General features: G+C 66.7%; 95 protein-coding genes, 1 tRNA gene, 4 other RNA genes and 5 pseudogenes. 60 read left to right on the top strand and 45 right to left on the bottom strand.

Annotation, left to right across the window (positions count from 1 at the left end; translation table 11 throughout):
* Positions 1–335 precede the first annotated feature (335 nt).
* Both XcodCFBP4690_RS08285 and XcodCFBP4690_RS08290 read right to left on the bottom strand, forming a co-directional pair.
* On the bottom strand, positions 336–1,115 hold the full coding sequence (locus XcodCFBP4690_RS08285; RefSeq protein ID WP_104540503.1) for a ferredoxin--NADP reductase: 780 nt from the start codon (positions 1,113–1,115) through the stop codon (positions 336–338).
* 205 nt (positions 1,116–1,320) lie between these two features.
* Positions 1,321–3,198 (bottom strand): ABC transporter ATP-binding protein, encoded by a 1,878-nt coding sequence (locus XcodCFBP4690_RS08290; RefSeq protein WP_104540631.1) that lies wholly within the window; start codon positions 3,196–3,198, stop codon positions 1,321–1,323.
* A 221-nt stretch (positions 3,199–3,419) separates the two neighbouring features.
* Here XcodCFBP4690_RS08290 and XcodCFBP4690_RS08295 point away from each other — a divergent pair, with 221 nt between their 5' ends.
* The 4 genes from XcodCFBP4690_RS08295 to XcodCFBP4690_RS08310 all read left to right on the top strand — a co-directional run bounded on the left by XcodCFBP4690_RS08295 (position 3,420) and on the right by XcodCFBP4690_RS08310 (position 7,322).
* On the top strand, positions 3,420–4,937 hold the full coding sequence (locus XcodCFBP4690_RS08295) for a fumarate hydratase (protein ID WP_104540504.1): 1,518 nt from the start codon (positions 3,420–3,422) through the stop codon (positions 4,935–4,937).
* Positions 4,938–5,421: 484 nt separating this feature from the next.
* A complete protein-coding gene (locus tag XcodCFBP4690_RS08300; RefSeq protein WP_167394528.1) occupies positions 5,422–5,847 on the top strand; it encodes a hypothetical protein in 426 nt (141 codons plus the stop codon).
* A 13-nt stretch (positions 5,848–5,860) separates the two neighbouring features.
* On the top strand, positions 5,861–6,496 hold the full coding sequence (locus XcodCFBP4690_RS08305) for a glutathione S-transferase family protein (protein ID WP_104540505.1): 636 nt from the start codon (positions 5,861–5,863) through the stop codon (positions 6,494–6,496).
* A gap of 112 nt (positions 6,497–6,608) precedes the next feature.
* Positions 6,609–7,322, top strand: coding sequence for a carbonic anhydrase (locus XcodCFBP4690_RS08310; RefSeq protein ID WP_228964916.1), 714 nt, complete (start codon positions 6,609–6,611; stop codon positions 7,320–7,322).
* A 138-nt stretch (positions 7,323–7,460) separates the two neighbouring features.
* Here the strand turns inward: XcodCFBP4690_RS08310 and XcodCFBP4690_RS08315 are convergent, their stop codons facing one another.
* Positions 7,461–8,594: a phospholipase A gene (locus XcodCFBP4690_RS08315; protein WP_104540506.1), complete on the bottom strand. Its 1,134-nt coding sequence runs from the start codon at positions 8,592–8,594 to the stop codon at positions 7,461–7,463.
* A gap of 259 nt (positions 8,595–8,853) precedes the next feature.
* Between XcodCFBP4690_RS08315 and XcodCFBP4690_RS08320 the strand changes: the two genes are divergently transcribed.
* A non-coding RNA gene (locus XcodCFBP4690_RS08320) (sX9 sRNA) lies at positions 8,854–8,928 on the top strand.
* A gap of 20 nt (positions 8,929–8,948) precedes the next feature.
* Here the strand turns inward: XcodCFBP4690_RS08320 and XcodCFBP4690_RS08325 are convergent.
* Positions 8,949–9,434: a DUF456 domain-containing protein gene (locus XcodCFBP4690_RS08325; RefSeq protein WP_104540507.1), complete on the bottom strand. Its 486-nt coding sequence runs from the start codon at positions 9,432–9,434 to the stop codon at positions 8,949–8,951.
* A 228-nt stretch (positions 9,435–9,662) separates the two neighbouring features.
* On the opposite strand from XcodCFBP4690_RS08325, the gene XcodCFBP4690_RS08330 reads away from it, so the two are divergent.
* Complete coding sequence (locus tag XcodCFBP4690_RS08330) at positions 9,663–9,878, top strand: cold-shock protein (protein ID WP_003483561.1); 216 nt, start codon at positions 9,663–9,665, stop codon at positions 9,876–9,878.
* Positions 9,879–9,965: 87 nt separating this feature from the next.
* Here XcodCFBP4690_RS08330 and XcodCFBP4690_RS08335 read toward each other — a convergent pair whose 3' ends face one another.
* Both XcodCFBP4690_RS08335 and XcodCFBP4690_RS08340 read right to left on the bottom strand, forming a co-directional pair.
* Positions 9,966–10,448, bottom strand: coding sequence for a glycine zipper 2TM domain-containing protein (locus XcodCFBP4690_RS08335; protein WP_104540508.1), 483 nt, complete (start codon positions 10,446–10,448; stop codon positions 9,966–9,968).
* Positions 10,449–10,567: 119 nt separating this feature from the next.
* Entirely contained in the window at positions 10,568–11,002 is a 435-nt protein-coding gene (locus XcodCFBP4690_RS08340) for a cytochrome c (RefSeq protein WP_104540509.1), read from the bottom strand.
* A 70-nt stretch (positions 11,003–11,072) separates the two neighbouring features.
* On the opposite strand from XcodCFBP4690_RS08340, the gene XcodCFBP4690_RS08345 reads away from it, so the two are divergent.
* Positions 11,073–11,903, top strand: a complete 831-nt coding sequence (locus tag XcodCFBP4690_RS08345; protein WP_104540510.1) for a tRNA threonylcarbamoyladenosine dehydratase — start codon at positions 11,073–11,075, stop codon at positions 11,901–11,903.
* A gap of 39 nt (positions 11,904–11,942) precedes the next feature.
* Here the strand turns inward: XcodCFBP4690_RS08345 and XcodCFBP4690_RS08350 are convergent, their stop codons facing one another.
* Complete coding sequence (locus tag XcodCFBP4690_RS08350; protein ID WP_104540511.1) at positions 11,943–12,713, bottom strand: TatD family hydrolase; 771 nt, start codon at positions 12,711–12,713, stop codon at positions 11,943–11,945.
* Entirely contained in the window at positions 12,713–12,928 is a 216-nt protein-coding gene (locus XcodCFBP4690_RS08355; protein WP_104540512.1) for a DUF6116 family protein, read from the bottom strand. The genes XcodCFBP4690_RS08350 and XcodCFBP4690_RS08355 overlap by 1 nt, the downstream gene beginning before the upstream one ends.
* Positions 12,929–13,072: 144 nt before the next feature.
* On the opposite strand from XcodCFBP4690_RS08355, the gene XcodCFBP4690_RS08360 reads away from it, so the two are divergent.
* The 9 genes from XcodCFBP4690_RS08360 to XcodCFBP4690_RS08405 all read left to right on the top strand — a co-directional run bounded on the left by XcodCFBP4690_RS08360 (position 13,073) and on the right by XcodCFBP4690_RS08405 (position 26,148).
* The gene (locus XcodCFBP4690_RS08360) at positions 13,073–13,864 is read left to right on the top strand and encodes a glycine zipper 2TM domain-containing protein (protein WP_104540513.1); all 792 of its coding nucleotides are present in this window, start codon (positions 13,073–13,075) and stop codon (positions 13,862–13,864) included.
* 123 nt (positions 13,865–13,987) lie between these two features.
* On the top strand, positions 13,988–15,163 hold the full coding sequence (locus XcodCFBP4690_RS08365) for an acyl-CoA dehydrogenase family protein (RefSeq protein WP_208622713.1): 1,176 nt from the start codon (positions 13,988–13,990) through the stop codon (positions 15,161–15,163).
* An 88-nt stretch (positions 15,164–15,251) separates the two neighbouring features.
* Positions 15,252–17,795: a DUF3857 domain-containing transglutaminase family protein gene (locus XcodCFBP4690_RS08370; protein ID WP_104540634.1), complete on the top strand. Its 2,544-nt coding sequence runs from the start codon at positions 15,252–15,254 to the stop codon at positions 17,793–17,795.
* A gap of 142 nt (positions 17,796–17,937) precedes the next feature.
* Positions 17,938–18,576: a glutathione S-transferase family protein gene (locus tag XcodCFBP4690_RS08375; RefSeq protein ID WP_167394529.1), complete on the top strand. Its 639-nt coding sequence runs from the start codon at positions 17,938–17,940 to the stop codon at positions 18,574–18,576.
* 172 nt (positions 18,577–18,748) lie between these two features.
* Positions 18,749–20,689, top strand: a complete 1,941-nt coding sequence (asnB, locus tag XcodCFBP4690_RS08380; protein ID WP_104540515.1) for an asparagine synthase (glutamine-hydrolyzing) — start codon at positions 18,749–18,751, stop codon at positions 20,687–20,689.
* A 210-nt stretch (positions 20,690–20,899) separates the two neighbouring features.
* A complete protein-coding gene (locus tag XcodCFBP4690_RS08385; protein ID WP_104540516.1) occupies positions 20,900–21,454 on the top strand; it encodes an NADPH-dependent FMN reductase in 555 nt (184 codons plus the stop codon).
* 212 nt (positions 21,455–21,666) lie between these two features.
* On the top strand, positions 21,667–23,097 hold the full coding sequence (locus XcodCFBP4690_RS08390; RefSeq protein WP_104540517.1) for a replicative DNA helicase: 1,431 nt from the start codon (positions 21,667–21,669) through the stop codon (positions 23,095–23,097).
* A 502-nt stretch (positions 23,098–23,599) separates the two neighbouring features.
* Entirely contained in the window at positions 23,600–25,018 is a 1,419-nt protein-coding gene (locus XcodCFBP4690_RS08400; protein WP_167394530.1) for a cryptochrome/photolyase family protein, read from the top strand.
* Between the two features lie 404 nt (positions 25,019–25,422).
* Positions 25,423–26,148, top strand: a complete 726-nt coding sequence (locus XcodCFBP4690_RS08405) for a YiaD family glycine zipper/OmpA-like lipoprotein (protein WP_104540519.1) — start codon at positions 25,423–25,425, stop codon at positions 26,146–26,148.
* A gap of 143 nt (positions 26,149–26,291) precedes the next feature.
* On the opposite strand, the gene XcodCFBP4690_RS08410 is transcribed toward XcodCFBP4690_RS08405, so the two are convergent.
* Both XcodCFBP4690_RS08410 and XcodCFBP4690_RS08415 read right to left on the bottom strand, forming a co-directional pair.
* Positions 26,292–26,750, bottom strand: a complete 459-nt coding sequence (locus XcodCFBP4690_RS08410) for a GFA family protein (RefSeq protein ID WP_104540520.1) — start codon at positions 26,748–26,750, stop codon at positions 26,292–26,294.
* A gap of 41 nt (positions 26,751–26,791) precedes the next feature.
* Positions 26,792–28,219, bottom strand: coding sequence for a coniferyl aldehyde dehydrogenase (locus XcodCFBP4690_RS08415; RefSeq protein ID WP_104540521.1), 1,428 nt, complete (start codon positions 28,217–28,219; stop codon positions 26,792–26,794).
* Positions 28,220–28,304: 85 nt separating this feature from the next.
* Between XcodCFBP4690_RS08415 and XcodCFBP4690_RS08420 the strand changes: the two genes are divergently transcribed.
* Positions 28,305–28,916 carry a TetR/AcrR family transcriptional regulator gene (locus tag XcodCFBP4690_RS08420; protein ID WP_104540522.1) on the top strand — a complete coding sequence of 204 codons (612 nt, stop codon included), beginning with the start codon at positions 28,305–28,307 and terminating at the stop codon, positions 28,914–28,916.
* A 341-nt stretch (positions 28,917–29,257) separates the two neighbouring features.
* Here the strand turns inward: XcodCFBP4690_RS08420 and XcodCFBP4690_RS08425 are convergent, their stop codons facing one another.
* A complete protein-coding gene (locus XcodCFBP4690_RS08425) occupies positions 29,258–30,289 on the bottom strand; it encodes an XC_2801 family transcriptional regulator (protein WP_104540523.1) in 1,032 nt (343 codons plus the stop codon).
* 129 nt (positions 30,290–30,418) lie between these two features.
* Between XcodCFBP4690_RS08425 and XcodCFBP4690_RS08430 the strand changes: the two genes are divergently transcribed.
* The 6 genes from XcodCFBP4690_RS08430 (at position 30,419) to XcodCFBP4690_RS08455 (ending at position 38,063) form a co-directional block, all read left to right on the top strand.
* Positions 30,419–30,646: a hypothetical protein gene (locus XcodCFBP4690_RS08430; protein WP_104540524.1), complete on the top strand. Its 228-nt coding sequence runs from the start codon at positions 30,419–30,421 to the stop codon at positions 30,644–30,646.
* Positions 30,643–31,416, top strand: a complete 774-nt coding sequence (locus tag XcodCFBP4690_RS08435) for an SDR family oxidoreductase (protein ID WP_104540525.1) — start codon at positions 30,643–30,645, stop codon at positions 31,414–31,416. Before XcodCFBP4690_RS08430 ends, XcodCFBP4690_RS08435 begins: the two co-directional genes overlap by 4 nt.
* Positions 31,413–32,603, top strand: a complete 1,191-nt coding sequence (locus XcodCFBP4690_RS08440) for an efflux RND transporter periplasmic adaptor subunit (protein WP_104540526.1) — start codon at positions 31,413–31,415, stop codon at positions 32,601–32,603. Before XcodCFBP4690_RS08435 ends, XcodCFBP4690_RS08440 begins: the two co-directional genes overlap by 4 nt.
* A 105-nt stretch (positions 32,604–32,708) precedes the next feature.
* The gene (locus tag XcodCFBP4690_RS08445) at positions 32,709–35,879 is read left to right on the top strand and encodes an efflux RND transporter permease subunit (RefSeq protein WP_104540527.1); all 3,171 of its coding nucleotides are present in this window, start codon (positions 32,709–32,711) and stop codon (positions 35,877–35,879) included.
* 28 nt (positions 35,880–35,907) lie between these two features.
* On the top strand, positions 35,908–36,639 hold the full coding sequence (locus tag XcodCFBP4690_RS08450; protein WP_104540528.1) for an SDR family oxidoreductase: 732 nt from the start codon (positions 35,908–35,910) through the stop codon (positions 36,637–36,639).
* Positions 36,633–38,063, top strand: coding sequence for an efflux transporter outer membrane subunit (locus tag XcodCFBP4690_RS08455; protein WP_104540529.1), 1,431 nt, complete (start codon positions 36,633–36,635; stop codon positions 38,061–38,063). The genes XcodCFBP4690_RS08450 and XcodCFBP4690_RS08455 overlap by 7 nt, the downstream gene beginning before the upstream one ends.
* A gap of 269 nt (positions 38,064–38,332) precedes the next feature.
* Here the strand turns inward: XcodCFBP4690_RS08455 and XcodCFBP4690_RS08460 are convergent, their stop codons facing one another.
* Positions 38,333–39,307 (bottom strand): GGDEF domain-containing protein, encoded by a 975-nt coding sequence (locus XcodCFBP4690_RS08460; protein ID WP_104540530.1) that lies wholly within the window; start codon positions 39,305–39,307, stop codon positions 38,333–38,335.
* A 155-nt stretch (positions 39,308–39,462) separates the two neighbouring features.
* On the opposite strand from XcodCFBP4690_RS08460, the gene XcodCFBP4690_RS08465 reads away from it, so the two are divergent.
* Positions 39,463–39,708, top strand: coding sequence for a hypothetical protein (locus tag XcodCFBP4690_RS08465; protein WP_104540637.1), 246 nt, complete (start codon positions 39,463–39,465; stop codon positions 39,706–39,708).
* Between the two features lie 290 nt (positions 39,709–39,998).
* Here the strand turns inward: XcodCFBP4690_RS08465 and XcodCFBP4690_RS08470 are convergent.
* Positions 39,999–40,369 (bottom strand): annotated as a pseudogene (locus tag XcodCFBP4690_RS08470) (CHASE3 domain-containing protein); the annotation flags it as partial.
* 145 nt (positions 40,370–40,514) lie between these two features.
* Here XcodCFBP4690_RS08470 and XcodCFBP4690_RS08475 point away from each other — a divergent pair.
* On the top strand, positions 40,515–40,763 hold the full coding sequence (locus XcodCFBP4690_RS08475; protein ID WP_104540638.1) for a hypothetical protein: 249 nt from the start codon (positions 40,515–40,517) through the stop codon (positions 40,761–40,763).
* A 276-nt stretch (positions 40,764–41,039) separates the two neighbouring features.
* Positions 41,040–41,210, top strand: coding sequence for a hypothetical protein (locus XcodCFBP4690_RS22705; RefSeq protein WP_167394531.1), 171 nt, complete (start codon positions 41,040–41,042; stop codon positions 41,208–41,210).
* Between the two features lie 132 nt (positions 41,211–41,342).
* Here the strand turns inward: XcodCFBP4690_RS22705 and ssrA are convergent.
* Positions 41,343–41,739: a transfer-messenger RNA gene (gene ssrA / locus XcodCFBP4690_RS08480) on the bottom strand.
* Positions 41,740–41,872: 133 nt separating this feature from the next.
* On the opposite strand from ssrA, the gene XcodCFBP4690_RS08485 reads away from it, so the two are divergent.
* Positions 41,873–44,314, top strand: a complete 2,442-nt coding sequence (locus XcodCFBP4690_RS08485) for a S8 family serine peptidase (RefSeq protein WP_104540532.1) — start codon at positions 41,873–41,875, stop codon at positions 44,312–44,314.
* 145 nt (positions 44,315–44,459) lie between these two features.
* On the opposite strand, the gene smpB is transcribed toward XcodCFBP4690_RS08485, so the two are convergent.
* Positions 44,460–44,963 carry an SsrA-binding protein SmpB gene (gene smpB, locus XcodCFBP4690_RS08490; protein ID WP_029221007.1) on the bottom strand — a complete coding sequence of 168 codons (504 nt, stop codon included), beginning with the start codon at positions 44,961–44,963 and terminating at the stop codon, positions 44,460–44,462.
* A 53-nt stretch (positions 44,964–45,016) separates the two neighbouring features.
* Between smpB and XcodCFBP4690_RS08495 the strand changes: the two genes are divergently transcribed.
* Entirely contained in the window at positions 45,017–45,448 is a 432-nt protein-coding gene (locus XcodCFBP4690_RS08495) for a type II toxin-antitoxin system RatA family toxin (RefSeq protein WP_064508875.1), read from the top strand.
* Between the two features lie 7 nt (positions 45,449–45,455).
* A complete protein-coding gene (locus XcodCFBP4690_RS08500; RefSeq protein WP_104540639.1) occupies positions 45,456–45,725 on the top strand; it encodes an RnfH family protein in 270 nt (89 codons plus the stop codon).
* A 52-nt stretch (positions 45,726–45,777) separates the two neighbouring features.
* On the opposite strand, the gene XcodCFBP4690_RS08505 is transcribed toward XcodCFBP4690_RS08500, so the two are convergent.
* On the bottom strand, positions 45,778–46,173 hold the full coding sequence (locus tag XcodCFBP4690_RS08505) for an outer membrane protein assembly factor BamE (RefSeq protein ID WP_104540533.1): 396 nt from the start codon (positions 46,171–46,173) through the stop codon (positions 45,778–45,780).
* Between the two features lie 104 nt (positions 46,174–46,277).
* Between XcodCFBP4690_RS08505 and fur the strand changes: the two genes are divergently transcribed.
* On the top strand, positions 46,278–46,688 hold the full coding sequence (gene fur / locus XcodCFBP4690_RS08510; protein ID WP_064508877.1) for a ferric iron uptake transcriptional regulator: 411 nt from the start codon (positions 46,278–46,280) through the stop codon (positions 46,686–46,688).
* Positions 46,689–47,347: 659 nt separating this feature from the next.
* Here the strand turns inward: fur and recN are convergent.
* Entirely contained in the window at positions 47,348–49,012 is a 1,665-nt protein-coding gene (recN, locus tag XcodCFBP4690_RS08515; RefSeq protein ID WP_104540535.1) for a DNA repair protein RecN, read from the bottom strand.
* Positions 49,013–49,151: 139 nt separating this feature from the next.
* On the opposite strand from recN, the gene hrcA reads away from it, so the two are divergent.
* From hrcA to dnaJ, 4 genes are all read left to right on the top strand, one after another.
* Positions 49,152–50,183 (top strand): heat-inducible transcriptional repressor HrcA, encoded by a 1,032-nt coding sequence (hrcA, locus tag XcodCFBP4690_RS08520; protein WP_167394538.1) that lies wholly within the window; start codon positions 49,152–49,154, stop codon positions 50,181–50,183.
* Between the two features lie 102 nt (positions 50,184–50,285).
* A complete protein-coding gene (grpE, locus tag XcodCFBP4690_RS08525) occupies positions 50,286–50,804 on the top strand; it encodes a nucleotide exchange factor GrpE (protein ID WP_104540537.1) in 519 nt (172 codons plus the stop codon).
* Positions 50,805–50,945: 141 nt separating this feature from the next.
* Positions 50,946–52,871: a molecular chaperone DnaK gene (dnaK, locus tag XcodCFBP4690_RS08530; RefSeq protein ID WP_104540538.1), complete on the top strand. Its 1,926-nt coding sequence runs from the start codon at positions 50,946–50,948 to the stop codon at positions 52,869–52,871.
* 160 nt (positions 52,872–53,031) lie between these two features.
* Positions 53,032–54,159 (top strand): molecular chaperone DnaJ, encoded by a 1,128-nt coding sequence (gene dnaJ / locus XcodCFBP4690_RS08535; protein ID WP_104540539.1) that lies wholly within the window; start codon positions 53,032–53,034, stop codon positions 54,157–54,159.
* 264 nt (positions 54,160–54,423) lie between these two features.
* On the opposite strand, the gene XcodCFBP4690_RS08540 is transcribed toward dnaJ, so the two are convergent.
* Positions 54,424–54,497: non-coding RNA, sX9 sRNA (locus XcodCFBP4690_RS08540), on the bottom strand.
* A 174-nt stretch (positions 54,498–54,671) separates the two neighbouring features.
* Here XcodCFBP4690_RS08540 and pdxY point away from each other — a divergent pair.
* Complete coding sequence (gene pdxY / locus XcodCFBP4690_RS08545) at positions 54,672–55,580, top strand: pyridoxal kinase (protein ID WP_104540540.1); 909 nt, start codon at positions 54,672–54,674, stop codon at positions 55,578–55,580.
* The gene (locus tag XcodCFBP4690_RS08550; protein WP_104540541.1) at positions 55,577–56,704 is read left to right on the top strand and encodes a prephenate dehydrogenase; all 1,128 of its coding nucleotides are present in this window, start codon (positions 55,577–55,579) and stop codon (positions 56,702–56,704) included. The genes pdxY and XcodCFBP4690_RS08550 overlap by 4 nt, the downstream gene beginning before the upstream one ends.
* Positions 56,705–57,086: 382 nt before the next feature.
* Here the strand turns inward: XcodCFBP4690_RS08550 and XcodCFBP4690_RS08555 are convergent, their stop codons facing one another.
* From XcodCFBP4690_RS08555 to XcodCFBP4690_RS08620, 13 genes are all read right to left on the bottom strand, one after another.
* Positions 57,087–57,281 carry a hypothetical protein gene (locus tag XcodCFBP4690_RS08555; RefSeq protein ID WP_104540542.1) on the bottom strand — a complete coding sequence of 65 codons (195 nt, stop codon included), beginning with the start codon at positions 57,279–57,281 and terminating at the stop codon, positions 57,087–57,089.
* Between the two features lie 636 nt (positions 57,282–57,917).
* Positions 57,918–59,321, bottom strand: coding sequence for a TolC family protein (locus XcodCFBP4690_RS08560; RefSeq protein ID WP_104540543.1), 1,404 nt, complete (start codon positions 59,319–59,321; stop codon positions 57,918–57,920).
* On the bottom strand, positions 59,318–60,406 hold the full coding sequence (locus XcodCFBP4690_RS08565) for an HlyD family secretion protein (RefSeq protein WP_104540544.1): 1,089 nt from the start codon (positions 60,404–60,406) through the stop codon (positions 59,318–59,320). Before XcodCFBP4690_RS08565 ends, XcodCFBP4690_RS08560 begins: the two co-directional genes overlap by 4 nt.
* Positions 60,390–62,078: an ATP-binding cassette domain-containing protein gene (locus tag XcodCFBP4690_RS08570; protein WP_104540545.1), complete on the bottom strand. Its 1,689-nt coding sequence runs from the start codon at positions 62,076–62,078 to the stop codon at positions 60,390–60,392. The genes XcodCFBP4690_RS08565 and XcodCFBP4690_RS08570 overlap by 17 nt, the downstream gene beginning before the upstream one ends.
* Before the next feature lie 88 nt (positions 62,079–62,166).
* Positions 62,167–63,066 carry a hydrogen peroxide-inducible genes activator gene (locus XcodCFBP4690_RS08575; protein WP_104540546.1) on the bottom strand — a complete coding sequence of 300 codons (900 nt, stop codon included), beginning with the start codon at positions 63,064–63,066 and terminating at the stop codon, positions 62,167–62,169.
* 93 nt (positions 63,067–63,159) lie between these two features.
* Complete coding sequence (locus XcodCFBP4690_RS08580) at positions 63,160–64,929, bottom strand: ABC transporter transmembrane domain-containing protein (protein WP_104540547.1); 1,770 nt, start codon at positions 64,927–64,929, stop codon at positions 63,160–63,162.
* Positions 64,926–65,528: an IMPACT family protein gene (locus tag XcodCFBP4690_RS08585; RefSeq protein WP_167394532.1), complete on the bottom strand. Its 603-nt coding sequence runs from the start codon at positions 65,526–65,528 to the stop codon at positions 64,926–64,928. Before XcodCFBP4690_RS08585 ends, XcodCFBP4690_RS08580 begins: the two co-directional genes overlap by 4 nt.
* A gap of 136 nt (positions 65,529–65,664) precedes the next feature.
* Positions 65,665–66,258: an LOG family protein gene (locus XcodCFBP4690_RS08590; protein ID WP_104540548.1), complete on the bottom strand. Its 594-nt coding sequence runs from the start codon at positions 66,256–66,258 to the stop codon at positions 65,665–65,667.
* Between the two features lie 213 nt (positions 66,259–66,471).
* Entirely contained in the window at positions 66,472–67,914 is a 1,443-nt protein-coding gene (lpdA, locus tag XcodCFBP4690_RS08595; protein ID WP_104540549.1) for a dihydrolipoyl dehydrogenase, read from the bottom strand.
* Between the two features lie 111 nt (positions 67,915–68,025).
* A complete protein-coding gene (gene sucB, locus XcodCFBP4690_RS08605) occupies positions 68,026–69,234 on the bottom strand; it encodes a dihydrolipoyllysine-residue succinyltransferase (RefSeq protein ID WP_104540551.1) in 1,209 nt (402 codons plus the stop codon).
* 42 nt (positions 69,235–69,276) lie between these two features.
* Positions 69,277–72,105 (bottom strand): 2-oxoglutarate dehydrogenase E1 component, encoded by a 2,829-nt coding sequence (locus XcodCFBP4690_RS08610; RefSeq protein ID WP_104540552.1) that lies wholly within the window; start codon positions 72,103–72,105, stop codon positions 69,277–69,279.
* 180 nt (positions 72,106–72,285) lie between these two features.
* The gene (locus tag XcodCFBP4690_RS08615; RefSeq protein WP_104540553.1) at positions 72,286–73,218 is read right to left on the bottom strand and encodes a GNAT family N-acetyltransferase; all 933 of its coding nucleotides are present in this window, start codon (positions 73,216–73,218) and stop codon (positions 72,286–72,288) included.
* Positions 73,215–74,711, bottom strand: a complete 1,497-nt coding sequence (locus XcodCFBP4690_RS08620) for a ribosomal protein uL16 3-hydroxylase (protein WP_104540554.1) — start codon at positions 74,709–74,711, stop codon at positions 73,215–73,217. The genes XcodCFBP4690_RS08615 and XcodCFBP4690_RS08620 overlap by 4 nt, the downstream gene beginning before the upstream one ends.
* Before the next feature lie 503 nt (positions 74,712–75,214).
* On the opposite strand from XcodCFBP4690_RS08620, the gene XcodCFBP4690_RS08625 reads away from it, so the two are divergent.
* Complete coding sequence (locus XcodCFBP4690_RS08625; RefSeq protein WP_104540641.1) at positions 75,215–75,478, top strand: PDZ domain-containing protein; 264 nt, start codon at positions 75,215–75,217, stop codon at positions 75,476–75,478.
* 313 nt (positions 75,479–75,791) lie between these two features.
* Here XcodCFBP4690_RS08625 and XcodCFBP4690_RS08630 read toward each other — a convergent pair whose 3' ends face one another.
* The 3 genes from XcodCFBP4690_RS08630 to XcodCFBP4690_RS08640 all read right to left on the bottom strand — a co-directional run bounded on the left by XcodCFBP4690_RS08630 (position 75,792) and on the right by XcodCFBP4690_RS08640 (position 79,357).
* Complete coding sequence (locus tag XcodCFBP4690_RS08630; RefSeq protein ID WP_104540555.1) at positions 75,792–76,292, bottom strand: DUF3060 domain-containing protein; 501 nt, start codon at positions 76,290–76,292, stop codon at positions 75,792–75,794.
* A gap of 339 nt (positions 76,293–76,631) precedes the next feature.
* Complete coding sequence (purB, locus tag XcodCFBP4690_RS08635) at positions 76,632–77,999, bottom strand: adenylosuccinate lyase (RefSeq protein ID WP_104540556.1); 1,368 nt, start codon at positions 77,997–77,999, stop codon at positions 76,632–76,634.
* Between the two features lie 35 nt (positions 78,000–78,034).
* Positions 78,035–79,357 carry a hemolysin family protein gene (locus tag XcodCFBP4690_RS08640; RefSeq protein ID WP_104540557.1) on the bottom strand — a complete coding sequence of 441 codons (1,323 nt, stop codon included), beginning with the start codon at positions 79,355–79,357 and terminating at the stop codon, positions 78,035–78,037.
* A gap of 411 nt (positions 79,358–79,768) precedes the next feature.
* Between XcodCFBP4690_RS08640 and XcodCFBP4690_RS08645 the strand changes: the two genes are divergently transcribed.
* Entirely contained in the window at positions 79,769–81,175 is a 1,407-nt protein-coding gene (locus XcodCFBP4690_RS08645) for a class II fumarate hydratase (protein ID WP_104540558.1), read from the top strand.
* A gap of 107 nt (positions 81,176–81,282) precedes the next feature.
* Here XcodCFBP4690_RS08645 and XcodCFBP4690_RS08650 read toward each other — a convergent pair whose 3' ends face one another.
* From XcodCFBP4690_RS08650 to XcodCFBP4690_RS08680, 7 genes are all read right to left on the bottom strand, one after another.
* The gene (locus XcodCFBP4690_RS08650) at positions 81,283–81,705 is read right to left on the bottom strand and encodes a hypothetical protein (RefSeq protein ID WP_167394539.1); all 423 of its coding nucleotides are present in this window, start codon (positions 81,703–81,705) and stop codon (positions 81,283–81,285) included.
* Between the two features lie 161 nt (positions 81,706–81,866).
* Positions 81,867–82,397, bottom strand: a complete 531-nt coding sequence (locus XcodCFBP4690_RS08655) for a DUF2884 family protein (protein ID WP_104540560.1) — start codon at positions 82,395–82,397, stop codon at positions 81,867–81,869.
* A gap of 24 nt (positions 82,398–82,421) precedes the next feature.
* Positions 82,422–83,246: a DUF4097 family beta strand repeat-containing protein gene (locus XcodCFBP4690_RS08660; RefSeq protein ID WP_104540561.1), complete on the bottom strand. Its 825-nt coding sequence runs from the start codon at positions 83,244–83,246 to the stop codon at positions 82,422–82,424.
* Between the two features lie 10 nt (positions 83,247–83,256).
* Positions 83,257–84,243 carry an ABC transporter permease gene (locus XcodCFBP4690_RS08665; RefSeq protein WP_104540562.1) on the bottom strand — a complete coding sequence of 329 codons (987 nt, stop codon included), beginning with the start codon at positions 84,241–84,243 and terminating at the stop codon, positions 83,257–83,259.
* Positions 84,240–85,115, bottom strand: a complete 876-nt coding sequence (locus XcodCFBP4690_RS08670) for an ABC transporter ATP-binding protein (RefSeq protein ID WP_104540563.1) — start codon at positions 85,113–85,115, stop codon at positions 84,240–84,242. The genes XcodCFBP4690_RS08665 and XcodCFBP4690_RS08670 overlap by 4 nt, the downstream gene beginning before the upstream one ends.
* Entirely contained in the window at positions 85,112–85,474 is a 363-nt protein-coding gene (locus XcodCFBP4690_RS08675) for a GntR family transcriptional regulator (RefSeq protein ID WP_104540564.1), read from the bottom strand. The genes XcodCFBP4690_RS08670 and XcodCFBP4690_RS08675 overlap by 4 nt, the downstream gene beginning before the upstream one ends.
* 2 nt (positions 85,475–85,476) lie before the next feature.
* The gene (locus tag XcodCFBP4690_RS08680; RefSeq protein ID WP_104540565.1) at positions 85,477–85,725 is read right to left on the bottom strand and encodes a hypothetical protein; all 249 of its coding nucleotides are present in this window, start codon (positions 85,723–85,725) and stop codon (positions 85,477–85,479) included.
* Between the two features lie 134 nt (positions 85,726–85,859).
* Here XcodCFBP4690_RS08680 and XcodCFBP4690_RS08685 point away from each other — a divergent pair, with 134 nt between their 5' ends.
* From XcodCFBP4690_RS08685 to XcodCFBP4690_RS08735, 12 genes and pseudogenes are all read left to right on the top strand, one after another.
* Complete coding sequence (locus XcodCFBP4690_RS08685) at positions 85,860–86,417, top strand: glutathione peroxidase (RefSeq protein WP_104540566.1); 558 nt, start codon at positions 85,860–85,862, stop codon at positions 86,415–86,417.
* 35 nt (positions 86,418–86,452) lie between these two features.
* Positions 86,453–86,638, top strand: a complete 186-nt coding sequence (locus tag XcodCFBP4690_RS23035; protein WP_244183598.1) for a hypothetical protein — start codon at positions 86,453–86,455, stop codon at positions 86,636–86,638.
* On the top strand, positions 86,556–87,479 hold the full coding sequence (locus XcodCFBP4690_RS08690; protein WP_244183596.1) for an FKBP-type peptidyl-prolyl cis-trans isomerase N-terminal domain-containing protein: 924 nt from the start codon (positions 86,556–86,558) through the stop codon (positions 87,477–87,479). The genes XcodCFBP4690_RS23035 and XcodCFBP4690_RS08690 overlap by 83 nt, the downstream gene beginning before the upstream one ends.
* A gap of 24 nt (positions 87,480–87,503) precedes the next feature.
* A pseudogene (locus XcodCFBP4690_RS23330) lies at positions 87,504–87,777 on the top strand (UDP-glucose 6-dehydrogenase); the annotation flags it as partial.
* 159 nt (positions 87,778–87,936) lie between these two features.
* Positions 87,937–88,173, top strand: a complete 237-nt coding sequence (locus XcodCFBP4690_RS08700; RefSeq protein ID WP_104540643.1) for a SlyX family protein — start codon at positions 87,937–87,939, stop codon at positions 88,171–88,173.
* Positions 88,174–88,191: 18 nt separating this feature from the next.
* Positions 88,192–88,929: a DUF2058 domain-containing protein gene (locus tag XcodCFBP4690_RS08705; RefSeq protein WP_341871611.1), complete on the top strand. Its 738-nt coding sequence runs from the start codon at positions 88,192–88,194 to the stop codon at positions 88,927–88,929.
* A 212-nt stretch (positions 88,930–89,141) separates the two neighbouring features.
* On the top strand, positions 89,142–91,253 hold the full coding sequence (locus XcodCFBP4690_RS08710; protein ID WP_104540568.1) for an acyltransferase family protein: 2,112 nt from the start codon (positions 89,142–89,144) through the stop codon (positions 91,251–91,253).
* A 95-nt stretch (positions 91,254–91,348) separates the two neighbouring features.
* Positions 91,349–92,203: a transporter gene (locus tag XcodCFBP4690_RS08715; protein ID WP_410049638.1), complete on the top strand. Its 855-nt coding sequence runs from the start codon at positions 91,349–91,351 to the stop codon at positions 92,201–92,203.
* A gap of 230 nt (positions 92,204–92,433) precedes the next feature.
* Positions 92,434–93,567, top strand: a complete 1,134-nt coding sequence (locus XcodCFBP4690_RS08720; RefSeq protein WP_244183595.1) for a LacI family DNA-binding transcriptional regulator — start codon at positions 92,434–92,436, stop codon at positions 93,565–93,567.
* A 13-nt stretch (positions 93,568–93,580) separates the two neighbouring features.
* The gene (fucP, locus tag XcodCFBP4690_RS08725) at positions 93,581–94,891 is read left to right on the top strand and encodes an L-fucose:H+ symporter permease (RefSeq protein WP_104540569.1); all 1,311 of its coding nucleotides are present in this window, start codon (positions 93,581–93,583) and stop codon (positions 94,889–94,891) included.
* A complete protein-coding gene (locus XcodCFBP4690_RS08730) occupies positions 94,888–95,874 on the top strand; it encodes a carbohydrate kinase family protein (protein ID WP_167394533.1) in 987 nt (328 codons plus the stop codon). Before fucP ends, XcodCFBP4690_RS08730 begins: the two co-directional genes overlap by 4 nt.
* Entirely contained in the window at positions 95,871–97,076 is a 1,206-nt protein-coding gene (locus XcodCFBP4690_RS08735; protein ID WP_104540571.1) for an AGE family epimerase/isomerase, read from the top strand. The genes XcodCFBP4690_RS08730 and XcodCFBP4690_RS08735 overlap by 4 nt, the downstream gene beginning before the upstream one ends.
* Positions 97,077–97,228: 152 nt before the next feature.
* On the opposite strand, the gene metH is transcribed toward XcodCFBP4690_RS08735, so the two are convergent.
* The 3 genes from metH to XcodCFBP4690_RS08750 all read right to left on the bottom strand — a co-directional run bounded on the left by metH (position 97,229) and on the right by XcodCFBP4690_RS08750 (position 102,415).
* The gene (gene metH / locus XcodCFBP4690_RS08740) at positions 97,229–99,982 is read right to left on the bottom strand and encodes a methionine synthase (protein WP_104540572.1); all 2,754 of its coding nucleotides are present in this window, start codon (positions 99,980–99,982) and stop codon (positions 97,229–97,231) included.
* Positions 99,983–100,283: 301 nt separating this feature from the next.
* Complete coding sequence (locus XcodCFBP4690_RS08745; RefSeq protein WP_104540573.1) at positions 100,284–101,423, bottom strand: homocysteine S-methyltransferase family protein; 1,140 nt, start codon at positions 101,421–101,423, stop codon at positions 100,284–100,286.
* A gap of 2 nt (positions 101,424–101,425) precedes the next feature.
* Positions 101,426–102,415 (bottom strand): ArsR/SmtB family transcription factor, encoded by a 990-nt coding sequence (locus XcodCFBP4690_RS08750; RefSeq protein WP_167394534.1) that lies wholly within the window; start codon positions 102,413–102,415, stop codon positions 101,426–101,428.
* 123 nt (positions 102,416–102,538) lie between these two features.
* Between XcodCFBP4690_RS08750 and XcodCFBP4690_RS08755 the strand changes: the two genes are divergently transcribed.
* The 6 genes and pseudogenes from XcodCFBP4690_RS08755 (at position 102,539) to XcodCFBP4690_RS08770 (ending at position 106,079) form a co-directional block, all read left to right on the top strand.
* Positions 102,539–103,687, top strand: a complete 1,149-nt coding sequence (locus tag XcodCFBP4690_RS08755; RefSeq protein ID WP_104540575.1) for an acyl-CoA dehydrogenase family protein — start codon at positions 102,539–102,541, stop codon at positions 103,685–103,687.
* A gap of 28 nt (positions 103,688–103,715) precedes the next feature.
* Positions 103,716–103,826, top strand: coding sequence for an acyl-CoA dehydrogenase family protein (locus XcodCFBP4690_RS23270; protein ID WP_033481355.1), 111 nt, complete (start codon positions 103,716–103,718; stop codon positions 103,824–103,826).
* Positions 103,827–103,878: 52 nt separating this feature from the next.
* Positions 103,879–103,965: pseudogene (locus XcodCFBP4690_RS23045) on the top strand (acyl-CoA dehydrogenase family protein); the annotation flags it as partial.
* 52 nt (positions 103,966–104,017) lie between these two features.
* Positions 104,018–104,104: pseudogene (locus tag XcodCFBP4690_RS22390) on the top strand (acyl-CoA dehydrogenase family protein); the annotation flags it as partial.
* 52 nt (positions 104,105–104,156) lie between these two features.
* Positions 104,157–104,243, top strand: a pseudogene (locus XcodCFBP4690_RS23400) (acyl-CoA dehydrogenase family protein); the annotation flags it as partial.
* Positions 104,244–104,555: 312 nt separating this feature from the next.
* Complete coding sequence (locus XcodCFBP4690_RS08770) at positions 104,556–106,079, top strand: platelet-activating factor acetylhydrolase IB subunit (RefSeq protein ID WP_146091867.1); 1,524 nt, start codon at positions 104,556–104,558, stop codon at positions 106,077–106,079.
* A gap of 616 nt (positions 106,080–106,695) precedes the next feature.
* On the opposite strand, the gene XcodCFBP4690_RS08775 is transcribed toward XcodCFBP4690_RS08770, so the two are convergent.
* Positions 106,696–106,782: transfer RNA gene (locus tag XcodCFBP4690_RS08775), tRNA-Leu, on the bottom strand.
* A 120-nt stretch (positions 106,783–106,902) separates the two neighbouring features.
* Between XcodCFBP4690_RS08775 and rnr the strand changes: the two genes are divergently transcribed.
* From rnr to XcodCFBP4690_RS08795, 4 genes are all read left to right on the top strand, one after another.
* Complete coding sequence (gene rnr / locus XcodCFBP4690_RS08780; protein WP_104540576.1) at positions 106,903–109,419, top strand: ribonuclease R; 2,517 nt, start codon at positions 106,903–106,905, stop codon at positions 109,417–109,419.
* A gap of 131 nt (positions 109,420–109,550) precedes the next feature.
* Complete coding sequence (locus tag XcodCFBP4690_RS08785; protein ID WP_104540577.1) at positions 109,551–110,024, top strand: GFA family protein; 474 nt, start codon at positions 109,551–109,553, stop codon at positions 110,022–110,024.
* 319 nt (positions 110,025–110,343) lie between these two features.
* Positions 110,344–111,093 carry a 23S rRNA (guanosine(2251)-2'-O)-methyltransferase RlmB gene (rlmB, locus tag XcodCFBP4690_RS08790; protein WP_104540578.1) on the top strand — a complete coding sequence of 250 codons (750 nt, stop codon included), beginning with the start codon at positions 110,344–110,346 and terminating at the stop codon, positions 111,091–111,093.
* A 95-nt stretch (positions 111,094–111,188) separates the two neighbouring features.
* Positions 111,189–111,264: non-coding RNA, sX9 sRNA (locus tag XcodCFBP4690_RS08795), on the top strand.
* Positions 111,265–111,457 lie beyond the last annotated feature (193 nt).

The raw sequence follows: 111,457 nt of genomic DNA on the forward strand, positions 1-111,457 counted from the left end.
CTTGCATCTGCTCCGATGATCAGTCGGAAGACATAACGCTGTTAGGCGACCATGTCCAGATACAAGGAGCGCACCCGGGCGCGACGAAGCCTTACCGGGAAAGCCTCGTCGCGCCCGGGTGCGCTCCTACGGCACGGGTTGCTCAGCGGTGTGCCGATGTGCTGCAGGTGGCGCGCCCATGCCGAGCCTGTGCGCGTGAGATGTGGCAGTGGTGGCAGACCAGCGCGCAGCTCCGCGCAGGAGCGCACCCGGGCGCGAGGGCGTACCGGGAAAGCTTCATCGCGCCCGGGTGCGTTCCTACGAGGCTGCGATGCCGAGGTGTCGCAAGAGCACTCTCACTTCTCGACGAACGCACGCTCGAAGACGTAGTGCCCCGGCGTGCCGATGCGCGGCGAGGTCTGGAAACCGCGGCTGTCCAGCAGGGTGCGCAGGTCGGCCAGCATCTGCGGGCTGCCGCAGATCATGAAGCGGTCGTTGGCCGGATCCAGTGTGGGCAGGCCCAGCGTCTGCTGCATGCGGCCATCGGCCATCAGCTCGGTCAGGCGGCCCTGGTTGGCGAAGGCTTCGCGGGTCACTGCGGGGTAGTACAGCAATTTGTCGCGCAGGATGTCGCCCAGGAATTCGTGCTGCGGCAACTCGCGCTCGAAGTAGTCGCGATAGGCCAGATCCTGTTCGAAGCGCACGCCGTGGGTGAGGATCACCTTGTCGAAACGCTCGTAGGTTTCCGGGTCCTTGATGATCGACAGCCACGGCGCCAGCCCGGTGCCGGTGCCCAGCAGGTACAGGTTGCGCCCCGGGTGCAGGTCGCTGATCAGCAACGTGCCGGTGGGCTTCTTGCCGACCAGCACCTGGTCGCCGGGCTGGATGTGCTGCAGCCGCGAGGTCAGCGGGCCATCGGGCACCTTGATGCTGAAAAACTCCAGCTGTTCTTCCCAGTTGGCACTGGCGATCGAATACGCACGCAGCAACGGGCGCGTTTCGGTTTCCAGGCCGATCATCACGAACTGGCCGTTCTCGAAGCGAAAACCGGGGTCGCGGGTAGTGGTGAAGCTGAAGTAGGCATCGGTCCAGTGACGGACCTCAAGCACCGTTTCGGCGCCGAAAGCGGAAGACATACCGGTGAGTGTCGTGGGAGGAGTACCCGGCAATTCTACCTCAAGCCGTCCAAATGAGATGAACTCTCATTTGGACGGCCGGGATTCGGGAGTCGGGATTGGGGATTCGTGGCTGCTTGCCAATTCGACCCTTCGCTGCCATCGAGCCCCGAAATCCGCTCCAACGAATCCCCAATCCCCAATCCCGAATGCCGAATCCCCAATCTCACCGATACCCCGCCGCCTGCAGCTCGAACAGCTCCGCATAGCGCCCGCCCTGGGCCATCAACTCTTCATGGGTGCCGGCGGCCTCGATGCGCCCCGCCACCAGCACCAGGATGCGGTCGGCCATGCGCACGCTGGAGAAACGGTGCGAGATCAGCACCGCGGTGCGGTTGTCCGACAGCTCCTTGAAGCGCTGGAACACCTCGAACTCGCTGCGTGCGTCCAGCGCGGCGGTGGGTTCGTCCAGGATCATCAACTGCGCGTCGCGCATGTAGGCGCGCGCGATGGCGATCTTCTGCCACTGCCCACCGGACAGGTCCACGCTGTTCTTGAAGCGGCGGCCGATCAATTGGTCGAAGCCCTGCGGCAGCCCGGCGATCAGTTCGCCGGCCATCGCGCGCTGCGCGGCGGCCTGGATGCGGCCGGTGTCGTCCATCGCATCCACCTGGCCCACGCCGATGTTCTCGCCCACGCTCAGGTGGTAACGCACGAAGTCCTGGAAGATCACCCCCAGATTGGCGCGCACATCGTCCAGATCGTAGTCGCGCAGATCGCGGCCATCGAGCAGGATGCGGCCTTCGGTCGGGTCGTACAGCCGCGCCAGCAGCTTCACCAACGTGGTCTTGCCGGCGCCGTTCTCGCCGACCAGCGCCAGCACTTCGCCGGCGCGCAGTTCGAAGTCCAGGTGCCGCACCGTCCATTGCTCCGCCTCCGGGTAGCGGAAGCCCACGTCCTGGAACACGAAGCCCTGGCGGATCGGGCGCGGCACCGGCAATGCGTCCGGGCGCGAGCGGATCTGCGGCACGATAGTGAAGAACGAGTACAGATCGTCCAGATACAGGGCTTGCCCGGCCACCTGCGAAAAGCCGATCAGCAAGCCTTCCAGCAACTGGCGCAGGCGCAGGAAGCTGCCGGCCAGGAAGGTCAGGTCGCCGATGCTGAAATCGCCGCGCACCGTGCGCCAGGCAATGTAGCCATAGGCGGCGTAATAGCCCAGCGTGCCCAGCGCCGCCAGTAGCGCGCCCCACAACGCCCGCTTGCGTGCGAGCGCGCGGTTGGCGTGGAAGAACTTGTCGGCCAGCCGGCGGTAGCGCGCGATCAGGAAGCGGTGCAGGTTGAGGATCTTGACTTCCTTGGCGGTCTCCACGCTGGCGCCCACCTGGCGCAGGTAGTCGAGCTGGCGTCGCTCCGGCGTCCACTGGAAGTTGAGCGAATAGCCCAGTGCATTGAAGTGCGCCTCGCCGATGAACGCCGGAATCAGGGCAATGGCCAGCAGCACGATCAGCCACGGCGCATACACCACCAGGCCCACCGCCAGGCTGATCACGGTGATGGCGTCCTGCACCTGGCCGAACAGCTGGCTCATCAGGTTCATGCGGTTCATGGTCTGGCGCCGCGCGCGGTCCAGCTTGTCCTGGCGGTCCGGGTCTTCGAAATCCTCCAGATCCAACTGCGCGGCGTGTTCCATCAGGCGCACGCTGGCGGCGTTGTTGAACAACTCCGACAGCAGCGCATCGGCATAGCCGACCATGCGCCCGAGCAGGTCCGAACCGATCGCCAGTGCCAGTTCCAGCGCCAGCAATTCCAGCAGCCGGTTCAGGCGGCCGCTGCCCAGCGCCTGGGCGAACGACTCGAACGCCGGCGGCTGGCCCACCAGGTGGACCGCCTCGTCGATGATCAGCTTGCCGATGTAGAGCGTGGCGATCGGCATCAAGGCGCGCAGCACGCGCAGGCCGATGCTGCTGGCGCTCAACCAACGGCTGGTCTGCCAGATCTGGCGCAGGAACGGGGGCAGATTGCGCAGCGCATCCAGGCGTTCGCGCAGGGTGGGGCCGGTACGGGGAGCAGGCGCAGTGGCGCCGGAGTGGGAAGCTGACATGCGCATAGTGTGCCGGGCGCAGCGTGCGCCGGGAGTGTTGGGCGCTGTCGGGAGGGCAGGCCGCCGCTCAGGCCTGTTGGCCCACGTCCTGGCAAGGCGATGGACGCAGGGCCGTGCCGTGGGGCGCCTTCCGCAACGCAGCCTTCCCGCGGCCGCGTCGGCCCGGCCGGCGGTTTGTTCTAAAATGCCGGGATTGCCCCCCGCCAGCCGTAGAGCCAGCCGTGACCTCGATCAAGCAGGAAGACCTCATCCAGTCCGTCGCCGATGCGCTGCAGTACATCAGCTACTACCATCCGGTCGACTACATCAAGAACCTGTCCGCTGCCTACGAGCGCGAAGAATCGCCGGCCGCCAAGGACGCCATCGCACAGATCCTGATCAACTCGCGCATGTGCGCCGAAGGCCACCGCCCGATCTGCCAGGACACCGGCATCGTCACCGTGTTCCTGGAAATCGGCATGAACGTGCGCTGGGACGACGCGACGATGGGCGTGGAAGACATGGTCAACGAGGGCGTGCGCCGCGCCTACAACCACCCCGACAACAAGCTGCGCGCCAGCGTGCTGGCCGATCCGGCCGGCAAGCGTGCCAATACCAAGGACAATACGCCCGCAGTGGTCAATACCAAGATCGTGCCTGGCGAGCATGTCGAGGTGATCGTCGCGGCCAAGGGCGGCGGCTCGGAAGCCAAGAGCAAGTTCGCCATGCTCAACCCGTCCGATTCCATCGTCGATTGGGTGCTCAAGACCGTGCCGACCATGGGCGCCGGCTGGTGCCCGCCGGGCATGCTCGGCATCGGCATCGGCGGCACCGCCGAAAAGGCGATGCTGCTGGCCAAGGAAGCCCTGATGGAGCCGATCGACATCGTCGACCTGCAGGCGCGCGGCGCCTCCAATCGCGCCGAAGAACTGCGCCTGGAGCTGTACGAAAAAGTCAACGCGCTCGGCATCGGCGCGCAGGGCCTGGGCGGCCTGACCACGGTGCTGGACATCAAGGTCAAGGATTACCCCACCCACGCCGCCAACCTGCCGGTGGCCTTGATCCCCAACTGCGCCGCCACCCGCCACGCCCACTTCACCCTGGACGGCAGCGGCCCGGTGATGCTGGACCCGCCGTCGCTGGAAGACTGGCCCAAGCTCACCTACAACCCGACCAATGCGCGCCGGGTGAACCTGGACACCATCACCCGCGAAGAAGTCGCCAGCTTCAAGCCGGGCGAAGTGATCCTGCTCAACGGCAAGCTGCTGACCGGCCGCGACGCCGCGCACAAGCGCATGATCGACATGCTCAACCGCGGCGAAACCCTGCCGGTGGATTTCACCAACCGCTTCATCTACTACGTCGGCCCGGTCGACCCGGTGCGCGACGAAGTGGTGGGCCCGGCTGGCCCGACGACCGCCACGCGCATGGACAAGTTCACCCGCCAGATGCTGGAGCAGACCGGCTTGCTGGGCATGGTCGGCAAGTCCGAGCGCGGCGATGCGGCGATCGATGCGATCCGCGACAACAAGGCCGTGTACCTGATGGCGGTCGGTGGCTCGGCCTACCTGGTGTCCAAGGCGATCAAGGCCGCGCGCGTGCTGGCGTTCGAGGACCTCGGTATGGAGGCGATCTACGAATTCGAGGTCAAGGACATGCCGGTGACCGTGGCGGTGGATTCCACCGGCGAGTCGGTGCACAAGACCGGCCCGCGGCAGTGGCAGTCGCGTATCGGCAAGATTCCGGTGCTGGTGGAATAAGCGCTGCGATCGGACCGGCTGGGTTGCCGTCAGGCAGGCGTGGCCGGCTTCCATCAGCGGCATGGCCTGCGTCCAATGCGCGTGATCTGCATTGGATACCTCTCACCGATCGACTGCCAGGCTGCGCGCGTTGCCACTGACGAGTCTGATCTGGTGGGCGAGGCCATGCCGGGTCACACCGTTTCCCGCAGCCACCCCGACCCACCTGGTTGCAATAAACGACAGGCCTTCGCGTGCCGGGAATCGGCGGGCAGTCGATGCATCTCTGCAGTGTCGCTTCGTCGAGATGAAGCGCCCTGCGACACACCGACAGTGCAGGTACCCGGGCGCGATGCGGGGTTGCCTGTATCGCCCCGTCGCGCGCAGCTATGCTCCTGCGCGATGCTGGCGAGCTGGCCGAGCGAGCTGGCTCGCCGACGCGTGCCACCGCCGTGCAGGAAGCGGCTATGCTCGGCGCACCAGCTGGTCCCCAGGGAGAAAGGGAATGCTCCGCCGCATCTGCATCGTGCTGCTGTCGTGCCTGAGTTTGGGTGCGTTGGCGCAGCAGCAAAAGGCGCCGACGGTGTTGTTTCCATCCAGTGACTACGCGCCGCCGCCCGCGGATCCGGTGCCGTTCCAGGAGCGCAAGCCGCCCAAGCAGGGCGATGCCGCCACGCGGTTCAACGGGCCGGCCGTCGCGGACCGCTGCATCGCGCAATGCAATGACAGCGCCAGGCAATGCCGCCGCGCCAGGCCCAGCGAGGCCAGTTGCAGCAGCCGGGCGGCACCGCGTGGGCAGCGCTGCGACGAGGTGCAGAACCCGGCGCAGCGGGCCAACTGCCTGGCGCAGGTCTTCGATTGCACCCAACAGAGCGAGAACACCCGCTGCGAACCGCGCAAGCTTGCCTGCCTGCGCGCCTGTACCAACTGACCCCGGAGCACGCATGGTCGCCACGCTGTACCACACCCCCAGCACCGCGGCCCTGGTCGTGCACTGGCTGTTGATCGAACTCGACGTGCCCCACGTGCTGCATCCGTTGGACTTCGACCGACGCGAGCAGAAATCGCCCGAGTATCTGGCGCTGAACCCGGCCGGGGTGGTGCCAACCCTGGTGCTGGACGGGCAGGTGCTGACCGAAGCGGCGGCGATCGTGTTGCACCTGGCCGACCTGTACCCGCAGGCCGGGCTGGCCCCGCCTGTCGCTTCGCCCGAGCGTGCCGCCTATTACAAGTGGATGTTCTTCTGCGCCAATACCTTGCAGCCGGCGTATCGCGCCTGGTTCTACCCCGACGAACCGGCAGGTGCCGCGCACGCCGATGCTGCGCAGGCGCAGGCGCGCGCCAGGCTGGAAGCAGCCTGGGCCCAGGTGGATGCGCATCTGCAGGCGCATGGCCCGTACCTGCTGGGCCAGCAGCTGTCGGCGGCCGACTTCATGCTGACCATGCTGATGCGCTGGTCGCGCAACATGCCACGGCCGACCGACACCTGGCCTGCGTTGCAGGCACATGCGCAGCGTATGAAAGCGCGCCCGGCATTTCAGGAAACCTATCGCCGCGAGGGCTTGATCGACTGGACCTGAATGGACGGCTCGTGGCTGCGAAGTTCTGTGCGCAGAACCTCTCAATGAATCGTTTTGGGCTCGTTGTCACATAGTACGATCGCCGCACCAACCAGAGAGCAGGGGCTCGTCCATGTCGCACTCCGTATCCCGTCGAAAGCTGCTGCAGTGCGCCTGTTGCGCGCCGATTGCCGCGGCCACCGCGTCGCTCCCGTTTGCGGTGCGTGCCGCACCGTCGAAGAAGACCGATCTGAATGCCGACCAGGCGCTGCAGGTCCTGCGCGACGGCAATGCCGCCTTCGTCGAAAACCGCCCCAAGAAGGTGATTTCCGACAGCCGCCGCCGGCTGGAGCTGGCGCTGGGCCAGACCCCGTTCGTGATCCTGGTGTCGTGCTCGGATTCGCGCGTGCCGCCGGAGCTGCTGTTCGGCCGCGGGCTGGGCGAGATGTTCATCGTTCGCAACGCCGGCAATACCGTGGACACCACGGCGCTGGGTTCGATCGAATATGCGGTGAGCCAGCTCGGCGTGCCGTTGGTGGTAGTGATGGGCCACGAGAGCTGCGGCGCAGTGGCGGCGGCGGTCTCGGTGGTGGAGCAGAACGCGTTTTTCCCGGGCGCGATCGGCGCCATGATCGAACCCATCGTCCCGGCCGTGCTGACCGCCAAGACCAAGGGAGGCGACGACCTGCTGGCTGCCTCGGTCAAGGCCAACGTCAAGCGCACCGTCGATCGCCTGCGCGGCGCCTCCGAGCCGGCGCTGCTCGAACCCCTGCGCACCGGTGCATGCAAGGTGGTCGGCGCCTATTACACCTTGAAGGACGGCAAGGTCGATTTCTTCGACGTCTGATCGTCGCTCCGGCCGCAACGCCGCGCAAGGCGATCGCCCTGCGCGGCGCGGCCATGTCCACCGACCGCGCTGGCCCGGGAGCGCCATGGCACCCGGGCAGCCGCCAGCCCGCGTCGGCTCAGGTCCGGGCGATCGTGCTCAGAACCATTCCAGCAGGGACACGCCCAGGCCGATGTAGGTGGCCTTGTGGTTGTAGTCGATCAGGCTTTCGCCATAGCCATCGAAAACCTGCACGTGGCCGCGCAGCAGGTTGGTGATGGGGAACCCGTAGTCCACCTGCAGCGAGCCGTGCGAGCGGTCGCCACCGCGCAGCGAGTGGCGCGCGATCAGCGCCACTTCGTGGCCGTTCTTGTTATAGACCAGGGTCGCATCGCCACGGCCCATGTAATCCTCGATGTCCGGATTGTTGTCGTCGGCGCGGTCTTCCTTGATGCGGAACCACGGGCGCAGGGTCAGTGCCCAGTTCTCGCGATCCAGCCCGATGTTGAGGATCACCCGGTTCCAGGAGCGCGACAGCGGGTCGGCGCGGCCGTTGGACATGTGGTTGAGGCTGATGCCGCTCATGCGGCCCTTCCAGCCGAAGATGCTGTAGTTGTTGCGGAACACCAGCATCGCTTCGGGTTCGTAGTTGGTCTCGCGGAAGGGACGCGAGGCCTCGGAGTTGTAGGCCTGCCAGCGCGAGCTCTGGGTGTAGCCCATCCAGATGTCGCCGTTGTCGCCGACCAGGTCCTCGGCCACCTTGGTCTTGAAGCTGAGCTGGAACTTCAGTTCCGCACTGTCCAGCTGCTGCGGCGTGGACACCGAGTTGGCCGGGTTCGGCGACTGCGGGGTGCGGTTGGTGTCGCTGGTCCAGAACGCCGGCAGCAGGTACACCGGCTTGTAGCCGCGCAGTTGGAAGGTGCCCAGCTTGGAATCCTTAGCCAGTTCCCAGCGGCGGTCCAGCAACGAGCCGCGCCCGGCATTGGCCACGGCTTCTTCCTTCGACGGGTCCTGGCCATCGGCGCGGAAGAAGTCGCCCACGCGGCTGAGCGTGCGGGCGTCGTCGGGCTTGGCGGCGGCCTGCTTGGCCAGTTGCGCTGCCGCGTCTGCCTGCTGGACGGCCTGCGGGGTATAGCCCAGCGCCTGGTCATAACAGGCCAGGCGCGCCGCATCCGAGGTCACCGAGGTGCAGGCCTGCGGCGAGGCGGGTTGCGGTGCGATTTCCTGCGCGTGTGCCAGTGGAGCTGCGGCCAGGGCAATCAAGATCAAGGGGCGGGTGTGGTGCGTGGACATGGCGGTCTGGCCGAAGTAAGGGCGCCAGGCCGGCGCGAAGAGGCGCAGCTTAACGGTCGCGACTGCATACGCGATGTGTACACAAGCGCATAACATGCGGCAGCGAACGCGCGGCCACCCATTCTCTCGCACCGCAGTGCCCACGCCGCGGCGTACGTGGCGCGCCTGTGCCGATGCGCGTTGTGCGATCTTCCGATCAAGAGCAGTTAGCAAACCTATTGCGCGGCCGCCAGGCGGGCGCGGTCGGTGCTCGGTGCGCATGTGCCACGCGTGCACTGCGGTTCCTCCGCGCCGTCCGCACCCGCCTGACGAGCGCTCGCTACGTTTTGTTGCCGCTCCAAGAAGAGCCAGGATTCAGAAGAACCAGGCGATCGCGAACACGCCCAGCATGCACAGGCCCAAGGCCAGCTTGGTCGCCGTGCCGAGCACGATGCCCAGCCAGGTGCCGATGCCCACCTTGGTGGCCTGATCGGTCTTGCGGGTCTGGTAGTACTCGCCGATCCAGGCGCCGGCGAACGGGCCGACGAACAGGCCGATCGGCATGAAGAAGATGCCGGCGATGGCGCCGACCACCGATCCCCACAACGCCATCTTGCTGGCACCGACGCGCCTGGCGCCATAGACGGTGGCCAGAAAGTCGATCAGGAACGACAGCGCGGTGATCAAGCCCAGGATCACCAGGGCGATCCATCCCACGTGGGCGAAGCCGTCGGCCCAGGCGCCGAGCAACAGCCCGGCAAACACCAGTGGCAGGCCCGGCAGGGCGGGCAGGATGACCCCGGCCAGGCCGATCAACACCAGCGCCCCGGCCAAAACGTAGTAGACGGCAGTCGTGTCCATGATGGTTTGAAAATGTCCTATTTCAGGCTTGACGGAAATACGCAAGGGATGCTTGAAAATTCATTTTGTGCGGGTTAAGTTGCAGCCGCTGCTGTTTGCAAAGGTCACCGTGAATCGTGGCCTGATGCGGTAGATCGTCCGATCCGCTACATCCTTGTACCTCGCTTCCTCCTTGCAATCACAGCCACCACCGCCAGTCCATCACAGTGTCGTAGGGAGTCAGTCGAGATGTCCAACATCGAACGCGAGAATGGTGTCGTGAAGTGGTTCAACGATGCCAAGGGCTTTGGATTCATCAGTCGCGAAAACGGCGAAGACGTCTTCGTCCATTTCCGCGCGATCCAGATCCAGGGCTTCAAGAGCCTCAAGGAAGGCCAGAAGGTCAGCTTTACCGTCGTGCAGGGTCAGAAGGGCCTGCAGGCCGATGCGGTGCAGGTGGTCTGATCGGCCGCGGCATCGGGACAACGCGCAGACAGCAGAAAGGCCCGTCACCGGGCCTTTCTGCTGTCTGCCACAGGCGTGGTGCGCTGATCAGCGCAATACCACCCGTCCGTTGACCACGCGCACGTATGCGTTCTCGCGCACGCCGGCCAGGTCGCGCTGGTTCACCACGATCACCCGGCCGTCGTCCATGCGCACCTGCACATCGAAGCTGCTGCTGGTGACGTTGTTCTGGATGGCGTTGCCGGCCAGTGCACCGGCAGCGGCGCCAGCGACGGCCGAGACATTCTTGTTGCCCTTGCTGCCGCCGGTTTCCTTGGAGATCTGGCGGCCGGCCACTGCGCCGACGATGCCGCCCAGCACTGCGCCGGTGCCGGTCGGCGCGGTGCGGGTGGGGCCGACTTCATCGATGCGGGTGACTATGCCGCAGTCCACGCAACGCGGTGCCTGCTGCGAATACCCCTGGTCATAACCACGGTCGCCGCGATAGCTGCCGTACTGGGGCTGGGACGTGGCGCAGCCGACCAGGGTGGCGGTTGCAGCCAGGCCGATAACGAGCAGTCGGGTCTTCATGAGGTGTCTCCGGAGGTTCTGAAGGCGGTCGGGGCCGCGGCGACGTCATCCTCTGACGGTACAGGTGAACGGTTTGCCAACTGGATCACTGCTGGCTTAACGAAACCCGATCGTCCCGTTCATCGAAAGTCACGGTGGCAGGCGTCGCAAGCATCGGAAATCGGCGCTATCAGGCGCGCAACCGCCGCGCAATCGGTAGCTGGCGCGCGCTGCGCGCGGTCCAGCGCGGCGCGCAGCATGTCGACATGTTCGCCAAAGCGGCGATCCTCGCCGAGGTTCGCAAATGCGGGCTCCAGTTCGTCGGCGAGCAGGCGCAGCGAGCGCAGGCGCGCCTGTTGCTGCTCCGGTGCGCAGGTCGAGCCGGGCGGCTGCAGCACGCGCAACTGGTAGGCCATGACCTGCATCAGGCTGTCGGGGACCGGGTCGCGTCGGGCCTGCAGCACGCGCGCCACCATCACCGTAGTCACCAGCCCGATCAGCACGCCCAGCACCAGCATGAAGGCATAGCGCGCCGCGCGTGATTGATGCGGTTGATGGGCAGGGGAGTCGGTCATGACGAATGCTCCGGCGGCGCGGCGTGCGGTTGGGCGGACGCGCCGCGGATGGCGCGCGTAAAATAGGGCGATGAAAGCACAATGGCGTGAACGCTTTGCCGGTATCGACCGGCTGTATGGAGTCGGCACGGTGGAGCGCCTGGCCGCCTGCCGCGTGGCGGTGGTCGGCATGGGCGGGGTGGGCTCGTGGGTGGTGGAGGCGCTGGCGCGCACCGGCCTGGGTCATCTGCGCCTGATCGATGCGGATGACCTGTGTGTGTCCAACACCAATCGGCAGTTGCCGGCGCTGGCCGGGCACTACGGGCGCAACAAGGCGCGCGCGATGGCCGAGCGCTGCCTGGCGATCAATCCCGAAATCGACGCCGATGCGGTGGAGTCCTTTCTCACCGCCGGCAACATCGACACACTGCTGGGCGATGGCTTCGATCTGGTGATCGATGCCTGCGACAGCTTCCGGGTCAAGGTGGAAACCATCGCCTGGTGCCGCCGGCGCAAGCTGCCGCTGCTGACCGTGGGTGCCGCCGGCGGGCGCACCGATCCCACCCTGGTGCGGGTGCGCGATGTCTCGCGTACCGAGCACGATGCGATGCTGGCGCTGATCCGCAAGAAGCTGCGCAGCGAGTTCAACTTCCCCAAGAATCCACAGCGTTATTTCGGTGTGCCGGCGGTGTATTCGCTGGAGAACGTCAAGTATCCGCAGGCCGACGGCAGCGTGTGCGGGATCCGTCCGCAGCTCGATGCCGATGCCACGCTCAAGCTGGACTGCGGCGCCGGGCTGGGTGCCGCCACCCATATCACCGGCACCTTCGCGTTCGTGGCGGTAGGCAAGGCGCTGGAGATGCTGCTCAAGCCCAAGGCCGGTGCCGCCACGCCGGCGGCGGCGATCGCCGCGGCCTCGTAATCGCAGCAGGCATGCCGCCCTGCGCAGCGTGCGGGGCCATCAGCTGGGCGGCAAGCCGAACAAGCGGCGTGCGTTGGCGGTGGTCTGAGCCGCGATCACCGCGGCATCTTCTCCGCGCAGCTGGGCGATGCAGTCCAGCACCGTGCGCAGCTGGGCCGGCTCGTTACGCTGGCCAAGGATGCTGGCGTCGGGCTGATCGGGCGCGTCGGTTTCCAGCAACAGGTGCTGCAGCGGCATTGTCGCGGCCAGCCCGCGCAGGCGATTGGCGCGCGGGTAGGTCACCGGCCCGCCGAGGCCGATCATGAAATCCAGTGTCCATAGCTGCCGGGCCTGTTCGGGGCTGCCGGCAAAGCTGTGCACCACGCCGCGCAGGCCGCCGATGGCCTTGATGCGGGCGATGACCTCTTCGGTGGCGCGGCGCGCGTGCACGATCAGTGGCAGGTCGAAGCGTTTTGCCAGACGCAACTGGCCATCGAAGCAGTTGCGCTGCGCCTGCGCATCCAGCCCGTCCAGGTAGAAATCCAGCCCGCATTCGCCAATGGCACAGGGGCGCTCGCGCTCGATCCAGTCCGCCAGCGCTTCCAGGTGTTCGGGGCGATGCTGGTCCAGAAAGATCGGGTGCAACCCGTAGGCCGGATACAGCCCGGGCGCCTGGCTGCACACCTGGCGCAGGCCCGGCCAGCTGGCCGCGGTGATGGCCGGTATCACCTGCTGCACCACGCCGGCAGCGCGTGCACGGGCGATGACCGCAGCGCGATCATGGTCGAATTCGCCGGCATCCAGATGGCAATGGCTGTCGATCAACTCCATCACAGGCGGCGCGCCGGTGCCGGCAGTGGCGCCTTGCGGGTCTTCCAGTTTGCCAGCAGCAGCGTGGTCAGGCCGAACAGCAACTCGTCCAGGAAGGGAAGCGGGTCGGGTAACAACAGGTCCACCGCAAACAGCACGACCACCAGTTTGAACAGCGTGGGGTAGCGCAGCTTGCCGGCCCATTCCAGCGCGCGCGTGGTCAGAGGATTTCGCATGCATTGGCTCCCACTGTTAGAAGTGCATGAAGTAACCGCTAGCTGAACTTAACCGCGCCATTCATGAGCGAGGGCGTTTTCGTTCAGGGTTCCCATGCTGGAATCACGCCGTCAACAACGCGGTGTGTCCGCAGGGAGCTGGTAATGAAGAGCAATACGACAACTATACTGGTCGCTGCTGGTGCCTTGCTGGTTGGAGGCGTGGCCACGGCTGCCTTCATGAACAACCGTCCGTCGTCCGGCGACTTCGTTGCCAACGGCCAGCCGGCCCCGCGCGGTCTGGAATACGCCGACGTGGTCCGGGTGGCGCCGATCACCCAGCGCGAGCCGCAGTACGCGCAGGTCATCAATACCAATGCGATCCGCGAAACCACCACCAGTTCGTCGCCGCGTGAGGTGTGCCGCGACGTGGTGGTACAGGAGCGCCTGCCCGAGCGCGATGGCAATGTCGGCGGCACCGTGGCCGGCGCCGTCATCGGTGGCCTGATCGGCAACCAGGTCGGTGGCGGCAACGGCCGCAAGCTGGCGACCGCCGCCGGTGCGGTGGGCGGCGGCTTCATCGGTAACCGCGTCGATCGCAACCATGTCGGCGGCCGCGTGGTGGATCGCACCGAGCGCCAGTGCCATACCGAAAACGCCAATTCCTCGTCTTCGCGCGTGGTCGGTTACGACGTGACCTATCGCAATGCCGACGGCACCACCGGCACCATGCGGATGGACAGCAAGCCGGGCGAGCGCATCTCGTTGGGCGACGCCGACAATGTGGTGGCCTACGACGTGACCTACCGTTACGACGGGTTCGAAAAGACCGTGCGCATGAACGACAAGCCGGCCAGCGATCGCCTGCCGGTGGTCGATGGCCAGCTGGTGACCCAGACTGCGTCGGCCGTGGGCGACTCCGGCATCCGTCAGGACGCGGTGAGCAGCCGTCAGTAATCGACAGCGGCGCGGTGGGTGAGAAAGAGCCGGCATTGCCGGCTCTTTTTTTGTGCGCGGCCGGCGTGTCGACACGGCGATATCGATCCGGCAACTGGCAGATAATTGGTCCCTGTCTCCTGGCTGGAAACGACGATGCCGCTGCGTCCTGACGATCTGTTCGATGTGCGTGCACTGCTGACCGACGAAGAGCGGGCGGTGCAGGAGGCGGTGGCGCGCTTTACCGACGAGCGCGTGCTGCCGGTGATCGGCGCTGCCTTCGATGCGGGGCGCTTCCCGCGCGAATGGGTGCCGGAACTGGCCGGACTGGGGTTGCTCGGTGCCAGCCTGCCGGTCAGCGACGGCGGTGCCGGCCTGGGCGCGGTGTCCTACGGACTGATCTGCCAGGAGCTGGAGCGCGGCGACAGCGGCGTGCGCAGCTTCGTCAGCGTGCAGTCGTCGCTGTGCATGTATCCCATCCACGCCTATGGCAGCGATGCGCAGCGGCAGCGCTGGCTGCCGGAGATGGCGGCCGGCCGGGCGATCGGTTGTTTCGGCCTGAGCGAGGTGCAAGGCGGCTCGGACCCGGCGGCGATGACCACGCGCGCGGTGCGCGATGGCGACGGCTGGCGCTTGAACGGCGCCAAGATGTGGATCACCAACGGCAGCATCGCCGCGCTGGCCATCATCTGGGCGCAGACCGACGATGGCGTGTGCGGCTTTCTGGTGGAGACCGACAGCCCCGGCTTCAGCGCGCAGGACATCGCGCACAAGATGAGTCTGCGCGCCTCGGTCACCTCTGCCCTGTTCCTGGACAACGTGTTCGTGCCCGAGCAGATGCGGCTGCCGAACGCGGCCGGGCTCAAGGCGCCCCTGGGATGCCTGAGCCAGGCACGTTACGGCATCGCCTGGGGCGCGATCGGCGCGGCGGTGGCCTGCCTGCGCGAGGCCCTGGCCTATGCCGGCGAGCGCATCCTGTTCGGGCGGCCGCTGGCCGCCACGCAGAGCGCGCAGATCAGGCTGGCCGAGATGGCGCGGCGGATCTCCACCGCGCAGCTGCTGGCGCTGCAGCTCGGTCGCCTGAAAGAGGCAGGTACGCTGCGGCCGGAACAGATTTCGCTGGCAAAATGGAATAATTGCCGCATGGCGCTGGACGTGGCGCGCGAGTGCCGCGACCTGCTGGGCGCGGCCGGCATCACCACCGACCATGCGGCGATCCGGCATGCGCTGAACCTGGAATCGGTGATCACCTATGAAGGCACCGAAACCGTGCATCAGCTGGTGGTGGGGCGTGCGCTGACCGGACTCAATGCGTTTTGACGGGGAGCAGGGATTGATCGGCAAGGATGTGATGACGCGCGTGCCGGGCATGGCCCGGGTGATGTGGGCGATGTGGGTACTGGCCGCCATGGCGATCGCACCGGCGTTGGCGAACGAAGCGCCGAGCATGGCGCCGACGCCGGCCTGGGTGGTGGCCGATGCCGTGCCCGACAGCGTGCCCGGCGCAGGCGGGCTGCGCTATGAGCTGGTTTCCGACCAGGTCGATCTGACCGGCCGCGCCGCGCGCGCCTATCGGCGCCTGAGCTATACCGTGCTGCGCGCCAAGAGCCTGGACGAGGCCGGACAGATCTCCATCGACTACCAGCCGCAGTACCAGACGCTGGAACTCAACAGCCTGGAGGTCTGGCGCGATGGCAAACGCATCGACATGCGCAACCGCGCGCATTACGCCAGGTTGCGCCGCGAAAGCGGGCTGGAAGACGGCCTGATCGACGGCGCGCTGACCTTGTCGATCACCCTGCCGGATCTGCGCGTCGGCGACCGGGTGGACTATGGCGTGACCATCACCGGCAGCAATCCGGTGTTCGGCAAGGGCTATTACGACGTGTTCGATGCGCGCTACGGCGTGCCGCTGGGCGAGCGCCGGGTCCGGCTGCGCTATCCCGCCGATATGGCCTTGCAGTGGCGGATCAGCGCGCCGGGTTTCAGCCGCACTGTCAGCAAGGCCGATGGGGTCACGCAGTTGAACATCGCAGCGAGCAAGCTCGCTGCCGTGCACGAGGAAAAAGACGCGCCCGACGATGTGGACCAGTACGGCCTGATCGAAGTCTCCACCGCCGGCAATTGGGCCGCGGTGGCGGACTGGGCGGTGCAGTTGTATCCGGATGCCTTCAAGGACCGGCAGGTGGCGGCCGGGATGCTGCAGAGCCTGCAGTTGCGCCGCGACGATCCGCAGGGCGCGCTGCTGCGCGCGGTGGCCTTCGTGCAGGGCGAGATCCGTTACGTCGGCCTGGACATGGGCGAGAATTCGCACGCCCCGCATGCGCCGGAGGCGACCTTGCGCAACCGCTACGGCGACTGCAAGGACAAGGCCACGCTGTTGATCGCGCTGCTGCAACTGGCCGGCATCCGGGCCGAGCCGGTGCTGGTCAGCAGCGACAAGGGCAGTGCGTTGGACAAGCGCCTGCCCAGCCCGTATGCGTTCGATCATGTGGTGGTGCGCGCGCACCTGCCGCAGGGCGAGGTGTGGGTGGACGCCACCCGCGACCGCGAAGACGGCCCGCTGGCGCAGCGCCGGCCGCTGCCGTTCGTGCGTGGGTTGCCGGTACTGGCCGGGCAGAACGCGCTGGTCGCGGTGCCCTCGCCAATGCCGGCGTTGCCGCAGGTCGAGGTGAACCAGGACATCGTGATCTCGCTGCGAACGCCGCAGCGGGTGGCGACCTTCACCGTGGACACCATCTATCGGCAGGGGCGCGGCGAACGCGTTGCCGCCAGCTTCGAGAGCGACGGCGCGCAGACGATCGGCGCGCACTATCTGGAGTTCATGCAGCAGTACTACACCGCGCTGACCCAGGTGGACGTACCGACCATCGACGCGACCGATCCGTTGAACGTGCGCACGCGCGAGCACTACCGCCTGCAGTGGCCGTCAGAGGAGGGCGACGAGCTCGGGTTTCCGTTGTTCCAGCTCAGCGATTGGATGGATTCCTTGCCCAAGGAGGCGCGCAAGAGTCCGCTGGCGCTGGGCGGTCCGCGGCTGGCGCGGCAGACCGTGCGCGTGCAGGTGGACCCGCCGGTGCAACTGAAGGCGGACACCCAGACCGTTGCCAACCCCTGGTTCCGCTTCACGCGCACGATCTCGCAGCGCGATGGCCGCATCGTCATCGTCGGCGAATGGCAACGCTTCAGCGACCGCATTCCCGCCGATGGCGTGGCGCGTGCGGCGGCCGACATGGAGCGTGCGCGCGAACTGGTGTACTTCGATCACGACCTCGAACCACAGCGCAGCAGGCAGCCGACCGACTGGCGCGCGCTGGGCTTCCCGCTTGCCGCGTTGCTGGCGCTGCTGGTGGCGGTGCTCGCCTGCCTGCCCTGGTGGCGCCGCGGTGGGCTGGGCGGGATGCTGTTCGACCCGCACGGCACGGTGCAACGCATGCCGCAGCAGGGCAGCCTGCGGCGCGGCGCCTGGGGGGTGTTCGCACTGACCACGCTGGTGTCTGCATGGATGTGGTTGCAGGCGCTGCCGTGGTGGCTGCAGGTCGCCGGCGCCATCGCGGTGGCCGCGCTGCTGGCGTTGGGCTGCGTGTTGCTGATGTACGTGCTGCGCTGGATGGGCAGTGCGGCGCAGCTGCAGCGCCTGTTGCCGGCGATGGCAGGCAGCGTGCTGCCCTGGCTGGTCTGCGTGTTCGCCGCACTGGTGGCGTTGCAGGGCCGGGTGGCGCTGCTGCAGACCGGTGCGAGCGATCCGGCCGGCATGGCGCAATTGGCGATGTGCATCCTGCTGCTGTTGCTGGGCGGGCTGTGGTGGTCGGTGTGCTCGGTGCAGGCGCTCGCTGGCGCGACCGGCTGTGCGCGGTCCCGCGCCTTCGGCGCCTGGGCCTTGACGCTGTCGCTGCTGGGTGTGGCGAGCGCGGTGCTGGGCGTGCCGGTGGCGATCGTCGCGATGGGGTAGCGACGGGCGCCAGATCCATGCCGCCCGCGCTGCGGCCCAGTGGCGATGGCCGCCGGCCACTGCCGCTGCGCGCAGGGCTTTGCAAAGGCGCACGGGGCTGTGACACTGCCAGCCCCCTCGTCGCTGCCGCGGAGCCAGCTTGATGTCGACCGTGCGTCCCCCGTTGACCGTCCATGGCATGTCCAGTTCCGGCAACTGCTACAAGGTGCGCCTGCTGCTGGAGCAACTGGGCAGTCGCTATCACTGGGTCGAGGTCGACAGCGTGGCCGGGCAGACCCGCACGCCTGAGTTCCTGGCCATCAATCCCAACGGCAAGGTGCCGATGGTGGAGCGCGACGACGGCCGCGTGCTGACCGAATCCAATGCGATCCTGTTCTGGCTGGCCGAAGGCACCCCGTACCTGCCCACCGACGCCTGGCAACGCGCACAGGCGCTGAGCTGGATGTTCTTCGAGCAATACAGCCATGAGCCGTACGTGGCGGTGGCGCGTTTCATCAGCCTGTGGACCGCGCCCGATGCGGCGCGGCGCGCCGAGCTGCCGCAGCTGCGCGTGCGCGGCGAGCAGGCATTGGCGGTGATGGAGCGGCATCTGCAGCAGCAGGCCTGGTTCACCGGTAGCGACTACGGCATTGCCGATATCGCGCTGTTTGCCTACACCCATTGCGCCGAAGACGGCGGCTTCGACCTGGAACGCTGGCCGGCGATCGGCGCCTGGCTGCACCGCGTGCGCGCGCTGCCTGGATTCGTGCCGATGCCTGCCCCCGGGTCGGTGACGGCATGAGCGGCCTGCGCCAGCCCGGCACGGCCGTGTGCGCGACGCCGCCGCTGTGGCGCGCGCAGGGCCGATCTGCTGCGCAGCTCGGCGCCGGCCGCGCCGAGCGAGCTCCCGGCGTTGCCGCGACCGCGCGATGGTGCGTTGTCGGCAGCACCGCGCGTTGCGGGGGACGCTGACGATGTGCGGATTGGCAGGATTGCTGATGGCCACGCCGCGGCTGCATGGCGAACAGCTCGAGGCACTGGTGGGCCCGATGGGCGCCGCACTGCGCCACCGTGGCCCAGACGATGCCGGCAGCTGGTGCGATGCGCAGGCAGGCGTGGCGCTGGCGCATCAGCGCCTGAGCATCCTGGACCTGTCGCCGCTGGGCCATCAGCCGATGCGCTCGGCCGATGGCCGCTACGTGCTGGCCTATAACGGCGAGGTGTACAACTTCGCGCAGCTGCGTGGCGCCCTGTCGGCGTTGGGGCATCGCTTCCGCGGCCATTCCGATACCGAGGTGCTGCTGGCGGCGGTGGTGGAGTGGGGACTGGACGACACCCTGACCCGCTGCAACGGCATGTTCGCCCTTGCATTGTGGGATGAGCGCGACAACTGCCTGTTCCTGGCGCGCGACCGCGTCGGCAAGAAGCCGCTGTACTACGGCTGGGCCGGCGACACGCTGGTGTTCGGTTCCGAGCTCAAGGCGCTGTGGCAGCATCCGGACTTCGACAACGGCGTCGATCGCGATGCGCTCACCCTGCTGCTGCGGCTGGGCTATATCCCGGCGCCGGCCTGCATCCACGAGCGTACCTTCAAGCTGATGCCGGGCCGGGTGTTGCGGATGGATGCGCAGGCCGTGGCCGCGGGCGCGGCCGCGCATCGGCCCGACCAGGCGCAGCAACCGTTCTGGAATGCGCGCGAGGCGATGCAGCGCGCGCTGGCAGCGCCGTTCACCGGCACCGATGCACAGGCCGAAGACCAGCTGGACAGCGTGCTGCGCGATGCGGTGGCGCTGCGCATGGTGGCCGACGTGCCGGTGGGCGTGTTCCTGTCCGGCGGTACCGACTCGTCCATCGTCACCGCGATGATGCAGGCACAGAGCGCACAGCCGGTGCACACCTTCAGCATCGGTTTTGAAGGCTCGCACCACGACGAGGCGCCGCTGGCGCGCGAAGTGGCCACGCATCTGCAGACCGACCACACCGAGCTGTATGTTAGCGGCGCCGACGCGCTGGCGGTGGTGCCGAGCCTGCCGGACATGTTCGACGAGCCCTTCGCCGATGCCTCGCAGGTGCCCACCGCGCTGGTGGCGCGGCTGGCGCGCGGCGGGGTGACGGTGGCGCTGTCCGGCGATGGCGGCGACGAACTGTTCTTCGGCTATGGCCGCTACCAGCGTGCGCTGCGCAACTGGCGCATGCATGGGCTGGTGCCCGGGCCGTTGCGTCGGCTGATGGCGCTGGCAGCCCGCCGCAACGGCGAATCCTCACGTACCGGTGGGCTGGCTGCGCTGGTGGCCGAAGCCGGCGCACGCGGCATCGGCGACATCTACCGCAACCGTATCTCGCGCTGGCGCGATCCGGCCGCGGTGGTGCTGGGCGCCACCGAGCCGGACAGCTTCTACAGCCTGGCCGATCCATTGCACGGCTCGGGCACGCCGGCCGACGCGATGATGCTGGCCGATTTCGCCGCGTATCTGCCCGACGATCTGCTGTGCAAGGTGGACCGCACCACCATGGCGGTGGGGCTGGAGGCGCGCGCGCCGCTGCTGGACTGGCGCGTGGCCGAGTTCGCCTGGTCGCTGCCGCTGTCGCTCAAGTACCGCGACGGTGTCAGCAAGTACCTGCTCAAGCGCGTGCTGTGCCGCTACCTGCCCGACCCGATGGTCTATCGCGGCAAGCGCGGCTTCGGCGCGCCGGTCAGCGCCTGGCTGCGCGGGGACCTGCATGGCTGGGCCGACGATCTGCTGGCGCACGGCACGCTGCAGCGCGAGGGCGTGTTCGCGGCCGATACCGTGGCCGGGTTGTGGCGCGACTTCAACGGCGGCGAACGCAAATGGCATACCCACCTGTGGACGGTGCTGATGTTCCAGGCCTGGCAGGCGCACTGGCGCGAACGACGCGCGGCCATCGCGCGCTGATCAGGGGCGCGGCGACCCGTCGTGGAGGTGCTGGAGATGGCACTTCGGTGCGCGGGGTATTGCTGTTGCTTGTCGCTGCGGCTCGCACATCGGGCCGAGCACAGCCAGTGTTGGTTCGCGGTGGCGCTGCGGCCGGAGCCGCCGCGCCGTTTCACCAGCCCTGAGCATGGCGATGGGTAGGGTGTGGCCCTGTTTCCACGGAGCGTATCCATGAGCAAGCTCACTATCGCCGTGCTGGTTGGCAGCCTGCGTGCAGAGTCCTACAACCGCCAGCTGGCGCGCGCGTTGGCGCATCTGGCTGGCGACCGGGCGGTATTCGACTACCTGGAGATTGGCGATATCCCGCTGTACAACCAGGACCGCGATGGCGACTTCCCGGCCGAAGGCACGCGCCTGAAACAGCAGATCCGCGCCGCCGATGCGGTGCTGTTCGTGACTCCCGAGTACAACCGTTCGATCCCCGGCGTGCTCAAGAACGCGCTCGACACCGGCTCGCGTCCCTATGGCGACAGTGCGTTTGCCGGCAAGCCGGCGGCGGTGGTCGGCATCTCGGTCGGTGCGATCGGCACCGCCACCGCGCAGCAGCACCTGCGCAATGTGCTGGCCTATCTGAACATGCATGTGCTCGGCCAGCCAGAGGTGTTTTTGCAATACAAAGATGGCCTGTTCGGGCCGGGCGACACCATCGCCAATTCCGACAGCCGCACCTTCCTGCAGGGCTTCGTGGACGCCTTCCTGGGCCTGGTCGGGCACCTGAAGCGCTGAGTTGATCACAGCCTGTGGCGCCCGCGCGGCAGGCCCCGGCCGGGGCGCGCAAACCCAGGCAAGGCAAGGGTCGCGGCCGGTGCGACAGGGGCGGCGTAGAAGACTGCTGCACCGGCTGTCCACCAGTTATCCACAGAGTTGTGCGTGGCCGTCGGCGGCGCCGATGACTATGCTTCCTGCCCTCGTGTCCCTGCGTCAGGTCTGTTTGTCCCATGTCCGCTCGTCCTGGTTTCCGTTCCAAGCGCAATCGCGATCGCGACGACGACGATTACGATCGTCCCGAGCCGCGTCTTGACCAGCTGCGGGTGCCGCCGCATTCGGTCGAGGCCGAGCAGGCGGTGCTCGGCGGGCTGATGCTGGCGCCGGATGCGTTCGACCGGGTCAACGACCAGCTCACCGAAAACGACTTCTACCGGCGCGATCACCGGCTGATCTACCGCGCCATTCGCGAACTGGCGGAAAAAGACCGCCCGTTCGATGCGGTGACCCTGGGCGAGTGGTTCGAATCGCAGGGCAAGCTGGAGCAGGTCGGCGATGGCGCCTACCTGATCGAGCTGGCCAGCACCACGCCGTCGGCGGCCAACATCGCTGCATATGCGGAAATCGTGCGCGACAAGGCGGTGTTGCGGCAGTTGATCGAGGTAGGCACCACCATCGTCAACGACGGTTTCCAGCCGGAAGGCCGCGAGAGCGTGGAGCTGCTGTCGGCGGCGGAAAAGGCGGTGTTCAAGATCGCCGAGGCCGGCGCGCGCGGGCGCACCGACTTCGTGGCGATGCCGGGTGCGTTGAAGGACGCCTTCGAGGAACTGCGCAACCGCTTCGAGAACGGCGGCAACATCACCGGCCTGCCCACCGGCTACAACGATTTCGACGCGATGACCGCCGGCCTGCAGCCGACCGACCTGATCATCCTGGCCGCGCGTCCGGCCATGGGCAAGACCACCTTCGCGCTGAATATCGCCGAATACGCCGCAATCAAGTCCAAGAAGGGCGTGGCGGTGTTTTCGATGGAAATGTCGGCCTCGCAGCTGGCGATGCGCCTGATCTCCTCCAACGGGCGCATCAACGCGCAGCGCCTGCGTACCGGCGCGCTGGAAGACGAGGATTGGGCGCGCGTGACCGGCGCGATCAAGATGCTCAAGGAAACCAAGATCTTCATCGACGACACCCCGGGTGTGTCGCCGGAGGTGTTGCGCTCCAAGTGCCGCCGGCTCAAGCGCGAACACGATCTGGGTCTGATCGTGATCGACTACCTGCAGCTGATGTCGGTGCCGGGCAACAGCGAAAACCGCGCGACCGAAATTTCCGAAATCTCGCGCTCGCTGAAGGGCCTGGCCAAGGAACTCAACGTGCCGGTGATCGCCTTGTCGCAGCTCAACCGCTCGCTGGAAACGCGTACCGACAAGCGCCCGGTGATGGCCGACCTGCGCGAATCCGGCGCCATCGAGCAGGACGCGGACATGATCGTCTTCATCTACCGCGACGATTACTACAACAAGGAAAACTCGCCGGACAAGGGCCTGGCCGAGATCATCATCGGCAAGCACCGCGGCGGCCCGACCGGCTCGTGCAAGCTCAAGTTCTTCGGCGAATACACCCGCTTCGACAATCTGGCGCACGACTCGGTGGGCAGTTTCGAGTAGTTGAGTCGATCAGATCACCAGTGCGCTCGCCGCTACGCGCGGGGGCGCCAGCTTTGCGCGGGGACGGTGCGGATGTGTCAGGTATAGAGCGTGCGATCTGCGGCTTGGCTGCGTGGTCCTTGCCCGCCTACCACCGCAGGACACGCTGCAAGTACGTCCATGCAAGCTCTTTGGCGGCATTCATGCCGCCAAAGGGCCCGCGACGGTGAGCGGGCAAGGACCAGTCAAGTTGGTCGGTGCGTAGAGCGTTCAAAAACCACCAGCCAACTGTCTGGTGCGGTGTTCTCACCGATTGCGGGACCGGTGGCGGCATGGATGCCGCCACCGAGCCCCCATGGACGGGTTAACGGCGTGTCCCGCAAGCGGTGAGGGCACCGCGCACTCAAGGTCTTGGCGTTTGCTGCAGGGATCTTGCCGCGGCAGAAACGCCGCCGCCATATCGCGCCATCGTTGCATCTGCTGGCTTATGCTGCGCGGCCTCACCTGCCGCTGCCGAGTCCGCATGTCCTACGCCATCGTCTGGTTCCGTCGCGATCTGCGCCTGGAAGACAATCCGGCCCTGCGTGCCGCACTCGATGCCGGGCACCACCCGATCCCGCTCTATATCGATGCTCCGCACGAGGAAGGCGAGTGGACACCGGGCGCGGCCTCGCGCAGTTGGCGGCATCGCTCGCTGGCAGCGCTGGATACGTCCCTGCGCACACTCGGCAGCGGCCTGGTGATCCGCGCCGGCAACAGCGCGCAGGTGCTCGACGAGGTGATCGCGCAAACCGGTGCGGCGGCGGTGTACTGGAATCGCAAGTACGAACCGGCCACCCAGCCGCGCGATGCACAGATCAAGCGCAGCCTGCGTGAGCGCGGGATCGAGGTGCAGAGCTGCAATTCCGCGCTGCTGCTGGAGCCCTGGCAGCTCACCACCCAACAGGGCGGTCCGTACAAGGTGTTCACCCCGTTCTGGCGCAATGCGCTGACCCAGTTGCAGCTGCCCGACCCGGTGCCGGCGCCGCGCAGCCTGCCGCCGCTGCCGGCCAGGCTCAAAAGCGAGGCGCTGGACAGCTTGGGACTGCTGCCGGCGCTGAACTGGGACCAGGGCTTCTGGGAGCACTGGCAGCCGGGCGAGGCCGGTGCGCAGGAGATGCTGGAGATCTTCATCGATGGCGCGCTCTCCGGTTATCGCGAAAATCGCGACCGGCCCGATCGTGTCGGCACCTCGCAACTGTCGCCGCACCTGCACTTCGGCGAGATCGCGCCTTGGCGGATCGCCGCTGCGTTGAACGCACAGCGCAATGCGCGCAACGGCGCGGAGATCGATGGCTATCTCCGCCAGCTGGGCTGGCGCGATTTCGCCTATCACCTGCTGCACCACTTCCCGGAGACCACCAACCAGAATCTCAATCCGCGCTTCGAAGGCTTCGACTGGGCCAAGGCCGATCCGGTGACGTTGCAGGCCTGGCAACGTGGGCGCACCGGCATTCCCATCGTCGATGCCGGCATGCGCCAGCTCTGGCACACCGGCTGGATGCACAACCGCGTGCGCATGATCGTGGCCAGCCTGCTGTGCAAGCATCTGCGCGTGCACTGGGTCGAAGGCGCGCGCTGGTTCTGGGACACGCTGGTGGATGCGGACCTGGCCAACAACACCATGGGGTGGCAATGGGTGGCCGGTACCGGCGCCGATGCCGCGCCGTATTTCCGCGTGTTCAATCCGGTGACGCAGGCGGAAAAATTCGACCCGCAAGCGGCCTACATCACCCGTTGGGTGCCCGAGCTCGGCAAGCTGGCGGTGAAGGAGCGCTTCGCGCCGTGGCAGCATCCGTTGTCGCTGGCACGCCTGGCACCGGAGTATCCGCGCTCGCCCATCATCGGGCTGTCTGAAGGGCGCGATGCGGCCCTGGCGGCGTATGCGAAGACACGCCGATAGCGCATGTGCGCGGCGCGCGTGCGTTGCCGGGCGCAGGTGCGAACACGCGTTCCGCATGCCGGCGACAGCGATGTGTGCAACGACGGCGCAGCGGATTTGATCGGCGTTCGATTGAAGTCCCGCATGGTCGTATCGCAGTCCAGCTCGCGACCACCCGTGAGGTCGGCGCGCCGTCTGAAAGTGCAGGCGCTCACCATCCGGGCTTTTCTGCGCGGCTTCTCTGTGCCCGATGGCTGCAGGCGCGCGTTGACAGGATTCTCGCTATGCGCCGCGGAAAACGTTTTCCTGAATGGTGAGCCAGCTGCACGCCATCAACGCGTGCTTTCATCATGTGCCGGTCGCGTGACGCTGTTTATCCTCGCCCCACGATTGAGTGCCGGACGTTCCGGCGATAGGAGAACAGCATGTCCTCAGCAGCCACCAAGAGTCTTGCCGTTGCGCTGGTCAGCGCGATCGCGTTGTCCGCCTGCGCTACCGGCGGTTCGTACGTGCAGCGCGACCAGTACGGCGACCAGACCCAACAGCAGAACCGCACCGGGCGCAACGCGCTGATCGGTACCGCCATCGGTGTGGCTGCCGGCCTGCTCACCGGCGACAGCGCCACCGAGCGTCGCCAGCACGCGATGATCGGTGCCGGTATCGGTGCGCTGAGTGGCGCGGCCGTGGGCCAGTACCAGGATCGCCAGGAGCGCGCGCTGCGTGAGCGTACCGCCAACACCGGCATCGATGTGCAGCGTCAGGGCGACAACATCACCTTGAACCTGCCCGACGGCATCACCTTCGATTTCGGCAAGTCTGCGTTGAAACCGCAGTTCTACAGCGCGCTCAATGGGGTGGCCTCGACGCTGCGCGAGTACAACCAGACCATGGTGGAAGTGGTGGGCCATACCGATAGCGTGGGCAGCGATGCGGTGAACCAGCGCCTGTCCGAAGAACGCGCCAGTGCGGTGGCGCAGTACCTGACCGCGCAGGGCGTGCAGCGCGAGCGCATGGAAACCATGGGCGCCGGCAAGCGGTATCCGATTGCCGACAACAGCACCGATGCCGGCCGTGCGCAGAACCGTCGCGTCGAAATCCGCCTGATTCCGCTACGTGCCGAAGGCGCTGCCAGCAATACCGGCATGCGCTGAGCTGCCGCAGCCGTGCCAGTCCTCGGCAGGTCTGTTCGCCAGGATGGGCCGCACCAGCGGCCTGTCCCGGCGGCAGTGACGCAAGCCCGGTGCCATGGTGGTAGCGCTTGCACGATGCTTCAGCGATGTGTCGTGGACACGGCTCAGAGTCCGCGCAGGATCAACCTGCCCACCGCCAGTTCGCTGGAAAAATAGCTGCAATAGCGCGGCGCACCGTCCGGCATGTCATGGACGCGACGGTGGTAGAAGATATCCATGCGAACCGGTGGAAGCGGCGTGCCGGTGTCGAAGTTGGCGACAGGGATGAACATCACCTTGAGCGCGCCGGCGCCGGCAATCTCGATCACCGGTTTGCCGCACACGCGGCACGTACCGCGATCGAAGTTCGGCGGCGAGCGGTGTTTCTTGAATGCGATGTTGCCGGCATGATGCAGCACCACGTCCTTGCCGCGGACGGCCACCACGTCCGCGTAAGGACTGCCGTTGAACGCTTGGCAGATCAGGCAATGGCAGCGGAAACGCGCGTTTGCATGCGCATGCACGTCGAACGCACAGGCGCCGCACTCGCAGCGGCCGTGCAGCGGCAAGGCGGGGCCGACCATGGTTGACGCCGGCTCGGATGCGTTGGAATGGCGCATTGGGATCACCGCAGTATCAGGTTGAGAAGGGTGTCGACCGGTTGCTTGAACGGCGCATGCAGCAGGCGCGCAAGGTTCCAGCGTCCTTGCTCGTAGATGCCTTTGGCATGGCTGAAGCTCCGGAAGCCTTCCACGCCGTGGTAGGCGCCCATGCCGCTGGGCCCCACGCCGCCGAAGGGCAGGTCGTCCTGGGCAATGTGCATGATGGTGCCGTTGATGGTGACGTTGCCCGAGGTCGTCTCGGCGAGCACCTTGCGCCGTCTTTCATCGTCAGGACCGAAATAGTAGAGGGCGAGTGGACGGGGCCGTGCATTGACGAAGGCAATCGCCTCCTCGATCCGGCTGTAGGCGAACACCGGCAGGATCGGCCCGAAGATCTCTTCGTGGGCGATCTGCATGCTGTCGGTCACGCCGAGCACCACGGTCGGCGCCATGGTGTTGGCACGCGAGGCCGCCGTCTGCGGTCGATGTCCGACTTCGATCACCTGCGCGCCCTTGGCGCGGGCATCCTCGAGCAGACCCTGCAGCCGTGCGTAGTGGCGCGCATTGAAGATCGCGGTGTAGTCCTGGCTGGTGGGGCCGTCCGGATAGTAGTCGGCCACTTTTCGCCCATAGGCGGCGACGAAGGCATCGATGTCCTGCTGCGGGACCAGTGCGTAATCCGGCGCGATGCAGGTCTGGCCGGCATTGAGCAGTTTCCCGAATGCAATGGACGCGGCGGCCTGGTCCAGGCGATGGCCGTTGGCGACGATCGTCGGCGACTTGCCGCCCAGTTCCAGCGTCACCGGAACCAGGTGGTCGCTGGCGGCCTTCATCACCGAGCGCCCCACGGCCGTGCTGCCGGTGAATACCAGATGGTCGAACGGCAACGCGGAAAACGCCCTGCCCACGTCCGCATCGCCAGTCACGACGGCGAACTGGTCTTCGGGAAACAGCTCGCCCAGCATCCTGGCGATCAGCGCATTGGTGGCCGGGGTGAACTCCGAGGGCTTGAGCATCACCCGGTTGCCCGCCGCGATGGCGGTGATCGCCGGAGCCAGGGCAAGGTTCACCGGGTAGTTCCAGGGCGACATGACGCCGACCACGCCCAGTGGCTGGTACTGGATGCGCGCCGTGCCTGCCCGCATGGGCAGCGCGACATGGCGGCGGGTCGGCGCCATGAAGCGGCGCAGATGGCGCAGCAGGTAGCTGGTCGTCTCGGCGACGCCGCCGACTTCCATGATCGCTGTTTCGTGCCGTGACCGGTGGCCGAAGTCGGCGCTGATCGCCGTTTCGATTTCCCGGCGATGGCCGATCAAGGCGGCCCGAAACCGGGTCAGGTCGGCGCGTCGCTGCGCCAGGGAGGGAGCGCCATCGCGCAGGAAGGCTGCGCGCTGCCGTCCGAGCAGGGCCGGCAGCGGAGCTGGCTCTGGGGTGACTTCGATCGCGTTCATCTCGATTCCAATGTAGACAGTGGAAACTTCCACGGCGCGACCTTATGCGCTAAAGTAGACGGTGTCAACATATGTTCGAGGCGCCATGCAAGCTCCATCCGACCGTCCCTATCACCACGGCGATCTGCGCCGCGCCCTCGTCGACACGGCGCTGGACCTGCTGCAGGAAGAAAACAACTGGCAGTTCACCCTTCGCGAAGTCGCCCGCCGCGCAGGGGTGAGCCATGCGGCCCCGTACAAGCACTTTCCCGACAAGTCCGCCTTGCTGAGCGAGCTGGCCACCATCGGCTTCGAACGGTTGCGCGGCGCGTTGCTGGCGGCCGGGACCAAAGTAGGCACGACGCTGCTGGAGGAGGTCAGTGCGGTCTCGCGCGCCTACATCGCGTTCGGAGCGGCGAACCCGGCGCTGTATCGGCTGATGTTCAGCGCCGAAGAAGGCCGGGTGGTGGGCGTGCATCTGGACGCGCCGGCGATGGCCGTGTTCCAGGTCGTGGTCGATCTGCTCCAGCGCGGGCAGGTCGAGGGCAGGGTGCGCCAGCAGCCGCTCGATGGACAGGCCGCCGCGTGCTGGGGCATGGTGCATGGCATGGCCATGCTGGCCATCGATGGGCTGCTGGTGCCGGAAAAGGTCGGGCCGTCTCCCCTGGATGCTGCCTTGATCGTGCTGGTCGGCGGGCTGGCGATCCCCGGCAACTGAGCTGCGTGTCCGACGCGTGCAGTAGCTGTTTGAGGTCGATGGAACGTGCACCCGGCTGACATCCAGCCGATTCGCGGTGTTGCTTGGAACCGATATTCCTCCGTGACCCGCGGTGGGCGGCGCCTGACGCCAGACCGACACGCCGAACGGCTTCGGCCGCCGTGAGGAATCGGTGGGCCATCGTCTCCCATCGCCGCAGTCGCCGTGGTGCGCTGGCACGCAGCGACTGCGGGGCCGGTCTCAAGTGCCCGGGAGCGGATGCTGCATCCCGCGCGACATGCGCAGCGGCGTCCTTGCCGGCCGCTGCAAGCGCCGGTGCAACGGTTTCGTGCCGCTCTTCGTTACGCGGTGACGTTCTCCAGGATGCGCTTGCCTTCCGCACGCTCGGCTTCCAGTTCGACTTCCACCTCTGCCTCGCTGTGGGCCTTTTGCGCGGCCAGCCGGGCAGGGCATTGCGCCATCATGTAGTCGGCGTCGAAGTTCATGCGCGTGACCAGGAAGTCCACGAACGCGCGCACCTTGGGCGAGACCAGTCGCCCGCCGGCAAACACGGCGTTGAAATCCACTTCCGGCCCGGTCCAACCAGCCAGCACGCGGCGCACCAGGCCCGATTGCACGAACGGCTTGGCCATCACGTCGCCAGTCAGCAACAGGCCTTCGCCGCACAGTACTGCGCCGTTGAGCGCAGCCGGATCGTTGGCCACCATCAGCGGATTGACCGGGAAATCGCGCACGTCGCTGCCATCGCTGAGCGACCAGAAGAAGCGGTTGTTGTGCACGTTGCGGTTCTTGCGCAATGCCAGCGTGCGGTGGAATTGCAGCTCGTCCGGATGCAGCGGTTCGCCATAGCGCTCGATGTACGACGGGCTGGCGAACACCTGCGTGCGCAGGCTGCCGAGTTTGCGCGCGACCAGGTTGGAATCGGGCAGGGCACCGACGCGCAGCGCCAGATCGGCTTCGCCACCGATCAGGTCCAGCTTCTCGTTGCCCAGATGCATGTCCAGCTGGATTTCAGAATATTGCGCATGGAATTCGCCCAGCAACGGCGCGATCCAGGTGATGCCCAGCGAATAGGGCACGGTGAAACGCAACCAGCCGCGTGGGCCGGATTGCAATTGCCCCACCGCGCTTTCGGCCTCCTCCAGCTCGCGGGCGATGCGCTGGCAATGTTCGTGGTACACCGAGCCGGCTTCGGTCAGCCCGATGCGGCGCGTGGTTCGATGCAGCAGGCGCGCGCCCAGGCGCGTTTCCAGCTCCTGCACCTTGCGGCTGACGGTGGTCTTGGGCAGGCCAAGCGCGTTGGCCGCGGCGATGAAACTGCCTTGTTCGACCACCTTGACGAAGATCAGGGTGTCGTTCAGATCGTGTGTCATGGGACTGCCTTCCGGGGGTCAGGAGGGATTAGACCGCTTACGGGACGATTATTCCCCTAAATCCGGACTAATCAAGTGCTGCTTTGAGGCCTAGCTTATGCGGCATCCCTTCCATCCAGGAGCACGGCCATGTGGTTGTGCGATGTCTTCGGCTTGTCCTCTCCCTCCCGCAGCGCCATCGAAAGCGCCTTCGATCCCGTGCTTTCTCCAGCAAAAGTCCAGCGCGCCAGCGGTTCGCGCAGCTTCGCCACCTCGCCGAAGCGGCAGGCCGGCGGTGCGCCGACGAAGCGGACTGGACTAACCACGCGTTGGGCACAGCGCGGCATTGTCCCGATGTCGGGAACAAAAGTCCCATGAGCGGGATGGTGCAATCCGAAACGGCCGTGATCGGCGGCGCGGGCGATGTAGGCGCCGGCATCGTCGCCGCATTGCTCGATGCCGGCATGCCGGTCCTGGCGATCGGACGCGATGCCGCCAGGCTGGCCGCGCTGCGTGCCCGGCATGGCGATTCGGCGTTGCTGGACACCATGCAGGGCTCGGTGGCCGACGACGCCTCCGCGCAGCGCCTGGCCGTCGAACTGGCCCAGCGGCCGCGCCCGCTGGGCGCGGTGATCGCCAGCCTGGGTAGCCCGCCCAAGGCCGGGCGGCTGCTTGACCGGCCGGTGGCCGCACTGCGCCGCCGTCTGGAGCGCGACGTGCTGCCGCACCTGGCGGCCGCCCGCCATCTGCTGCCGCTGCTGGCCGAAGCCGATGGCGGCGGCCGCTACCTGCTGCTCGGCAGCCCATGCGCGCTGCGTGCATGGGCGGCGCATGGCGATCGCTCGGTGGCCGCGGCCGCCAACCGCATGCTGGCCCAGGTGCTGCACGAGGAAGCCAAGCCGCTGGGCGTGCGCGTGCACCTGTTGTCGGTCGAGCAGCCGGTGTGCACGCCGGGCCGTGCCAAGGACGCGTGTCCGGAATGGATCCGTGCCGTGGATGTCGGTCGCGCCGCCGTGTCCCTGATCGCCGGGCCTGGCCAGCCCGGACAACCCATCGTGACCGTCAGCCGTCGTCCGCATGCCGCCCCGTCGGCGGACCGGCTGGCCGGTCTGCATTTGCCTAACACCACTCGAGAGATCTCCCCATGACCCCGAACGCCACCCCGTTCCGTTTTCCCGTGCGCCCGGTGCTGACCGCCGCTGTCCTTGCGGCCGTGCTTGCCGCCTGCGGTGGCGGTGCCGCGCAGACCGGCGCGCCGCCGCCGCCCAGCGTCAGCGTCGCTCCGGTGCTGCTGAAGGACATCAGCCAGTGGGACGAATTCAGCGGCCGCATCGAGCCGGTGGAAAGCGTCGAGCTGCGCCCGCGCGTGTCCGGCTACATCGACAAGGTCAACTACACCGAAGGCGCGGAAGTGAAGAAGGGCGACGTGCTCTTCAGCATCGACGACCGCAGCTACCGCGCCGATTTCGCGCGTGCCAATGCCGCGCTGGTGCGTGCGCGCACCCAGGCCACCCTGGCCCGCAGCGAAGCGGCCCGTGCGCGCAAGCTCTCCGAGCAGCAGGCCATTTCCACCGAGATCTGGGAGCAGCGCCGCGCCGCCGCCGATCAGGCCGATGCGGACCTGCTGGCCGCGCAGGCAGCGGTGGATACCGCCAGGCTCAACCTGGACTGGAGCCGCGTGCGCGCACCCATCGATGGCCGCGCCGGCCGTGCGATGGTCACCGCCGGCAACCTGGTGACCGCCGGCGACAGCGCCAGCGTGCTGACCACCCTGGTCTCGCTGGACAAGGTGTTCGTCTACTTCGATGCCGATGAGGGCACCTTCCTGCGTTATTCGCAGATGGCCCGCAACGGCGAGCGTCCGGACGAACGCGGCGGCCAGTTGCCGGTGCGGATCGGCCTGGTCGGCGAGCAGGGCTTTCCGCATACCGGGCGGGTGGACTTCCTGGACAACCAGGTGACCCGCAGCACTGGCACCATCCGCGTCCGCGCGGTGCTGGACAACGCGCAGCGCCAGTTCACGCCAGGGCTGTATGCGCACGTGCAGCTGCTGGGCAGCGGCCAGTTCAAGGCCATGCTGGTCGACGAAAAGGCCGTGCTCACCGACCAGGACCGCAAGTACGTGTACGTGGTGGACAAGGACGGCAAGGCGCAGCGCCGCGACGTGGAGCTCGGCCGCAGCGCCGATGGTCTGCGCATCGTGCGCACCGGCTTGGCCGCCGGCGACCGCGTCGTGGTCGACGGCGTGCAGAAGATCTTCATGCCCGGCATGCCGGTCGATGCCAAGACCGTGGCCATGGCCGCCGCTCCGGACAAACGCACCGCCTCGAACTGATCCATCGCTGCAGCGCGCCCTCGACCGCCGACCCGCATTCCGGGCCGGATCGGGATCGCCATGCCGCGCCGCCACCCGGCGGCACTCTCTTTCAGGACCACCCCAATGGACTTTTCCCGTTTTTTCATCGACCGGCCGATCTTCGCCGCGGTGCTGTCGATCATCATCTTCGCGGCCGGCCTGATCGCCATGCCGCTGCTGCCGATCAGCGAATACCCCGAAGTGGTACCGCCGAGCGTGCAGGTGCGCGCGGTGTATCCGGGCGCCAATCCCAAGGTCATCGCCGAGACCGTTGCCACGCCACTGGAGGAAGCCATCAACGGCGTGGAAAACATGATGTACATGAAGTCGGTGGCCGGCTCCGATGGCGTGCTGGTGGTCACCGTGACCTTCAAGCCCGGCACCGATCCGGACCAGGCCCAGGTGCAGGTGCAGAACCGCGTCAGCCAGGCGCAGGCGCGCCTGCCCGAGGACGTGCGGCGCCAGGGCGTGACGACGCAGAAGCAGTCGCCCACGCTGACCATGGTGGTCAACCTGACCTCGCCCAAGGGCAAGTACGACTCGCTGTACCTGAGCAACTACGCCACCTTGAAGATCAAGGACGAGCTGTCGCGCCTGCCCGGCGTGGGCCAGGTGCAGATCTTCGGCGCCAGCGACTACGCCATGCGGATCTGGCTGGATCCCAACAAGGTCGCCGCGCGCGGGCTGACCGCCAGCGACGTGGTCGCCGCGATCCGCGAGCAGAACGTGCAGGTCTCCGCCGGCCAGCTCGGCGCCGAACCGATGCCCAACAAGAGCGACTTCCTGCTCTCGATCAACGCCCAGGGCCGGCTGACCACCGAAGATCAGTTCGGCAAGATCGTCATCCGCAGCGGCAACAGCGGCGAGATCGTGCATCTGAGCGACGTGGCCCGGTTGGAGCTGGGCGCGGGCAATTACACCCTGCGTTCGCAGCTGGACAACAAGAACGCGGTGGGCATGGGCGTGTTCCAGTCGCCGGGCGCCAACGCGATCGAGCTGTCGGACGCGGTGCGCGCCAAGATGGCCGAGCTGGAGAAGCAGTTCCCGCAGGACGTGGCCTGGTCGGCCGCCTACGACCCCACCGTGTTCGTGCGCGATTCGATCAGCTCGGTGGTGCACACGCTGCTGGAAGCGGTGCTGCTGGTGGTGCTGGTGGTGATCCTGTTCCTGCAGACCTGGCGCGCGTCGATCATTCCGCTGCTGGCGGTGCCGGTGTCGGTGGTCGGTACGTTTGCCGCGCTGTACCTGCTGGGTTTTTCGATCAACACGCTGAGCCTGTTCGGGCTGGTGCTGGCGATCGGCATCGTGGTCGACGATGCGATCGTGGTGGTGGAGAACGTCGAGCGCAATATCGAGGAAGGTCTGAGTCCCTTGGCTGCCGCGCATCAGGCGATGCGTGAGGTGTCCGGGCCGATCATCGCCATCGCCCTGGTGCTGTGCGCGGTGTTCGTGCCGATGGCGTTCCTGTCGGGCGTGACCGGCCAGTTCTACAAGCAGTTCGCGGTCACCATCGCCATCTCCACGGTGATCTCGGCGATCAATTCGCTGACCCTGTCGCCGGCGCTGGCCGCCATGCTGCTGAAGGCGCATGACGCGCCGAAGGATGCTCCGTCGCGCTTGATCGACCGTCTGTTCGGCTGGCTGTTCCGTCCGTTCAACCGCTTCTTCAACAGCAGTTCGCACAAGTACCAGGGGGCAGTGTCGCGGACCCTTGGCAAGCGCGGTGCGGTGTTCGTGGTCTATCTGTTGCTGCTGGTCGGCACCGGGGTGATGTTCAAGCTGGTGCCGGGCGGCTTCATCCCGACCCAGGACAAGCTGTACCTGATCGCCGGCGCCAAGCTGCCCGAAGGCTCCTCGCTGGAGCGTACCGATGCGGTGATTCGCCAGATCACCCAGATCGCGCTGCAGACCGAGGGCGTGGACCATGCGATCGCCTTCCCGGGCCTGAATCCGCTGCAGTTCACCAACACGCCCAATACCGGCACCGTGTTCCTCACCCTCAAGCCGTTCGGCGAGCGCAAGCGCAGCGCCGAGCAGATCAACGCGGAGATCAACGCACGCATCAGCCAGATCCAGCAAGGCTTCGCCTTCGCCTTCATGCCGCCGCCGATCCTCGGCCTGGGCCAGGGTTCGGGCTACAGCCTGTACATCCAGGACCGCGCCGGGCTGGGCTACGGCCCGCTGCAGCAGGCGGTGACGGCGATGTCCGGGGCGATCTCGCAGACGCCCGGCATGCAGTTCCCGATTGGGACCTACCAGGCCAACGTGCCGCAGCTCGATGCCCAGGTCGATCGCGAAAAGGCCAAGGCGCAGGGTGTGCCGTTGACCAACCTGTTCGACACGCTGCAGACCTACCTCGGCTCGGCTTACGTCAACGACTTCAACCGCTTCGGCCGCACCTACCAGGTGATCGCCCAGGCCGACGGTCCGTTCCGCGACAGCGTGGAGGACATCGCCAACCTGCGCACCCGCAATGCCGCCGGCGAGATGGTGCCGATCGGCAGCATGGTCACGCTGGGCCAGACCTATGGTCCGGATCCGGTGATCCGCTACAACGGCTATCCTGCTGCCGACCTGATCGGCGAAGCCGATCCGCGGGTGCTGTCTTCCACCGAAGCGATGCAGAAGCTGTCGTCGATGGCGCCGCAGGTGCTGCCCAACGGCATGAACATCGAGTGGACCGATCTGAGCTACCAGCAGTCCACCCAGGGCAATTCGGCGCTGATCGTGTTCCCGCTGGCGGTGCTGCTGGCCTTCCTGGTGCTGGCGGCCCTGTACGAGAGCTGGACCCTGCCGCTGGCGGTGATCCTGATCGTGCCGATGACATTGCTGTCTGCGCTGTTCGGCGTGTGGCTGACCGGTGGCGACAACAACGTGTTCGTGCAGGTTGGCCTGGTGGTGCTGATGGGCCTGGCGTGCAAGAACGCGATCCTGATCGTGGAGTTCGCCCGTGAGCTGGAGATGCAGGGCCGCAGCGTCGTCGATGCCGCGCTGGAAGCCTGCCGCCTACGTCTGCGTCCGATCGTGATGACCTCCATCGCCTTCATCGCCGGCACGGTGCCGTTGCTGGTCGGCCATGGCGCCGGCGCCGAAGTGCGCTCGGTCACCGGCATCACGGTGTTCGCCGGCATGCTGGGCGTGACCCTGTTCGGCCTGTTCCTGACCCCGGTGTTCTACGTGACGCTGCGCAAGTGGGTGACCCGTCGCGGGCCCGCCGCACCGGCCACCGTTCCGCATGATGCCGTCAAGGCGTGATTTCCCCCCATTTTTAAGGACTGACACCATGAGCAACACCAAGATCGCACTGGTCACCGGCGCCACCCGCGGCATCGGCCTGGAAACCGTCCGGCAACTGGCCCAGGCCGGCGTGCACACGCTGCTGGCCGGGCGCAAGCGCGACGACGCCGTGGCCGCCGCGCTCAAGCTGCAGGCCGAGGGCCTGCCGGTGGAGGCGATTCAACTGGACGTCAACGACGACATCAGCATCGCCGCAGCCGTCGGCACGGTGAAGGAGCGTCACGGCCATCTGGATATCCTGGTCAACAACGCCGGCATCATGATCGACGACGTGCAGCGCAAGCCGTCCGAGCAAAGCCTGGACACCTGGAAGCGCACGTTCGACACCAACCTGTTCGCGGTGGTCGGCGTGACCAATGCATTCCTGCCGTTGCTGCGCCGCTCGCTGGCCGGGCGCGTGGTCAACGTCTCCAGCATCCTCGGTTCGCTCACCCTGCACAGCCAGCCCGATTCGCCGATCTACCACTTCAAGGTGCCGGCCTACAACGCCTCCAAGAGCGCCTTGAACAACTGGACCGTGCATCTGGCCTACGAACTGCGCGACACCCCGATCAAGGTCAATACCGTGCATCCGGGCTACGTCAAGACCGACATGAACAGTGGCGAGGGCGAGATCGAGGTAGAGCAGGGCGCGCACAGCAGCGTGCAGATGGCGCTGCTGGACGCCCACGGCCCCACCGGCAGCTACACCCACCTGGGAGAGACCTTGCCATGGTAAGAAGATTGCTCGGCACGGCGCTGGCCGCGCTGGTGCTCAGCGGTTGCGCGGTGGGGCCGGATTACCGGCCCGACCCGCCCGCCTCGGTCACGCTGCAGGGCGCGCGCGACGCGTCCTTCAGCACCGAATCGCCGGTCGGCAACTGGTGGTCGCAGTTCGACGACCCGGTGCTGGAAACGCTGGTCCGCGATGCGCTGTTCGCCAACCACGACCTGCGTATCGCGGTGTCGCGGGTCAAGCAGGCGCGTGCGGTGTTCGTCGAGCGTCGCCTGGACCAGGCCCCGCACATCACTGCGCAAGGCAGCTTCGATCGTCGCGAGCAGCAGCAGGTGATCGCCGGCAACCAGCGCTTCCTCACCGAACAGACCACCCTGGGCCTGGATGCGGCCTGGGAACTGGACCTGTTCGGCCGGCAGCGCCGTGCATCGGAAGCGGCGCGCGCCGACCTGGACGCCGAACAGGCCAACCTGCAGGACGTGCAGGTCACCGTGGCGGCGGAAGTGGCGCGCAACTACTTCGAGTTGCGCGGCACGCAAAAGCAGCTGGACGTCTCCAAGCGCACCCTGGGCAACCTGCGCGACACCCAGAAACTGACCCAGACCCGTCGTGATCTGGGCGCCGGCAGCGAACTGGATGTGCAGAGCAGCCTGGCGCGCCTGAAGGCCATCGAGGCGGATATTCCGCTGCTGGAAACCGCCGAGGCGCAGTACCGTCACCGTCTGGCGGTATTGCTCGGCCAGCAGCCCAATGCGCTGGATGCCACCCTGGTGGCACGCAGCATGCCTGCGTTTGCGCGCCCGTTGCCGCTGGGCGATACGGCCGGATTGCTGCGTCAGCGCCCGGACGTGCGTAGCGCCGAACGCCGGTTGGCGGCGGCCACTGCGCAGGTGGGCGTGGCCACGGCCGATCTGTTCCCGCGTATCAGCGTCAGCGGTTTTGTCGGCTTTCTGTCCGGCGATGCAGCACGGCTGACCGAGGGCAATGCCAAGGCCTGGTCGGTCACCCCGTCGATCAGCTGGGCGGCGTTCGATTTCGGCACCGTGCGGGCACGCTTGCGTGCCAGCAAGGCGCAGGCCGAAGGTGCGCTGGCGCAGTATCAGCAGACCGTGCTGCTGGCGCTGGAAGACACCGAAAACGCCTTGATCGGCTACGGCCGGCAACAGGCGCGCCTGGCGATCGTGGTCGAACAGGCCAATGCCGCACGGCGTGCCGAACAGCTGGCGCAGATCCGTTACCGCGAAGGCTCGGAAGACTTCCTGACCCTGCTGGATGCACAGCGCACCCAACTGGCGGCCGACGATGCCCTGGCGCAGGCCGAGGCGGCAGTCAATGTCGGTGTGGTCGGCGTGTACAAGGCCTTGGGCGGCTGGAAACAGGAGCAGGCGCCTGCCGCCCCGGTGGCCGTGGTCGATCGCCAGATGTGATCGCTCGGCAGGTGGTTCATCCGGGGCTGGTCTGGACGATGGGCGCTGCCAGGCCAACCCAGCGCCCAGGCGCCCCGGATGAACCTGTTTGAAGATGCCTGGTTGACGCCATGAGGCTGCGCCTTGCCCGCTCGGCGCAGCCTGGTGCAGTTGTGGTGCGTCGCCACTGCGCCGAGCGGCTTCAGTGGCTTGCAGAGATCGTGCGACCCGCTTGCAGGCACCGACCTTTCAGCGGGGCAGCCCGGCGTGGCCGCCCGTGGTCGCTGGACTCAGTCGGCAACCCGTACGCTGTCGCGGCCGCTGTTCTTGGCCAGATACAGCGCCGCATCGGCGCGCGAAAACCAGTCCTGCCAATGCGTCTCGCCATCATGGCGGGCCGCGCCCAGCGAGACGGTAATGCGCCCGCCCGGGCCGCGCAGCCCGTTGCGGATCACCTTGCGCAACCGCTCGGTGGCCGCCTCCAGTTCGGCCAGCGAACCGGCCCGCAGCAGCACCACGAATTCTTCCCCGCCAAAGCGGAACACCTGGTGCGGCTCGCGCACTTCGAAGCGCAGGATGGTGGCCAGATCCGACAGCGCCGCATCGCCGGCAGCGTGTCCGTACAGATCGTTGACCTCCTTGAAGTGATCCAGGTCCAGGATGATCAGGCTGTTGAGCCGCTCCTGCGGCTGGCGCTGGTCGATCTGATGGGTGAGCGCGCGTTCGAGCATGCGCCGGTTGGGCAGGCCGGTGAGCGCATCCAGCGAGGCCAACTCTTCCAGATGTACGCGGTCGTCCTGCATGCGCAACGAGAACGAGTACCCCACCGCCAGCGTCACCAGCGTCACCACCACGGTCGATACCCCCTGGCCCGGGCTGACGATCAGGCCGGGCAGGAGCAGCAGCGCGGCCATCAACGGCAGGCTCAGCAAGACCGCCCGCTGCGGCCCGCACAGGAAATAGTTGGTGGCCAGCACCGGGAACAGCCAGGGCAGGGCGCCATCGCCACCGGTCCAGCAACCCACCAGGCAGCCTGCGACATTGATCGATGCCAGCCAGAGGCCGCCGGTGCCGGTGCGCTCGGCATTGCGCATCTTCCAGCCACGCCAGATCGCCAGCATGCCCAGTGCGGCGGTGATCAGGCACGTCACGACCTGGCCGGTGACGGCCAGATACACCGCATAGAGGCAGAGCAACAGCGCGGTGATTGGCCCGAGCATCTTGACGATGCCAAGGCGGAAATCCCGCCGCAGGTGGAGGATCACATGGAAGGTTCTGTAGGAGTCGGCCTCATTATCGGCCGCCCGCTGCAAAAGTTGAGCATGCGCGATACCGCCGCAGCGGGTAGGAAAATGAAGCGTTCTATGGCAAGGCTTCGCGCATCCTTGACGGCCCCGCCGCAACCGTAGTGCGCCTGTCGTTGGAGTTCGCTATGCCTACACGCCAAGAGCTCGATGCCTGCCTGGATGCGCTGCAGAACGCACTGCCGCAGCTGTCTGCCGACGAGGACGCAGACTTTGACTACCTCGATTTCCAGGCGCGTGCCGAAGCGGTGCTACGTAGCGCCGGGCATGACGACGCGGATTACGTGCGCAGCCGCATCGACGGCATGCTGGCCGGCGCCGGCCTGATTCCGGGTGATGAGGATGGTCAAGCCCCGCGTTGAGGCGCGCGGATCCTGGGTCCGCGATCGGTCGATCGGGCCATTGTCGTGATGCGCGACAGGCGCGCTGCCTGTATGTACGCGATGCGCGAGCGTTTTCGGGCAGCGTAGTGCGCGCAGGCAATCGTTGGCTGGACGCAGCCGTGGGGGCTATGAGTCAAGACGCATAGCGAGGCCGAAGTGGTCCGGTAACGACGGTCGTTTCAACGTCCTTGCCAGCCCGCCGAGGTGCAGCGTGCGGCGCATGCGCCGCTGCTCGCGCACTCGGAACTCCGGGGGGCTGCCCCGCACTCGTGCAACAGATCGTCGACCTGCACCAGCGGCAGGTTTACCAGGCGGCGGTGCGCTGCGCCGTTGCACGGGAGTGTCCTGCATCAGCGCTTTTAGCTGCGCGATGCGCTCGGGCAGGCGCCAGATCGCATCGGCTACACGCCGGGAGACGCCTCTTGTCGGTCAGCACGTGCCTGCGCACCGACGACTCTGCCGACAGCAGGCCCGCCTGGATTTCGTCGATACCGGCAAGCACCTCCTGTGGATGCGCCGCCCGCCCGGCATTGATCAGCGAGCGCTGGGTGGCGAGGTAGCCGCCCACGCCGATCACGAAGATGGCGTCACTCAGCAGCAAGGCCCCTGCGGTGCCGCGTTTGGCTTTCCTGGTCAGCATCGTGCTCCCGAGACCGATGGTCTGGTTGAGTCGAGGCAAGCGGCGTGCTCGCACGTAGCGGCCAGTCAGCTGGCAGATGGGGCCGCACTCGCCGTCATGCCTGTGCGGCGGTATGCTCGGCGCACTCCGTCGAGCCGAACACCCCTTGGTCATTTTTCTTGGAAGCTATCGGTTGACCTGCCGCGCGGCGCAGTGCAACGACACGGCCATGTCCTGGAGCGCAGGCTGGCGCATCGACCAGATCGGCGCCGGCAGGGCCGGCGAATTGGCAGGCGCCAGCTTGTCGCACACCTTTCCCACCCATCGCAGCGCCATGGCCGCCGCCCGCGTCGCGGGCATGGTCACCTTGGAAGCGATGCACGCCGAAGCCCTGCGGCAGCTCGAATACGTCTGATCGTACGCCGCTGGCTGTCCGCTGAGCGGCGCGCCGTTCGACGGCACGGCCCATCGTGGCCACCGTGGTCGTCGCCGTGCTGGTAGGGCTGTTTCGCCGAAACATCTTTGCCCCCGATGACGGTGATCCGTTGGGTCTCACAGCGCCAGGCTAGGCAGGGCAGGGCACGTGGGTGCGGTCCGATGAAAGGTGGCTTCACATGACCGGCCTGGCCAGGTTGGCATGCAGTTTGCTCCGATCGACCAGGACGCTGGGGAGCGTCGTCGGAGCAGTGGAATGGATGAACCCAACAAAAGCGCCCTGGTCCTGCTGCAGCAGGAAGCCACCGAACTGCTGGCGCTGTTCGACCGACTCCGTGGCGACAAACCGGCGCCACTGGCGCATGCAGGCCAACGCCAGGGGCTGGCGACCGCCACCAACGATCCGCCCACCCGCGTCAGTAACTGACGCGCGGCGCGCTGTCGTGGGGCCCGCGCCGTCCAGGACGCCGCGCAGGCGGTCGGTTCGGCCACGAAAAAGGCCGGGAATCCTCCATATCGAGAATTCCCGGCCTTGGTCGGTCGTCTTAGGACCGTGGTGTGGTGGAGGTGGGCGGAATCGAACCGCCGTCCGGAAGCACTCCATCCCCGGCACTACATGCTTATCCCTCCGTTAGATCTCGTCCCCAGGCAGCACGGCGGGCAAAGCGCACCTGAGAACCAGCCTGCTTGATCTGACCGGCAGCTGACAGGCAGCCACTACCGGCGGTTCCGTGATAATGACCCTACATCTACGAGCACGGGCACAAGTAGTTTCGGGGGTTCGCCTTAGGCGGCTGTAGAACTACAACTAAAGCCAATTAAGCGGCGATAGCGAAGTCCGAACCGTAGTTGTCGTCGTTGGCAACTAAAAGTTTGCTGCTGGATTAACGAGGAAAGCTGCCCCCTCGGCATGCGCCAAGCGACTTCGCGACCCCCGTCGAAACCAGTGCACCCCCGGGGAAAGCATCAAACGCTGACCCGATCAGTGTAGGGATCGGCGCGCCCTGTCACAAGTGGTGCGACTTCCAGCGCTTACAGTTGCTTCAGTCCGTACCGAACGGAAAAGTCCGGAAGCGAAGGAGCGAAGCGATGGCGACAGGCAAGCCCCCACGTCCACGATCGGCACGCGCGGCGCCGCGCAGGACTACCAGGCCCGCTCCCCGGCAGCGCGACAAGGCGGCCTCGCCAGCGGACAAGGTGCAGCAGGCTACGACCACCCGCGTGCAAGGCAGGGCGCGTACGGTGATCTACATCCACGGCATCGGCAACAAGCCGCCGGCCGAGGTGCTGCGTTGCCAGTGGGACAAGGCCTTGTTCGGGCGCCCGATGGGCGAGCGCACGCGGATGGCCTACTGGGTCAATCGCGAGCGCTATCCGGTGCCCGAGCCGGGAAGCTGCGACAGCCGCGATGTGGGGCCGGCGCTGAACCAGAGCGTGCAACGGGCGCTGAGCACCCTGGGCCTGGTGCCGGGCACGCAGGACCTGCATCTGCTGGCCGACGCATTGGCCAACAACGCACAGGAACGCGCGGAGTTGCATCGCCTGCTGGACGAACTGGAAGGTGCCGGCACAGCGGGCAGCGTGCAGGTCAAGGGCCCGATCGATGCCATCAACCGGGTGCTGCTGCGGCTGATCTCCGCCGCGCTGCTGCAGGACGTGCATGACCTGTTCTTCGTGCCCGAACGCGCGGCGCTGATGCGCGAGAGCCTGGCACAGCGGCTGCGTGCCGGTGGCGGGCCGTTCGTGGTGGTCGCGCACAGCCAGGGTTCGATGATCGCCTACGACGTACTGCGGCAACTGCAGGCAGCGGAGTGCGAGGTGACGCTGTTCGTGAGCGTGGGGTCGCCGCTGGGCTTGCCGCAGGTGCGCAGCATGTTCAAGCGCTGGACCGGCACCCGCAAACTGCCGTTTCCCGACTGCGTGCAACGCTGGCTCAACGTGGCCGATACCCGCGACCCGATCGCGTTGGACCCCGATCTCACCGACGACATCGGCAATGCCAAGGGACGCTTCGAAAATCTGGCCGCCGCGCGCCTGAATACGGATTGGCAGGACAACCCGCATTCGGGCTCGGGATATCTGTCGATTCCGCAGGTGCGCGCGGCGGTGCGTCAGGCGGTCGGCGTCGGGTTCGATCAGCCGGTGTCCAACGCGGTGCTGATCAAGGATCTCAGCGAGCAGCTCGAAGCGCATGGCGCCGAGTATCGGCACGAGGTGCTGATCGAGCTGGATCGGCGGGTGCTGGGCACGGACCCGGGCGGCGTGCGCGCCCAGTTGCTGGCGCACTTGCGGCAGATCGCCGGGCATAGCACCGGCTTGAAGGGCGATGCGCTGGACGAGGCGATCGAGCTGGAGGATGGCTTGCAGCGTTTCGTCTCCGCACGGCTGACGCGCTACGAGATCGAGTCGCTGCAAGACCGCTACCGCGCACTGGGCTTTCGCCGGGTCTGGCGCGATGCCGGCAAGCGCGCGCTGATCCACGTCTCCGGCAACGTGCTGCACGCCGATGCGGCACGCACCGCGTATCGCGCACGCGGGCAGCAGATCGGTTGGGCGGTGCTGGACACCGGCATCGCGGCCAGCCACCCGCATTTCTACGTCAAGGGCCAGCGCGACAACGTGGTGGCGCAGTGGGATTGCACGCGGCGCGGCGCGCCCAGGCAGCTCACCCGTGCCGACGGCGAAACGTTTGCCGGGCTGGACCGGCATGGGCATGGCACCCACATCGCCGGCATCATCGCCGGCCACTGCCATGCCTCGATTCCCGACCCGCAAGGCAATCCCGGCAGCCCGTTGGAATTTGCCGGCATGGCGCCGGACACCCGCCTGTATGGCTTCAAGGTGCTCGACGATGCCGGAAACGGCCGCGATTCGTGGATGATCAAGGCGGTGCAGCAGGTGGCCGCGATCAACGAACGCGCCGGCGAGCTGGTGATCCACGGGGTCAACCTGAGCCTGGGCGGTTGCTTCGATCCCGAGAGCTACGGCTGCGGCTTCACCCCGCTGTGCAACGAATTGCGCCGGCTATGGCGGCAGGGCGTGCTGGTGGTGGTGGCAGCCGGCAACGAGGGGCTGACCTGGCTGATGCAGAACGACGGTGGTGCGTATCCGGCCAATATGGACCTGTCGATCAGCGACCCGGGCAATCTCGAAGAAGCGATCGTGGTGGGCTCGGTGCACAAGAGCAGCCCGCACAACTACGGGGTGTCGTATTTCTCATCGCGCGGGCCCACCGCCGATGGCCGCGGCAAGCCCGACGTGGTGGCGCCGGGCGAAAAGATCGTCTCGGCCTACTATGACTTCGACCCGAAGGATCCTGCCAGCCTGATGGTGGAGATGAGCGGCACCAGCATGGCCGCACCGCACGTCTCCGGCGTACTGGCCGGCTTTCTGTCGGCACGCCGCGAGTTCATCGGCTTCCCGGACCGGGTCAAGCAACTGATGCTCGATACGTGCACCGATCTGGAGCGCGACCGCTATGTGCAGGGCAGGGGAGTGCCGAACTTGATGCGAATGCTCGGGGCGACGTGATTCGGGAGTCGGGATTGGGGATTGGCAAGAGCAGCAAGGCCACGCCTTGCCTTGATACCTAAATGGATCGCAAGCCAGCGGCGTGCCAGTTCACGCACAACCGCTGTAACGAATCCCCAAATCCCGAATCCCGAATCCCCGCCCCTCAGGCATCGCGGTTATGTCGGCGCATCACGCGCTGCTTGTCGCGCTGCCAGTCGCGGTCCTTGGCGGCGTCGCGCTTGTCGTGGTTCTGCTTGCCCTTGGCGAGCGCTATTTCCAGCTTGACCTTGTTGCTGCTCCAGTACAGCGCGGTAGGCACCAGCGTGTAGCCCTCGCGCTCGACCCGGGTGAGCACCTTGTCGATCTCGTTCCGGTGCAGCAGTAGCTTGCGGTCGCGCCGCTCCACCGGCACGGTGTGGGTGGAGGCCTGGATCAGCGGGGTGATCTGCGCGCCGATCAGGTAGATCTCGCCTGAGCGGACGTAGGCGTAGCCATCGACGATGTTGGCGCGGCCGGCTCGGATCGCCTTGACCTCCCAGCCCTGCAGCGCCAGGCCGGCCTCGTAGCGTTCTTCCAGGTGGTATTCGTGGCGCGCACGCTTGTTCAACGCGATGGTTTTCGTGGCCTTCGCGCCGTTTGCTTTATCCTTGGATGGTTTCTTGCTCATGACGCCATTGTCGCCGATTCGGTGTCGTCAAACGATCTTCCACAAGTTAGCGAATGCCTACCATCCGTCGTAGCGCCCTGGTCGAACACAGCGCCTCCCGCATGTTCGATCTGGTCAATGATGTCGCCGCCTATCCGCGCCGCTTCGGCTGGTGCGATGCTGCCCATGTGCTCGAGCAGGATCAGGCGCATATCGTGGCGCGGCTGGATCTGGGGCTGGGCACGTTCCGCACCTGGTTCACCACCGAAAACATCCTCGAGCGCCCCGAGCGCATTGCGATGCACCTGCGCGACGGGCCGTTCAAGCGCCTGGAGGGCCTGTGGGAATTCCAGGCATTGGGCGAGAACGCCTGCAAGGTCAGCCTGACCCTGGAAGTGGAGACCAGTTCGCGCCTGCTGGGTCCGGCCCTGGCGCTTGGTTTCCAGGGCCTGGCCGACCGCATGGTCAACGATTTCGTGCGGGTCGCCGATCGCGGCGAGGCGTGAAGTGACGGTGCAGGTCGAGGTGGTGCTGGCCTGGCCGGACCGCTACAGCGCGGTGCAGCTCCAGCTGCCGGAGGGTGCCACGGTGGCCGAGGCGGTGGCCGCGTCGGGCCTGGCACAGCGGCATTCGCCTGCGGCAATCGCCATCCACGGCCAGGTCGTCCAGCCGACCCAGGAGGTGCGCGACGGCGACCGGGTGGAGTTGCTCAGGCCGCTGCTGCTGGACCCGAAGGAGGCGCGTCGCCGACGGGCCGGGCCAGGCAAGCGGGCAGGCGGATAGCGTCCGGGGGCAGGTCTGCGGTCAGGCGTCGAACGCCCCCTGACCGAGCGCATCAACGGCCGCGCTGCTTCTTCTTGTCGCGTGCCAGATTGCGGCCGAACTGCTTGGGTGCCGACTTGGCCAGTTGCTCGTCCTGCGACGGGAAGTAGTCGCCTTCCCAGCGCGTCACCTGGTCGTTCTCGAAGAACACGGTGAAGTTCTTGATCTCGGTTCGCGCCAGGCGGTCCACGCGTTGGGTGGAGGTGTAGTCCCAGCGCTGTGCATGAAACGGGTCGGGGATCGACGGGGTGCCCAGCAATGCACTGACCTGCTGCTTGCTCTGGCCTACCTGCAGTTGCTCCACGGCGTTCTGCTTGATCAGATTGCCCTGGTAGATCGGCTGCTTGTAGATGATGCCGCAGCCAGCGGTGGACAGAGCAACGGCGGCGACCAGCAGGAGATTGCGCATCGGGGAGTAAGTGCTGAGGAAATCACGCCGATGATACACTCCCACCAGTCGCCGCGACCCGTTTGAAGGCAGCTGGCGCTAAATCGCCAATGAACGGAGAACACATGGAAACCCACGACCTGCGCAAAGTCGGGCTAAAGGTGACCCATCCGCGGATGCGGATCCTGGAGTTGCTGGAACAGAAGAGCAACCAGCACCACCTCAGCGCGGAAGACATCTATCGCCAGTTGCTCGATCACGGCGACGAGATCGGGCTGGCCACGGTGTACCGCGTGCTGACCCAGTTCGAGGCTGCCGGCCTGGTGCTCAAGCACAATTTCGAAGGCGGCCAGGCCGTGTACGAGCTGGACCGCGGCGGGCACCACGACCATATGGTCGATGTGGACACCGGCCATGTCATCGAATTCGAAAGCGAAGAGATCGAGGCGCTGCAGCGGCAGATCGCGGCCAAGCACGGCTATGAGCTGGAAGAGCATTCGCTGGTGCTGTACGTGCGCAAGAAGCGTACGCGCTGAGTTTGGTGTCTGCAGATATGTAATGACAGGGCGGCTTCGGCCGCCTTGTGCGTTCTGTGGAGTGTTGGTGGTGCAGGCCCATGCCCCCATCCGCCCTTCGGGCACCTTCCCCCGCAGGCGGGGGAAGGGAGGGGTGAGTGGTCAGTTGCGGTGCAATCGTAGAGATCACGTGCGGCATCGCTTCTCCCGCTGGCGGGAGAAGGTGGCGCGTAGCGCCGGATGAGGGGTGCCACCGGTTGTGCTTGTCGCGCCTGTGGTGGTCGCCTCGCAGCGATGCTGCCCCCATCCGCCCTTCGGCACCTTCCCCCGCAGGCGGGGGAAGGGAGTGGTGGGTGGTCAGTTGCAGTGCAATCGAGAGGTCACGCGCGGCCAGGCATCGCTTCTCCCGCTGGCGGGAGAAGGTGGCGCGTAGCGCCGGATGAGGGGCAACACCGTTTGCGCTTGTCGCGCCTGTGGTGGTCGCCTTGCAGCGATGCTGCCCCCATCCGCCCTTCGGGCACCTTCCCCCGCAGGCGGGGGAAGGGAGCGGTGGGCGGTCAGTTGCGGTGCAATCGAGAGGTCACGTGCGGCCAGGCATCGCTTCTCCTACAGGTGGGGGAAGGGAGCTTCGTCGGCGTGGATGGGAACGGGCCTCCGACTTTGCAGGCTGCTCGCTGCGGTCAGGCGCTCTGCAGCAGCTTGCGCGCTGCTGCGCGGGCTTCCTTGCTGACTTCCACGCCGCCCAGCATGCGTGCCAGTTCTTCCTGGCGGGCCTGCGGGCCGAGCAGTTCGACCGCGCTCTGGGTCATGCCGTCCACCGGCGCCTTGCTGACCCGGTAGTGCGCGTGGCCCTTGGCCGCGACCTGCGGCAGGTGGGTCACGCACAGCACCTGGCGTTCCTCGCCCAGCGCGCGCAGCTTCTGCCCGACGATGTCGGCCACCGCGCCGCCGATGCCCGAATCCACTTCGTCGAACACCATGGTCGGTACGCTGTCCAGGCCGAGCGCGGCCACTTCGATCGCCAGCGAGATGCGCGACAACTCGCCGCCGGAGGCGACCTTGCGCAGCGCGCGCGGCGGTTGGCCGGCATTGGCGGCGACTAGGAATTCCACCCGCTCGGCACCGTTGGGGTCCGGGCGCAGGGTGTCCTGGGGTTGCAGCTGGATCAGGAACTGGCCGCCGCCCATACCCAGCTCGCCGATCAGGGTGGTGGTGGCGTCCGACAGGGCCTGCGCCGCGCTCTGGCGGCTTGCGCTGAGCGCGCCGGCGGCGGCCTGCCAGGCGCCGGTGGCGGTGTCGATATGCTTGTCCAGCTGCTGCAGGCGCTCGTCGGCGCCGCGCAGGCTCTCGACCTCGGCATTCAAATGATCGCGGTGGGCGGCCAGCTCGTCCGGGGCGACGCGGTGCTTGCGGGCCAGATCGTGCAGGCGGCCGAGACGGCGCTCCATGGCCTCGAACTGGGTGGGGTCAGCATCCAGGTCGTCGCGCACCCGGTCGAGCAGGGCCAGCGCTTCTTCGATCTGGATGACGGCGCTGTCCAGCAGCGCGTCCACCTCGCCCAGCCGCGGTTCGTGCTCGGCCACGCGGGACAGGTCGTGGCGGCTGTCCTGCAACAGGCCCAGCGCGCAGGCGCCATCGTCGCCGTTGAGCTGCCGGGCCACGCTATCGCAGGCGCCGATCAGCGCGGTGGCATGGGCCTGGCGGCGGTGGTTGATGTCCAGCGCGGCGATCGCCGCCGGGTCCAGGTCTTCGCGTTCCAGCTCGGCCAGCTGGTGTTCCAGAAAGCCGATCCGGTCGGAGACGTCGCCCTGCGCCGACAGCGCGTCGCGCTCGTCCAGCAGCGCCTGCCAGCGCTGGGCGGCGTGCCGCACCTGTTCGCGCTGGGCGCCGTTGCGGGCGTAGGCGTCGAGCAGGGCGAGCTGGCTGTGGCGGGCCATCAGCGCCTGGTGTTCGTGTTGGCCGTGGATTTCCACCAGCCGCGCCGCGAGCTCGGCCAGTTGCGAGGAGGTGACCGGGCGGCCGTTGATCCAGGCGCGCGAGCCGCCATCGGCGCGGATGATGCGGCGCAGCTGGCATTGGGCGTCGTCGTCGAGCTCGTTGTCGGCCAGCCAGGCCAGGCCGGGGTGCTCGGCCGGCAGCTGGAATTCGGCCGACAGTTCGGCGCGGTCGGCGCCATGGCGCACCACGCCGCTGTCGGCGCGCAGGCCGGACAGGAAGCCCAGCGCGTCCACCATCAGCGACTTGCCGGCGCCGGTTTCACCCGACACCACGGTCATGCCCGGCCCGAATTCGAGCTCGGTGGCGCGGACAACGGCGAAATCCTTGATCGAGAGATGTCTGAGCATGAGGGTCGAGAGTGAATGCGTTGGGGAAGCTTAGGGCCTGAGGGTGTGGGCAGGGAGTCGGACGCTTGCCATCCCCGGGGCCAGACATTATCTATGCCCAGTCTCACCGGATGATCCCATGCGCGCGTCCCAGTCCCCAATGCTCGACCCTCGCGCCCGCCAGTTGCTGCGCACGCTGATTGCGCGCTACATCCGCGACGGCGAGCCGGTGGGCTCCAAGACCCTGGCCCAGCATGCCGGGCTGGACGTGAGCCCGGCCACCATCCGCAATATCCTGGCCGACCTGGAAGACGTGGGACTGCTCAGCTCCCCGCACACCTCGGCCGGGCGGGTGCCGACCGCGCATGGCTACCGGGTGTTCGTCGACAGCCTGGTGCAGATGCAGCCGCCGGGCGAAGAAGAGGTGCGCCGGCTGCGCGCGGAGCTTGCCAGCGGCAATGGGACCCAGTCGCTGCTGGGCAGCGCCTCGCAGATGCTGTCGGCGATGAGCCATTTCGTGGGGGTGGTCAGCGCCCCGAAGCGCGAGCAGTTCGCGTTCCGGCATATCGATTTCGTGTCCCTGGATGCGCGGCGGGTGCTGGCGATCCTGGTGTTTGCCGACAACGAGGTGCAGAACCGGGTGATCGAGCCGCGCCGCGCCTACGAGCCGGCCGAGCTGGAGCGGGTGGCCAACTACCTCAATGCGCAGTTCGCCGGGCGCGCGCTGGCCGACATCCGCGCCAGCCTGCTGCGCGAGCTGCGCATGGCCAAGAACGAGATGGAGCAGCTGCTGGCCCATAGCGTGGATCTCGCCAGCGAGGCGCTGGTGCCGGCCGAGGCCGACGACATGGTGATGGCCGGACAGACCCGGCTCATGGGGGTGCAGGACCTGTCGGACCTGGACCGTCTGCGTGAGCTGTTCGAGGCCTTCGCCAGCAAGCGCGAGATCCTGCAGCTGCTCGAACGCACCATCCAGGCTCCGGGCGTGCGCATCTTCATCGGCGAGGAGACCGGCATGGTGTCGCTGGAAGACGTCTCGCTGGTCACCGCGCCGTATGCCGCCGGCGGGCAGGTGCTGGGCGTGCTGGGGGTGATCGGCCCCAAACGCATGGCCTACGACCGGGTGATTCCGCTGGTGCAGACCGCCGCCCAGGTGCTGGGCGCGGCGATGGAGCCGCCCGGGACGCGATAACTGCGCTCGATCGCGGCGATGGGGTTTTCGCTTGAAACGCGCGCCGGCGCCCACATACGGGGTGACGTTGGGGCGGGCGTTCCGCTTGCCCGGGAACTGCATATGAATCAAGACCACCCCGAGTTCGACTCCGAAGACCTGTCCCAGAACCCGCCCGAGACCGATCCGCTCAAGGCCGAGATCGAATCGCTGCGCAGCGAGATCGCCCTGGTCAAGGCAGATGCCCTGCGCGAGCGCGCCGACCTGGAGAACCAGCGCAAGCGCATCGCGCGCGACGTGGAAAACGCCCGCAAGTTCGCCAACGAGAAGCTGCTGGGCGAGTTGCTGCCGGTGTTCGACAGCTTGGACGCCGGGCTGACCGCGGCCGGCAGCCAACCCAGCCCGCTGCGCGATGGCCTGGACATGACCTACAAGCAATTGCTCAAGGTCGCCGCCGATAACGGCCTGACCCTGCTCGACCCGGTGGGCCAGCCGTTCAATCCGGACCAGCACCAAGCGATCAGCCAGGGCGAGGCCGAAGGCATCGCGCCCGGCCACGTGGTGCAGGTGTTCCAGAAGGGCTACCTGCTCAACGATCGCCTGCTGCGCCCGGCCCTGGTGGTCGTGGCCAAGCAGGACTGATCGATAGCGCCGGCTGAACTGCCAGGCGCACGGATGAAACACAGATGCGCACGGGTGGCTTGAACACCTGCGCGCCACCCCCACATCTCAGCCAGACCCGGCGTCGCCGGACACAGCTAAAGACTCATCAGGAGCGTATCCATGGGCAAGATCATTGGTATTGACCTCGGCACCACGAATTCGTGCGTGGCGATCATGGACGGCGGCAAGGCCCGCGTCATCGAAAATTCCGAGGGCGACCGCACCACGCCCTCCATCGTCGCCTACACCAAGGACGGCGAAGTGCTGGTCGGTGCCTCGGCCAAGCGCCAGGCGGTGACCAACCCGAAGAACACCTTCTACGCGGTGAAGCGCCTGATCGGCCGCAAGTTCACCGATGGCGAAGTGCAGAAGGACATCTCGCACGTGCCGTACGGCATCCTGGCGCACGACAACGGCGACGCCTGGGTGCAGACCAGCGATTCCAAGCGCATGGCGCCGCAGGAAATCTCCGCGCGCGTGCTGGAAAAGATGAAGAAGACCGCCGAAGACTTCCTCGGCGAGAAGGTCACCGAAGCGGTGATCACCGTGCCGGCGTACTTCAACGACAGCCAGCGCCAGGCCACCAAGGATGCCGGCCGCATCGCCGGTCTGGACGTCAAGCGCATCATCAACGAGCCGACCGCCGCGGCCCTGGCCTATGGCCTGGACAAGAACGGCGGCGACCGCAAGATCGCCGTGTACGACCTGGGCGGCGGTACCTTCGACGTGTCGATCATCGAGATCGCCGAAGTCGATGGCGAAAAGCAGTTCGAAGTGCTGGCCACCAACGGCGACACCTTCCTGGGCGGCGAAGACTTCGACAACCGCGTCATCGAGTATCTGGTCGATGAGTTCAACAAGGACCAGGGCATCGACCTGCGCAAGGATCCGCTCGCGCTGCAGCGCCTGAAGGACGCCGCAGAACGCGCCAAGATCGAGCTGTCGTCCACTCAGCAGACCGAAGTGAACCTGCCGTACGTCACCGCCGATGCCTCGGGCCCGAAGCACCTCAACATCAAGTTGACCCGTGCCAAGCTCGAAGCGCTGGTGGAAGATCTGGTCAAGAAGTCGATCGAGCCGTGCCGCACCGCGTTGAACGACGCCGGCCTGCGCGCCAGCGACATCAACGAGGTGATCCTGGTCGGCGGCCAGACCCGCATGCCGAAGGTGCAGCAGGCGGTGGCCGATTTCTTCGGCAAGGAACCGCGCAGGGACGTCAACCCGGACGAAGCGGTGGCCGTGGGCGCGGCGATCCAGGGCGGCGTGCTGGCCGGCGACGTCAAGGACGTGCTGCTGCTGGACGTGACCCCTCTGTCGCTGGGTATCGAGACCATGGGCGGCGTGTTCACCAAGATCATCGAGAAGAACACCACCATCCCGACCAAGGCCTCGCAGACCTTCTCCACTGCCGAGGACAACCAGTCGGCGGTAACCGTGCATGTGCTGCAGGGCGAGCGCGAGCAGGCCCGCTTCAACAAGTCGCTGGCCAAGTTCGACCTGTCCGGCATCGAGCCGGCGCCGCGCGGCATGCCGCAGGTGGAAGTGTCCTTCGACATCGACGCCAACGGCATCCTGCATGTGTCGGCCAAGGACAAGAAGACCAACAAGGAACAGAAGGTCGAGATCAAGGCCGGGTCGGGTCTGTCGGATGAAGAGATCCAGCGCATGGTCGCCGACGCGGAAGCCAACCGCGAGGAAGACAAGAAGTTCCAGGAGCTGGTACAGGCGCGCAACCAGGCCGATGGCCTGATCCACGCCACCCGCACCGCGATCACCGAGCATGGCAGCAAGGTCGGCGGCGATGTGATCGGCAAGGTGGAAGCGGCGCTGGCGGATCTGGAAACCGCCATGAAGGGCGACGACAAGGCGCAGATCGAAGCGCGCAGCAAGACCCTGGAAGAAGCCGGCCAGTCGCTGTATGCAGCGGCCGCCGCGGCAGAGCAGGGCGGCAACGCCGATGCGGCCAGCGGCAATGCGCAGGCCTCCAAGGCCGCCGACGACGTGGTGGACGCCGAGTTCACCGAGGTCAAGGACGACAAGAAGTAAGCCGTGATTTGGGAGTCGGGAGTGGGGATTCGCACGCCGCCGTGCGGGTGAGTCCCCACCCCGATATCCTCTACGCGTCGCGTCGCCAAGGCGGACCAGCACACGCTGTCCGCTTTTGCGTTTCAACGAATCTCGAATCACGAATCCCGAATCCCGGTTTATGAGCAAACGCGATTACTACGAAGTGCTGGGCGTTGCCCGCGGCGCCAGCGACGAGGAGCTGAAGAAGGCTTATCGGCGTTGTGCCATGAAGCACCACCCCGACCGCAATCCGGGCGATGCTGCTGCCGAAGCGGCGTTCAAGGAGTGCAAGGAAGCCTACGAAGTGCTGTCCGACGGCAACAAGCGTCGTGCCTACGACGCGCACGGCCATGCGGCGTTCGAGCACGGCATGGGCGGTGGTGGCGGGCCGGGCGGCCCGGACATGGGCGATATCTTTGGCGATATCTTCGGCAATATTTTTGGCGGTGGCGCCGCCGGTCCGCGCGCTGCGCGACGTGGTGCCGACGTCGGTTACGTGCTGGAACTGGATCTGGAAGAAGCCGTCGCCGGCATCGAGCGGCGCATCGAGATCCCGACGCTGATCGAATGCGCGCCCTGCTACGGCAGCGGCTCGGAAGACGGCAAGGTCGAGACCTGCGGCACCTGTCATGGGCGCGGCCAGGTGCGCATCCAGCGCGGCATCTTCGCCATGCAGCAGAGCTGCCCGCATTGCGATGGCCGCGGTACGCGGATCCAGAATCCGTGCAAGACCTGCCATGGTGCCGGTCGCGTGGAAGAAGACAAGGTGCTGTCGATCAAGGTGCCGGCCGGCGTGGATACCGGCGACCGGATCCGTCTTGCAGGCGAGGGCGAGGCCGGTCCGGCCGGCACCCCGCCGGGCGATCTGTACGTGGAAGTGCGCGTGCGCGAGCATGCGATCTTCCAGCGCGACGGCGACGATCTGCATTGCGAAGTGCCGATCCGCATTTCGCAGGCGGCGTTGGGCGATACCGTGCGTGTGGCCACCCTGGGCGGCGAGGCGGAAATCCGCATCCCGGCCGAGACCCAGACCGGCAAGCTGTTCCGCCTGCGCGGCAAGGGCGTGCGGTCGGTGCGCAGCCGCAGCGAGGGCGATCTGTATTGCCGTGTGGTGGTGGAAACCCCGGTCAACCTCACTGCCGACCAGCGCGAACTGCTGCAGCAGTTCGAGGCTACGTTCACCGGTGAGGACGCCCGCAAGCATTCGCCCAAGTCCGCCACGTTCATCGATGGCGTCAAGGGCTTCTGGGACCGGATGACGTCGTAGGCGACGTCTGCTTATTGCTGGAGAGCTATTGGCGTGAGGGCACCGACTCGCGGAAGCGGTCCCCGCGAGAAGTGCCAGCAGAACGACACCCTTCTCCCGATGGGAGAAGGTGCCCGAAGGGCGGATGAGGGTAGGGCGCGTACCGACTGTCAGCCCAGCGCCAGCCCGCAACCGGCACCGTTGCTCTCGAAAGGTGCCGGTTACGCAGGCGATGCAAAGCGTTGATGCGTTCGGCCGCGCTTGCAAAGCAGGTCGACGTGGAGCGGCGGACAAAACGTGGCGAGGTCGCCAGGTGGGTGCGGATGGCGCGGAGGAGCGGGAGGGTAGGCGTGGTACATGCCGATTCCGAGCATCGGCCGTGCAGTAGGTTTGTCGGCCGCTCTTGGACGTCAGCGCCGTCAAAAGATCGCATCCGATTCGGGACGCACCTCGACCACGCATCGCGTTAGGCACTCCACGCGCTAACGCTGGGCGGCGGATAATGTTGCTCTCTTCTTACGACGGCGCCTCCCATGAGCGATGCAACCGACAGCCATCTCGTCCACGGTCGCCGCCAGCGTCCGGAGGGGCCTTCGCCGATCGATGTGATCTCGGTGCAATCGCAGCTGGTGTACGGCCATGCCGGCAACAGCGCCGCCGTGCCGCCGTTGCGTGCGCTCGGTCTGCGCGTGGCCGAGGTACCCACCACGCTGCTGAGCAATGCGCCGTTCTACGCCACCTTGCGCGGGCGTATCCTGCCGGCCGACTGGCTGGCCGATCTGTTGCTGGGCGCCAGCGAGCGTGGGCTGCCGCAGCGCGCACGCATGCTGGTATCCGGCTATTTCGGCAGCGTGGACAATGGCCAGGCGTTTGCGCACTGGCTGGAACAGACCCTGCCGCAGGCGCCGCAGCTGCGCTATTGCCTGGATCCGGTGATCGGCGATACGCATACCGGCCCTTACGTCGAGCCGGGGCTGGAGCGTGTCTTCGCCGAACGCCTGCTGCCGCATGCCTGGCTGGTGACGCCCAATGCGTTCGAACTGGGGCGATTGACCGGCCTGCCTAGCCTGCAACAGGACGATGCCCTCGCCGCCGCGCGCGCCTTGCTCGCGCGTGGGCCGCAGTGGGTGCTTGCGCATAGCGTGGCCGGTGCGGCAGGCGAGCTGGTCACCCTGGCGGTCAGCAACGACGCGGTGTATCGCTGGGCGACACCGCATTTGCCAGTGGACGTGGCCGGTACTGGCGATGTGTTGATGGCCTTGCTGATCGGTTTGTTGCTGCGCGATGTGCCGTTCGAGCAGGCGGTGGGCCATGCGCTCAGTGGCGTGCACGGCGCGCTGGAAGCGACCCTGGCGGCAGGGCACGAGGAGTTCGATGTGCTGGCCGCCACGCCGGCCGCGCTCGCGGCGTCGCCGCGCTTCGCCGTCGAGCGGCTGGCATGATGGCCCAGCCGGTTGTCGGCATCGTCGGCATCGCCGGCGCGTACGGACGCTGGCTGGCCCAGTTCCTGCGCACGCGCATGCAGCTGGAAGTCATCGGCTTTGATCCTGCAGACAGCGGCGGCATCGACGAAGCCACTCTGGCGCAACGGGCGGACGTGCTGATCTTTTCCGCGCCGATTCGCCACACTGCCGCATTGATCGGGCGCTATGTCGAGCTCGCTGGCGCCCGCGCTGCATCGCAACTCTGGATGGATGTCACCTCGATCAAGCAGGCGCCGGTGGCAGCGATGCTGGCATCCCGTGCCGAGGTGGTCGGCCTGCATCCGATGACCGCGCCGCCCAAGTCGCCGACCTTGAAGGGCAGGGTGATGGTGGTTTGCCAGGCGCGCCTGCAGCACTGGTCGGCGTGGGTGCAGACGCTGTGCACGGCCTTGCAGGCGCACTGCGTTTACGCAACTCCCGAGTACCACGACCGGGTGATGGCACTGGTGCAGGCGATGGTGCACGCCACCCATCTGGCGCAGGCCGGCACCTTGCGGGATTACGCGCCGCTGCTGGGCGAGCTGCAGACGCTGATGCCCTACCGGTCGGCCTCGTTCGAACTGGATACCGCGGTCATCGCGCGCATCCTCTCGCTCAATCCGGCGATCTACGAAGACATCCAGTTCGGCAATCCCTACGTTGGCGAAATGCTCGACCGGCTCCTGGCGCATCTGCAGCAGTTGCGCGCGCTGGTGGCGCAGGGCGATGACGCGGCGCGTGCGCAGTTCCGCCGCCGCTTTCTGGACGACAACGCGCAGGCCCTGCAACAGCATGCGCTGGCTGCCGGCAATTACACCTACGAGCGGGTGGGCTACCTGCTGGCCGACCTCACCGAGCCGTTGACGCTGAGCGTCTACCTGCCCGAAGACCAGCCCGGCTCGTTGCGCGCACTGCTGCATGTTTTCGAGCGGCATGGGGTGAACCTGGCATCGATCCATTCCTCGCGCACGCCGGCAGGCGAGCTGCATTTCCGGATCGGTTTCGAGCAACGCAGCGATCGTGGCGCTCTGGCGTGGGCGGCCAGCGAGATCGATCACAGCAAGATCGGACGTGTGCTGGAGCGCTCGGATCGGGCTGAATGAGTGCAGCACGTTGGTTGGTGGATGGCGTCTGCAGGATCGCTGTGTGCGCCGTTACACCGCGCCGCTGGCACGCGACGTGGTATCTCGGGTTCGAGCTCGCATCCAGCCGACGCTTGCTGCGACGTCGTCGACGTGGGCGGCAACTCCAACGCCGCGCGCCGCTGACGGCCCCTGCCGGACATGACAGCCGGATACAGTGCTCGGAGCACTGACATTACCGAGTTTCCAACAGGCAGCGCCAGGATGCGTCTGGCGTGCTGGGCACGGCCATTTCATCCACATCGGGTGTGGATGAAATCTGCACAAGCATGTGGATAACCCGATCCAGCCCTTGCTGCGCAAAGGCCGGTTGCGGTGTGGTCAAAAAATGACCAGGGGAGGGTCAGGCGGCGGAAAGCCGCAACTCGCCACCTTCGGTAACGAAGCGCTGGCCCTGTCGCTGCAGATGGCGACCGTCGGGCAACTCGTAGCGTGGAGCGGACAGGGTGTTGGATCGGGAAGTCTGCTCGTCGCGAAACTCGACGATCACATAGGGTTCGCCATCTGCATCGACCGCGGGAAATTGACGGAAAGACATGGTGACCTCCGAAGACTCCAGGGTTGCAGCGCATCGCACCGGGAGCGCTGGGCTGCAGAACCGAGCATGCGCACGCCCATGTTATCGATGCGTCATTGCGCCGTGTGTGCGAGGAAACGCGTTTGTCCCAGGCTCCGCATGCCGAAGACGCTCTCGACCGTGCTGGCTGGTCGTGGTCAGGTGCATTGCTCCATCTGCATCGAGGGGCGCGGATCGATCATGAAGTCGGGGCCAGATCCGCGATCATCGGGCCTGGAGCGGCACCGGTGTCGCACACGCACGGTGAGCCGACACGCCTGCAGTGCCCAACTGCCTGGGTTCTCGCCTACACCTGTGGCACAGGCGCAGCCGCAGAACACCGCCGATGAGTGCCACGGGTTCGATAGCCCCATGACGGCCCGTTCGTATCGCTCAGACCGGTCGTGCGGTGATTGCCGTTGGTATGGCGACTGCACCGGCTGGTCGCGCAGATCCTGCCACTACGACGCAACGCCTCCGGGCGCGCTGCTTCAACGGCGCCCGGTATCGGAGGCTGGCGGTCCAATGCGACCCCGCTGGATCGCGGTACCGTCACTGCATCGAGCCCGCTGGATCCGATTGCTGCTGCCCGCTTGCGTGCAGACAGGCCCGACACGCTCAGCGGCGCAACTGCAGCGCATCCCGGTCGGCGGTGGCCGCCGCCAGTTCGGCACGTGCCGAGGCGATGCGTGCCTGCGCATCGATCAGGCGCACGCGTGCATCGTTGGCGGTTTCTTCGCGCTGGTTGACCAGGAAGAAGTCACCCGACCCCAGTTCGAAGCGGCGCCGTTCGGCAGCGGCCAGGCGGTCGGCCAGGCTGCGTTCTTCTTCGGCGATCCTGGCCAGGCGTTCGGCGGCATTGAGCGAGATCACGATGGATTCCACCTCCACCGAGATCTGGTCGCGCAGGTAGCGGCTGCGCTGATCCAGCGCTTCGATCTCGGCACGCGCTTCGGCCACGCGACCCTTGGCGGCGCGGTTTTCCAGCGGCACGCTGAAGCGGAAGCCGATGATGGCATCGGTGGGCGAGCGGTTGGGGCCGCCCACGCCAGGCGGGCCCAGGTCCTTGCTGACTTCCACGCTCACATCCAGGCGCGGCTTCAGGTCGTTCTGCGCCAGCATCAGCCGCGCGGTGGCCTGGTCGATACGGGTCAGCACGGCGCGATAATCCGGCCGCTCGACCGGCGCGGTGATCTTGCTGGCGCCGGCCAGCCCTTCCAGCGCGGAGGTGTCGGCTGGCAGGCGCTGGTCGGAGACGATCATCGGCATGCCGGCGTCATCGCGCAGGTACAGCGACAAGGCATTGACCGCGTTGGCGAAGTCCTGCTCCGAACGCACCACCAGCGCGCGACGACGTACCAGGTTCTGGTCGTTCTCGGTCAACAGGATCGTGGGACGTGCGCCCAGCGTCACCTGCCGCGAGATCGCGTTGCGGCGGCGTTCGGCCAGGTCCAGCAGATCCCTGTAGGCGCGCAGTTTCAGGCCGGCAGCGACCCAGCTCTGGTAGGCGTCGACCGCACGCCGTTGCACCCCGATCGCCACCATCTCCGCTTCGTACTGGGCAACGTCGATGTCGGCGCTGGCCACGCTGCGCCGGGTGCGGCGTTCGTCCACCACGCGGTCGCGTAACAGCGCATACAGTGCGCCGACCTTCACTTCGCCGCCGCGGTCGGTGTACGACTTGTCTTCGTAGACCGGAAACGCGCCGCGCGAGGAGCGGTAGCCGCCGTAGTAGTAGCCGCCGTTTTCCTCGAACGGGCGCTTGACGCCGGTTTCGATGGTGCTGCCGTCGTAGTAGCCGGCCTCGCGCGAACGGCCTTCGATATCGAACACGGTATCGAAGGCACCGTCGGCGGAGATGCCCTTGCCTTCGGCCTGGCGGACCTTGGCCAGCGATTCGATGATCTGTGGCGCGGAGCGGGCCGACGATTGCAGGACCTCGTCCAGGCTCAGTGGCGTGGCCTGGGCGAATGCCGCACCGGGGCAGAGTGCGATCAGCAGGGCAACAAGACGGCGCATCACTTCTTGCCCGTCGCGTCGTCTTCGGACTTGTCGCCCGCTGCCGGCTTGGCCTTGCCCTCGTCCTGCATGGTGGCCGAAGGACGCCGCCCGAATTCCAGCGGGAAGTTGTTGAGCTGGCGCCACAGTTCGTAGCCCACCCGCACCGTTTCGCCCTGCACCCAGCCGCGCACCTTGCCGCCCTGGCGGGCGAATTCCTGCGCCGGCCAGGCCGGCTTGCCCGGCATCGGCTCGACCAGGATGCGGAACAGGCCATCGGGTGCGGCATTGGGGTCGATCGCCCGCACGCGGCCGTCGAACATGCCATGCGCCACCGATGGCCAGCCGCTGAACTGGATCGCCGGCCAGCCTTCGAACTCCAGCCGCACCGGGCGGCCGGGACGGATCAGCGGCACGTCGCGGCCGTCGATGTACAGCTCCACCGCGCGCTCCACGCGCTCGGGTGCGATGACGGCCAGCACGGTGCCCGGCGACACCATCGCGCTGCCGCTGGCGGCGTTGAGCTGCTGTACGCGGCCATCGCGCGGGGCGCGCACCAATTGCGCCGACTGGCGGTTCAACTGGATATCGATGCGGGTCAGCTTGGCACGCGATTCGGCCAGCTTGGCATCGGCCTCGGCCACCTTGATCTGGGTCAGTTCGAAGTCGCGGCGGCCGGCCAGGCCTTCGGCAAGCAATTGCCGGCTGCGTTCCACATCGATGCTGGCGACCGCGCGCGATTGCTGGAGGGCGGCGATCTCCGCAGCCACCTGCGCACGCTCGCTGGCAAGCCGGGTGAGCAGGTCCGGGTCCAGGTCGCTGACCCGGGCGATCGGGTCGCCCTTGGAGACGTGCTGGCCATCGTGCACATACCAGCGCTCCACCCGGCCAGGGACGAAGGCGGTGACCTGCTGCTGGCGGTCGCCCGGATCCAGCGAGACCACCTGGCCCTTGCCGCTGGCGGTCTGCACCCAGGGCGCAAACGCCAGGATGGCACCAGCGATGGCGATGCCGATCAACAGCATCCAGGCCAATGCCTTGGCGATGCTGGGCGGGCGCATCGCCGCCAGGGTAGGGAAGTGCGCGATCCGGTCAGAGACGTGCTGCATCGTTCGCCTCCTGCGTGGACGCGATCAGCTCGGCGCGCGTGGCATAGCGTTGCTGGCGCTCCGGTTCCAGCCGGAACCAGCCATCCAGGGTGATGTCCTCCGGCCGGCCGGTGCACAGCAGCACCGTGGTGCCGGCATCCTTCAGGCGTCGCAGTATCTGGGTGAGGCGTTCTGCCGGCAGCAGGTCGTACAGCTGCGACAGCATCAGCACGCGCGGACGCACCAGCAGCGCATTGGCCAGTTTCAACGCCATCACATCGCCGATCCACAGCGGATAGCCGGACGCGGCAAGCCGGGTGTCCAGGCCTTGCGGCAAGGCGGCGATGCGCGCGCGCAACCCCACCGCATCGATGGCCTGGAGCATGGCCTCGGACGTCACGTTGGCCGAGGCCATCGCCAGGTATTCGCGGATGGTGACTTCCACGATCGTCGGCCGATCGAGCACGGTCACCTCCGAGCGCAGCAGGTACATGTCGAACGTGGCCATGTCGGCGCCGCCGACCATCACCAGCCCGCGATCGGGCACGACGTGGCGCTTCAGCACCATGGCCAGCAGACGTTCGGCGCCACCACCTGCCAACGTCACCAACTGCTCGCCGGCCTCCAGCGCGAAATTGAAGCGCGCGCCCTCGATCACCACGTCGTCCAGGCGCACGGCGCTGTTGCTCGGGGTCTCGCCTGCGGCAGCCACCGGGCGCTCCTGCGGGATGGCGTACAGCAGCGACAATTCCTCGGCGCTGGCGACCAGGTCGTAGAACACGTCCAGGTAGCTGCCCAGCTGCGCGATGCCGTAGAACACCGCGCTCAGGATCAGCTCGGCGGCCACCAGCTGGCCGATCGACAGCTCGCCGCGCAGGATCAGGCTGCCGCCCAGCGCCAGCAGCGCCGCGCTGGCCACCGCATAGGTCAGCAGGAAGGCCACTGTCTGGGTGAAGGTGTAGCGGAAATGGCGCCGATGCCGCGCCACGTAGGCTGCCGTCACCGCTTCGGAGCGTTCCATCGCGAAGTTGAGGTGGCGGCTGGATTTATAGAACCCGTTGGAGCCGCCAACGCTTTCCAGCCAGTGCGCGGCGTTGTGCTTGGCATGGCTCAATTCGACCGCCGAGCGGATCGAGCCGCGCGACCAGATCATCCAGATCGAGAAGATGGTCAGCAGCAACAGCGCGTTGAAACCCAGGAAGAAGGGATGATAGAAGCTGGTGACGATCAGGCCCACCGCCGACTGCAGCACGATGGTGAAGGCGCCGACCGCCAGGCTGGGCACCGCCTTTTGCACCACCACCAGATCGAAGTAGCGGTTGAACATGTCGTTGCGGTTCTGATCGGCGAAGAACGGGTTCTGCGCATGCACCGCGCGCACGGTGATTTCCGCCACCACCCGCGCGAACAGCCGGCGCTCGAACAACGCCATCACCCACACCCGCATCGCGCTCAGGGCCGCCACCAGCAGCAGCAGGCCAAGCAACAGGCCCGACAGGGTCCATAACGGCGTGGGCAGCGCGGTGTTGGCGACGCTGTTGATCAGCAATTGCACCGAGATGGGAGTGGCCAGCGACAGCAGGCTGATCGCCACGCCATACACCAGGGCAAGACGCACATACGGCATGTCCGGCCCGACGATCTCCGCCAGCCAAGCTACCGCTTCCCGCCATCCGATCCGCTGCGCCGCCATTGAATGTCCATTGATGAGTTCAGTAAAGCATTGACGAGTTGCGGCGACAGGACAAGGCCGGCGTGCTTATCCGTTGTATAGGATTTTCCTATGCGGCCGCCGCGCGCAGCATGTCGGCGATCAAACCGAACGCTGGCGCACGCCCCGCGCCCTGGCGCCAGAGCAGGCCGATATCCCGGTAATAACGGCCTCCCTTGATCGGGCGGACCACCACATCGTCGCCTTCGCGGATTTCCTGGCGCACGTACAGGTCCGGCAGCAGCGCCAGGCCCATGCCCATGCCGGCCATTTGTCGGATCGCATCCAGACTCGTGCCTTCGTAATCGCGCAGCACATGCGCGCCGACGTCCATCGCAATCGCGGCCACTTGTTCGGCCAGGCGATAGTCCGGCATCAGCGTGAGCAGGTTGGCGCCGCGCAAATCAGCCGGGGTGATGCAGCGTTTGCTGCGCAGCGGGTGATCGGCGGCCATGGTCACGTGCAACGGTTCGCGGAACAGGCGCTCGCTGTGCAGGCTGCGTCCGGCCACCGGCAATTGCGCCAGCACCAGGTCGTGCACGCCGTTGGCCAGGTCGCTGGCGAGCACGGTCGGCAGGCCTTCGCGCACGTGCACGCGCAACGCCGGATGCTCGCGGTGCAGGCGCGCCACCAGGCTGGGCATCAGGTAGGCGCCCAGGGTCGGCGAGACGCCGAGCCGGATCGTGCCGATCAGGGGATCGGCCGAGGTGGCACGCACGTCCTCCAGGTCGGCCACGTCCAGCAGGATGCTGCGCGCGCGGTCGTGCAGGTCGCGTCCCAGCGGGGTCAGGATTGCCGGCACGCCGCGTTCGAACAGCGGCGCACCGATGATGGTCTCCAGTGCACGGATCTGCTGCGACAGCGACGGCTGGGACACGCCCATCTGCTCGGCAGCGCGGGTAAAGCTGCCGGTGTCGGCCAATGCGACGAAATAGCTGAGCTGGCGGATGGTGGTTCTGGGGCGGGCCATGGCGAGCTCAATGCGTTGGTTGGAGCGGAGCACGGCGCCTGCGTCCGGTCGCCATGCGAAACATCGCGGCCGGCGTGGGCCTCACCCAGGCGGTCATTGATCGATGAACTGCAGCCGCGCCAATTCCGCATACAGGCCTCCCTCGGCGATCAGCTGCGCGTGGGTGCCCTGCGCGACGATGCGGCCGGCGTCCATGACCACGATGCGGTCGGCCTTGAGCACGGTGGCCAGGCGGTGCGCGATGACCAGGGTGGTGCGGCCCTGCATCAGCCGGTCCAGCGCCTGCTGCACGGCGCGCTCGCTCTGCGCATCCAGTGCGCTGGTGGCCTCGTCCAGCAGCAGGATCGGCGCGTCCTTGAGCAGGGCGCGCGCGATCGCCACGCGTTGCTGCTGGCCACCGGACAGGCGCGCGCCGCGCTCGCCCAACTCGCTGGCGTAGCCCTGCGGCAGCGCACGGATGAAGACGTCCGCTTCGGCGGCCGCGGCGGCGGCTTCCACCTCGGCATCGCTGGCCTGCAGCCGGCCGTAGCGGATGTTGTCGGCGGCGCTGGCGGCGAACAGGGTGGGCTGCTGCGGCACCAGCGCAATATGCTCGCGCAGGCGCACCGGGTCGGTGTCGCGCAGATCCACCTCGTCGATGCGCACGCGGCCGCTCACCGGGTCATGGAAACGCAACAGCATCGACAGCACCGTGCTCTTGCCGGCGCCGGAGGGGCCGACCAGCGCCACGGTCTCGCCGGGGCGGACATGCAGGTCGAAGCGATCCAGCGCCGGTGCATCGGGGCGCTGCGGGTAATGGAACACCACCTGGTCGAAATGGATCGCGCCATGCAGTGGCTGCGGCAAGGGCGTGGGCGTGGCCGGCGCCACGATCGCCGGCCGTTCGTCGAGCAGTTCGCCGACCCGGCCCATGCCGCCGGCTGCGCGCTGCAGCTCGTTCCAGACCTCGGCCAGTGCGCCGACCGAGCCGCCGCCGATCAGGGCATACAGCACGAACTGGCCCAGCGTGCCCGGGGTCATGCGGCCGGACACCACGTCGTGCGCGCCCAGCCACAGCACGCTGACGATGGCGCCGAAGATCAGCATGATGGCCACTGCGGTCACGCCTGCCTGGGTACGCACCCGTAGCCGTGCGGTGTCGATGGCGGACACCAGCGCCTGGCTGAAACGCTGGCTCTCGTAATGCTCGCGCGCATGCGCCTGCACGGTGCGCACCGCGCTCAGGGTTTCGGCGGCCAGCGTATTGGCATCGGCCACGCGGTCCTGGCTGGCGCGCGAGATCTTCTGCAGCCGGCGCGCGCCCAGCACGATCGGCAGCACCGCCAGCGGGATGCCGATCAGGGTGAAGCCGGCCAAGCGCGGGCTGGTCACGAACAGCATCACCATGCTGCCGATCACCGTCACCGAACTGCGCAAGGCCACCGACATGGTGGTGCCGATCAGACCGCGCAGCAATTCGCTGTCGGCCGACAGTCGCGACACCAGTTCGCCGCTGCGGCTGCGGTCGTGAAAGCCGGCGTCCAGCCCGATCAGATGCGCATACAGGCGGCCACGCAGGTCGGCGACGACCTTTTCGCCCAGCAGCGAGACGAAGTAGAACCGCGCCGCCGTGGCCAGTGCCAGCACCACCGCAACCGCGAACAGCAGGGCGAATGCCTGGTTGATCTGCGCCCCGCCGGAGAAGCCGTGGTCGATCATGCGCTTGACCGCGGCCGGCAGGCTCAGCGTGGCCGCCGAGGAAATCGCCAGCGCGATCAGCCAGGCGGCGAACAAGCCGCGCTGGCGCTGCACGAACGGCCACAGGGTGCGCAGGCTGCCAAGCTTCCGCAATGGATTGGGCCTGGCGGCGGCTGGCTGATTCATGCGGCTTCCGGTGTTGAGAGATGGACACGGTTGCGAGTGGCGTCGCACAGACGGGTTTTCAAGCCTGCAAGCCGATCCGCGGGCAATTGCACCCGCAATGCCGCACCATCGGCATCGAAACGTTCGTCCAGCCTGTGGGCATGGAAGGCGACCAGGGCGGCATGCACCAGCCCCAGGTCGTCGAACCGACAGCGCAGATCGAGCAGCGTCAGTGCGATCAATGGCCGCCGCGTCGCCAGCCGCAGGCACTCGGCCGCGGCGCCGCCATAGGCGCGCACCAACCCGCCGGCGCCGAGCTTGATGCCGCCGTACCAGCGGGTCACCACCACCACGGTGCGATCGAAGCCCTGGCCATCGATTGCCGCCAGGATCGGCCTGCCCGCCGTCCCGCCGGGCTCGCCATCATCGCTGGAGCGATAGTCCTGCCCGAAGCGGTAGGCCCAGCAGTTGTGGGTGGCATCGGGCATCGACACGCGTTGCACGATCTCCAGCGCCTGCGCCGGAGCGTCCAGTGCACAGGCGTGGGCCACAAAGCGGCTGTGCTTGATGTCCAGGCTGTGGTGCGCGTCAGCGGCAAGGGTATCGAGCATCGCCGTCATTCTATGCGAGGCGGTGGGTGCCGCCCGCTGCGGTCATGGTGATTGCCGTGGCCGGCATGCCACTCGACGATGCCATGGACGACTGGATGCGCCTCAGAATGCCGACGCATCCTGGTGCGGCGCCGGTGGTCGCCGCTTACACCAGCGTGGAGCGGCGCTTCTCGTCGATCCACTTCGAGGCCTGGGCCGGCGTGTAGTGCTGCATCCATTCCAGCATCTGCTCGATGTCGCTGCCGTACCACAGGTCGGTGCGTTGATCCGGATGCAGGAAGCGCTCTTCCACCATGCGATCGATCATGCCGATCAGCGGCGCATAGAAATTTTCGATATCCAGGAAGGCGCAGGGCTTGTTGCCGATGCCGAGCTGGCGCCAGGTCAGCATTTCGAAGATCTCTTCCATTGTGCCGAAGCCGCCGGGCAGGGCGACGAAGGCATCGGAGAGTTCGAACATGCGCATCTTGCGCTCGTGCATGGAACCGACGATTTCCAGCGTGGTCAGCCCGCGGTGCGCTACTTCCCAGTCGGCCAGTTGCTGCGGAATGACGCCGGTGACTTCACCGCCGGCAGCAAGGACCGCATTGGCCACCGTGCCCATCAGTCCGACATTGCCGCCGCCATAGACCAGACGCAGACCTTGCGCAGCGATGCGCTGGCCCAGCGCGGTGGCGCGTTCGACATAGGCGGGTTTGTTGCCGGCGTTGGAGCCGCAATAGACGCAGATGCTTTTCATGGGATTCGGGATGTGGGAGTGGGGATTCGTAAAAGCTTGGCGCGGCGCGTCGATGTCATCTGGAACGCCGTGGAGTGCGCCTTGCACGACTGTTTTGACTGGGCCTGAAAAACATAACGCCGGAATCTACCCGGCGTTATGTCATGGCTGGGAAATCGTCGGAGGCGGGAACCTCGGTTGCCAATCCCCACTTCCGAATCCCAAATCCCGGCCTCAGTTGGCCTTGTGGATCGCGCGCTTGCTCACCGCCATCGCGGCGTCGTGGATCGCTTCGGACAGCGTCGGGTGCGCGTGGCAGATACGTGCCAGGTCATCGGCCGAGCCGTTGAATTCCATCGTCAGCACGCCTTCGTGCACCAGTTCGGACACGCCCACGCCCACCAGGTGCATGCCCAGCACGCGGTCGGTTTCGGCATCGGCGATCACCTTGACGAAGCCGGCCGGCTCGCCCATGGCCACCGCGCGGCCGATCGCCGCGAACGGGAAGCTGCCGGCCTTGTAGGCGACACCCTCGGCCTTCAACTGCTGCTCGGTCTTGCCGACCCAGGCGATTTCCGGCTCGGTGTAGATGACCCACGGAATGGTGTCGAAGTTGACGTGGCCCGGCAGGCCGGCGATCAGCTCGGCCACCGCGATGCCTTCCTCGAAGCCCTTGTGCGCCAGCATCGGGCCGCGCACGCAGTCGCCGATCGCCCAGACGCCGTCGACGCCGGTATGGCAGTGCCCATCGACCTCGATCTGGCCGCGGTCGGTGACCTTGACCCCGGTACCATCGGCCAGCAGGTTCTTGGTGGCGGCCTTGCGGCCCACGGCCACCAGCAGCTTGTCCACGGTCAGGGTCTGCTCGCCGGCGCCGTCGGTGTAGCTCAGCACCACTTGCTTGGCATCGCCGCTGCCGGTGATCTCGGTCTTGCTGACCTTGGCGCCGAGCTTGATGTCCAGGCCCTGCTTCTTGAATTCCTTCAGTGCGGTCTTGGCCACTTCGGCGTCGGCCAGGGCCAGGAAATCCGGCAGCGCTTCGAGGATGGTGACCTCGGCGCCCAGGCGCTTCCACACGCTGCCCAGCTCCAGGCCGATCACGCCGGCGCCGATCACTGCCAGGCGCTTGGGCACGGCGGTGAAGTCCAGGCCGCCGACGTTGTCGACGATGGTGTCGCCATCGAACTTGGCGAACGGCAGTTCGATCGATTCCGAACCGGCCGCCAGGATCACGTTGGTGCCCTTGAGCTCGACCTCGCCGCCTTCGTGCTGGGTGACCTTGACGATGTTGCCCGGCTGCAATTGGCCGAAGCCGTAGTACGGGGTGATCTTGTTGGCCTTGAACAGCATCGCGATGCCGCCGGTGAACTGCTTCACGATCTTGTCCTTGCGGCCGATCATGGTGGGCACGTCCATCTTGGCGTCGTTGAAGCTGATGCCGTGGTCGCCGAACAGGTGACCCATGTTCCAGAACTGGCGCGAGGAATCCAACAGCGCCTTGGACGGAATGCAGCCCACGCGCAGGCAGGTACCGCCCAGGGCGGGCTTGCCGTCCTTGCCCAGTGCCGCGTCGATGCAGGCGACCTTCATGCCCAGCTGGGCCGCGCGAATCGCCGCGTGATAGCCGGCCGGGCCGGCACCGATGACGACGACGTCGAATTGTTCTTGTTCGCTCATTCTTCGCTCACGAGATTGGGGATTGGGGATTGGGGATTCGCAAAGGCGGGGTGCTCAGGAGGGGGCAGCTCTCGCTGATCCCCAATCCCGAATCCCCAATCCCGGCTTTCATCACAGACCGAACAACATCCGGCCCGGGTTTTCCAGCTGATTCTTGATGTCGACCAGGAACTGCACCGAGTCCTTGCCGTCGATGATGCGGTGGTCGTAGGACAGCGCCAGGTACATCATCGGGGCGATCACGACCTGGCCGTTCTCGGCGATCGGACGTTCCTTGATCGCGTGCATGCCCAGGATGGCGCTCTGCGGCGGGTTGATGATCGGGGTGGACAGCAGCGAGCCGAAGGTGCCGCCATTGGTGATGGTGAACGTGCCGCCCTGCAGGTCGTCCAGGCCCAGCTTGCCGGCGCGCGCCTTGGCGGCGTAGTCGGCAATTCCTTGCTCGACCTCTGCAAACGACTGGCGCTCGACGTTGCGCAGCACCGGCGTGACCAGGCCCTTGTCGGTGGACACCGCGATAGAGATGTCGCTGTAGCCGTGATAGATGATGTCGTCGCCGTCGATCGACGCGTTGACCAGCGGGAAGCGCTGCAGCGCGTTGGCGGCGGCCTTGACGAAGAAGCTCATGAAACCGAGCTTGATGCCGTGCGCCTTCTGGAACTCGTCCTGCAGTTCCTTGCGTGCGGCCGATACCTTGGCCAGGTTCACTTCGTTGAAAGTGGTCAGCATCGCGGTGGAGTTCTTCGACTCCATCAGGCGCTTGGCGATGGTCTTGCGCACGCGGGTCATCGCCACGCGCTCTTCCGGGCGGGCGCCCGAGGCCTTGCCCACGCCGCCGGCCTTGGCGAAGTTGACGATGTCTTCCTTGGTCACCGCACCGCGGCGGCCCGTGCCTTCGACCTGCGACGGATCCACACCCTGGGTGATGGCGGAGAACCGCGCACCCGGGGGCAGCGCATCGGCGGCGGACTTGGACGCGGGAGCCGGCGCAGCGGCGGCCGCCGGTGCCGGAGCCGGCGCAGCAGCGGCAGGTGCCGGAGCGTCGGCCTTCTTCTCTTCGGCGGGCGCGGCAGCGGCCACGGCGCCTTCTTCGATGATCGCCAGGATCTGGTTGCTGGTGACCGTGCTGCCGGTGTCGAACTTGATTTCCTTCAACACGCCGTCGACCGGCGAAGGAACTTCCAGCACGACCTTGTCGGTTTCCAGGTCGACCAGATTCTCATCGCGCTTGACCGCTTCGCCGGCCTTCTTGTGCCAGCTGGCGATGGTGGCGTCGGAAACGGATTCGGGCAGTACCGGAACTTTGACTTCGGTGGCCATTCGGGGAGCGTCCTAGGGTTTTCGTTCTTTGGGGAAGAGGAGTTATTCAGCGACTTGGTCGTTGAACGGATTGAGCAGCGCATCGGCGACCAGCTTCTGCTGTTCGACGATGTGGTCGGCCATGTGGCCGGCAGCAGGCGAGGGCGAGCGGGCGCGGCCGGCGTAATGCAGGCTCTGACCGCCGGCCAGGCAGAAGTTCAGATGGTGGCGGATCTGGTACCACGCACCCTGGTTCTGCGGCTCTTCCTGGCACCACACCACGTCGGTGGCGTTGGCATAACCCTTGAGCTCGGCCGCCAGCTGCGCACGCGGGAACGGATACAGCTGCTCGATGCGGACGATGGCGACATCGTCCTGGCCGCGCTTGGTCTGGTCTTCGAGCAGGTCGTAATACACCTTGCCCGAGCACAGCACCACGCGCTTGACCTTGGCCGCGTCGGCCTTGGCATCCGGGATCAGGTGCTGGAACTGCCCATCGGCCAGTTCTTCCAGGCTCGATACCGCCAGCTTGTGGCGCAGCAGCGACTTGGGCGTCATCACCACAAGCGGCTTGCGGGTGGTCATGCGCATCTGGCGGCGGATCATGTGGAAGCACTGCGCCGGGGTGGTCGGCACGCAGACCAGCATGTTCTCCAGCGCGCACAGCTGCAGGAAGCGCTCCAGGCGTGCGGAGCTGTGCTCCGGGCCTTGCCCTTCGTAACCATGCGGCAGGAACAGCGACAGGCCTGCGATACGGCCCCACTTGGCTTCGCCGGCGGCGATGAACTGGTCGATCACCACCTGCGCGCCGTTGGCGAAGTCGCCGAACTGCGCTTCCCAGATGCACAGCGCGTTCGGGTCGGTGGTGGAGTAGCCGTATTCGAAGCCCATCACCGCTTCTTCGCTGAGCAGCGAGTCAATGACGGTGGCGTCTTCGGGGTTCTGCACCAGCTGGCGCAGCGGCAGGTAATAGTTGTCGGTCTTCTGGTCATGCAGGATCGCGTGACGGTGGAAGAACGTGCCGCGACCGGCGTCCTGGCCAACCAGGCGCAGCTTGTGGCCTTCGGCCAGCAAGGTGGCATAGGCGAGGTTCTCGGCGAAGCCCCAATCGCCAAGCTGGTCGCCTGCCGCCATCTTGACGCGATCTTCGTAGATCTTCGCCACGCGGGCATGCAGCTCGACGCCTTCGGGAATGGTGGTGATCAGCTTGGCCAGGCGGTCCAGCTGCGCGCGCTGGACGCGCGTATCGACCGGATCGGCGGCGGTGCCGACCAGGTACTTGGACCAGTCGATGGCGAATTCGTCCGGCTTGCGCTTGGCAAGCTCGGTGGTGTATTCGCCCGAATCGAGCTTGTTGCGGTAGCCGTCCACCAGCGCCTTGGCCTCGTCGGCGCTCAGCACGCCTTCGCTTTCCAGCCTGGCGGCATACAGCTCGCGGGTGGTCTTGTGCTTGCGGATGGTCTGGTACATCACCGGCTGGGTCGCTGCCGGTTCGTCGGCCTCGTTATGGCCCCAGCGGCGGTAGCAGACCAGGTCGATGACCACGTCCTTCTTGAACTGCTGGCGGAATTCGTAGGCCAGCTTGGACACGAACATCACCGCGTCCGGGTCATCGCCATTCACGTGGAAGACCGGCGCGCCGATCATCTTGGCGACGTCCGTGCAGTACAGCGTGGAGCGGGCATCGTCGCGGGTGCTGGTGGTGAAACCGATCTGGTTGTTGACCACGATGTGCACGGTGCCGCCGACCGCGAAACCGCGCGCCTGCGACATCTGGAACAGTTCCATCACCACGCCCTGGCCTGCGAAGGCGGCGTCGCCATGGATTAGGATCGGCAGCACGGCCTTGCGCTCGGCATCGCCAAAGCGCTCCTGGCGCGAACGCACGCTGCCGACCACGACCGGGTCGACGATTTCCAGATGCGAGGGGTTGAACGCCAGTGCCAGATGCACCTGCTTGTCGCCGCCGACTGCGATATCGGCCGAGAAACCCATGTGGTACTTGACGTCGCCGGTGTGCGCGCGGTCGTCATGGGCATGCTCGAACTTGCCTTCGAACTCGTCGAACAGCTTGCGCGGATTCTTGCCCAGCGTATTGACCAGCACGTTGAGGCGGCCGCGGTGGGCCATGCCGATCACGATGTCCTTGACCTGATCGTTGCCGGATTGACGGATGATCTCGTCCATCATCGGGATCAGCGAATCGCCGCCTTCCAGCGAGAAGCGCTTCTGGCCGACGTACTTGGTGTGCAGGTAGCGCTCCAGGCCTTCGGCGGCGGTGAGCCGCTCCAGGGTGCGCTTGCGGCTGGCCGCATCGCCGGCGATCTTGCCGCCGGCATCTTCCAGGCGACGGTAGATCCACTGGCGCTGGTCGAATTCCTGGATGTGCATGAATTCGGCGCCGATGGTGCTGGCGTAGGTCGCCTTCAGGCGTGCCAGCAGGTCCTTGAGCTTCATGCGCGGCTGGCCGCCGACGCCGCCGGTGCTGAACTCGCTGTCCAGATCGGCCTGCGAGAGGCTGTGGAACGGCAGGTCCAGATCGGGCGGGTTGACCGGTGGGGTCAGGCCGAGCGGATCCAGCTGCGCGCCCAGGTGGCCGCGTGCACGGTAGGCGGTGATCAGGCGGCCGACGTTGCGCTCGCGCTCGTCGCTGGCGCCTGCGCCGGTACCGGCATGGGCGGCCTGCTTGGAGGCGGTAAGAATGTGGGCGATGGCGGCCGAATGCGGCACATCACCGGCACCGCGACCCTCGAAGCCGTCGAAATAACTCTTCCACTTCGGATCGACACTGTCCGGGGCGACGAGGTACTGCTCGTACAGATCCTCGATGTAGGCGGCGTTGCCGCCGGCGAGCTGCGATGACTGCGCGAAGTGCTTTAGGAGATTATCCACGATGGTAAGTCGGGTCTGCTGTGGGGATGATTGTGCGGAAGCGGCAGGGCAAGATGCCTTGCCGGTCGGTCTCAAATCTCGAAAAATTATACCCCCTTGCGCTTGTGAGGGGGCGTCTGCAAGCTGACCGGCGGGGTAGACCAATCGCTTGCGCGCCTATTTGCGAATGGCATTGCGCCATCAGATGCCGAGTGCGCGCGGTTCGTTCCAAAGTGCGCTGCGCTCCCATATCTGCGCGAATTCGCGCTCCAGCTGGCGGCTGCGGGCCGCGCCGGACAGCCAGGTTTCGCCGTCGTCGTAGCGATGACCCGTTGGACGAAAGTAGTAGGCGTCGTCGCCGACCACGTAGGCCGATGCATAGCTGGTATCGACCGGATCGCTGACCGCCCGGAACCGGAACACGCTGGGCAGGCGTTGCGCCAGGCGTAGCATCGCGCTGCTGCTGGCAGTGGCACTGGCGGTGTCCTGCACCAGCACCTGCACCCGCTTGTCGTGACGGGCGGTGGCGAAGCGGCGCAGTGCGTCCAGCACCGCGGCGTTGTCGAACAGCGGCGGGTCCAGGGCACGGGTATAGATCAGTACCTGCCGGCGCGCGCTGCACAGCAGGCCGGTGGTGGCGGCCAGGGCCGCGCCGAGGGTATCCACCGCCATGGGGCCGTCGAGCCGGCGATGGAGCGGCGTGCCGGGTGGATCGCCGGCATCGGTGCTGCTCTCGGGTGGCAGGTCCGCAGGGCCGTCGGGAAGAAAGCCCTGGCGTGCGAAGACCGCCTCGGCGCTTGCGCTCACACGGGCCTGCAGGCTGGGCCAGCCACGCTGGACGGCGCTGGCCACTGCGGCGGCAAGCAGCTGGTCCGACAGGCCGCAGCGGCGCCAGTCCGGCACCAGGCCGAGCCGGTCGATGCGCCGGTCTGGGGTCAGCCGGACCGAGGCGACCAGTTGGCCCTCCCCGGTGCGCGCGGCCAGGTGCAGGCTGAGCGGGTCCAGCGCGTCCCACTCGGCCTCGGCCGCACCGCCCGGGGCCGTGCCGCCGCAGGCCAGGCGCAGCGTACGCAGGGCGGCAGCGTCGGTGGCCGGGTCCAGCGAAACGATCTGTGGCCTGCCGTGTGGGCTCATGGGCGCGGAGAACTGCCTGGGTCTTGGTCGTCGTCCGAGGCGTCTTCGTCGTCGTCCCCGTTCTCGTCCTCGCCGAGCTCCTCCTCGTCGAGTTCCGCTTCGGCGGCATCGACGCGCTGCTCCGGGGTATCCGCGTCGTCGGCCACCTCCTCGACATCCGCAGCGTCGTCGATGGCATCGTCGGCGTCCACGGTAGCGGCATCGTCATGCGCGTCGCCGTGATCGGCCGACACGCTCAGCGCAGCTGCCTGTGCGTCGTCGATGTCCTCGATGTCCTCGTGCGTGTCGTCGTGGGCGCGCTGGTAATGTCCCTGGGCCAGCAGTTCGAGCACGACCTCGCGGCCACGCGCGGACAACTGCCCGTAGAGCGTGCCATCGATCTGTTCGGCTGCCGCCAGGCGAGCGGCGTCCTTGGCAGAGAGCGCAAATTCCAGCCCGCTGCAGAACAGGGTGGCGCCGCGCTTGGCACGCCGCCAGGCCAGCCGCGACCACGGGTGGCGATACAGCACCACGCCTTCGTCCAGTGCCTGTTCCACTGCCTCGCGCGGGATCGGCTCCGGTGCCGGCACCACGTCGCCGGAGGCGCGGTAGGTGGTCATGAAGCGGCCGAACCAGTCGCCCAGACGATCCGGGTCGTTCATGCGCAGCGCATTGAGCGCGGCGACCACGCGGTTCATCGCGGTGACGTCGATCTCGTACGGGTCGGCCGGCACCTTCAGGTCTTCGTCGTGGTAGCGCACCGCCTCGTCGGCATCGGCGATCAGGGTATCCAGGTAGTCGCCGATCAGCTCGGCCGAGGAGGGCGCGCGGGTGCCGATGGAGAAGGTCAGGCACGGATCCTGCGCCACGCCGTGATGCGGCACCAGCGGCGGCAGGTACAGCATGTCGCCCGGGCCCAGCACCCAGTCGTGGGTGGGCTTGAACTCGCGCAGCAGCTTGAGGTCGACATCGTCGCGGAATGCCTGCGGCGTGGGCTTGCGGCCCTGCGAGGCGCGTGCGTCGATCTGCCAGCGGCGGTGGCCCTGGCCCTGCAGCAGGAACACATCGTAATGGTCGACATGCGCGCCGACCGAACCGCCGGTGGCGGCGAAGCTGATCATGATGTCGTCGATGCGCCAGCGCGGCAGGAAGCGGAACTGCTCCAGCAGGCCGCGCACATCGGCGTCCCATTTATCCACGTCCTGCACCAGCAAGGTCCAGTCGTGGTCGGGCAGGCCGGGGAAGTCGGTTTCCTGGAACGGGCCGGTGCGCACGCTCCAGTCGTCGGTGGCGCGGTCGTGGCTGATCAGCCGCGCCAGCACGCCATCCTCGCAGGCCAGCCCGGCCAGGTCTTCCGGCTGCAGCGGCGAGACGAAGTCCGCGAAGGCATTGCGGATCAGCAGCGGGTGCTTGTGCCAGTAGGTGCGCAGGAAGCGCTCCACCGGCATGCCCAGCGGCTGGCCCGGGCGGGCCTGGACTTCGATGACGGGAGGGTTTGCCTTGCGTGCAGCCATGGGGGTTCCTTGCAGGGGATCGATGAAGTGCCAGCGGCGCAGGCCGGGCCGGCGCGTACCGGGGCTATTGTCCGATGCCTGCGCCGGATCTGCACCTGCAGGCGGGGACGCGAACAGGCAAGGCTTCAGGGAGGCGGTGGCCGGCGATCGACGATCCCGATGCCGGCCGGCTGGGGCGAGACGGGCACTGCCGTGCGCACGCCGATACGGCCTGGCCCTGCAGGTGGAGACGATCGGCGAGGCCGCGGTGACGGTTTGGCCACCGATGAGGCGCCCGGAGCCGGATCCGGGACTGATCTTGGCGGTAGGGTGCCCGATGGCACATGAGTCCGCCGCGGACTGAGCCACACACTGCATTGCCGCAGCCGCTTCGCTGCGTTTCGACAAGGATGGATGTGATGCGTCATTGGAGACTGGGTGCGCTGGTGCTGATTGCCACCTTGGGGATGAGCGGCCTCGCGCAGGCCGCCGAAGAGAAGGGCTGGTTCGGCTTGAGTTTTGCGGTGGAAAGCGAGGGGTTTTCGTTCAATCCCACGCTGACCTCGGTGACCATCGACTCGGTCAAGCCGGCATCGCCTGCCGCGGCGGCCGGCCTGCAGGTGGGCGATGCGATCGTGGCGGCGCAGGGCATCCCGGTGGCGGGCAGCAAGGCCGATGTGCTCAAGACCGCGGTCGATCGCAAGGTCGGGGAATCATTGCGCTTCATGATCGTGCGGGGGACCGCCAAGCCTCGCGAGGTGACGCTGGTGGCGGCGCGTCGCCCCTGAGTGGTGGCAATGCCGGGGGCGCTGTTGTCCGGTGAGCGAGACTCCTCGTTGCAACGTGGCCCTTGCCGAAGTGGCGATAGCGGCGTAAGCCATGGCCACGGCAACAGCTCTTGATTCCACGGGTGTCTGCCGCCAGAGCGCAGCGTCGGTAGCGGCGCTGCGCCCCAGTGCAGCCGGCAATTGCTGTGCAGTCGCCAGGCGGGCGCGGCCAGTGTGCGGATTGGCATCGGCCACGCATACGTTCCGATTCCGAGCGCGCCGTCCATCTGCGCGACGACTGCTCGCCACGTTCTGTGAGCGGCTTGGAGGTGAATCACATCACCTTGTTGCCACTGCCGCTGTCGTCCAGCGTCGGTTTGCTGGATGGGTTGACGGTGTTGTCGTTGCCGGAAAACCGGACGTGCTTCACTTCGCGCGCCAACACCAGGTTCTTGTTGCCCTGGATGTCCACGTTATCCACATTGGTTAGATTCAATGTGTTGTCGTGACCGGTCACGCTGAGCTGGCCGAGCTGCCTGTTGAGCACGGTGAAGTTGCTGCCTTCCACGCGGATGCTGCGGGCATTGTCCAGATTCATCGCGCCGCGCGAGGCGGTGATGGTCACCGCGCCGCAGTCGCCATGCAGGATCCACTCACTGTCGTTGCGGGTCAGGCGGACATCCTTGCCACTGCAGTCCGCGCCGCTGGCCGGGTCGGTGAGGGCGGAGGACATGGGCGATACCGCGTGTGCGGCCGGGCCATCGGCACCGCAGCCGCTCAATGCGGCGATGCTGGACAGGGCTAACAGCGGCGCGATATTCCGAACTGCACGCATGGGTGGTCCCTCACTTGGATGAGGCCGGCACCATAGCAGCCAGGCCGGAAGGCGTCGTTGACGCCGGCTCGACGCCTGGGCATTGCCGGCCAATCCGGCCACGCTTCCCGTTCGGGACGGCGGCAGACGCGAAGATCCACTGTGCATCAGCAACGACCGCGCCCGCCCGGCACGGCCATTGTCTGCATTTCATCGGCTTGGAGCGACGCCAAATCATGGCCGGCAGTGGCCAGGTGGGATGGGTGGCGTGATCGGAACCCGAGCGTTACCTGCGCCTCATGTCGATCCCGGGCGCCACTCGCGCCCGTGCGGTGTTGCGCAGTCGTTTCGTTGCCCCGTCTAGATCGCGCGGGCCAACTGTTCGGCCAGGCCGGTGTAGCCGCCCGGGGTGAGCGCGCGCAGGCGCTGCTTGTCTTCTTCGGGCAGTTGCAGGCTTTCCACGAAGGCCTGCATCGAGGCGGCGGTGATGCCCTGGCCGCGGGTCAGCGCCTTCAGTTGCTCGTACGGACTGGGCAGGCCATGGCGGCGCATCACCGTCTGCACGGCTTCGGCCAGCACTTCCCAGGCCGCGTCTAGGTCCGCGTCCAGGCGCTCGGGGTTGACGGTCAGCTTGCCCAGGCCCTTGGCCAGCGAATCCAGCGCGACCTGGGTGTGGCCGAACGCGGTGCCGAGCGCGCGCAGCACGGTGGAGTCGGTGAGGTCGCGCTGCCAGCGGCTGATCGGCAACTTGGCGGAAAAATGCTCGAACAAGGCGTTGGCGATGCCGAAATTGCCTTCGGCATTCTCGAAGTCGATCGGGTTGACCTTGTGCGGCATCGTGGACGAGCCGACTTCGCCTTCCTTGAGCTTCTGCTTGAAATAGCCCAGCGAGATATAGCCCCAGATGTCGCGCGCCAGATCGATCAGGATGGTGTTGGCGCGGCGTGCGGCATCGCCGATCTCGGCCACGTTGTCGTGCGGCTCGATCTGGGTGGTATAGGGATTGAACACCAGGCCCAGGCTTTCCACGAAGCGCTGCGCGAACGCCGCCCAGTCCAGCTGCGGGTACGACACCAGGTGGGCGTTGTAGTTGCCGACCGCACCATTGATCTTGCCGGTCAGCTCGACCGCGGCGATCTGCTTGCGCTGGCGCTCCAGGCGCGCCACCACGTTGGCGATTTCCTTGCCCAGCGTGGTGGGCGAGGCGGTCTGGCCGTGGGTGCGCGAGAGCATGGGCTGGGCGGCCTGCGCATGCGCCAGGGCGCGCAGCGAGGCGACGATGCCGTCCAGCGTGGGCAGCAGCACCTCGCGGCGTGCCTGCTCCAGCATCAGGCCATAGCTGAGATTGTTGATGTCCTCGCTGGTGCAGGCGAAATGCACGAATTCCAGCGCCGGGCCCAGTTCGGCGTCGTCGGTGAGCTGCTCCTTGATGAAGTACTCCACCGCCTTGACGTCGTGGTTGGTGGTGCGCTCGATCTCCTTGACGCGCGCGGCGTGGGCGACGCTGAAGCCGTCGGCCAGTGCACGCAGGCGCTGCACGGCGGTGTCCGAGAACGGCGCCAGCTCGGCGATGCCCGGTTCGGCGGCCAGGGCCAGCAGCCACTCGATCTCGACCTTCACCCGCGCCTTGATCAGGCCGTATTCGGAGAAGATCGGGCGCAGCGCGTCCACCTTGGAGGCGTAGCGGCCGTCGAGCGGAGACAGGGCGAGCAGGGCGGAATCCGACATGGGCAGGGCACTGGGAAGCTGGCGGGGCCGGTATTCTACGCCGCCCCGGCCCCGGCTTCGCCCAGCGGTCGTACCGTGACCGCCTGGATGCGATGGCCGGCCATGCGCCGCACGGTCAGCGCGTGGCCGTCCAGTTCCAGGGTTTCGCCTTCTTCGGGCAGCCGCTGCAGCTGGTGCACGATCAGCCCGCCGACCGAATTGACGTGGTCGGGCGCGCTCAGGTCCTGGCCGAGCAGGCGTTCCAGGCGGAAGATCGAGGTGCTGCCGGCCACCAGCAGCGAACCGTCCTGGCTGCGGACCGGAGCATCGCGCACCACGTGGCGGTGCTCGTCCTCGATCTCGCCCACCACCACTTCCAGCAGGTCTTCCAGGGTGAAGAAGCCCATGATGCGGCCTTCGTCCTCCACGCACAGCGCCAGATGGGTGGTGCCGGTGCGGAATTGCTCCAGCGCATTGGGAATCGGCGTTTCCAGGGTCAGCAACGTGGCCGGGCGCAGCAGCGGGCGCAGGTCGTCCAGCTCCTGGCCGCGCGCCATCGCCACCAGCAGGTCCTTGGTGTGCAGGATGCCCAGCACCTGCTCGCCGTCGGTATCGAACCACGGGTAGCGGCTGTAACGCGATTCGCTGAACTCGGCGAGCAACGCATCCAGGTTCATGCCCTCGCGCAGGCTGCGCATGTGCTCGCGCGGGCGCATCAGGTCGCCGGCCACCAGGTCCGGTAGCTCCAGCGCGTGGCTCATCAGCGCCAGGCCGTGATCGGGCGCGGCCGCGTTGGGATCCTGGCGGCCGACGATGAGCTTGAGTTCTTCGCGCGAGTAGCGGTGCGACTGATGTTCGACATTGCCCCAGCCCAGCAGCCGCAACAGGCCGTTGGCACTGGTATTGAGCAGCCAGATCGCCGGGAACATGATCCAGTAGAAGACATACAGCGGCGCCGCGGTCCACAGCGACATCCGCTCCGGGCGTCGGATCGCCATGGTCTTGGGCGCCAGTTCGCCCAGCACGATGTGCAGGAACGAGATCAGGCTGAAGGCGATCGCCAGCGCGGTGAACTGCGAAGCGTCCGGCGACAGTCCGAGCAGGTCGAACAATGGCTCCAGCAGGTGCGCGAATGCCGGTTCGCCCACCCAGCCCAGGCCGAGCGAGGCCAGGGTGATCCCCAATTGGCAGGCCGACAGATACGCATCCAGGTGCGCATGCACGCCCAGCAGCAAACGTCCGCGCCAGCCATTGTTCTGTGCCAGCCCCACCGCCTGGGTATGCCGCAGTTTGACCAATGCAAATTCGGCGGCAACGAAGAATCCGTTCAACAGCACCAGCAGCAGCGCGACGAACAGCAGCAGGACGTTACCGAGCATGTCCGCCTCCGCAACGATCGACTGCGGCGCCCGAGCGCATCAACGTGGGCAGCGGCGTAACGGTGGTGTGTGCAATGAAGCACGACACGCGCGGTGCGTTTCTACAGTCAGGCTCGTCGCCCATGGCGGCGTGGTTCCTCGGATGGAATGAGCCGGCAGTCTAAAGCGTGTCATGTAGGTGGAGGTGAGCGCGACACGGCCGGCGGCGTGTCTTGCAAGGGGGGCGGCGCTGCCCTGGGTAGCCGCCGGGGCGCGAGATGCGCTGTGTCCTGGCATCGCAATGCGCCGGACCTCGCAATGCCACGACACAGTGCAACGTGCGTAGCGAGTATCGTAGACGACCTCGCCAGCGTGGGTGCGCCCGCGGCCAGCCATTGCGTCACCACAAATCACCAATTGCGGAGAGTGCAGATGAGCGAACGTTTCAGGACCGAACACGACAGCATGGGCGAGTTGCAGGTGCCCGCCGAGGCGTTGTGGGGCGCGCAAACCCAGCGCGCGGTGCAGAATTTCCCGGTGTCCGGCCAGCCGATGCCGCGCGGCTTCATTCGCGCGCTGGGCTTGATCAAGGCCGCTGCGGCGAGCGTCAATGCCGACCTGGGGCTGCTGCCCAAGGCGATCGCCAAGACCGTGCAGGATGCGGCCTTGCAGGTGGCCGAAGGCGCGCATGACGCGCAGTTCCCGATCGATGTGTACCAGACCGGCTCGGGCACCTCGTCCAACATGAATGCCAACGAGGTGATCGCCACGCTGGCCACGCGTGCCGGCAAGGCGGCGGTACACCCCAACGACCACGTCAACCTGGGGCAGAGTTCCAACGATGTGGTGCCCACCGCGATCCGTGTGTCTGCACTGCTTGCAGTGCAGGAACAGCTGCAGCCGGCGCTCAAGCACCTGCGCAAGACCATCGACAAGCGCGCCAGATCGCTGGACAAGGTGGTCAAGACCGGGCGCACCCATCTGATGGATGCGATGCCGCTGACCTTCGGGCAGGAATTCGGCGCCTGGTCTGCACAGTTGAGTTCCGCGCAGGAACGGATCGACGACGCGCTCAAGCGCCTGCGCCGGCTGCCGCTCGGTGGCACAGCGATCGGCACCGGCATCAATGCAGATCCGCGGTTTGCCGCCAAGGCTGCCAAGGCCTTGTCGACCTTGAGCGGGGCGAAGTTCGAGAGCGCCGACAACAAGTTCGAAGGCCTGGCCGCGCAGGACGATGCGGTGGAGTTGTCCGGCCAGCTCAATGCGCTGGCGGTGGCGCTGATCAAGATCGCCAACGACCTGCGCTGGATGAACGCCGGCCCGTTGGCCGGGCTGGGCGAGATCGAATTGCCGGCGCTGCAACCGGGCAGCTCGATCATGCCGGGCAAGGTCAATCCGGTGATTCCGGAAGCCACCGTGATGGCCTGCGCCCAGGTCATCGGCCACCACACCGCGATCACGGTGGCGGGGCAGACCGGCAACTTCCAGTTGAACGTGACCCTGCCGCTGATCGCCTACAACCTGCTGGATTCGATCACGCTATTGGGCAATGTGTCGCGGTTGCTGGCCGATAGCGCCATCGCCGGATTGAAGGTGCGCCAGGAGCGTGTGCGCGAGGCGCTGGACCGCAATCCGATCCTGGTCACCGCCTTGAATCCCATCATCGGTTACGAAAAGGCAGCGGCGATCGCCAAGCGCGCCTACAAGGAACAGCGACCGGTGCTGGAGGTGGCGCTGGAAGACAGCGGGCTCAGTGAGGCGGATCTGCGCCGTTTGCTGGATCCGGCTGCGCTGACCCGCGGTGGCATCCAGGCCGGCAGCACTGGCGGCGGTGGCTGATCACCGCAGTGTGCGCGCGTAGGAGCGCCCCCGGGCGCGACAGGGCGTTGTCGATAAAGCCCCGTCGCGCCCGGATGCGCTCCTACACGGCTTGCGCGATCCAGGGCTCAATGCCGCTCAGCCTGCACGTTGCCGAAGCTTTCGCGGTAAGGCTGCAGTGACGGGATATCCTTGAGCAACTCTTCGCTCAGTTGCTGGATTTCCGGCGTCGCGGTCAGCTTGATGGACTTGTAATCCGGGTCTGGGCCGGCGTCGTTGACCGCCTGCTGGCGCAGCATCTGCAGGTGACCGAACAGCAGCTGCAGCTTGGCGCGGGTGGCTTCCTGCTGCGGCAGCGCGATATCGTCGATCTTGAGCGTGCCGTCCGGAGTGATCTCCGCGTTGGCGGCTGGCGGGCGACGGATCATCACCGACTGCGTGGTGATGGCAACGCGCGGCTTGCCACGTTCGGCACGCCGGGACGACTGATCGCCGCAGGCGGCGAGTGTGCATAGCAATAGCGCCATGCAGAGCATCACGAACTTGTTCATCGGATCGCTGGGTCGAGGGGAGCGCATTAGTGTAATCCCGCCACAGTCTGCGAGTGCCCGCGCGTCTGGCGGCCGGGGCGGACAAAACGTCGCAGGCCTGCGTCCATTGGCGGTGCAGTACGCCCCTCGGTGCCGCGTCGGCCAACAGGCTCACGCCGCCCTCACTCGCGGCAGTCGGCAACATCCTTCTGGCTGAGATTGGCGTAGGGGCCGAACTCGGGCACGGCGCTGGCCGCCGCATCCTGCGCGCCGCGCAGCTTGTCCAGCTGGTCGCAGATCAGCATGGCCTTCTGTTTGAAGGTCTCCGCTTCGGCTTCGATCTTGTCGCCGATCTGGTCCGGGTTGCCGCTCAGTACGCCCTTGAGCGCTTCACCGGCGGCATGCGCGCCGAATGCCGCGCCCTGCGTGCCGATATCGATGCCTTTGGCCGCAACACCCTGGATCTGCGCGTAGTAATTGCGCATCGCCCGATGCTGCACGTCGTTCAAGGTCACCGGCTTGCCGTCGATGCTGAGTGCACCGTCGGCACTGATGGTCGCCGCCGGCATGCCGCTGCGCTTGAGCGTCACGCTCTGGCCGTTGAAGGTCACCCCGCCGCTGTCGTTCTGGCCCGACACCACGACCTTGGGCTCGGACTTGCCGCAGCCCACCAGCAACACGCTGGCCATTACCGCAGAAATAAGCAGTTTCATGAGCTATCCCCCCCGATTGAAGAGTTATTTGTCTGCCGGCACGCGCACGGCGCCGCCCACATCGCTGGCGCTGATGTCGCCGCTGCCCTTGCGCGCAAGGCTTACGTCGCCACTGACCTTGCGCACCTGGATCGAGCCGGACTTGATCGCCTCGATCACGACGCTCCCCTGCACATCCTCGATCTCCACATCGCCCGATCCCACGGTGCCGACGCTCACGTTGCCTGCCATGCCACGCAGTTTGACGTCGCCGGAGCCGACCGTGCCGACCTCGGTTGCGCCATGGATCTGCCTGGCCTTCAGATCGCCCGAGCCGACTGCCAGTGCACGCAGCGATCCGATGTCCTCCAGTTCGATGTCGCCGGATCCCACCTTTGCGGTGACGCGGCCCTTGCTGCGGCGAATGGCCATATCGCCCGAGCCGACGTCGGCGCTGACGGCGGCGGCGCCGGTGATCTCGGCATCGCCGGAACCCACATCGAACTGCACCAGCAGGGTGTTGGGCACGCTGCCGCGCAGGTCCAGATACGAATAGTTTTCGCCGATGGACATGCGGATCAGTCGGTCTTCGGCCAGGGTCACCACCAGCTTGTCGCCGACCCGCTTCTGGGTCACGTTCAGATGCTTGAGCAGCTCGGACTTGGCCGCACAGGCGCGCCCGTGCAGGCGTCCGCCGGTGCCGGGCGCTGCATCCAGACGCAGGTCATTGGAACCGACCTCGAACAACACCGACTTCACTCCCGCCAGTTGCAGCTCCAGGCTGCGCGGCTCGGAGAACTTGCATTGCTCTTCGGCAGCTGCGGCGCCGGGCAATGCGAACAGGACGGCCAGGGTCAGGGGTAGGCGCATGCGATGTCCTTCAGGCTTCGGAGCGCCGGCGGCGCAGGTAGATGGAGGCGACGATCAGGGCCGCACCGATGGCGGCACCGATCCAGATATCGGCGTTGCCGTAGACGCGTGCGCTGTCGGTGTGCTGCAGGGCCCACTGCACCAGGTCGCTGGGGTTCTGCATGGCGCTGCTGTCCAGGTTGCCGCTGACCGCACGCGGCGACCAGGTGCCAGGCAACACGCTGAGCAGGCCGCGGTAGCACACGATGTACCAGATCCAGCCGATCGGCAGCGACACGCCGGGCATCGCCGACAGGATGCTCAGCATCACGCAGGCCAGCAGCGGGAACAGCACCGCCCACAGGAACGGCTTGCTGTTGGCCCAGGCCGAGCAGAACATCAGCCAGCCCACGGTCGGCAGCGACCACATCAAGCTCATCGGCACGGTCTTGAGCAGCAGCCACAACAGCGAGAACGGGTGCGAGTGCGTGGCCATCGCCCACGGGCTGGGCGCACCGGCGATCAGGGCACCGCCGATGGCGATCAGCCACAGCGCCAGGCCTACCACCAGGCCGATCGCGATGGCGATCAGCGGCGCCAGCAACAGCGCCCAGGCGGCCTTGGACAGCACCGTCTGCACATCCGAGACCGGCAACGATTTCCAGAACAGCACGCTGCGGTCGCGGCGGTCGTCGTACAGGCTGCCCAGTGCGTAGAAGAACACCACAAAAGCCAGCACCACCGAGGCGATACCGATTCCGCCCAGCAGCAGGCCGTCGCCAACCTGGCCAAGGGTACGGGTGTATTCGGCCATATCGTCCAGGTTGACGCTGTTGCCGACCATGTTGCGGCGCGCGGTGATCGCACCGATCACCGCACCCAGCAGCGCGAAGAACACCGCGATGCCGCCAGTGATCACCTGCGCCCAGACGAAGCCGCCGCGGTGTTCCCAGTATTCGCGTTTGAGCAGCCAGCCGAAGGCGCGGGCGGGCGATGCGTGGTTGGTCATGGCGTTCATGCGTAGGTCCCCTTCATGACGGCAACAAACAGGTCGGCCAGGCCGGGATTGCGGGTTTCTCCAAAGCCGGCGAGCTGTGCCTTGGGCACCCCATCGAACAGCATCACGGTCTTGCCGAACGGCAGGCTGCGCTCGTCGATCGGCTTGAGCGCGCGTGCGGCATCCAGGTGCTCGGCGCCGACCAGTACTTCGGTATAGCGTTCGGCCACGTCTTCCATGTCGGCGGTCAGCACGATGCGGCCATCGCGGATGAACATCACATCGGTCAGGATGTGTTCGATCTCTTCAACCTGGTGGGTGGTGACGATGATGGTCTTCTGCTCGTCGAAGTAATCCTCCAGCAGGCGCTGGTAGAACTGTTTGCGATACAGGATGTCCAGCCCCAGGGTGGGCTCGTCTAGCACCAGGATGCGTGCGTCGATGGCCATCACCAGCGCCAGGTGCAGCTGCACGATCATGCCCTTGGACAGCTCGCGCACCCGCGACTTGCGGTTGAGCTGGGTGTTGGCCAGGAAACGCTCGCATTTGGCGCGATCGAAGCGCGGGTGTACGCCGGCGACGAAGTCGATCGCTTCGCCCACCCGCAGCCAGCGCGGCAGCACCGCCACATCGGCGATGAAGCAGACCTCGTTCATCAGCGCATTGCGCTCGGTGCGCGGGTCCATGCCCAGTACGCGCAGCTCGCCGTCGAAGTCGGTCAACCCCAGCACGGCCTTGAGCGCGGTGGTCTTGCCGGCGCCGTTGGGGCCGATCAATCCGACGATGCGGCCGGCGGCGATGGTGAAGCTGGTGTTGTCCAGCGCCAGCCGGTGTTTGTAGGCCTTGCGCAGGCCGCGGGCGTCGACGACATGGTCGGTGGAGACGGCGGTCATGGTGTTTTCCCCTGTGGCAACAGATCGTCGATGGACAGGCCCAGCCGCTGGATCCGTTCCAGCACCGCCGGCCATTCTTCATTCAAGAAGCGCTCGCGTTCGCTTCCGAGCAGCTTCTGCGCCGCTTCCGGGGTCATGAACATCCCCAGGCCACGACGCTTTTCCACCAGGTTCTCGTCGGCCAGTTCCTGGTAGGCGCGCGAGACGGTGATGGGATTGAGTTGATAGTCCGCTGCCACCTGGCGCACCGAGGGCAGGGCGTCGCCTGGCTTGAGGATTCCATCGAGCATCATGGCAATGACCCGTTCCTTGAGTTGGCGGTAGATGGGAGCGCCGTCGCTCCATTGGATGTCGTTCATGGTCAGCTCCGTGGGCGCAGAACCTGCGCGAAGGAGAAATAGGGCATCGACAGCGAGGTGCGCAGGTGCCGGCCGGGCCGGGTGCGCTCCTCGGGGGGAGGTGTCGGGTTTTCCGTAACCGCCTCCGACACGCCATAATCGGCGCCGGACTCCGTCACCTGACTGGAAGCGGCTCCCAGCCAACCAAGAACCAACAGGGTGCTGCCGAACAGCAACAGCGGAACTGGTCGCGTGACACGTGTGCTGTTCATGCTTTCCCCTGCGTTGGATGACTGGTGTTGTATTCAACTATAACACCGACACGCAGGCAGTCAACTGCCTGTCATACCCAACTGATGGCACCCCGCATGCGGCGGGGCGCCCTAACACTCCCGAGGACCTGTCCATGATGTTGAAACGTCTGTTGGCCGTTGTATTTGCTGGCGTTTTTGCGAGTGCGGCAGTGGCCGCCGGTGCGCCGCTGCTGGATCTTGAGTACCGCCCGTTGGCCGGCAAGACGCCAATCAACCTGAACCGTAGTTACGGCGGCAAGGTGCTGATGGTGGTCAATACCGCCAGCAAGTGCGGCTACACCCCTCAATACGAAGGCCTGGAAGCGCTCAACCAGCGTTTCGGAAGCCGGGGCTTTGCGGTGCTAGGCTTCCCATCCAACGATTTCCAGGGACAGGAGCCGGGATCGGAGAAGCAGATCCAGGAATTCTGCACGCTGACCTATGGGGTCAAGTTCCCGATGTTCGAGAAGGTGCACGTGCTGGGCAAGGACGCGACGCCGCTGTATCAGCGGCTGACCCAGGCCACCGGCGTGGCGCCGGGCTGGAACTTCCACAAGTATCTGATTGGTCGCGATGGACGCGTGGTGGCGCAGTTCCCCAGCAAGATCAAGCCGGACGATCCGAGCGTGCTGGCGGCCATCGAACGCGAACTGGGTACGCCGTCGCGCTGAGCGCCGCTCTCGCAACGCCGCGTGCGCATGCGACAATGCGTATTCAACGCCGTCGGTGGCGTGTCTTTTCACTTTCGGGAACTGCATCGAATGAAGATGGGAAAGCGCGGCGCAGCGGCGTCGCTACTGATGGTGGCAATGGCGGCTTCGATGCCGGCGATGTCGCAGCAACCGGCCGCAGCGGCCACCAAGGAGAAGCCAGTTTTGAATGCATCGTCTGAGAAGAGCACGCGCGACGACGTGAGCTACGCCATCGGCATGGATGTGGCGCGTTCGTTCGAGCCGATTGCCCAGGACATCGATCTGAGCGCAATGCAACGTGCCATCGAGAATGCGTTCAAGGGTGGCAAGCCGCTGCTGTCCGACGAGCAGACCCAGGCCACCGACACCGCCCTGCGCACCGCGCTGGCGGCCCGTAACGGCCAGCAGGTGCCGGGCATGGCGCCGGGTTCCGCGCCGGCCGCGCCGTCCAAGGAAAACGTCGGCCTGATGCTGGGCGACCGTGCGGTCGGCCCGTCGCTGGCCGGCATCAAGGACGAGATCGACCTGTCGATCCTGATGGAGGCGGTGCGTACCGTGTTCGCCAAGGGCACCACGCGCCTGACCCAGCAGCAAGCGGCCGCCACCATGCAGGCCTTCGCCGCTGCCAAGCAGGGCGCTGCCGGTGCCAAGAACCGCGAAGAAGGCAATGCCTTCCTGGCCAAGAACAAGACCGAGAAGGGCGTGATCACCACCGCGTCCGGCCTGCAGTACATGGTGTTGCGCCAGGGCAGCGGCGAGCGCCCGATGCGCACCAACAAGGTTCGTGTGAACTACGAAGGCAAGCTGCTCAACGGCCAGGTGTTCGACAGTTCCTACCAGCGCGGCCAGCCGGCCGAGTTCGGCCTGGACCAGGTCATTCCCGGCTGGACCGAGGGCGTCGCGCTGATGCCGGTCGGCTCGAAGTACCGCTTCTGGATCCCGTCCAACCTTGCCTACGGCCCGAACGGCACGCAGGGTGGACCGATCGGACCGGATGCAACCTTGACGTTCGATGTCGAACTGATGGGCATCCTGCCCTGACTTTCCGCGGGAGCCATTGCATCCATGCGCGTTGCGATCTTCGGCACCGGCTATGTGGGCCTTGCCACCGTTACCTGCCTGGCGGAAGTCGGGCCTCAGGTCGTTGGCGTGGACATCGGCCATGCCAAGGGTGAGGGCCTCGATCGCGGCATGGTGCTGGTGAACGAACCCGGCCTGGCGAAGATGGCGAAAGCCGGCCACGCCCGCGGCCGGGTGCGCTTTGGCCGCGACGTGGTAGCCGCGGGTCGGGAATACCCTCATCGCCGTGGGCAGGCCGCCGCACCGGGACGGCGGCGCGCTGCTGCATCCGCGATGCCGGCGATCAGGATCGGTCGCAGGAATGCGGCCGCCACCATCGCCGAGTACCTCGGTACCGACGTCGAGCAACTGCGCAGCGGGCTCGGCATCGCGGCTGCCGGTCCGGCTCGTGACGCCATTGGACGAGGTCGTTTGCTGTATGCATGAGCAACTCCCGCTGCACGACCGCGCGCTGGAAGAGCGGTTGATCGAACTGGAAACGCGGCTGTCCTTTCAGGAGCATGCGCTCAATGAACTGAGCGAGGCGCTGGCCGATGCACGCCTGACCGGTGCACGCAATGCCGAACTGATCCGCCACCTGCTCGAGGATCTGGGCAAGGTGCGCTCCACGTTGTTTGCCGACGGCGCCGACGAACCGCCGCCGCCGCACTATTGATTGCAGATTGCCAGCCCTATGAGCGATACCTTACGTGACCAGTTGCTTGGCCTGGGCTTCAAGGCCGCACCCAAGCCCGAACGCAAACCCGATGCGCGGCCTGCCGCGCGTCCGCATGGCAAGGGTGGCAAGCCCGCACCAGGCGGCAACACGCCCGGTGGCCACGGCAGGGGACCGCAGCGGCCGCACGCCGCAGCATCGACCGATGCAACTGGCGAACGCAAAGGCGATGGCAGGCCTGGCCGGCGCCATGATGGCAAGCCTGCAGGGTCGCCACGCCCGCAACATCCCGGTGCAGACCGGCGCGGCCCAAGGCCTGCGCGTACGCGCGAGGACATCGACCTGGCCAAGGCCTATGCGATCCGTGCGCAGCGCGAGAAGGACGAGCGCATCGAAGCCGAGCGCGTGAAGCAGGAGCAAGCGCGCCTGCGTCGCGAGGCCAAGGCCAAGCTGGAAGAATTGCTCAAGGACAAGGGCCTGAACCACGCCGATGCGGATATCGCCCGGCATTTCCCGTACGGCGGCAAGATCAAGCGCATCTACGTCAACGCCGATCAGCTCAAGGCACTCAACGCCGGCGAGCTGGGCGTGCTGCAGCTCAACGGGCGCTACCTGCTGGTCACCGCCGAGGTCCTCGCTGAAGCCGAAGCGGTGTTCGCTGCCTCGGTCGCATTGAAGGTGGATCCCAATGCGCCTGCGGGCGACGACCCGTATGCCGACCCCAAGTACCAGGTGCCCGACGATCTGGTCTGGTAACGCTTGGGTGCAGGTTGGAGTGTTTATGGGCACCTGCGGGTGCCCATGGTTTAAGCAGGCGGTGACGAGGCTGCTATTTCCGCATCGCCTTGTCGCACCGCGACTGGCAGACGCGGTGCGACAGGCCCGGTGCCGCTGCGCCGAGTGACGGTATCTGGGCGGACGGCCACGAGTGTCGACCATTGCCTGGATCACATCAATCAAGGATCAGGATGACGCGCTCAGTCGCAGGGAACGGTTACTTCGCCCATATCGATGGCCTGCGCGCGCTGGCCGTGTTGTCGGTCATCGTCTATCACCTGGATTCGGGCTGGTTGCCCGGCGGGTTCACCGGCGTCGACATCTTCTTCGTCATTTCCGGATTCGTGGTCAGCACGTCGGTCGATCGGCTGCCGCGCGTGTCGGTGGCTGCGGAACTGGCGCGTTTCTACGCGCGCCGATTGCGGCGGATTGCGCCGGCGCTGCTGGCCTGCCTGGTCGCGACCGCGCTGGTGTCGATGCTGTTCATCCCCGAATCGTGGCTGAGCGAGTCCAGCAGCAAGACCGGGCGCATGGCCTTGTTCGGATTGAGCAACTGGGTGCTGGCCAGCGTGGGGCAGGATTATTTCTCGCCGCGCGCGGAGTTCAATCCCTATACGCAGACATGGTCGCTCGGGGTCGAGGAGCAGTTCTATCTGCTGTTTCCCTGGATGTTTCTGGCCTGGATGCGGGGCGGTGCAGGGCGTGTCTGGTCGCTGGGCGTGTTCGCGCTCGCCAGTGCTGCCTCGCTGGGGTATGCCTGGCAGCGCACGCAGCTGCCAGGACATGAGATCACTTCGTTCTACCTGACCACCGCGCGGTTCTGGCAGCTGGGGGCAGGCGTGCTGCTGTACCAGGCGATGACGCTGCTGGGACGCCGCGGCGGACAGTCGTTGTTTGCCACCGGCATTGCGTTGCCGGCTCCGCTGCGCACGTTGCTGGTGATGCTGGCGCTGGCCGCGATCGGTCACGGAATGTGGAATGCACGCCCCGGCCACTCGCCGTGGAGCGACGGCCTGTGGCCGGTGCTGGGAACGCTGGCCTTGCTGGCCTTGCTGCATCGCCATGCCGATGGCTGGGCAGGACGCGTTCTGTCGGCCAGGCCAGTGGTGGCGATCGGGCGCATCTCGTATTCGCTGTATCTGTGGCATTGGCCGGTGCTGGTGGTGCTGCGCTGGACCGTCGGGTTGGAATCGATGGCCGCCAGGCTGGTGGCGGTAGCGCTGACCTTCGCGTGTGCGGCTGCCTCGTATCGCTGGGTGGAAGTGCCCTGGCGCAGCCGGCGTGTCGGGGCCTGGTCGAATGTGCGCGTGGTGTGCGCCGGCTTGGCTGCGTTGGTGCTGGCCGCAGGGGTGCAGTCGCTGTTGATCGAGTCGGCGCCTTACGTATCGCTGAGCGTGGTCAGCCGGCATCCGCTGGATTGGTATGCGTACGCGCGCGGCCTGCGCAAGGAACTTCCGGAGTGCCGTCTGCAGGCAAGCAACGCCGCGGTCAATGGGCAGCCGGTGCGGATCTTTGCGCGCGGGCAATGCACACGGCCTGCCACGACGCAACGACAGGTATTCGTGATGGGCGATTCGCATGCGCTGGCCTACAACGAAATGTTGCGGCGTTTTCCGCTGCTCGAAGGTGGCAGCGTCCGCCTGTACGGCGTGGCCGGTTGTTCGGTCGCGTCGATGCAGCCGGGCGGGCAGTTGCCCGGTTGCGAGGCCTTCGTCCGCCCGGCGCTGGAGGATGTGATGGCCCACGCGCGTCCGGGCGATGTGCTGTTCTTGCCGGGGCTGCGTGTGCCGCGGCTGGCAGAGCAGGACGCGCTGTTCGATCTGGACAGCAACCTTGCCGCGTTGCACGGCGCCCAGGCGCAGGCCGAGCGCGATGCCATGGTTGCGGCGACGATCGCACTGCTGGCACCGGTGCAGGCCAAAGGCGTGCTGATCGTGTTCGAAGCGCCCAAGCCGGTGCTCAAGGCGCCCCCTTACCGGTGCTCTGACTGGTTCAATCGCAGCAACGCGATCTGCCGCAACGGCATGCAGATCGAACGGGCGGTGATGGAGCGCTATCGCGCACCCGCGCTGGATGGCTTGCGCCATATTGCGGCGGGTTTGGGCGGCGCCAGCGTCTGGGATCCGTTGCCGCTGCTGTGCGATGCGCAGTGGTGCGCGCCGACCCGGCAGGGCAGGCCGGTGTTCTTCGATGCCGACCATCTCAGTGGCTACGGCAACCGCGTGCTGTTGCCCGACTTCGCCGCACATCTGCACGGGCTGCCGGCGAATGCGGCTGCGCAGAGCGGGCCGGGACCGCGATAGACAACCCGGTCACGGCCGGGGCGGCACCATGCGGGCCGTTGCCGGTTGGCGCAGTCGGGCATAAGGTCGACTGCGCTGCTGCTCACTTCCTGCCGATGGTGCTGCATATGTCCCAGTTTTCCGATGCACTGCAAGCGCGCGCGGGTGCGGCGCGGTGGTCGATGCCCGCTGAGGTGGCGTGCGATAGGCGTGTGCCGACAGGTCGCACTCTGGCGCTGGCCGGTGCGCTGCTGGCGCTCTGCGTGACCAGCGGGAAGGTGGCCGCGCAGGCGGAGGAGCCGCCCGCATTCGATCGCCCCGGTATTCCGTTTGCCGCCGAGGTACTGCAGCCCGGTGCGTTCGCCTGGGAGCAGGGCTTGCCGGATGCGAGCACCGACCGTGCCGATGGCCAGCGCACCACGCTCTACACCGCCGACACCGTGCTGCGTCTGGGGCTATCGCAGCATGTGGAGCTGCAGCTGGGCAGCGACAGTTATAACTGGCAGCACGGCGGTGGTATGCGCGTGCGTGGCGGGGGCGATAGTCATGTCGGCCTGAAGGTCGCCTTGCCCTCGCGCTCGGACAGCTTTCACTGGGCGGCGCTAGGCACCTACAGCGTGCCGACCGGCAGCCCGGCCTTCAGTGACGGCAATGCGCGCGAGCTGGGGCTGACCGCATCCTGGGACCTTGCGCAGCAGCGTGCGCTGGCGCTGTACGTCAACTACGCGCGCGACGACGATGGGCACACCTGGACCTTCGCGCCCAACTACACGTTCTTTTCCGGCGAACGCTTCAGCAGTTATGTGGAAGCGGGCGTGGAGACCGGCAGCGAGCACTCGCGTGTGGCCGGTGCCGGCGGCGCCTGGCAATTGCCGCATGCCATGCAGCTGGATGTGTCGGTGTTGCGCGGGCTGACGTCGGACAGCCCGGACTGGCAGGGTGGGATCGGGTTGTCGATAGCCTTCCACTGACGGGTCTGCCTGGCTCAACGCAGGGGAGGCGTCGAGCCGCAAGACCGGTAGGCCCGGGTAGCCCCGGGAGCCGTTGTGCTACTCGATAGCGCTGCCGCCGACCGCCGACCGCCGACCGTGGCATTCGATGCTGCACTGCCGCATGCATTGGGTGCGGGGAAGAGGCTTAATTGGATCGATCCAATTTCAGTCCATTGCATGCACGATTTCCATTCAGCGGGGGCGGGCGCTTGACGCGTTCCGGGCAGGCACCGGCCACGCCGGAGGCGGGCGAAACGCGTGCGTCGCGTCGCGGTGCGGTGACGCTGCGCGACATTGCCAGCGCGATCGGCGTGTCGCGCGCCACGGTGTCGCTGGTGCTGCGTGGCAGCCCCTTAGTGCATGCCACCACCCGCGCGCGGGTGGAAGCCGAGTTGGATCGGCAACATTACGTTTACAACCGCGCCGCGGCCAACCTGCGGCAGCGCACCTCGTCCAGCATCGCGCTGATCATCAACGACCTGTCCAACCCGTTCTTCGCCGAGTTTGCCGCTGGTGTCGACGAGGCGCTGGGCGCGGCCGGGTATGTGACCCTGCTGGGCAGTACCGGCGAATCCACGCAGCGCCAGCACGCTGTGTTGACCTCGCTGATGGAGCACACGCCGGCCGGCATCATCCTCTCGCCTGCCGAGGGCAGCCAGGCGCAGGCGCTGGCGCAGGTGTTGGGCCGCCAGCGCAACGTGGTGCTGTTCAACCGCGAAGTGGACGGCGCGGGTTGGGATCTGCTGGCGCTGGACAACGAGCAGGGCGCCTTGCTCGCCTGTACCCATCTGATCGCGCAGGGACACCGGCAGATCGTGTTCTTCGGCGGCCATGCCGATTCCAGCTCCTGCCGGCAGCGCCGTGCCGGCTATGCGCGGGCGATGTCCGCGGCCGGGCTGGCGGTGCACTACGTCGAATCGGCACCCAACCGCCAGCATGCGGCGCTATGTGGCGCAAACATGCTCGACGGCGGCGCGCATGGCATCACTGCGGCGGTCTGCTACAACGACAGCGTCGCGCTGGGCCTGATGGCGGCCCTGGCGATGCGCGGCATCGTGCCGGGGCGCGACTTCGCGGTGACCGGCTTCGACGATATCGCCGAGGCCGCGCTGTTCACTCCCGCACTGACCACGCTGGCGGCCGATCCGCGCGCGCGCGGCCGCCAGGCTGCGCAACTGGTGCTGCAACGTATCGGCAGTCCCGATCTGGCGGCGCAGCGGCTCATCGCCGCGGTGGCGCTGCAGATTCGCGCCAGCAGCGCCTGTGCACCGACACCGGCGATTCCGCCCGCTCCGTTGCATCGCTCTTCCACCCATTCCCCCACCAAGGCCTCCGGCCGCTGACCAGGCAACTCCTATGGTTTCCCTTTCCACGCAATCCACCGTGCCAAGCGGCAACAAGGCGCCCGTCAACAACGGCGTCGCGTTGTCGGTGGTCACCACGATCTTCTTCATGTGGGGCTTTCTCACCTGCCTCAACGACATCCTGATTCCGCATTTGAAGTCGGTGTTCGAGCTCAACTTCGCGCAGGCGATGCTGGTGCAGTTCACCTTCTTCGGTGCGTATTTCCTGATGTCGCTGCCGGCCGGTTGGCTGGTGAACCGGTTGGGCTACAAGCAGGGCATCGTGGCCGGGCTGGCAGTAGCGGCGGTCGGCGCGCTGGGCTTCTGGCCGGCGGCGGAGCTGCGCGTGTACGGTGCCTTTCTGGGCGCGCTGTTCGTGCTGGCCACCGGCATCACCATCCTGCAGGTCGCGGCGAATCCCTATGTTGCGTTGCTGGGTCCGGAGCGCAGCGCGTCCAGCCGGCTGACCCTGGCGCAGGCGCTCAACTCGCTGGGCACCGCGATCGCGCCGTTGCTGGGCGGTTGGTTGATCCTGTCCAACACGGTGATGAGCAGCGACGCGCTCAAGGCGCTGCCGGAACCCGAGCAGCTTGCCTACCGCGTGCAGGAGGCGCAGGCGGTGCAGGGCCCGTACATCGGCCTGGGTGTGGTGCTGTTCCTGCTGGCGATCTTCGTGTTCCTGTTCCGCCTGCCGGCGCTGACCGATACCGGTGCGCAAAAGAGCGACAGTACTCATTCGCTGCTGGACGCGTTGCAACATCCGCATGTGCGCTTCGGTGTGCTGGCGATCTTCTTCTATGTCGGTGCGGAAGTGGCGATCGGCAGCCTGATGGTCAATTACTTCTCGCTGCCGCAGATCGGCGGATTCACCGAGCGTGAGGCGACCAAGTACGTCTCGGCCTACTGGACGCTGGCGATGATCGGCCGCTTCATCGGTTCGGCGCTGCTGGCCAAGCTGTCGCCGCGCGTGCTGCTGTCGGTGTTCGCAGCGATCAATGCGCTGTTGCTGGGGCTAACCATGGCCAGCGGGGGCATGCTGGCGGTGTATGCGCTGGTGGCGATCGGTCTGTTCAACTCCATCATGTTTCCGACCATTTTCACCCTGGGCATCGAGCGCCTGGGTCCGTTGACCGGCCGCGCCTCCAGCCTGTTGATCATGGCCATTGTCGGCGGCGCGATCGTGCCCTACCTGCAGGGCCTGCTGGCCGACAGCATTGGCCTGCACGAGTCGTTCGTGCTGCCACTGCTTTGCTATCTGTACATCGTGTTCTACGGCATCTGGGGTTCGCGCCTGCGTGGCGCCCTGGCGGAGGCACGCGCATGAGCACCATCAGGAATCAGGTGATCTGCTTCGGTGAAGCCTTGATCGACATGCTGGCCCTGCCGCAGGCCGCCGGCGACGATGCGCGCACCTTTGCGCAGTACGCCGGTGGCGCGCCGGCCAACGTGGCGGTGGCAGTGGCCAAGCTTGGCGGCGCGGCGCATTTTGTCGGCATGCTGGGCCGCGACATGTTTGGCGACTTCCTGCTGCAGAGCCTGCAGCAGGCCGGCGTAGCCACCAATGGCATCGTGCGCACCGACCAGGCCAAGACCGCGCTGGCCTTCGTCGCCCTCGATGCGGCGGGCGAGCGCAGTTTCAGTTTCTACCGGCCGCCGGCGGCGGACCTGCTGTTCCGCGCCGAACATTTCGCCGCCGACGGCTTCGCCCAGGCCGCGGTGCTGCACGTGTGCTCCAACAGCATGACTGAGCCGGAGATCGCGCAATGCACGCTAGATGGCATGCGCCGCGCGCGCGCAGCCGGTGCCATCGTCAGCCTGGACCTCAACCTGCGCCCGATGCTGTGGCCGCAGGACGTGGATCCGGCGCCGGTGCTGTGGGAGGCGCTGGCGCTGGCCGATGTGGTCAAGCTCTCGCGCGAAGAGCTCGACTATCTGGCCGGCACCTTGCACGCCGATGCCGGCGCGGTGACGCAGAAGCTATGGCAGGGGCAGGCGCGCTGGTTGTTGGTCACCGACGGCGGTGGCCCGGTGCACTGGCAGACCCGTACCGATGCGGGTCAGGTGCCGACCTTCGACGTGCAGGTGCGCGACAGCACCGCGGCAGGCGATGCCTTCGTCGGTGGGCTGCTGTATCAACTGGCTGCGCGCGCGATTCCGCTCGAGCAGCTATGCGGCGATCCCACGGCGATGGCCGAGGTGATCCGTTTCGCCGCTGCCGTCGGTGCATTGGCGGTCACGCGCAAGGGCGCGTTCGCCGCGATGCCCGGCATCGATGACGTCCATACCCTGATCCAGGAACAAGCATGAGCCCGTTGCCCGCATCCCCCGCACCCGATTTCCGTTCGGCCGACGTCCTGCGCCAGCACATCGCCGACACCATGGCGTTCTACCACCCGCACGCGATCGACCCAGCCGGTGGCTTCTTCCACTATTTCCGTGACGACGGCTCCATCTACGATGCCGGCCACCGGCATCTGGTGAGCAGCACGCGCTTCGTCTTCAACTATGCGATGGCCTACCGCGAGTTCGGCAACGCCGAGTACCTGGAGGCGGTGCGCCACGGCCTGGATTACCTGCGCAACGTGCACCGCAACGCCGCCACCGGCGGTTATGCCTGGACCTTGCGCGACGGCGTGGTGGAAGACGACATGAACCACTGCTACGGCGTGGCGTTCGTGCTGCTGGCGTATTCGTGCGGGCTGAAGGCCGGCATCGCCGAGGCGCGTGCGTGGATGGACGAAACCTGGCAGCTGCTGGAGAGATATTTCTGGGAGCCGGAATTCGGCCTGTACCGCGACGAAGCCGATGCGCAGTTCAACTTCACCACCTATCGCGGCCAGAACGCCAACATGCACATGTGCGAGGCGATGATCGCCGCCTACGAAGCCAGTGGCGAGCAGCGCTATCTCGATCGCGCGCTGCAGCTGGCCGACAACATGACCCGGCGCCAGGCCGCCAAGGCCGATGGCCTGGTGTGGGAGCACTACGACCCGCAATGGAATATCGACTGGGACTACAACCGCGACAATCCCAAGCATCTGTTCCGGCCCTGGGGCTTCCAGCCGGGTCACCAGACCGAATGGGCCAAGCTGCTGATGCTGCTGGATTGTTATGCACCCACGGACTGGTTGTTGCCGACTGCCCGGCACCTCTTCGATGTGGCGGTGGAGCGCTCCTGGGATGCGCAGCGCGGCGGGCTGTACTACGGCTTCGCCCCGGATGGCCAGGTGTGCGACGACGACAAGTATTTCTGGGTGCAGGCCGAATCCTTGGCTGCCGCGGCCTTGTTGGCACAACGCAGCGGCGATGAACGCTATTGGCAGTGGTACGACAAGCTGTGGAATTACGCGTGGACGCACATGATCGACCACCGCTACGGCGCGTGGTATCGCATCCTGGATGCGGACAACCGCAAGTACAGCGACGAGAAGAGCCCGGCCGGCAAGACCGACTACCACACCATGGGCGCCTGCCACGAAGTGTTGAACGTGTTGCGGCCGGCAACGTGATGCTAATGAAATTCGTCGGCGCCGAGATCATCGGTGCCGCGGCTGTGTAGAAGCGCACCGGGGCACTATGGGGCTTTATTGGTAAAGCCCTTTCGCGCCCGGGTGCGCTCCTACATTGGTTTGCTGGTGCTTGCGATGATGGGGACCCGCTCTTATTCCGGGTCGTAATCCAGGTTCGACGCGAGCCAGCGCTCGGCCAATGCCAGCGTAATGCCCTTGCGCCTGGCATAGTCGGCCACCTGCTCCTTGCCCAGCCGCCCGACCACGAAGTACTGGCTCCTGGGATGGCTGAAGTAGTAGCCGGACACCGCGGCGGTGGGCAGCATCGCAAAACTCTCGGTCAGCGACATTTCGGCATTGCGCTCTGCGTCGAGTAGGTCGAACAGCGTGCGTTTCTCGCTGTGCTCGGGGCAGGCCGGGTAACCGGGCGCCGGTCGGATGCCGCGATAGCGCTCGGCGATCAACGCCTCGTTGTCCAGGTCCTCGTCGTCCACGTAGCCCCAGAATTCGGTGCGCACACGCTGGTGCAGGCGCTCGGCCAGCGCCTCGGCCAGGCGGTCGGCCAATGCCTTGAGCAGGATGGCGTTGTAGTCGTCGTGCGCGGCCTCGAAGCGGGCGACGTGCGGATCGATGCCAAGACCGGCAGTGACCGCGAACGCACCGATCCAGTCCTGCTTGCCGCTGTCCTTGGGCGCGATGAAATCGGCCAGGCAGAAGTCCGGGCGATCGATGGGTTTGTCGACTTGCTGGCGCAGGAAATGCAATAAACGCCGGGATTCGGGATTGGGGATTGGAGATTGGCTGGGCTGCGGCGACTCCCCACTCCCGATTGCCGAATACCGGTGGTCTGTCAGGACCACTTCAACGTCATCGCCCACGCTATTGGCCGGCCATAGCCCAAACACGGCCTTCGCCGTCAGCCACTTCTCGTCGACGATCTGCTTGAGCATGCGTCGTGCATCGCGATACAGCTCGCTGGCCTGGGGGCCGACGATCTCGTCGCTGAGGATGGCCGGGAACTTGCCGGCCAGTTCCCAGGCCTGGAAAAACGGGGTCCAGTCGATCAGCTCCACCAGCTCGGCCAGCGGGTAATCGTCGAAGACGTGCAGGCCGGGTTGGCGCGGAGCGGGGGGCGTGTAGTTGCTCCAGTCGCCATCGAACCTTTGCGCGCGCGCCTTCTCCAGCGATACCAGCCGCTTGGCGTCGCCACGGTTGCGATGGCGCGCGCGGATCTCCGCGTAGTCGGCATCGTTGGCGGCGACGAATGCCGCACGCAGATCGCGCGAGATCAGCGATTGCGCCACGCCTACGGCACGCGAGGCGTCCTTTACCCACACCGTGGGCGCGGTGTAGTGCGGGTCGATCTTCAATGCCGTGTGTGCCCGCGAGGTGGTGGCACCACCGATCAGCAACGGAATCTCGAAGCCCTGGCGCTGCATTTCGCGCGCCACGTGCGACATCTCTTCCAGCGATGGCGTGATCAGGCCGGACAGCCCGATCAGGTCCGCATGTTCTTCGCGCGCGCGGTCCAGGATGACCTGCGCGCTGACCATCACGCCCAGGTCGACCACATCGAAATTGTTGCAGGCCAGGACCACGCCGACGATGTTCTTGCCGATGTCGTGCACGTCACCCTTGACGGTTGCCATGATGATCTTGCCGTTGGACTTGCCGACATCGCCGGTACGCAGTTTTTCCGCCTCGATGAAAGGCAGCAGGTAAGCGACGGCCTTCTTCATTACGCGCGCCGACTTGACCACCTGCGGCAGGAACATCTTGCCGGCGCCGAATAGGTCGCCGACCACGTTCATGCCGTCCATCAGCGGGCCTTCGATCACATCCAGCGGGCGGGTGGACTGCTGGCGCGCTTGCTCGGTATCGATGTCCACATAGGCGTCGATGCCGTGCACCAGCGCATGCGCCAGACGCGCGCGTACCGGCTTGTCGCGCCAGGCCAGGTCTTCGGCTTTCGATGCGCCCTTGGTGCCCTTGTAGCGTTCGGCGATGTCCAGCAAGCGCTCGGTGCCATCGCGGCGGCGATTGAGGATCACGTCCTCCACGCGCTCGCGCAGTTCCGGGTCCAGCTCGTCGTAGATCGGCATGCCGCCGGCATTGACGATGCCCATGTCCATGCCGGCCTTGATCGCGTGGAACAGGAAGACCGAATGGATCGCCTGGCGCACCGTCTCGTTGCCGCGGAACGAGAACGAGACATTGGAAACGCCGCCCGAGACGTGGCAATGCGGCAGCGTGTCCTTGATGATGCGGGTGGCTTCGATGAAGTCCACCGCATAGTTGTCGTGCTCCTCGATGCCGGTGGCCACGGCGAAGATGTTCGGGTCGAAGATGATATCTTCCGGCGGGAAGCCCACCTGCTCGGTCAGCACGTTGTAGGCGCGCGTGCAGATTTCCACCTTGCGCGCGCAGGTGTCGGCCTGTCCCGCTTCATCGAAGGCCATCACCACCGCGGCCGCGCCATAGCGCAGCACCTTGCGCGCCTGTTCGATGAAGACCGCTTCGCCTTCCTTGAGCGAGATCGAGTTGACCACGCTCTTGCCCTGCAGGCATTTCAGGCCCGCTTCGATCACGCTCCACTTGGACGAATCCACCATCACCGGGATGCGTGCGATGTCCGGCTCGGACATGATCAGGTTGAGAAAGCGGGTCATCGCTTTTTCGGAATCGATCAGGCCTTCGTCCATGTTGACGTCGAGGATCTGCGCACCGTTGGCGACCTGCTGGCGCGCCACCTCGACCGCCTCTTCGTAGCGCTCTTCCTTGATCAGCTTGCGGAACTGCGCGCTGCCGGTGACGTTGGTGCGCTCGCCGACGTTGACGAACAGCAGGTCCGGAGTGATGACCAGCGGTTCCAGGCCCGACAGGCGGGTGTAGCGGGGAGTGCTCATGCAACGCTCTGCTGGACGGTGATGGCGCGATCGGTCTTGGTGGGGTGGTGCTTGGGGCCGAACGATGGGGCGCGGTGGAATGCGGCCCTCATCCGGCGCTGCGCGCCACCTTCTCCCGCAGGCGGGAGAAGGGCAGTTCGTCGCGCACGGCGCGTCCGTGTGGCAGCCCAAGCGCCGCGCTGTCCTTCTCCCGCCAGTCGAGCCATGCGCCGTCCTTCTCCCGTTTGCGGGGGCATGCGCCGTCCCTCTCCCGCTTGCGGGAGAAGGTGCCCGAAGGGCGGATGAGGGCGAGCCTGACGCATCACGCCGCCAGCTCCTGCGCGCCAGGCAATTGCCGCGGCTGCAGGTCGGCCACCGCCGCGGCGATGGCGCGGATATGATCCGGCGAGGTACCACAACACCCGCCGACCAGATTGAGCAGGCCGGCCTGGGCGAACTCGCGCAGCGTGGCCGCCATTTCTTCCGGGGTTTCGTCGTATTCGCCGAAGGCATTGGGCAGGCCGGCATTCGGATGCGCGCTGACATAGCCGTCGGCGATCTGCGCCAGCGTCTCCACATGCGGGCGCAAGTCCTTGGCGCCCAGTGCGCAGTTCAGACCCACCGACAACGGCCGCCCGTGCGCCACCGAAGCATAGAACGCTTCGGCGGTCTGCCCGGACAAGGTGCGCCCGGAAGCGTCGGTGATGGTGCCGGAGATCATCACCGGCAGACGCCCGCCGCGGGTTTCGAAGACTTCTTCGATGGCGTAGAGCGCGGCCTTGGCATTGAGCGTGTCGAAGATGGTCTCCACCATCAAGGTATCGGCACCGCCATCGATCAGGCCTTCGATCGCCTCGCGATAGGTCTGCCGCAGTGCGTCGAAGCTGGTGTTGCGATAGCCGGGGTCGTTGACGTCCGGGCTGATCGACGCGGTACGGCTGGTCGGGCCAAGCACGCCGATCACGAAGCGCGGCTTGTGCGGGGTCAGCGCTTCGACGGCATCGCAGCACGTGCGTGCCACCTGCGCGCCGGCCTTGTTCAACTCGTAGACCAGATGTTCCAGGTGATAGTCGGCCTGGCTCACCGACGTCGCGTTGAAGGTGTTGGTTTCCAGCAGGTCGGCACCGGCATCCAGATACGCGCGGTGGATGCCGGCGATGATCTCCGGGCGGGTCAGCAGCAGCAGGTCGTTGTTGCCCTTCAGGTCATGCCCTTCCGGCGCGTGTGCGTGATCGCAACCGGGCCCGTGCACGTGCGCGCTGTCGTAGCCCTCGGCAAAGCGGGTGCCGCGGTAGTCAGGCTCCTGCAGATCGTGGCGCTGGATCATGGTGCCCATCGCGCCATCGATGATGAGGATGCGCTCACGCAAGGCGGCAGTAAGCTTGGCGGCGCGCTCCGGATGCAGCCACGGCAATGCAAACGGGATTGGGGATTGGGAATTGGGGATTGGCGCGTGCGTCATGGTCAGGTTCTCCTCGCCGCAGTGTCTTTGTTTCCCACCAATCCCGACTCCCGATTCCCCAATCCCGGCTTCACCGCAATCAACGAGATCACCTCGAAATGCGGCGGCCGTTTTTCGCGCGTCACCGTCTCCAGGCTGGACACGTCCAGCCCGGCTTTCTCGACGAACCTGCGCAATTCCTTGGCGGCAAATCCCAGATTGACGTGGCCGTAGGCATGCACGGCCGCGCGGTGTTCGTGCTTGGCCAGGCTGCACAGCAGCAGGCGGCCGCCGGGGCGCAGTACGCGCGCCGATTCGGCCACCGCCTGCGCCGGCTTGGCGGCATAGGTCAGTGCATGCATCAGCACCACCAGGTCGAAGCTGGCATCGGGGAACGGCAGCGCATGCATGTCGCCTTCGCGCACTTCCACGTTGCCCAGCTTGCGCAGGCGCTCGCTGGCGGCGGCCACCACGCGCGCACTGGTGTCGATGCAGATGTAGCGGGTGGCGTGCGGGGCCACCAGTTCGGCCAGCACGCCGTCGCCGGAGGCGATGTCCAGCACGTCGCCGGCTTCCAGCAGGGGCAGGGCGGTGCGCGCCAGCGCTTCCCAGGTGCGCCCGGGCGAATAATGGCGCTCCATGTCGCCGGCCACCGAATCGGCCCAGTTCTGGTCGGCGGCGCGATTGGCGAGCACGGCGGCCACGCGCTCGGCATCCTGGCGCAGCAGCGGGTCGTCGCTGCCGGTGCTCAGTGCCAGCCATAGCGCGCGTTGGGCCGGGTCCAGCGAGACCTCGTCGAAGCGGTAATACGCGGACACGCCGGCGCGGCGGTCGCGCACCAGGCCCGCTTCCTTCAGCTTGGCCAGGTGGGTGGACACCCGCGGCTGGGCCAGGCGGGTGATGGCCGACAGCTCGGCCACGGTGAGTTCTTCCTGCTCCAACAGGGCCAGCAGGCGGACACGGGTAGCGTCGGCGAATACTTTCAGGCGGGCCGACCAGTCTTCCAGATCCATGAATATCTCTATATCGCGATATGGAGATATTTTCGGCCGGTCAGGGGGTGAGGTCAACTACATACGCATGCGAATGGTTGTGGCTACAATGGACGCACAGTCAATACCCGGGAGGGGTCGAACGTGGATTTCAGCTTTACCGAAGAACAACTGATGATCCAGGACGTGGCCCGCCGGATCGGCCAGGAAAAGATCGCCCCCAGCGCCGAGCACTTCGACCGCAGCGGCGAATTTCCGCTGGAGAACATCCAGCTCCTGGGCGAGAACGGACTGATGGGCATCGAGGTGCCGGCCGAGTACGGCGGTGCCGGCATGGACCCGATCAGCTATGCGCTGGCGATGATCGAGATCGCCGCCGCCGACGGCGCGCATTCCACCATCATGTCGGTCAACAATTCGCTGTTCTGCACCGGCATCCTGAAGAACGGCACCGAAGCGCAGAAGCAGCTCTACGTGCGCGCGATTGCCGAAGGCACCCACATCGGCGCCTTCGCACTGACCGAGCCGCAGTCCGGTTCCGATGCCTCGGCGATGCGCTGCCGCGCGGTCAAGCAGGGGGATGGCAGCTTCGTCATCAACGGCAAGAAGAGCTGGATCACCTCCGGCCCGGTGGCCAAGTACATCGTGCTGTTCGCGGTGACCGAACCGGACAAGGGCTCGCGCGGCATCACCGCCTTCATGGTCGATACCGAGCGCGCCGGCTTCCACCGCGGCAAGACCGAGCCCAAGCTGGGCATCCGCGCCTCGGCCACCTGCGAGATCGAGTTCGCCGACTACGTGGCACAGCCGGACGAGGTGCTGGGTGCCGAGGGCGAGGGCTTCAAGACCGCGATGAGCGTGCTGGATGCCGGGCGCATCGGCATCGCCTCGCAGGCGGTGGGCATCGCGCGTGCCGCCTATGAAGCCACGCTGGCCTATGCGAAGGAGCGCAAGGCGTTCGGCGCGGCGATCGGCACCTTCCAGATGACCCAGGCCAAGGTCGCCGACATGAAGTGCAAGCTGGATGCGGCGTTGTTGCTTACGCTGCGCGCAGCTTGGCTCAAGGGGCAGGGGCGCAAGTTCGGTACCGAAGCGGCGGTGGCCAAGCTCACCGCCTCCGAAGCGGCGATGTGGATCACCCACCAGGCGGTGCAGATCCATGGCGGCATGGGTTATTCGAAAGAGATGCCGCTGGAGCGCTACTTCCGAGATGCCAAGATCACCGAGATCTACGAAGGCACCTCGGAAATCCAGCGCCTGGTGATCGCGCGCGGCGAGACCGGCTTGCGCTGAGGTCGGCCGCACTCCAGCGCTGCCGCAGATGCGGCAACGCTGGAGCGCTCTCCGCGATGCCAAGATCACCGAGATCTACGAAGGCACCTCGGAAATCCAGCGCCTGGTGATCGCGCGCGGCGAGACCGGGCTGCGCTGAGGTCGGCCGCACTCCAGCGCTGCCGCAGGCGCGGCAACGCTGGAGCGCTCTCCGAGATGCCAAGATCACCGAGATCTACGAAGGCACCTCGGAAATCCAGCGCCTGGTGATCGCGCGCGGCGAGACCGGGCTGCGCTGAGGTCGGCCGCACTCCAGCGCTGCCGCAGATGCGGCAACGCTGGAGCGCTCTCCGCGATGCCAAGATCACCGAGATCGACGAAGGCACCTCGGAGATTCAACGCCTGGTGATCGCGCGCGGCGAGACCGGGCTGCGCTGAGGTCGGCCGCCCTCCAGCGCTGCCGCAGATGCGGCAACGCTGGAGCGCTCTCCGCGATGCCAAAATCACCGAAATCGACGAAGGCACCTCGGAGATTCAACGCCTGGTGATCGCGCGCGGCGAGACCGGCTTGCGCTGACCTCGGCCACGTTGCGTAGGCGCGTCATCGATCAGTGCGTCGGCTGGTTAGTGAGAGTTCCGGGACTGGGCTGAGATCGCTTGGTAGGAGCGTGCCCGCGCGCGACGGAGCGTTCTCGATAACGCCTCGTCGCGCGCAGGCACGTTCCTACATATAGGCTGGTGCGTGCAGCTGGGATGCAGCTGCGTCACCGGGCCGCCAACCTGCATCGACCATCGCGCGGCGTCTGCTGGCAGGCGCTGCGCGCTGACGCTTGTCGTTCGCTGCGCCCGCGGACCACAATCCGTGCTTCTCCCCGTCGCTGGTGCGCGCATGTTCCGCTCGTTGCACGCTGTGCTCTCCCGCCCTTCGCTGCCTGCCATCGCGCACGCGCTGGTGTGCTGGGGGCTGTTGCTGGTCTGCGCCACGGCAGGTGCGCAGACGCCACCACCTTCGGTCGTGCCCACCGACCGGCTGCAGGAGCCCTGGTGGGCGCAGCGGCATGCGCAGGTGCTGGAACAGGTGAGGCAGCAACCGGACACCAGGCTGCTGCTGATCGGCGATTCGATCACCCAGAACTACGAGAAGGCCAGGGCGCCGGACCAAGACTTCCAGCCCACCTGGCAGACCTTCTACGGCAGCCGTGGCGCGCTCAACCTGGGCTTCAGCGGCGATGGCACCGAGAACGTGCTGTGGCGGCTGGCCAATGGCGAAGTGGACGGCCTGAATCCCAAGGTCGTACTGCTGCTGATCGGCACCAATAACACCGGTCATCTCGGCCAGAGCGCCGAGCAGGCCCAGCTCGGCATCGACGCGGTGGTCGCCGCGATCGAACAGAAACTGCCGCGCACCCACATCCTGCTGCTGAGCGTGCTGCCCAGTGATGTGTCGGCAGAGAAGTCGCGGCGCGACGCGCAGGTCAACCAGGGCCTGGCGGTACGCTACGGCGACAACCCGCGCGTGAGCTATCTGGACGTCAGCTCGGTCTTCCAACGTGCAGGCAAGCTGCGCACCGAGCTGTTCTACGACACCCGCTTCCAGCCCGCTGCCGGCGCCCTGCATCCGGATACCTCGGGTCAGCGCATGCTGGCCGAGGCGATCGAGCCGACCCTGGCGCGGCTGCTCGGCGAGCCGCCGGTCAAGCCGGTGGCCGAGCTCGGTCGCGATGCGGTCACTGCGCTGATGCCGGTCGATTGGCTGGAGCAGGATTCTTACGACTGGTACGCCCGCCACCATGCTGCGCTGGCGGTGGCGCGCACGCTCAAGCCGGAGGTGGTGATGATCGGCGACTCGATCACCCATTTCTGGTCCGGCCCGCCGCAGGCCACCCGCGTCAGCGGCGCGGAATCCTGGCAATGGCTGTACGGCAAGCGGCGGGTGCTGAATCTGGGCTTTGGTTGGGATCGCACCCAGAACGTGCTGTGGCGCATCAGCCAGGGCGAACTCGACGGCCTGGATCCACGTTGGGTGGTGCTGCACATCGGCACCAATAACCTCACCGGCACCGCACAGTCGCGCGCCAGCACGCCGGCCGAGGCTGCCCAGGGCGTGGAGGCCGTGGTCGCCGAGGTGCGTCGCCGCTTGCCCAACAGCACATTGATCCTGATGCAGATCATGCCGCGCGGCTTCCGCGCCGACAGCCCGCTGCGCGCACCGATCGCCGAGACCAATCGCCTGCTTGCCGCCCGCTTCGCCAAGGACCCGTCGGTGCGTCTGCTGGATATCGGCCCGCAGATGTTGCAACCCGATGGCTCCCTGCCCGAAGCCCTGATGCCAGACAGCACCCATCCCAGCGAGGCCGGTTACCGCATCTGGGCGCAGGCATTGCGCGCTGCCGGCATCACGGCAGCGCCATGACGCGGCGAGGGCAGGGGCCGGTTCTGTCACGGGCCGGCGCAATGGTGATGGCGCCGCTGGTGCTGGCGAGCGCTGGTCGCACTGTGTGCCGTCGCCCGCGCTCGCTTGTGGCAGTCGAGATCCCGTAGCGCTGAAAATCAGGGTGCGCCGACTCAATGACGTCGGCGTGCAGGCCTCTGGTGGAAGCGCCTGGCAACGGTGATCTGAGCGCCTTGCAGCACGCAGGCGGGACAGGCCGGCAGAGTTTGCGCGTCGGTACGGGCGGCAAGCTCGACGACGTGCGAGTGCGTGGTGGTGGTTCGCCTGCGCGTCTCGCTCAACACGAAGCATCGTGTTGCTGAGGTTGCATGAACCGGCGCGCGCTGATCGAGGCAGTGAGGCTGCAGGCGTGCTTGCAAGCTGCGGCGTCGTGCATTGCGTAGATGCCAAAGCGCGCTGCCTAGGCGCAGTGCCATGCGTGGCCTGTCTTCCCACGCAGCGTCCAACCGGCGTCACAGGGTACTGATGATCGCCGGAGGTGCTGGCGATCCATGCGGCCGGTGATTGATCAGGGCATCGCAGGAACTCAGACCCCAGAAACCAGAAGACCCCCGATCGCTCGGAGGTCTTTTTAGACTGGTGCCCAGAAGAGGACTCGAACCTCCACGAAGTTGCCCCCGCTAGCACCTGAAGCTAGTGCGTCTACCAATTCCGCCACCTGGGCAGGTGAGCCGCGAATTTTGCAGATTCCTGGCGGCCTTGTCAACGGGTTTCGCGCATCCGTCGCCGACCGCCGGGGGTGCCTGCCGCCCACGTCGGGACCACAGGGGGTACCATTAGGGCAATGACAAAGAAAACCCCCCAAGATTCCGCCCGGCCCAGCCGCCGTAAATCCGCCAGCCCGGGCGACTCCTCCACCGCCGAACAGCAAAAATTGCCGGGGTGGATGCCGGACTTCCTGGTTCGCGCCGCTGCCGGCGCATCGACCAAGTCCGCCAACAAGCGCGCTGCCGCCAAGGCGGCACCGCAGCAGCCCTCCGCTCCAACGCCTGCCGCCCCGCGCGCGCCGCATCCGCGCAAGAGCGGCCCGCCGGCCCCACCGCCAGAGCGCTTTGCAGAGGCCGCTGCAGCGCCTGCCGCCAGCTTCAAGGATCCGCATGCCGATCGCGAGGCGCTGCGCTATGCCGAGCCGATCGCCAGCCGTGAGGCCATCCTGCAACTGCTGGACACGTGCGACGGCCCGCAAACCGCCGAAGAGATCGCCGAACAGCTCGGCCTGAGCGACCGCATCGATGCGCTGGGCAAGCGCCTGGCCGCGATGGTGCGCGAGGCGCAGCTGGTGCAGAACCGCCGCGGCGGCTACGCCCCGGTGCAGCAGACCAGCCTGATTGCCGGCGTGGTGATCGCCAACCCGGAAGGCTTCGGCTTCCTCAAGCCGGACGAGGGCGGCGACGACCTGTTCCTGCCGCCGTTCGAAATGCGCAAGGTGATGCATGGCGACCGTGCGCTGGCCAATGTCACCGGCATCGATCGCCGCGGCCGCCGCGAAGGCGCCATTGCACGGGTGCTCGAGCGCGGCATGTCGCGCATGCTGGGGCGCTTTTTCTACGAACACGGCGTGGCCTACGTCGATCCGGACGACAAGCGCGTGCAGCGCAATGTCCAGATCGCCCCGGAGGGCATCGGCGAGGCGCGCGAAGGCCAGTTGGTGGTGTGCGAGCTGATCGCGCCGCCGGATGCGCGCCGCCCCGCCATCGGCAAGATCATCGCGGTGCTCGGCGACAAGCTGACCCCGTCGCTGGTGGTGGAAATGGCCATCCATGGCCATGAACTGCCGCACGAATTCCCGCAGGAAGTGCTGGACGAAGCCGCGGCCGTGCCGCTGGTGGTCCAGCCGCAGATGATCGGCGGGCGCGTGGACCTGCGGCAGATGCCGCTGGTCACCATCGACGGCGAAGACGCCAAGGACTTCGACGACGCGGTGTATTGCGAACCCAACGCCGACGGCTTCCGCCTGGTGGTGGCGATCGCCGACGTGTCCAACTACGTGCGTCCCGGTACGCCGCTGGACGACGAAGCGCAGAAACGCGCCACCTCGGTGTATTTCCCCGGTTTCGTGGTGCCGATGCTGCCGGAGACCCTGTCCAACGGCATCTGCTCGCTGATGCCCAAGGTCGACCGCATGTGCTTTGTCTGCGACATGCAGGTGGGACGCGATGGCGAGGTGACCGGCTCGCGTTTCTACGAAGCGGTGATGAATTCGCACGCGCGCCTGACCTACAACCAGGTCTGGAAGGCGGTGGGCGAGGACGATGCCGACACCAAGGCCTTCATCGGCCCGCTGCTGCCGCAGGTGCAGCGCCTGCACCAGCTGTATCACCTGCTGTCGAAGGCGCGCACGCACCGCGGCGCGATCGAGTTCGAAACCTCCGAAGTGCGCTTCGTGCTCGACAACACCGGCGAAGTGGCCCAGGCCGGCATGCTGGTGCGCAACGATGCGCACAAGCTGATCGAAGAATGCATGATTGCCGCCAACGTCGAGGCCGCGCGCTATCTGTTGAGCGTGCACGTGCCTGCACCTTACCGCGTGCACGAGCGCCCGCCGGAGAGCAAGTACGAGGACCTGCTGGAGTTCCTCAAGGAATTCCAGCTCAGCCTGCCGGCCTGGAGCAAGGTGCGCCCGGGCGATTACACCAAGCTGCTGAAGAAGGTGCGCGCGCGCCCGGATGCGGCGTTGCTGGAATCGGTGCTGCTGCGCAGCCAGAGCCTGGCGGTGTATTCGCCCGACAACCACGGCCACTTCGGCCTGGCGCTGGAGGCGTATGCGCACTTCACCTCGCCGATCCGCCGTTATCCGGACCTGCTGGTGCACCGCGCGATCAAGCACGCGCTGACCGGCGCCAGCCCGGAAACGTTCATCTATTCGCCGCGGCAGATGGCGGCGCTGGCGCTGCAGTGCTCCGAGCGCGGCCGTCGCGCCGACGAAGCCGAGCGCGAGGTGGACGAGCGCTATCGCGCCGCCTGGATGGAGAAGCATGTCGGCGGCCAGTTCGATGGCGTGATCAGCGGCGTGACCGGCTTCGGCCTGTTCGTGGAATTGAACGAATCCAAGGTCAATGGCCTGGTGCATGTCACCCAGTTGCCGCAGGACTATTACCAGTTCGACCCGATCCGCAAGACGCTGAGTGGCGAACGCCGTGGCCGCGAGTTCCGTCTGGGCGACCCGGTGCGCGTGCTGGTGCTCAAGGCCAGCATGGAAGAGCGCAAGATCGATTTCCGCCTGGCCGAAAATAGCGACCCCGGCGAGGCGCCATTGCCGCCGCGGGAAAAGCCCGCCAAGCGCAAGAAGAAGTCGCACTGATGTGAGGCATGACCTTGCCGGTGGCCCCGTGCCGCCGGCAACCCGTTGGATCGGCAGGTGGAGTGTGGTGCCGCCAGGACTGCTCCATGTCCACGGCGGCGATCTTGGCAGGCTGGTGTGCGGAGAAGGCAATGGATGCAACGAACGACTACAGCGGCGGTTGCCAGTGCGGCGCCGTGCGTTTCCATGTGCGCGGCAAACTGACCGACGCCTCGATCTGCCACTGCCGGATGTGCCAGAAGGCCTTCGGTGCGTATTACGCGCCCCTGGTGTCCGTGCGCGGCAGCGAGTTTCGCTGGACCCGTGGCGAGCCCAGGCGCTTTGCATCCTCGTCGGTGGTGCAGCGCGGTTTCTGCGCCGATTGCGGCACGCCGCTGACCTACGAAGCGCCCGACGGCGTGGCCATTGCCGCCGGGGCATTCGATCACCCCGAACAGCTGCCGCCGCAGGTCCAGTACGGACTGGATCGCAAGCTGCCCTTGGTCGATACCCTGGCGCAGCTGCCCACGCGTCCACCCGAAGACGATGCCGCCGCGGAGGCTTTTTTGGCCAGCGTGGTGTCGCGGCAACATCCGGATCACGACACCGAGCACTGGCCGGTCTGAGGCGCGGTCCCGGCGTCGTGCTGCCGCTCCTGCCGCCTGAGCATTCCGGTACGGGGCGTCAGGACGCTTGCTGCGGTTGGTCGCTGCCGTCAGCCCCCCATGCCTGGTCTGACAGCCAATCCGTCGGCACGATGGTCTGCATGGCATTCAGGCGGTCAGGCCGGGAGTGCGTCGGCGCGATCCGCACACGCCCCGCGTGGAATTCCGGTGTCATCGCGGCACCGTTTCGCCGGTGCCGTCCAGGTCCTGCATGTCCCGGCCGTGACGTGACCGGCCGCAGGCCCTACCATTCCCCCTCCATTTTCGTAGCACCGGCGCAATGAGCAAGAAGAACCAGTGGATCGTCGGCGTCAACGCCGTCGCCTCGTCCGTCGAGAACGACGCCGACAACGTGCGCGAGATCCTGATCGAGGCCGGCAGCAAGAACCCGCGGCTGACCGAGATCGAGGAACAGGCGCGCCGCAAGGGCATCGACGTGCGCCGGGTCAGTACCCAGGCGCTGGATGGCGTGGGCGGGCAGGTGCGCCACCAGGGCGTGGCCGCACGCTATGCGGCCGCGCGGCTGTGGGCCGAAAACGAGCTGGAAGGCCTGGTCGAGGCCGCCGAAGGGCGTGCGCTGGTGCTGGTGCTCGATGGCGTGCAGGACCCGCATAACCTGGGTGCCTGCCTGCGCAGCGCGGCGGCGGCGGGCGTCACCGCAGTGGTGATCCCCAAGGACAAGTCGGCCACGGTGAATGCCACCGTGCGCAAGACCTCGGCCGGTGCTGCCGACCGTATCCCGGTGGTGGCGGTGACCAACCTGGCGCGCTGCCTGCGCGACCTGCAGAAGCAGGGCGTGTGGCTGTACGGCCTGGCCGGCGAAGCGGAGGCCTCGCTGTACAGCGTGGACCTGCGCGGAAATGTCGGGCTGGTGCTCGGTGGCGAGGCCGATGGCCTGCGCCGGCTCACCCGCGAGCATTGCGACGGCCTGGTCAAGATCCCGATGCCGGGCGAGATCGAAAGCCTCAATGTGTCGGTGGCTACCGGCGTGACCCTGTTCGAGGCCGTGCGCCAGCGCCTGGGCAAGTGACCTTCCAAGGTTCGCACAGCGGGTGAAGCGCTTGGAGCAGCGAACAACACTGCTGCGCTCACCGCCAGGCGGGCGGGGCCGGTGTTCGGTGCGGCATGTACCGCTCCTACACACGGGTTCCTCCGCCTCGTCCGCACCCACCTGACGACCGCTCGCTACGTTTTGGTAGCCACTCATGGAGTGCCGAATGCGTGCCGCTCACGCGCGTGGGCGACGATCGAATCTGCGCAGATCGCCGCCTGGAGTCGGTTGATGCGGCCACGCAGGATGCGTACGCAACGCTGCTGGATCAACGCTTGCGGCGCCCGGTGCCGCAGGCGCGCAGCGCACACGCGGCTTTTTGCCTACCATATCGGCAGCAAAC

The organism is Xanthomonas codiaei, assembly GCF_002939785.1.
Taxonomy (GTDB): domain Bacteria; phylum Pseudomonadota; class Gammaproteobacteria; order Xanthomonadales; family Xanthomonadaceae; genus Xanthomonas; species Xanthomonas codiaei.

What these genes read in the sequence shown, in the direction of transcription:
- XcodCFBP4690_RS08285 (WP_104540503.1), bottom strand. Translation starts at nt 1,115, where the DNA reads ATGTCTTCCGCTTTCGGCGCCGAAACGGTGCTTGAGGTCCGTCACTGG.
- XcodCFBP4690_RS08290 (WP_104540631.1), bottom strand. Translation starts at nt 3,198, where the DNA reads ATGTCAGCTTCCCACTCCGGCGCCACTGCGCCTGCTCCCCGTACCGGC.
- XcodCFBP4690_RS08300 (WP_167394528.1), top strand. Translation starts at nt 5,422, where the DNA reads ATGCTCCGCCGCATCTGCATCGTGCTGCTGTCGTGCCTGAGTTTGGGT.
- XcodCFBP4690_RS08305 (WP_104540505.1), top strand. Translation starts at nt 5,861, where the DNA reads ATGGTCGCCACGCTGTACCACACCCCCAGCACCGCGGCCCTGGTCGTG.
- XcodCFBP4690_RS08310 (WP_228964916.1), top strand. Translation starts at nt 6,609, where the DNA reads ATGTCGCACTCCGTATCCCGTCGAAAGCTGCTGCAGTGCGCCTGTTGC.
- XcodCFBP4690_RS08315 (WP_104540506.1), bottom strand. Translation starts at nt 8,594, where the DNA reads ATGTCCACGCACCACACCCGCCCCTTGATCTTGATTGCCCTGGCCGCA.
- XcodCFBP4690_RS08325 (WP_104540507.1), bottom strand. Translation starts at nt 9,434, where the DNA reads ATGGACACGACTGCCGTCTACTACGTTTTGGCCGGGGCGCTGGTGTTG.
- XcodCFBP4690_RS08330 (WP_003483561.1), top strand. Translation starts at nt 9,663, where the DNA reads ATGTCCAACATCGAACGCGAGAATGGTGTCGTGAAGTGGTTCAACGAT.
- XcodCFBP4690_RS08335 (WP_104540508.1), bottom strand. Translation starts at nt 10,448, where the DNA reads ATGAAGACCCGACTGCTCGTTATCGGCCTGGCTGCAACCGCCACCCTG.
- XcodCFBP4690_RS08340 (WP_104540509.1), bottom strand. Translation starts at nt 11,002, where the DNA reads ATGACCGACTCCCCTGCCCATCAACCGCATCAATCACGCGCGGCGCGC.
- XcodCFBP4690_RS08345 (WP_104540510.1), top strand. Translation starts at nt 11,073, where the DNA reads ATGAAAGCACAATGGCGTGAACGCTTTGCCGGTATCGACCGGCTGTAT.
- XcodCFBP4690_RS08350 (WP_104540511.1), bottom strand. Translation starts at nt 12,713, where the DNA reads ATGGAGTTGATCGACAGCCATTGCCATCTGGATGCCGGCGAATTCGAC.
- XcodCFBP4690_RS08355 (WP_104540512.1), bottom strand. Translation starts at nt 12,928, where the DNA reads ATGCGAAATCCTCTGACCACGCGCGCGCTGGAATGGGCCGGCAAGCTG.
- XcodCFBP4690_RS08360 (WP_104540513.1), top strand. Translation starts at nt 13,073, where the DNA reads ATGAAGAGCAATACGACAACTATACTGGTCGCTGCTGGTGCCTTGCTG.
- XcodCFBP4690_RS08370 (WP_104540634.1), top strand. Translation starts at nt 15,252, where the DNA reads ATGGCGATCGCACCGGCGTTGGCGAACGAAGCGCCGAGCATGGCGCCG.
- XcodCFBP4690_RS08375 (WP_167394529.1), top strand. Translation starts at nt 17,938, where the DNA reads ATGTCGACCGTGCGTCCCCCGTTGACCGTCCATGGCATGTCCAGTTCC.
- asnB (WP_104540515.1), top strand. Translation starts at nt 18,749, where the DNA reads ATGTGCGGATTGGCAGGATTGCTGATGGCCACGCCGCGGCTGCATGGC.
- XcodCFBP4690_RS08385 (WP_104540516.1), top strand. Translation starts at nt 20,900, where the DNA reads ATGAGCAAGCTCACTATCGCCGTGCTGGTTGGCAGCCTGCGTGCAGAG.
- XcodCFBP4690_RS08390 (WP_104540517.1), top strand. Translation starts at nt 21,667, where the DNA reads ATGTCCGCTCGTCCTGGTTTCCGTTCCAAGCGCAATCGCGATCGCGAC.
- XcodCFBP4690_RS08400 (WP_167394530.1), top strand. Translation starts at nt 23,600, where the DNA reads ATGTCCTACGCCATCGTCTGGTTCCGTCGCGATCTGCGCCTGGAAGAC.
- XcodCFBP4690_RS08405 (WP_104540519.1), top strand. Translation starts at nt 25,423, where the DNA reads ATGTCCTCAGCAGCCACCAAGAGTCTTGCCGTTGCGCTGGTCAGCGCG.
- XcodCFBP4690_RS08410 (WP_104540520.1), bottom strand. Translation starts at nt 26,750, where the DNA reads ATGGTCGGCCCCGCCTTGCCGCTGCACGGCCGCTGCGAGTGCGGCGCC.
- XcodCFBP4690_RS08415 (WP_104540521.1), bottom strand. Translation starts at nt 28,219, where the DNA reads ATGAACGCGATCGAAGTCACCCCAGAGCCAGCTCCGCTGCCGGCCCTG.
- XcodCFBP4690_RS08420 (WP_104540522.1), top strand. Translation starts at nt 28,305, where the DNA reads ATGCAAGCTCCATCCGACCGTCCCTATCACCACGGCGATCTGCGCCGC.
- XcodCFBP4690_RS08425 (WP_104540523.1), bottom strand. Translation starts at nt 30,289, where the DNA reads ATGACACACGATCTGAACGACACCCTGATCTTCGTCAAGGTGGTCGAA.
- XcodCFBP4690_RS08430 (WP_104540524.1), top strand. Translation starts at nt 30,419, where the DNA reads ATGTGGTTGTGCGATGTCTTCGGCTTGTCCTCTCCCTCCCGCAGCGCC.
- XcodCFBP4690_RS08435 (WP_104540525.1), top strand. Translation starts at nt 30,643, where the DNA reads ATGAGCGGGATGGTGCAATCCGAAACGGCCGTGATCGGCGGCGCGGGC.
- XcodCFBP4690_RS08440 (WP_104540526.1), top strand. Translation starts at nt 31,413, where the DNA reads ATGACCCCGAACGCCACCCCGTTCCGTTTTCCCGTGCGCCCGGTGCTG.
- XcodCFBP4690_RS08445 (WP_104540527.1), top strand. Translation starts at nt 32,709, where the DNA reads ATGGACTTTTCCCGTTTTTTCATCGACCGGCCGATCTTCGCCGCGGTG.
- XcodCFBP4690_RS08450 (WP_104540528.1), top strand. Translation starts at nt 35,908, where the DNA reads ATGAGCAACACCAAGATCGCACTGGTCACCGGCGCCACCCGCGGCATC.
- XcodCFBP4690_RS08455 (WP_104540529.1), top strand. Translation starts at nt 36,633, where the DNA reads ATGGTAAGAAGATTGCTCGGCACGGCGCTGGCCGCGCTGGTGCTCAGC.
- XcodCFBP4690_RS22705 (WP_167394531.1), top strand. Translation starts at nt 41,040, where the DNA reads ATGGATGAACCCAACAAAAGCGCCCTGGTCCTGCTGCAGCAGGAAGCC.
- XcodCFBP4690_RS08485 (WP_104540532.1), top strand. Translation starts at nt 41,873, where the DNA reads ATGGCGACAGGCAAGCCCCCACGTCCACGATCGGCACGCGCGGCGCCG.
- smpB (WP_029221007.1), bottom strand. Translation starts at nt 44,963, where the DNA reads ATGAGCAAGAAACCATCCAAGGATAAAGCAAACGGCGCGAAGGCCACG.
- XcodCFBP4690_RS08495 (WP_064508875.1), top strand. Translation starts at nt 45,017, where the DNA reads ATGCCTACCATCCGTCGTAGCGCCCTGGTCGAACACAGCGCCTCCCGC.
- XcodCFBP4690_RS08505 (WP_104540533.1), bottom strand. Translation starts at nt 46,173, where the DNA reads ATGCGCAATCTCCTGCTGGTCGCCGCCGTTGCTCTGTCCACCGCTGGC.
- fur (WP_064508877.1), top strand. Translation starts at nt 46,278, where the DNA reads ATGGAAACCCACGACCTGCGCAAAGTCGGGCTAAAGGTGACCCATCCG.
- recN (WP_104540535.1), bottom strand. Translation starts at nt 49,012, where the DNA reads ATGCTCAGACATCTCTCGATCAAGGATTTCGCCGTTGTCCGCGCCACC.
- hrcA (WP_167394538.1), top strand. Translation starts at nt 49,152, where the DNA reads ATGCTCGACCCTCGCGCCCGCCAGTTGCTGCGCACGCTGATTGCGCGC.
- grpE (WP_104540537.1), top strand. Translation starts at nt 50,286, where the DNA reads ATGAATCAAGACCACCCCGAGTTCGACTCCGAAGACCTGTCCCAGAAC.
- dnaK (WP_104540538.1), top strand. Translation starts at nt 50,946, where the DNA reads ATGGGCAAGATCATTGGTATTGACCTCGGCACCACGAATTCGTGCGTG.
- dnaJ (WP_104540539.1), top strand. Translation starts at nt 53,032, where the DNA reads ATGAGCAAACGCGATTACTACGAAGTGCTGGGCGTTGCCCGCGGCGCC.
- pdxY (WP_104540540.1), top strand. Translation starts at nt 54,672, where the DNA reads ATGAGCGATGCAACCGACAGCCATCTCGTCCACGGTCGCCGCCAGCGT.
- XcodCFBP4690_RS08550 (WP_104540541.1), top strand. Translation starts at nt 55,577, where the DNA reads ATGATGGCCCAGCCGGTTGTCGGCATCGTCGGCATCGCCGGCGCGTAC.
- XcodCFBP4690_RS08555 (WP_104540542.1), bottom strand. Translation starts at nt 57,281, where the DNA reads ATGTCTTTCCGTCAATTTCCCGCGGTCGATGCAGATGGCGAACCCTAT.
- XcodCFBP4690_RS08565 (WP_104540544.1), bottom strand. Translation starts at nt 60,406, where the DNA reads ATGCAGCACGTCTCTGACCGGATCGCGCACTTCCCTACCCTGGCGGCG.
- XcodCFBP4690_RS08570 (WP_104540545.1), bottom strand. Translation starts at nt 62,078, where the DNA reads ATGGCGGCGCAGCGGATCGGATGGCGGGAAGCGGTAGCTTGGCTGGCG.
- XcodCFBP4690_RS08575 (WP_104540546.1), bottom strand. Translation starts at nt 63,066, where the DNA reads ATGGCCCGCCCCAGAACCACCATCCGCCAGCTCAGCTATTTCGTCGCA.
- XcodCFBP4690_RS08580 (WP_104540547.1), bottom strand. Translation starts at nt 64,929, where the DNA reads ATGAATCAGCCAGCCGCCGCCAGGCCCAATCCATTGCGGAAGCTTGGC.
- XcodCFBP4690_RS08585 (WP_167394532.1), bottom strand. Translation starts at nt 65,528, where the DNA reads ATGACGGCGATGCTCGATACCCTTGCCGCTGACGCGCACCACAGCCTG.
- XcodCFBP4690_RS08590 (WP_104540548.1), bottom strand. Translation starts at nt 66,258, where the DNA reads ATGAAAAGCATCTGCGTCTATTGCGGCTCCAACGCCGGCAACAAACCC.
- lpdA (WP_104540549.1), bottom strand. Translation starts at nt 67,914, where the DNA reads ATGAGCGAACAAGAACAATTCGACGTCGTCGTCATCGGTGCCGGCCCG.
- sucB (WP_104540551.1), bottom strand. Translation starts at nt 69,234, where the DNA reads ATGGCCACCGAAGTCAAAGTTCCGGTACTGCCCGAATCCGTTTCCGAC.
- XcodCFBP4690_RS08615 (WP_104540553.1), bottom strand. Translation starts at nt 73,218, where the DNA reads ATGAGCCCACACGGCAGGCCACAGATCGTTTCGCTGGACCCGGCCACC.
- XcodCFBP4690_RS08620 (WP_104540554.1), bottom strand. Translation starts at nt 74,711, where the DNA reads ATGGCTGCACGCAAGGCAAACCCTCCCGTCATCGAAGTCCAGGCCCGC.
- XcodCFBP4690_RS08630 (WP_104540555.1), bottom strand. Translation starts at nt 76,292, where the DNA reads ATGCGTGCAGTTCGGAATATCGCGCCGCTGTTAGCCCTGTCCAGCATC.
- purB (WP_104540556.1), bottom strand. Translation starts at nt 77,999, where the DNA reads ATGTCGGATTCCGCCCTGCTCGCCCTGTCTCCGCTCGACGGCCGCTAC.
- XcodCFBP4690_RS08640 (WP_104540557.1), bottom strand. Translation starts at nt 79,357, where the DNA reads ATGCTCGGTAACGTCCTGCTGCTGTTCGTCGCGCTGCTGCTGGTGCTG.
- XcodCFBP4690_RS08645 (WP_104540558.1), top strand. Translation starts at nt 79,769, where the DNA reads ATGAGCGAACGTTTCAGGACCGAACACGACAGCATGGGCGAGTTGCAG.
- XcodCFBP4690_RS08650 (WP_167394539.1), bottom strand. Translation starts at nt 81,705, where the DNA reads ATGAACAAGTTCGTGATGCTCTGCATGGCGCTATTGCTATGCACACTC.
- XcodCFBP4690_RS08655 (WP_104540560.1), bottom strand. Translation starts at nt 82,397, where the DNA reads ATGAAACTGCTTATTTCTGCGGTAATGGCCAGCGTGTTGCTGGTGGGC.
- XcodCFBP4690_RS08660 (WP_104540561.1), bottom strand. Translation starts at nt 83,246, where the DNA reads ATGCGCCTACCCCTGACCCTGGCCGTCCTGTTCGCATTGCCCGGCGCC.
- XcodCFBP4690_RS08665 (WP_104540562.1), bottom strand. Translation starts at nt 84,243, where the DNA reads ATGAACGCCATGACCAACCACGCATCGCCCGCCCGCGCCTTCGGCTGG.
- XcodCFBP4690_RS08670 (WP_104540563.1), bottom strand. Translation starts at nt 85,115, where the DNA reads ATGACCGCCGTCTCCACCGACCATGTCGTCGACGCCCGCGGCCTGCGC.
- XcodCFBP4690_RS08675 (WP_104540564.1), bottom strand. Translation starts at nt 85,474, where the DNA reads ATGAACGACATCCAATGGAGCGACGGCGCTCCCATCTACCGCCAACTC.
- XcodCFBP4690_RS08680 (WP_104540565.1), bottom strand. Translation starts at nt 85,725, where the DNA reads ATGAACAGCACACGTGTCACGCGACCAGTTCCGCTGTTGCTGTTCGGC.
- XcodCFBP4690_RS08685 (WP_104540566.1), top strand. Translation starts at nt 85,860, where the DNA reads ATGATGTTGAAACGTCTGTTGGCCGTTGTATTTGCTGGCGTTTTTGCG.
- XcodCFBP4690_RS23035 (WP_244183598.1), top strand. Translation starts at nt 86,453, where the DNA reads ATGCGTATTCAACGCCGTCGGTGGCGTGTCTTTTCACTTTCGGGAACT.
- XcodCFBP4690_RS08690 (WP_244183596.1), top strand. Translation starts at nt 86,556, where the DNA reads ATGGCGGCTTCGATGCCGGCGATGTCGCAGCAACCGGCCGCAGCGGCC.
- XcodCFBP4690_RS08700 (WP_104540643.1), top strand. Translation starts at nt 87,937, where the DNA reads ATGCATGAGCAACTCCCGCTGCACGACCGCGCGCTGGAAGAGCGGTTG.
- XcodCFBP4690_RS08705 (WP_341871611.1), top strand. Translation starts at nt 88,192, where the DNA reads ATGAGCGATACCTTACGTGACCAGTTGCTTGGCCTGGGCTTCAAGGCC.
- XcodCFBP4690_RS08710 (WP_104540568.1), top strand. Translation starts at nt 89,142, where the DNA reads ATGACGCGCTCAGTCGCAGGGAACGGTTACTTCGCCCATATCGATGGC.
- XcodCFBP4690_RS08715 (WP_410049638.1), top strand. Translation starts at nt 91,349, where the DNA reads ATGGTGCTGCATATGTCCCAGTTTTCCGATGCACTGCAAGCGCGCGCG.
- fucP (WP_104540569.1), top strand. Translation starts at nt 93,581, where the DNA reads ATGGTTTCCCTTTCCACGCAATCCACCGTGCCAAGCGGCAACAAGGCG.
- XcodCFBP4690_RS08730 (WP_167394533.1), top strand. Translation starts at nt 94,888, where the DNA reads ATGAGCACCATCAGGAATCAGGTGATCTGCTTCGGTGAAGCCTTGATC.
- XcodCFBP4690_RS08735 (WP_104540571.1), top strand. Translation starts at nt 95,871, where the DNA reads ATGAGCCCGTTGCCCGCATCCCCCGCACCCGATTTCCGTTCGGCCGAC.
- metH (WP_104540572.1), bottom strand. Translation starts at nt 99,982, where the DNA reads ATGAGCACTCCCCGCTACACCCGCCTGTCGGGCCTGGAACCGCTGGTC.
- XcodCFBP4690_RS08745 (WP_104540573.1), bottom strand. Translation starts at nt 101,423, where the DNA reads ATGACGCACGCGCCAATCCCCAATTCCCAATCCCCAATCCCGTTTGCA.
- XcodCFBP4690_RS08750 (WP_167394534.1), bottom strand. Translation starts at nt 102,415, where the DNA reads ATGGATCTGGAAGACTGGTCGGCCCGCCTGAAAGTATTCGCCGACGCT.
- XcodCFBP4690_RS23270 (WP_033481355.1), top strand. Translation starts at nt 103,716, where the DNA reads ATGCGGCAACGCTGGAGCGCTCTCCGCGATGCCAAGATCACCGAGATC.
- XcodCFBP4690_RS08770 (WP_146091867.1), top strand. Translation starts at nt 104,556, where the DNA reads ATGTTCCGCTCGTTGCACGCTGTGCTCTCCCGCCCTTCGCTGCCTGCC.
- rnr (WP_104540576.1), top strand. Translation starts at nt 106,903, where the DNA reads ATGACAAAGAAAACCCCCCAAGATTCCGCCCGGCCCAGCCGCCGTAAA.
- XcodCFBP4690_RS08785 (WP_104540577.1), top strand. Translation starts at nt 109,551, where the DNA reads ATGGATGCAACGAACGACTACAGCGGCGGTTGCCAGTGCGGCGCCGTG.
- rlmB (WP_104540578.1), top strand. Translation starts at nt 110,344, where the DNA reads ATGAGCAAGAAGAACCAGTGGATCGTCGGCGTCAACGCCGTCGCCTCG.